This window comes from Nocardioides fonticola (assembly GCF_039536805.1).
GTDB classification, from domain to species: Bacteria; Actinomycetota; Actinomycetes; order Propionibacteriales; family Nocardioidaceae; genus Nocardioides; species Nocardioides fonticola.
In genome coordinates this window covers 111,197-196,165 of record NZ_BAAAZH010000014.1, presented here as the reverse complement: position 1 = coordinate 196,165, position 84,969 = coordinate 111,197, and the positions used below count along the sequence as shown (strand labels likewise).

The 84,969-nt window shown below is 72.5% G+C and carries 77 protein-coding genes and 3 tRNA genes; 19 read left to right on the top strand and 61 right to left on the bottom strand.

Annotated features, from left to right (window positions below):
• Positions 1-367: 367 nt before the first annotated feature.
• The gene (gene tyrS / locus ABD671_RS11580) at positions 368-1,639 is read right to left on the bottom strand and encodes a tyrosine--tRNA ligase (protein WP_344733524.1); all 1,272 of its coding nucleotides are present in this window, start codon (positions 1,637-1,639) and stop codon (positions 368-370) included.
• A gap of 144 nt (positions 1,640-1,783) precedes the next feature.
• On the opposite strand from tyrS, the gene ABD671_RS11575 reads away from it, so the two are divergent.
• Positions 1,784-3,313, top strand: coding sequence for a serine/threonine-protein kinase (locus ABD671_RS11575; RefSeq protein ID WP_344733523.1), 1,530 nt, complete (start codon positions 1,784-1,786; stop codon positions 3,311-3,313).
• A gap of 59 nt (positions 3,314-3,372) precedes the next feature.
• The gene (locus tag ABD671_RS11570) at positions 3,373-6,225 is read left to right on the top strand and encodes a hybrid sensor histidine kinase/response regulator (RefSeq protein WP_344733522.1); all 2,853 of its coding nucleotides are present in this window, start codon (positions 3,373-3,375) and stop codon (positions 6,223-6,225) included.
• Here the strand turns inward: ABD671_RS11570 and ABD671_RS11565 are convergent.
• Together ABD671_RS11565 and ABD671_RS11560 are read right to left on the bottom strand one after the other, a co-directional pair.
• Positions 6,198-6,497, bottom strand: coding sequence for a hypothetical protein (locus tag ABD671_RS11565; protein ID WP_344733521.1), 300 nt, complete (start codon positions 6,495-6,497; stop codon positions 6,198-6,200). The genes ABD671_RS11570 and ABD671_RS11565 overlap by 28 nt on opposite strands.
• 65 nt (positions 6,498-6,562) lie before the next feature.
• Positions 6,563-6,853: a Dabb family protein gene (locus tag ABD671_RS11560; protein ID WP_344733520.1), complete on the bottom strand. Its 291-nt coding sequence runs from the start codon at positions 6,851-6,853 to the stop codon at positions 6,563-6,565.
• A 68-nt stretch (positions 6,854-6,921) separates the two neighbouring features.
• On the opposite strand from ABD671_RS11560, the gene ABD671_RS11555 reads away from it, so the two are divergent.
• Positions 6,922-6,998 (top strand) — tRNA-Ile (locus tag ABD671_RS11555).
• A 61-nt stretch (positions 6,999-7,059) separates the two neighbouring features.
• On the opposite strand, the gene ABD671_RS11550 is transcribed toward ABD671_RS11555, so the two are convergent.
• The 14 genes from ABD671_RS11550 to ABD671_RS11485 all read right to left on the bottom strand — a co-directional run bounded on the left by ABD671_RS11550 (position 7,060) and on the right by ABD671_RS11485 (position 21,724).
• Positions 7,060-7,503, bottom strand: coding sequence for a hypothetical protein (locus ABD671_RS11550; RefSeq protein ID WP_344733518.1), 444 nt, complete (start codon positions 7,501-7,503; stop codon positions 7,060-7,062).
• Between the two features lie 193 nt (positions 7,504-7,696).
• Positions 7,697-10,405: a penicillin acylase family protein gene (locus tag ABD671_RS11545; protein WP_344733516.1), complete on the bottom strand. Its 2,709-nt coding sequence runs from the start codon at positions 10,403-10,405 to the stop codon at positions 7,697-7,699.
• 133 nt (positions 10,406-10,538) lie between these two features.
• Positions 10,539-11,444: an ATP-binding protein gene (locus ABD671_RS11540; RefSeq protein ID WP_344733527.1), complete on the bottom strand. Its 906-nt coding sequence runs from the start codon at positions 11,442-11,444 to the stop codon at positions 10,539-10,541.
• Between the two features lie 79 nt (positions 11,445-11,523).
• Positions 11,524-12,189 carry a biliverdin-producing heme oxygenase gene (locus ABD671_RS11535; RefSeq protein WP_344733515.1) on the bottom strand — a complete coding sequence of 222 codons (666 nt, stop codon included), beginning with the start codon at positions 12,187-12,189 and terminating at the stop codon, positions 11,524-11,526.
• 66 nt (positions 12,190-12,255) lie between these two features.
• Positions 12,256-12,753, bottom strand: coding sequence for a DinB family protein (locus ABD671_RS11530; protein WP_344733514.1), 498 nt, complete (start codon positions 12,751-12,753; stop codon positions 12,256-12,258).
• 81 nt (positions 12,754-12,834) lie between these two features.
• A complete protein-coding gene (locus ABD671_RS11525) occupies positions 12,835-13,875 on the bottom strand; it encodes an ABC transporter permease (protein WP_344733513.1) in 1,041 nt (346 codons plus the stop codon).
• Between the two features lie 53 nt (positions 13,876-13,928).
• The gene (locus ABD671_RS11520) at positions 13,929-15,311 is read right to left on the bottom strand and encodes a hypothetical protein (protein WP_344733512.1); all 1,383 of its coding nucleotides are present in this window, start codon (positions 15,309-15,311) and stop codon (positions 13,929-13,931) included.
• The gene (locus ABD671_RS11515) at positions 15,308-16,000 is read right to left on the bottom strand and encodes an ABC transporter ATP-binding protein (protein ID WP_344733511.1); all 693 of its coding nucleotides are present in this window, start codon (positions 15,998-16,000) and stop codon (positions 15,308-15,310) included. Before ABD671_RS11515 ends, ABD671_RS11520 begins: the two co-directional genes overlap by 4 nt.
• On the bottom strand, positions 15,997-16,542 hold the full coding sequence (locus ABD671_RS11510; RefSeq protein WP_344733510.1) for a PadR family transcriptional regulator: 546 nt from the start codon (positions 16,540-16,542) through the stop codon (positions 15,997-15,999). Before ABD671_RS11510 ends, ABD671_RS11515 begins: the two co-directional genes overlap by 4 nt.
• Positions 16,543-16,698: 156 nt before the next feature.
• Positions 16,699-17,712, bottom strand: a complete 1,014-nt coding sequence (locus ABD671_RS11505) for a uroporphyrinogen decarboxylase/cobalamine-independent methonine synthase family protein (RefSeq protein WP_344733509.1) — start codon at positions 17,710-17,712, stop codon at positions 16,699-16,701.
• On the bottom strand, positions 17,709-18,812 hold the full coding sequence (gene mnmA, locus ABD671_RS11500) for a tRNA 2-thiouridine(34) synthase MnmA (RefSeq protein WP_344733508.1): 1,104 nt from the start codon (positions 18,810-18,812) through the stop codon (positions 17,709-17,711). Before mnmA ends, ABD671_RS11505 begins: the two co-directional genes overlap by 4 nt.
• 5 nt (positions 18,813-18,817) lie before the next feature.
• Positions 18,818-19,999, bottom strand: a complete 1,182-nt coding sequence (locus ABD671_RS11495; protein ID WP_344733507.1) for a cysteine desulfurase family protein — start codon at positions 19,997-19,999, stop codon at positions 18,818-18,820.
• Between the two features lie 38 nt (positions 20,000-20,037).
• Positions 20,038-20,631 (bottom strand): DUF6801 domain-containing protein, encoded by a 594-nt coding sequence (locus ABD671_RS11490; RefSeq protein ID WP_344733506.1) that lies wholly within the window; start codon positions 20,629-20,631, stop codon positions 20,038-20,040.
• Between the two features lie 34 nt (positions 20,632-20,665).
• Positions 20,666-21,724 carry an isopenicillin N synthase family dioxygenase gene (locus ABD671_RS11485; RefSeq protein ID WP_344733505.1) on the bottom strand — a complete coding sequence of 353 codons (1,059 nt, stop codon included), beginning with the start codon at positions 21,722-21,724 and terminating at the stop codon, positions 20,666-20,668.
• A gap of 157 nt (positions 21,725-21,881) precedes the next feature.
• Here ABD671_RS11485 and ABD671_RS11480 point away from each other — a divergent pair, with 157 nt between their 5' ends.
• Positions 21,882-23,408, top strand: coding sequence for a metallophosphoesterase family protein (locus ABD671_RS11480; protein ID WP_344733504.1), 1,527 nt, complete (start codon positions 21,882-21,884; stop codon positions 23,406-23,408).
• A 34-nt stretch (positions 23,409-23,442) separates the two neighbouring features.
• On the opposite strand, the gene proB is transcribed toward ABD671_RS11480, so the two are convergent.
• The 7 genes from proB to ABD671_RS11445 all read right to left on the bottom strand — a co-directional run bounded on the left by proB (position 23,443) and on the right by ABD671_RS11445 (position 32,466).
• A complete protein-coding gene (gene proB / locus ABD671_RS11475; protein WP_344733503.1) occupies positions 23,443-24,561 on the bottom strand; it encodes a glutamate 5-kinase in 1,119 nt (372 codons plus the stop codon).
• Positions 24,558-26,099, bottom strand: coding sequence for a GTPase ObgE (gene obgE / locus ABD671_RS11470; RefSeq protein ID WP_344733501.1), 1,542 nt, complete (start codon positions 26,097-26,099; stop codon positions 24,558-24,560). Before obgE ends, proB begins: the two co-directional genes overlap by 4 nt.
• 99 nt (positions 26,100-26,198) lie before the next feature.
• Positions 26,199-26,453: a 50S ribosomal protein L27 gene (rpmA, locus tag ABD671_RS11465; protein WP_344733500.1), complete on the bottom strand. Its 255-nt coding sequence runs from the start codon at positions 26,451-26,453 to the stop codon at positions 26,199-26,201.
• Positions 26,454-26,519: 66 nt separating this feature from the next.
• Positions 26,520-26,822, bottom strand: coding sequence for a 50S ribosomal protein L21 (rplU, locus tag ABD671_RS11460; protein ID WP_344733499.1), 303 nt, complete (start codon positions 26,820-26,822; stop codon positions 26,520-26,522).
• Between the two features lie 189 nt (positions 26,823-27,011).
• Complete coding sequence (locus ABD671_RS11455; protein ID WP_344733498.1) at positions 27,012-30,275, bottom strand: Rne/Rng family ribonuclease; 3,264 nt, start codon at positions 30,273-30,275, stop codon at positions 27,012-27,014.
• A gap of 315 nt (positions 30,276-30,590) precedes the next feature.
• Positions 30,591-31,295, bottom strand: a complete 705-nt coding sequence (locus ABD671_RS11450) for a TIGR03936 family radical SAM-associated protein (RefSeq protein ID WP_344733497.1) — start codon at positions 31,293-31,295, stop codon at positions 30,591-30,593.
• A complete protein-coding gene (locus ABD671_RS11445; protein WP_344733496.1) occupies positions 31,288-32,466 on the bottom strand; it encodes a winged helix DNA-binding domain-containing protein in 1,179 nt (392 codons plus the stop codon). Before ABD671_RS11445 ends, ABD671_RS11450 begins: the two co-directional genes overlap by 8 nt.
• 60 nt (positions 32,467-32,526) lie before the next feature.
• On the opposite strand from ABD671_RS11445, the gene ABD671_RS11440 reads away from it, so the two are divergent.
• The 5 genes from ABD671_RS11440 to ABD671_RS11420 all read left to right on the top strand — a co-directional run bounded on the left by ABD671_RS11440 (position 32,527) and on the right by ABD671_RS11420 (position 36,091).
• On the top strand, positions 32,527-33,468 hold the full coding sequence (locus ABD671_RS11440; protein WP_344733495.1) for a DUF4190 domain-containing protein: 942 nt from the start codon (positions 32,527-32,529) through the stop codon (positions 33,466-33,468).
• 244 nt (positions 33,469-33,712) lie between these two features.
• A complete protein-coding gene (locus tag ABD671_RS11435) occupies positions 33,713-34,192 on the top strand; it encodes a hypothetical protein (RefSeq protein WP_344733494.1) in 480 nt (159 codons plus the stop codon).
• Between the two features lie 136 nt (positions 34,193-34,328).
• Positions 34,329-34,880 (top strand): hypothetical protein, encoded by a 552-nt coding sequence (locus ABD671_RS11430; RefSeq protein ID WP_344733493.1) that lies wholly within the window; start codon positions 34,329-34,331, stop codon positions 34,878-34,880.
• Between the two features lie 119 nt (positions 34,881-34,999).
• The gene (locus ABD671_RS11425) at positions 35,000-35,689 is read left to right on the top strand and encodes a hypothetical protein (protein ID WP_344733492.1); all 690 of its coding nucleotides are present in this window, start codon (positions 35,000-35,002) and stop codon (positions 35,687-35,689) included.
• Between the two features lie 39 nt (positions 35,690-35,728).
• Complete coding sequence (locus ABD671_RS11420; RefSeq protein WP_344733491.1) at positions 35,729-36,091, top strand: GntR family transcriptional regulator; 363 nt, start codon at positions 35,729-35,731, stop codon at positions 36,089-36,091.
• A gap of 23 nt (positions 36,092-36,114) precedes the next feature.
• Here ABD671_RS11420 and ABD671_RS11415 read toward each other — a convergent pair whose 3' ends face one another.
• On the bottom strand, positions 36,115-36,459 hold the full coding sequence (locus tag ABD671_RS11415; RefSeq protein WP_344733490.1) for a DUF2200 domain-containing protein: 345 nt from the start codon (positions 36,457-36,459) through the stop codon (positions 36,115-36,117).
• A 64-nt stretch (positions 36,460-36,523) separates the two neighbouring features.
• Between ABD671_RS11415 and ABD671_RS11410 the strand changes: the two genes are divergently transcribed.
• A complete protein-coding gene (locus tag ABD671_RS11410; protein WP_344733488.1) occupies positions 36,524-37,144 on the top strand; it encodes an FMN-binding negative transcriptional regulator in 621 nt (206 codons plus the stop codon).
• On the top strand, positions 37,141-37,596 hold the full coding sequence (locus tag ABD671_RS11405) for a GNAT family N-acetyltransferase (protein WP_344733486.1): 456 nt from the start codon (positions 37,141-37,143) through the stop codon (positions 37,594-37,596). The genes ABD671_RS11410 and ABD671_RS11405 overlap by 4 nt, the downstream gene beginning before the upstream one ends.
• Here ABD671_RS11405 and ABD671_RS11400 read toward each other — a convergent pair.
• The gene (locus ABD671_RS11400) at positions 37,583-39,547 is read right to left on the bottom strand and encodes a TIGR03960 family B12-binding radical SAM protein (RefSeq protein WP_344733485.1); all 1,965 of its coding nucleotides are present in this window, start codon (positions 39,545-39,547) and stop codon (positions 37,583-37,585) included. The genes ABD671_RS11405 and ABD671_RS11400 overlap by 14 nt on opposite strands.
• A gap of 34 nt (positions 39,548-39,581) precedes the next feature.
• Entirely contained in the window at positions 39,582-41,234 is a 1,653-nt protein-coding gene (locus tag ABD671_RS11395) for an MDR family MFS transporter (RefSeq protein WP_344733484.1), read from the bottom strand.
• A gap of 33 nt (positions 41,235-41,267) precedes the next feature.
• Between ABD671_RS11395 and ABD671_RS11390 the strand changes: the two genes are divergently transcribed.
• Positions 41,268-42,398, top strand: coding sequence for a calcium:cation antiporter (locus ABD671_RS11390; RefSeq protein ID WP_344733483.1), 1,131 nt, complete (start codon positions 41,268-41,270; stop codon positions 42,396-42,398).
• Between the two features lie 20 nt (positions 42,399-42,418).
• On the opposite strand, the gene rodA is transcribed toward ABD671_RS11390, so the two are convergent.
• The 10 genes from rodA to ABD671_RS11340 all read right to left on the bottom strand — a co-directional run bounded on the left by rodA (position 42,419) and on the right by ABD671_RS11340 (position 53,557).
• Entirely contained in the window at positions 42,419-43,633 is a 1,215-nt protein-coding gene (rodA, locus tag ABD671_RS11385; RefSeq protein ID WP_344733482.1) for a rod shape-determining protein RodA, read from the bottom strand.
• A gap of 3 nt (positions 43,634-43,636) precedes the next feature.
• Complete coding sequence (gene mrdA, locus ABD671_RS11380; RefSeq protein WP_344733481.1) at positions 43,637-45,763, bottom strand: penicillin-binding protein 2; 2,127 nt, start codon at positions 45,761-45,763, stop codon at positions 43,637-43,639.
• A complete protein-coding gene (gene mreD / locus ABD671_RS11375) occupies positions 45,760-46,284 on the bottom strand; it encodes a rod shape-determining protein MreD (RefSeq protein ID WP_344733480.1) in 525 nt (174 codons plus the stop codon). The genes mrdA and mreD overlap by 4 nt, the downstream gene beginning before the upstream one ends.
• Positions 46,281-47,261 carry a rod shape-determining protein MreC gene (gene mreC / locus ABD671_RS11370; RefSeq protein WP_344733479.1) on the bottom strand — a complete coding sequence of 327 codons (981 nt, stop codon included), beginning with the start codon at positions 47,259-47,261 and terminating at the stop codon, positions 46,281-46,283. The genes mreD and mreC overlap by 4 nt, the downstream gene beginning before the upstream one ends.
• Positions 47,261-48,289, bottom strand: coding sequence for a rod shape-determining protein (locus ABD671_RS11365; RefSeq protein ID WP_344733478.1), 1,029 nt, complete (start codon positions 48,287-48,289; stop codon positions 47,261-47,263). The genes mreC and ABD671_RS11365 overlap by 1 nt, the downstream gene beginning before the upstream one ends.
• Positions 48,290-48,624: 335 nt before the next feature.
• Positions 48,625-50,376, bottom strand: coding sequence for a S53 family peptidase (locus ABD671_RS11360; protein ID WP_344733477.1), 1,752 nt, complete (start codon positions 50,374-50,376; stop codon positions 48,625-48,627).
• 187 nt (positions 50,377-50,563) lie between these two features.
• Positions 50,564-50,971, bottom strand: coding sequence for a nucleoside-diphosphate kinase (ndk, locus tag ABD671_RS11355; RefSeq protein ID WP_344733476.1), 408 nt, complete (start codon positions 50,969-50,971; stop codon positions 50,564-50,566).
• Positions 50,972-50,980: 9 nt separating this feature from the next.
• Positions 50,981-51,676, bottom strand: coding sequence for a pyridoxamine 5'-phosphate oxidase family protein (locus tag ABD671_RS11350; RefSeq protein ID WP_344733475.1), 696 nt, complete (start codon positions 51,674-51,676; stop codon positions 50,981-50,983).
• A 55-nt stretch (positions 51,677-51,731) separates the two neighbouring features.
• A complete protein-coding gene (locus ABD671_RS11345) occupies positions 51,732-52,175 on the bottom strand; it encodes a DUF4233 domain-containing protein (RefSeq protein WP_344733474.1) in 444 nt (147 codons plus the stop codon).
• Positions 52,172-53,557, bottom strand: a complete 1,386-nt coding sequence (locus tag ABD671_RS11340) for a bifunctional folylpolyglutamate synthase/dihydrofolate synthase (RefSeq protein WP_344733473.1) — start codon at positions 53,555-53,557, stop codon at positions 52,172-52,174. Before ABD671_RS11340 ends, ABD671_RS11345 begins: the two co-directional genes overlap by 4 nt.
• Positions 53,558-53,623: 66 nt before the next feature.
• On the opposite strand from ABD671_RS11340, the gene ABD671_RS11335 reads away from it, so the two are divergent.
• Entirely contained in the window at positions 53,624-54,721 is a 1,098-nt protein-coding gene (locus tag ABD671_RS11335; RefSeq protein ID WP_344733472.1) for an NAD(P)-dependent alcohol dehydrogenase, read from the top strand.
• Here the strand turns inward: ABD671_RS11335 and ABD671_RS11330 are convergent.
• Positions 54,711-55,589 carry a GNAT family N-acetyltransferase gene (locus ABD671_RS11330; RefSeq protein WP_344733471.1) on the bottom strand — a complete coding sequence of 293 codons (879 nt, stop codon included), beginning with the start codon at positions 55,587-55,589 and terminating at the stop codon, positions 54,711-54,713. The genes ABD671_RS11335 and ABD671_RS11330 overlap by 11 nt on opposite strands.
• A gap of 107 nt (positions 55,590-55,696) precedes the next feature.
• On the opposite strand from ABD671_RS11330, the gene valS reads away from it, so the two are divergent.
• A complete protein-coding gene (valS, locus tag ABD671_RS11325; protein ID WP_344733470.1) occupies positions 55,697-58,312 on the top strand; it encodes a valine--tRNA ligase in 2,616 nt (871 codons plus the stop codon).
• A 73-nt stretch (positions 58,313-58,385) separates the two neighbouring features.
• Here the strand turns inward: valS and ABD671_RS11320 are convergent, their stop codons facing one another.
• The 19 genes from ABD671_RS11320 to ABD671_RS11230 all read right to left on the bottom strand — a co-directional run bounded on the left by ABD671_RS11320 (position 58,386) and on the right by ABD671_RS11230 (position 76,515).
• Positions 58,386-59,903: a hypothetical protein gene (locus tag ABD671_RS11320; RefSeq protein ID WP_344733469.1), complete on the bottom strand. Its 1,518-nt coding sequence runs from the start codon at positions 59,901-59,903 to the stop codon at positions 58,386-58,388.
• Positions 59,904-60,059: 156 nt separating this feature from the next.
• A complete protein-coding gene (gene clpX / locus ABD671_RS11315; RefSeq protein WP_344733468.1) occupies positions 60,060-61,343 on the bottom strand; it encodes an ATP-dependent Clp protease ATP-binding subunit ClpX in 1,284 nt (427 codons plus the stop codon).
• A gap of 155 nt (positions 61,344-61,498) precedes the next feature.
• Positions 61,499-62,104: an ATP-dependent Clp protease proteolytic subunit gene (locus ABD671_RS11310; RefSeq protein WP_344733467.1), complete on the bottom strand. Its 606-nt coding sequence runs from the start codon at positions 62,102-62,104 to the stop codon at positions 61,499-61,501.
• 11 nt (positions 62,105-62,115) lie between these two features.
• A complete protein-coding gene (locus ABD671_RS11305; RefSeq protein WP_425574911.1) occupies positions 62,116-62,757 on the bottom strand; it encodes an ATP-dependent Clp protease proteolytic subunit in 642 nt (213 codons plus the stop codon).
• 107 nt (positions 62,758-62,864) lie between these two features.
• On the bottom strand, positions 62,865-63,335 hold the full coding sequence (locus ABD671_RS11300; RefSeq protein WP_344733466.1) for an SRPBCC family protein: 471 nt from the start codon (positions 63,333-63,335) through the stop codon (positions 62,865-62,867).
• On the bottom strand, positions 63,332-64,513 hold the full coding sequence (locus ABD671_RS11295; protein WP_344733465.1) for an esterase/lipase family protein: 1,182 nt from the start codon (positions 64,511-64,513) through the stop codon (positions 63,332-63,334). The genes ABD671_RS11300 and ABD671_RS11295 overlap by 4 nt, the downstream gene beginning before the upstream one ends.
• A 120-nt stretch (positions 64,514-64,633) precedes the next feature.
• The gene (tig, locus tag ABD671_RS11290; RefSeq protein ID WP_344733464.1) at positions 64,634-66,049 is read right to left on the bottom strand and encodes a trigger factor; all 1,416 of its coding nucleotides are present in this window, start codon (positions 66,047-66,049) and stop codon (positions 64,634-64,636) included.
• A gap of 163 nt (positions 66,050-66,212) precedes the next feature.
• Positions 66,213-66,285, bottom strand: a tRNA-Pro gene (locus tag ABD671_RS11285).
• Positions 66,286-66,330: 45 nt separating this feature from the next.
• Positions 66,331-66,404, bottom strand: a tRNA-Gly gene (locus ABD671_RS11280).
• An 88-nt stretch (positions 66,405-66,492) separates the two neighbouring features.
• Positions 66,493-67,533: a PP2C family protein-serine/threonine phosphatase gene (locus ABD671_RS11275; RefSeq protein ID WP_344733463.1), complete on the bottom strand. Its 1,041-nt coding sequence runs from the start codon at positions 67,531-67,533 to the stop codon at positions 66,493-66,495.
• A 58-nt stretch (positions 67,534-67,591) separates the two neighbouring features.
• Positions 67,592-68,434 carry an Fpg/Nei family DNA glycosylase gene (locus ABD671_RS11270; protein ID WP_344733462.1) on the bottom strand — a complete coding sequence of 281 codons (843 nt, stop codon included), beginning with the start codon at positions 68,432-68,434 and terminating at the stop codon, positions 67,592-67,594.
• 9 nt (positions 68,435-68,443) lie between these two features.
• A complete protein-coding gene (locus ABD671_RS11265; RefSeq protein WP_344733460.1) occupies positions 68,444-68,953 on the bottom strand; it encodes a ribose-5-phosphate isomerase in 510 nt (169 codons plus the stop codon).
• A 94-nt stretch (positions 68,954-69,047) separates the two neighbouring features.
• Entirely contained in the window at positions 69,048-69,935 is an 888-nt protein-coding gene (locus ABD671_RS11260) for an alpha/beta hydrolase (protein ID WP_344733459.1), read from the bottom strand.
• A gap of 42 nt (positions 69,936-69,977) precedes the next feature.
• Positions 69,978-71,111, bottom strand: a complete 1,134-nt coding sequence (locus tag ABD671_RS11255; RefSeq protein WP_344733458.1) for a hypothetical protein — start codon at positions 71,109-71,111, stop codon at positions 69,978-69,980.
• Positions 71,112-71,189: 78 nt separating this feature from the next.
• The gene (locus tag ABD671_RS11250) at positions 71,190-71,759 is read right to left on the bottom strand and encodes an LURP-one-related family protein (RefSeq protein ID WP_344733457.1); all 570 of its coding nucleotides are present in this window, start codon (positions 71,757-71,759) and stop codon (positions 71,190-71,192) included.
• 33 nt (positions 71,760-71,792) lie between these two features.
• Positions 71,793-73,586: a methionine--tRNA ligase gene (gene metG / locus ABD671_RS11245; RefSeq protein ID WP_344733456.1), complete on the bottom strand. Its 1,794-nt coding sequence runs from the start codon at positions 73,584-73,586 to the stop codon at positions 71,793-71,795.
• A gap of 46 nt (positions 73,587-73,632) precedes the next feature.
• The gene (locus tag ABD671_RS11240) at positions 73,633-74,256 is read right to left on the bottom strand and encodes a maleylpyruvate isomerase family mycothiol-dependent enzyme (RefSeq protein WP_344733455.1); all 624 of its coding nucleotides are present in this window, start codon (positions 74,254-74,256) and stop codon (positions 73,633-73,635) included.
• Entirely contained in the window at positions 74,256-74,855 is a 600-nt protein-coding gene (locus ABD671_RS11235; protein ID WP_344733454.1) for a mycothiol-dependent nitroreductase Rv2466c family protein, read from the bottom strand. The genes ABD671_RS11240 and ABD671_RS11235 overlap by 1 nt, the downstream gene beginning before the upstream one ends.
• A gap of 49 nt (positions 74,856-74,904) precedes the next feature.
• The gene (locus ABD671_RS11230; protein WP_344733453.1) at positions 74,905-76,515 is read right to left on the bottom strand and encodes a CHAP domain-containing protein; all 1,611 of its coding nucleotides are present in this window, start codon (positions 76,513-76,515) and stop codon (positions 74,905-74,907) included.
• Positions 76,516-76,729: 214 nt separating this feature from the next.
• On the opposite strand from ABD671_RS11230, the gene pepN reads away from it, so the two are divergent.
• On the top strand, positions 76,730-79,270 hold the full coding sequence (gene pepN, locus ABD671_RS11225; RefSeq protein WP_344733452.1) for an aminopeptidase N: 2,541 nt from the start codon (positions 76,730-76,732) through the stop codon (positions 79,268-79,270).
• 92 nt (positions 79,271-79,362) lie between these two features.
• Here the strand turns inward: pepN and ABD671_RS11220 are convergent, their stop codons facing one another.
• Positions 79,363-79,749, bottom strand: a complete 387-nt coding sequence (locus ABD671_RS11220) for a DUF5130 family protein (RefSeq protein ID WP_344733451.1) — start codon at positions 79,747-79,749, stop codon at positions 79,363-79,365.
• A complete protein-coding gene (locus tag ABD671_RS11215) occupies positions 79,736-80,104 on the bottom strand; it encodes a hypothetical protein (protein WP_344733449.1) in 369 nt (122 codons plus the stop codon). The genes ABD671_RS11220 and ABD671_RS11215 overlap by 14 nt, the downstream gene beginning before the upstream one ends.
• 134 nt (positions 80,105-80,238) lie before the next feature.
• On the opposite strand from ABD671_RS11215, the gene ABD671_RS11210 reads away from it, so the two are divergent.
• Entirely contained in the window at positions 80,239-81,192 is a 954-nt protein-coding gene (locus tag ABD671_RS11210; RefSeq protein ID WP_344733448.1) for a mechanosensitive ion channel family protein, read from the top strand.
• A 47-nt stretch (positions 81,193-81,239) separates the two neighbouring features.
• Here ABD671_RS11210 and ABD671_RS11205 read toward each other — a convergent pair whose 3' ends face one another.
• Positions 81,240-81,668: an OsmC family peroxiredoxin gene (locus tag ABD671_RS11205; RefSeq protein WP_344733447.1), complete on the bottom strand. Its 429-nt coding sequence runs from the start codon at positions 81,666-81,668 to the stop codon at positions 81,240-81,242.
• 96 nt (positions 81,669-81,764) lie between these two features.
• Here ABD671_RS11205 and ABD671_RS11200 point away from each other — a divergent pair, with 96 nt between their 5' ends.
• Complete coding sequence (locus tag ABD671_RS11200) at positions 81,765-82,136, top strand: globin (protein ID WP_344733446.1); 372 nt, start codon at positions 81,765-81,767, stop codon at positions 82,134-82,136.
• A 19-nt stretch (positions 82,137-82,155) separates the two neighbouring features.
• Here ABD671_RS11200 and ABD671_RS11195 read toward each other — a convergent pair whose 3' ends face one another.
• Entirely contained in the window at positions 82,156-82,995 is an 840-nt protein-coding gene (locus ABD671_RS11195) for an acyl-CoA thioesterase (protein WP_344733445.1), read from the bottom strand.
• Positions 82,996-83,119: 124 nt separating this feature from the next.
• Between ABD671_RS11195 and ABD671_RS11190 the strand changes: the two genes are divergently transcribed.
• Positions 83,120-84,343, top strand: a complete 1,224-nt coding sequence (locus ABD671_RS11190) for an acetyl-CoA C-acetyltransferase (protein WP_344733444.1) — start codon at positions 83,120-83,122, stop codon at positions 84,341-84,343.
• A gap of 114 nt (positions 84,344-84,457) precedes the next feature.
• A complete protein-coding gene (locus ABD671_RS11185; RefSeq protein WP_344733443.1) occupies positions 84,458-84,946 on the top strand; it encodes a MarR family winged helix-turn-helix transcriptional regulator in 489 nt (162 codons plus the stop codon).
• Positions 84,947-84,969: the final 23 nt, after the last annotated feature.

The following is an 84,969-nucleotide window of genomic DNA, read 5'->3' as shown; positions in this document are numbered from 1 at the left end:
CGACAGGGCATCAAACTAATTCGTCGACTATCCAAACACACTGTTGAGTTCTCAAGAATCAGACACACATCGTGGTCCGGGCTTTTCGCCCTTGCCTGCGGCGGTGATCCGTACTTTATCGAGCCGAGTTTCTCTCGCGCAAATCCGCGCTTTCGATTCCGACTCTCGCCCATGCTCGCGCCACCGGTCTCGATCACTCCGCACCGCGGAGGATCTCGATCGGGATCGAGAGGGGCGGTCACCTCGGGGCCGAGAGCCCGACCAGACCGGCCTTGCTCTCCGCCGCTCCCTGGCGACTCGGAGAACATTAGACCGCGATCGAGCGGATGCCAAATCGGCGCGCGCGGGCGTCGTCCTACGCCTGGGATCAGGCGATCTCGACGCCTCGGAAGCTCTTCTTGCCCTTGCGCACCACGAGCCATCGACCGCCGATCAGGTCGCTCTCGGTCGGCGCCGCCTCGGGGTCGGAGACCCGCTGGTTGTTGACGTAGGCGCCCCCCTCGGTGACCGTGCGCCGCGCCTCCCCGCGACTGGCCGCCAAGCCGGCCTCGACGAGGAGGTCGACGATGGTGGGCAGCGCCGGACCCCGCTCGAGCCGGACGGCGCCGGCCTCCCCGAGCGCGGCGGCGAGGGTCTCGACGCTGAGGGTCGTCATGTCGCCGGTGCCGAACAGGGCGGCGGAGGCGGCCTGGATGCGCTCGGTCTCCTCCGCGCCGTGCACCAGCGTGGTGACCTGCTCGGCAAGCGTCTTCTGCCCCAGGCGCAGGAAGGGCTTCTCGGCGTGGCGGCTCTCGACGTCCTCGATCTCCTCCCGCGACAGGAAGGTGAAGATGCGCAGGAGCTCGCCGACCTTCTCGTCCTCGACGTTGAGCCAGAACTGGTAGAAGGCGTAGGGCGACATCATCTGCGGGTCGAGCCAGAGCGCGCCGCCCTCGGTCTTGCCGTACTTGGTGCCGTCGGACTTGGTGATGAGCGGTGTCGCGAAGGCGTGGGCCCGCCCGCCCTCGGCCCGGCGGATGAGTTCGACGCCGCCGGTGAGGTTGCCCCACTGGTCGCTGCCGCCGAACTGCAGCGTGACGCCGTGGTCGCGGAAGAGCGTGAGGAAGTCCATCGACTGGAGCAGCACGTAGCTGAACTCCGTGTAGCTGATGCCCGCCTCCAGGCGCGTGCGGACGACGTCGCGGGCGAGCATGCGGTTGACCGGGAAGTGCTTGCCGATGTCGCGCAGGAAGTCGATGGTCGACATCGACGCGGTCCAGTCGTGGTTGTTGACCATGGTGGCGGCGTTCTCCCCCTCGAAGGAGAGGAACGGCTCAATCTGGCGCCGCACGCGCTCGACCCACTCCTGGACCGTCTCGGCCGAGTTGAGCGTGCGCTCGCCGGACTCTCGCGGGTCGCCGATCATGCCGGTCGCGCCGCCCACGAGGGCGAACGGCGTGTGGCCCGCCTGCTGGAGCCGTCGCGCGGTGAGGATCTGGACGAGATTGCCCAGGTGGAGGCTCGGCGCGGTCGGGTCGAATCCCACATAGAAGCGCACGCTCCCCGACGTCAGGGCCTCGCGCAGGGCGTCGAGGTCCGTCGAGTGCGCGATGAGACCGCGCCACTCGAGATCGTCGAGCAGGGTGGGATCGATGGACACAGGTGACCTTTCCGACGTGGGTGGGTGGTGCCGGGCGGGTGTGGCGCCGCGGCCTCCTGGGAACAAGCCTGCCGTATGCCGCGGTGCGGTGTCGCGCCGGATCCGGCCCGATGCCCGCCGCAGGAGGAAGGAGCCCGGAGCAGCATGACGGCGTCCATCGGCGGCCGCTACCGCCTCGAGGCCATGATCGGGCGCGGCGCGTCCGCGCAGGTCTGGCGGGCCCGCGACGTGACCCTCGACCGGGTGGTGGCGCTCAAACGTCTCGGCCTCCCCCACGGAGTCGACGCGGGTGTCGACACGACGGTCGATGCGGCCGTCGAGGAGGACCACCGGCGCACACTGCGGGAGGCGCACCTCGCCGCCCGGCTCTCCCATCCCCACATCGTGACCGTCCTCGACCTGGTGACCGACGACGACGGCGCCGACTGGCTGGTGATGGAGCACGTCGACGGGCGCGACCTGGCCGCCCTCGTGCGCGAGAACGGCCCGCTCGGCCCCGACGAGGCGGCCCGCTACCTGGGGCAGGTCGCCGGAGCGCTCGCCGCGGCCCACGCCGCGGGCATCGTGCATCGCGACGTGAAGCCCTCCAACATCCTGCTGCGCTCCGACGACCAGGCCCTGCTCTCCGACTTCGGCATCGCCCGCGCGACCGCCGACCCCACCCTGACCCGCACCGGGCTGGTCACCGGCTCGCCGGCCTACCTCGCCCCGGAGGTCGCCTCGGGGGCCTCCGCCACCCCCGCCAGCGACGCCTGGTCGTGGGGCGCGACGCTCTACCACCTGCTGACCGGCCGCAGCCCCTACGCCGTCGACGGCGAGGACCAGCACGTGCTCGGCACGCTCTACCGCATCGTCAACGAGCCCCCGCCGCGGCTCGACGGGGCACCCTGGCCCGCTGCCCTGCTCGAGGTGACCCTCACCCACGACCTGGCGCAGCGGTGGGACCTCGCCCGCCTCCAGCAGGCCCTCGCGACGGGACCGTCGGCGGCGCGCGACCTCCCGGGTGCGGCCGCGGCGACCACCGTGATCCCCGCCCCCACCTCGATTCCCCGCGCGCAACCCGCAGTCGGGACCGGTCCGCGTGCGGCGTCGGCGGAGGCGTCCCCCGAGGCCACGGCCGTGCTCACCGCTGCCCGCGTCACGCCCGCCGCGCCGATGCCGGAACCGGCAACGACCACGACCGCCTGGGCTCGGAAGCACCGAGGTCCGGCGCTGGCCGTCGGCGCCGTGCTGGCCGTCGTCCTGCTGTTCCTCGGGATCCGGGCGGTCGTGGGCGACGGCAGTGGCGACACGCCGACGGCGTCCGGATCGTCGGGAGCCTCCGGATCGTCGACCGGCGGCAGCGGCGCGAGCGACGCCGAACCGTCGGCCGACGCGATGGCGTCCTTCGCCGAGTCCTACGTGCGGACGGCGTCCGACGACCCCGCAGCGGGCTACCGGCTGCTCACCCCCGCCTACCAGCGGGCCAGCGGGGGCCTCAGCGGCTACCGCTCGTTCTGGTCGCGCGTGGTGCAGGTGAAGTCGCTCAGCGACGTCCGCGCCGACCCCTCGGAGCTCACCGTCTCCTACCGCTACGTCTACATCCTGCGCGGCGCGGGGCCACGAACAGAGGACGTGCGGCTCCGTCTGGAGTACCGTCGCGACGGATCGTTCCGTATCTCCGGGGCGGTATAGGTCCACGGGAGCGTCGTCGAGGAGGGGGACGCTCGGGAGCGCGGGGCCTGGGGGGGTTCATGGAGTGGGCGAGTCTGTATCGCGACATCGTCGAGTCGTCACCGGACGGCATCTGGGTCATCGACCTGGGTGGACGGACCGTGTACGCGAATCCGCGGCTGGCCGAGCTGGCCGGCCGTACCGCGGGTGAGACCGACGACCTGACCCTCGACGACCTGCCCGCGCAGTCGGGGATCGACCGCCTCCGGGCCCGCATCGCCGAGGTCGTCGCCGGTGGCGTCTGCGGCGCCGACGTCGAGATCCGCTGGCCGCGGGCCGACGGCGACGACGTCTGGACCCTCGCCGGCTGCACGCTCCTCATGGACGCCCAGGGACATCCGAGCGCCGTCCGGCTGCGCTTCATCGACTTCAGCGACCGCCGCCTCATGCACGAGGCCCTGCGCGAGAGCGAGGAGGCGCTGCGCGACCAGATCGCCCAGAACGAGCTGATGCAGGCGATCGTCAGCGCCGCCAACGAGGCGACCACGCTGCGCGAGGTGCTGATGCGCGCCCGCGACCTGGTGCTCGTGCACGACGACTGGTCGCGGGCCCGGGCGTTCCTGCACGAGGACGGCCGCCTGACGCCGCTGCACCTCGACGAGGCCGACCGCATGGCCGACGCCCTCGATCCGTTCGCCGAGGTCGAGGTCGCGCTCGCGGAGAGGTGCCTGGAGAGCCGGAGCCTGGAATGGGACGAGCGTCGCCTCACCCTCGCCTTCCCCGTGCTCCTGGACGACGTCGTGCACGCCGTCATCGTCATCACCAGCGCGCCGCCGCTCTACCGCTTCGGCCTGATCGAGACCATGGCCGTGCGCGTGGCCGACCAGGTCGCCCGCGTCATCGAGCGCGAGCGGGTGCAGGGCGATCTGGCCCGGGCCCGCGACGACGCGATGGCCGCCTCGCGGCAGAAGTCGGAGTTCCTCGCGACGATGAGCCACGAGATCCGCACGCCGCTGAACGGGGTGATCGGGCTGGGCGACCTGCTGCTGCGCACCGAGCTGACGCCCGAGCAGCTGCGCCTGGCGACCGGCGTCCAGATCGCGAGCCGGGCGCTGCTGGGGGTCATCAACGACATCTTGGACTTCTCCAAGATCGAGGCCGGGCGCCTGGAGCTCGAGCACGTCGACTTCGAGGTGCGGCCGCTGCTCGACCAGGTCGCCGCCATGCTCACCGAGACCGCCCGCAGCAAGGGCCTGGACATGGTGGTCTCCTGCCACCCGCAGGTGCCGGCGCGGCTGCGGGGCGATCCGACGCGCCTGGCCCAGGTGCTCACCAACCTGGTGTCGAACGCCGTGAAGTTCACCCAGCGCGGCGGCGTGATCGTGCGGGCGATGGCGGCTCCGGACGGCGACCAGGTGCGACTCAGCGTGGAGGTCAGCGACACCGGCATCGGCATCGCGCCGGCCGAGGTCCCCTCGCTCTTCGAGCCCTTCACCCAGGCCGACGCCTCCACGACCCGGCTCTACGGAGGTACTGGACTCGGGCTCGCCATCGCCAAGGAGATCGTCGAGGCGATGGACGGCCGCCTCCGCTACTCCCCCAACCTCGGCGGCGGCAGCGTGTTCGCCTTCTCGGTGCTCCTCGACACCGCGAGCGGTGTGGCCGGCGCATCGGAGGACGTGCGGGCCCGCGCGGCCCTGCAGGGCGTGCGGGCGCTCGTGGTCGACGACACCGAGCACAACCGGATCATCGTCGAGGAGCAGCTGAGCTGGTGGGGTGTCGCCTCCGACAGCGCCCAGTCGGCGGCCGAGGCGATGACGCTGCTCGAACATTCGCTGCTCGACGCCGACCATCGCTACGCCGTCGTCCTGCTCGATCTCGCGATGCCGCAGCAGGACGGCCTCGACCTGGCCCGCGCGATCCGCTCACGCCCCGAGTGGGCCGACCTGCGGCTGCTCATGCTCACCTCGGTCACCGGCGTCGACCGTGACACCTGGCAGGCGGCCGGCATCGACGACGTCCTGCCCAAGCCGGTGCTGGCCACGACGCTGCGATCGGCGTTGCTGGAGCTCCTCGCGGCACCGGAGCCGGCGGCCGATCCGGCAACGGCGGGTCCGGTCCGCGGGCGGGTGCTGGTGGTCGAGGACAACCCGGTGAACCAGATGGTCGCCACCGGACTGCTCGCCGCCCTCGGCTACGAGTCGATCACCGCCGACGACGGCGAGGTGGCGGTCGACCTGGCCCTCGATCCGGCGATCGACGCGGTGCTGATGGACATCCAGATGCCGAGGATGGACGGCTACGCCGCCACCCGGGCGATCCGACAGCAGCCGGCGGGACGGCGCAAGCCGATCATCGCGATGACGGCCGCCGCGGTGGAAGGCGAACGCGACCGCTGCCTGGAGGCCGGCATGGACGACTTCCTCACCAAGCCGGTCGATCCGGCGGCGCTCGCCGAGACCCTCGCGCACTGGCTGGGCGACGAGGCTCCTGCGGCAGCGACCGCTCCCCCGGCTGCGGCGGCTCCGGCGGTCACGGGACCGGGCGGTGGCGCGGAGGCCGACGTCGATCTCGACCTGACCCGGCTCAGCATGCTGCGCGACCTCGATCCCGACGACACCGTCTACCTCGACCGCGCGATCGACAACTTCGTGGCGAACTGCGAGGCCGCGTTGGAGGCGATGCGCGCCGCCGTCGACGCCCGCGACGCCGCCGCGCTGCGGGCGGTCGCGCACAAGCTCGCCGGGGGCGCGCTCAACCTGGGTGCGATGCGGGCTGGGGAGGCGGTGCGCTCGATCGAGCACCTGGCCACCGACGGCGACGTCGAGCAGGCCGCTGCCCGCCTGATCCCGCTGGAGGACCACCTCGACCGGGCCCGCGAGGCGCTGCTGGCCTACCGGCGCTCCTACCAGGCGGCGCGCCCGCCGGCCTGATCGCCCGACTCCTCGGGCTCCCCGGGCTCCCTGGACTCGTCCCGGTCGGCCGGATGCCGCGGACGCGGCGCCCCCTTCCGCGGTGCGTCGGGATCGAGGGAGCCGAGGTTGCCGACGATCGCCGCGACCGGCGGGATCACCGCCGCGACGACGCTCATCGCGACGGCGAGCGGCACCGACCAGAGCCGGACGACGTTCCACGCCAGCGCGACGAGCACGACACAGGTGCCCATGAGGGCGAAGTAGGCGCGGCTGCGGCGTCGGCGTTCCATCGTCTCGAGCCTACGCCGCGGACCGGCGCCGTCCGAGGCCGGCGGCCGGGTGGGATCGAGAGCGGTCAGATCCGGAACTGGATGCGGTGGATGCTCGCCGAGATCGGGGCGAACAGCTCGCGGCGGATGCGGTTGTGCTCCTCGTCGGCGTCGTAGACCCGGTAGGCCTCCTCGTCGGCGAAGTCGGCGGTGATCGCGTAGGACGCGTTGCCCTCGCGCAGACCGAGGTCGAGCCCGGTGTGCATCTCGTAGGACACCCCCTCCACACGCAGCGCCGCGAGCGCCGCCAGCGCCGTCCTCGCCTCGTCCGGTGTCGCCTCGTCGCGCAGCACCCCGACCACCACGTTGCGGATCATGACGCGATGAGACCACATCCGGGTCGCGCGCCGTCCGGCCGACCTGGGGCAGTAGGCTCGCCTGCCGCGGGGCGGTAGCTCAGTCGGTCAGAGCAGAGGACTCATAATCCTTGGGTCGTGGGTTCGAGCCCCACCCGCCCTACCAGGAGTCGGAGCCGCGGCGTCCGACCGCGGGTGCCGGTGCATCCGCGCGGGACGCCGGTCGGTCAGCGGTCCTCCAGATGCGCCTTGACGGCATCGAGGTAGGCGTCGAGGTAGGTCGCGAGATGATGCTCCCTGTCGTCGAGGTGCACCCTCGTCAGCTGCCCCCCGCCTCCGGACGCCTCGGGCGGCCACGCCGTGAGCGCAAGCCGCGTGCCGCGACCCGCGGGCGTCACCTCGGACCGGATCCGCACCCCTTCATCGGACAGCGTCTCGGCCCAGCCCTCGCCCTCGGCGACGACGGTGAGGAGGCGAGCCTCCTGGTGCTCACCGTCGCCGATGATGGCGATCTGCTGCTCGCCCACTCCCGGCCCGGTGCCCGGCACGCTGAACGCCCGCACGACCTCCGGCTCGAGCAGTGCCGAGGTCTCGGCCGGCCGGATGAACGCCCAGACGTCCGCGGGGGTGTGCCCGAGAAGGATGCGGCTGGCGGTGAAGCACGTCTCCATCGGCGGTGCCGCCTCGGCGGCACCACGTCGGCCGGGTCGCGAGGGGTGTCGGCGTCCGCGCATCACCGCCGAACGGTAGGTGGCGACGTGGACCGGCGAGTGGACGGTGGGTGAACACCTGAGATCGAGGGATCCCGCGGAGAGCGGCGGCCCGTCATCCGCCCGCCCCACGTGCGGGCGGATGACGGGTCGGTCACCGGGGTCGGTGCGAGGTGAACTCGACGACCTGCTGGAACGTCGGCCGGTTCTGCCAGTCGATCGGCCGGACGCCGACCAGGCCGGCGGTGGTGTGGCGGATATCGTCCTGGCTCTTGTCGTAGGTGACCTGGTCGAGGTCGTCGACGCCCTGGGCCGCCAGGAGGCGGGTGACGGCGGCGGCCAGCGAGGCGCGCAGGTCCTTGCGGCAGGCGGCGAGCGACCCGCGGCCGCAGTAGCTCGTGCTGTACGGCGAGGCGACCTTCACCCCGAGCAGGCTGCGCAGGTCCTTGTTGACGTAGCCGTACCAGGCGATGCCGTTGAAGGCCGATCCGGTGCCCGAGCGCGGGTGGTCGTCGAGGCCCTGCGGCAGCGAGTCGACCAGCGGCCCGAGCCGGTCGCGCAGCACGTCGCGTGCCACCGAGGAGCCGCCGTCCTCCCACCACGTGTCGAACAGCGCGATGGCCTGCTGGTCGGCGTAGGCGCCGTCCCGGTCGCGGTCGACGCGCGGGACGCCGTCCTTCAGCCATGCCCGCAGCAGCCCGAGGGCCTTGCTCTGCGCGGGATCGCGACCGATCACCTTCAGCAGCCAGGGCAGAGTGGTCTGCGCCCGCGCATCGGTGACGGCGCCGGTCGACATGACCCCGACGAGGTCCTCGACCGTGACCTTGCCGGCGCGCAGCGCCCGCCGCAGCGGCACCTCGAGGGCGAGGCTGCGGTAGGCCGGTCCGTAGGACCAGTTGTCGTCGGCGGCCGCGAACCCGGGCGCCGGCTTGTTGTTCCACGACACGAGATAGCCGCGCTTCGGGTTGGTCTCCTGCACGTGGCGGCGGGCCGGCAGCCAGCCCTGCCAGTCGTAGCGCTTCCCGGCCCAGTGCGGGAAGTCGGGCTCGACCCGCTTCGAGCGGATCGGCAGCAGGCCGGAGGAGAAGTAGGAGATGTCGCGGTCGTCGGCGTAGAACCAGTTGAAGGTGAAGTCGATGTTGCTCGCCGCCTTCTGGAACGACGCCGCATCGGTGACGAAACCGGGGTCGTTGAACTGCGAGAACCCGATGACCGAGTCGACCTCGTGGCCGTAGGTGGAGCGCTGGATGACCAGCGCCACCGGGACGCCGTCCACCGTCGCCCGCTCCTGGACGACGCCGTGACGCGTGCGCAGCACGAGGAAGTCGTAGGTCGTCGGCAGCGACGGCGAGGTGAGGTTCGGCGTCGTCGTCTCGGAGTGCGTGTAGGAGTCCATCGGACGGCAGGTGCGCCCGACGAGGTAGCCGGTGGACTCGACCGTGGCCGGGGTGCCGTCGGTGTTGCACAGTCGCTCGACGACCGTGTCGACGTTGTCGCTGCCGGCGCTCGTGGCCGACCATGCGTAGTCGGCGCCGCGGCCGAGCTGCACGAAGAGGTTGGTGCCCGCGAACGCGACGCCGCGCGCGCGGATGCCCGGACCCATCAGCACCTCCTCGGTGAGCAGCTGCGGCGCGTAGTAGCCGGTCTGCGGGCCCATGACCGCCAGCGGCTTGCCGGTGCGGCTGTGCTTCGCGTCGACGAGCACGGCGTTGCTCATGCCGTGCCGCTTGAGATGCAGCGGGATGAAGGAGCCGTCGGGCATGGTGATGCCGGGCGCGGCCGTCGAGGCGGTGGTGCCGCCGTCGACCGGGTCGCCCGACCCGGGCGCGGTCGGGCCGTCGGCGTCCGGCAGGGCGACGCCGGGCCGGGCTGGGTGGATGCCGTTGCCACCGTCGTACGGCGTGCGACGGGTGCTGGTGACCGGGGCCTCGGGGTCGTCCTTCTCGCGCAGGTCGACGTACATGCTGCGGGCCTTCGCGGCGCCGAACCGCTTCTTCAACGCCTGGTACCAGGCGGCGTTCGCGATCTCGTGGCCGCCGCCCTTGCCGAAGATGCCGCCGACGAGCGAGGCGACGTAGACGACGTCGGCGCGCGTCCAGTCCTCCGGGGTCTTCTGGAGCGCGGCGTACTCGACCGGGCAGGTGGTCGCCAGGACGACGGGGCACATGTCGTCCTGGGCGGCGTTGATGCCCTCGACGAAGGAGTCGACGGCGGTGAGCAGCCGCGCACCAGCGACCGGCCCGGCGCGATCAGCGGCCTTCTGGACCTGCGCCTCGGCCTCCTCGGGCGTGTACGGCGCCGCCTTCAGCTGCGCCTGGTCCATCGCGACGTTGCTCGGACTGTCGCCGACGAACTCCGCCAGCCTCGCCTGGCCGGTGTGGCGCAGCACGTCCATGAGGAACATGCGGTCCTGGGTGGAGGCGTAACCGGCGCCGAACTCGACGTCGGCGAAGGTCGTGCCGGTGATGAAGGGGACGCCGAAGCTGTCGCGCTGGATCGTCACGCCATCGCGCGGGGTCGTGGTCGAGACGACGGTGTCGGGGGTGAAGGAGGCGTCCTTGAAGAGCCGGTCGATGTCGGCGCGGGTGATCGCCGAGGGCTTGATCGTGGTGAGCTGGTCGTAGAGCTCGAGCTGGTCGGCGACGTTGGTCGGGTTGTCGGCGGTCGCCGTGGTGCTGCCGCCGAGGCCGAGCACGTCGAGGGAGGTCACGGTGCCGTTGGACCCGGGCGGCAGGATGTTGCGCACCGATCCGTAGTCGCCTGCGGAACCGGACGGCGCGGCCTCGGCGGCGCCGAGGCCGGGCGTCACGGCGGCGGCGAGGAGGGCTGCGGTCGCGAGAGCGGCCAGGGTGGGACGTCGCACGGTGCTCCTTGGGTGCGGGGTGGGGTGACGTCCACCACAACGAGCAGAACCCCCGGGGGTGATGGGTGCATCTGCCACGGCCCGCGCTCGGGGGCCGACAGCACGCTCGACGGGCCGACGTCGCGACCGGCGATCAGGCGCCCCGGGAGGTCACCGACCCTGCGGCGTCGAGGTCGAACTCGAACCAGCTGGTGTGCCGCTCGTCGTCGCGACCGCTGCGGTCGGCGAGCGCGCCGACGATCTGCAGACCGCGCCCGACGGTGGCGACCTCGTCGGGATCGCGCAGCCGCGCGGGTCCGAGTCCGCCCTCGTCGACGACCCGGACGACGAGGAGGTCGGGCTCCCACGCGACCTCGACCCGGCAGCCGCCGTGGGTGTGCACGATGGCGTTGGTGGCCAGCTCGGTGAGGCAGAGGGTGGCGTCGTCGACGATCTCGGCGTCGACGCCCAGGCTGCCGAGGTAGGCGCGCAGGAAGCGACGGGCCTGCGCGACGTCGGCGGGGCTGTCGGCCATCTCGAAGACGACGGTGCCGTCGCCGGCCGGGTCGGGACGACGCCGGTGCTCCACCCGCAGGGCGGCCAGGCGTTCGCCGATGCCCTCGCCGAGGGCCTGGAGTCGACCGGTCTCCGCACTGGCGCGCAGCGTGGCGAGCGCCTCGGCCTCCTCGACGTAGAGGACGACGCCGCCCAGACGCCGTCCGGCGGCCACCAGCGGGACGGCGGCCACGCCGCTCACGCCCGCCTCTCGCTGACCGGTGACGAAGTCGGGGAAGGCCTCCTCGAGCTCCTCCAGGCTGCCGAGGGTCGAGCGGCCCTCCCGCACGGCCACGGTCAGCGGCACCTCGGCGGAGGCCTCGATCGCGCACCACTCGAGCAGCTGGGCGGCCAGCCGGTCGCTGGAGGTGAACAGCAGCCGGCGCCCACCGCCCTCGCTCACCGCCAGGCCGATGCGCACCACGCCCGGGAGACCGTCGAGGACGAGGAGGGCCTCGCGCGCGAAGGCGTCGAGGACGCTCTCGCCCGCTCCGGTCTCCCCCATGGACGCCACGTCCTCATGGTAGGGAGACGGCGCGGCGGCGCGACGACCGAACGGGTGCCGTGATGCTCAGCCGTGATGCTCAGCCGCGGCGGTAGCGAGGCAGCTCGGTGCCGAGTTCGGAGAACAACGCCTGGTTGAGGCCGAACGCGACGCGCACCTCGGCGACCACCCGGCCGACCTGGGAGGCGTCGAGCCCGGCGGCGTCGAGCCGGGCCCGGTAATCGTCCTTGTAGGGCTTGAGCTTCGCGATGGCCGGGAAGGCGTAGAACGCCACCCCCTCCTCGCCGCGGCCGTAGGTGCGCTGGAGGATGCGTCCGATCGCCTGGCCGCCGGAGAGGTCGCCGAGGTAGCGGGTGTAGTGGTGGGCGAGGAAGAGGCCGCCCCAGGCCGCCGCGTTCTCGATGCGGGCGACGTAGCGGGCCGTCGCCGGTGAGGCCGGGGCGGCCGCGCCCGGCGACCAGACGGCGAGATCGGCGTCGATGCGGGCCAGCCGCTCGAGGGCGGGGTCGCGGACGGCGTCGACCAAGGGGTCTCCGGCCTGCGCGGCTGCCACCCGCTCGAGCGCCTCGTAGACGGCGCGCAGGCGCGCCAGATAGGTGGCGTACCCCTCCTCGGTGACGCGGCCGGCGAGGAGCTCGACCAGGAAGGCGGAGCTCTCCGCCGCCGCATGCTCGGCCATCGAGCCCTCGCGCATCGCCGCGGACAGCGACGGGGCGCTGGTCGGCGCGGACGGTGCGAGGGTCATCGGGCTCCTGGGAAGGTGGTGGGCGACCGACACGGCTGCGGTCGAGGACGATCCTGCCGCAGTTCGTCAGCCCATGGTGCGGGCACCGTCGATCGATTCGCGGATGATGTCGGCGTGGCCCGCGTGCTGGGCGGACTCGGCGAGCACGTGCCAGAGCACGCGGCGCACGGTCCAGGTGGCGCCCGGCGGGAACCACGGCGCCGCCGGCAGCGGATGGGCGGCGTCGAGATCGGCTTCGGCGATGAGGGCCGCGGTGTCGTCGGCCACCGCGTCGTAGCGGGCCAGCAGGGCCTCGACGGTGTCGTCGTCGGTGAGCAGGAAGCGGGTGTCCTCCCCGCTCCAGTCATCGGCCCCGGCCATCGCGCCGTCGCGAGCGAAGGTGATCCACCCCGCCTCGGTGTCGGCGACGTGCTTGAGGATCGAGGCCAGGCTCAGCGCACTGACCGTGGGCGTGCTGCGGGCCGCGGCGTCGTCGAGACCGGTGATCGTCTGCTTGAGGAAGCCTCGGTGCTGGGCGAGGGTGGCGATGAGGTCGTCGCGCTCGCGCTGGTGGTCGTCGCTCATGGGGTGCTCCCGGAGGTGAGGTGGCGGTGCTCCGCACGCTAGCGGCGCGCGCCGACATTCCGGTGCGGGGCGATCACCGGCTCACAGACCGGCGGCGACCGCGGGAGCCAGATCGGGGTCGTCGCCCGAGCGGCGGTAGCGCGCGGCGCTGACCGAGACCGCGCCGATGCTGCCCGCGAGGGCCCACACCGCCAGCACCGCCAGCGGGCGGGCCAGCGCGTTCCCGTCGAAGTAGACGAGGTTGCGCACGAGGTCAACGCCGGCGCCGTTGACCAGGAACGGTCCGAGCGCGCCCAGCCAACCGGGGAGGAAGTCGTAGGGCACCGCCCCGCCCGACGACGGGTTGCCGAGCACGACGAAGAGCAGGATCACCAGCCCTGTGCCGGCCGTGCCGAACACCGCCTGGAGCGTGATCGCCACGGACGCCGTCGCGTAGCCCACCAGCGAGGTCGCGGCGGCCACCGCGAGCACGTGACCCTCGACCAGGCCGAACGCGGCGCGCGCGAGCAGCGTCACCGCCACCCCGCTGATCACGGCGTAGGCGGCCATCGCGCCGAGTCGTTGGAGGGCACGCCGTCCGCGGGAGGCCTGCGGGCTCGCGAGCAGGCTCAGCACCGTGACGCCGAGGTAGCCGCCGAAGGCCATGACGAGCACGAGGTAGAAGGGCGTCGTGCCGCGGCTGTCGGCGCTCGGGAGCGGCGCGAGGTCGGCGACCTTCAGCGTGCGACCCTGCCGGGACTCCGCGTCGCGGATCCGGGCCTCGATCGCCTGGGCCTGCGACACCCCCGCCGCGGAGGCGATGTAGAGGCGATCGGTCTTCTTCGGGCCGACCACCAGTGCTGCGGCCGCCTCCCGGTCGCGCACCCGCGCGGTCGCGGCCGACTCGTCGGCGACCACGGTGGTCGTGACGGCGTCCCCGCCCTCCCGCTCCAGCCCCTGCGCGACCTGGGCGGCCGCCTCCTCGGTGGGCGCGGCGACCGCGAGCGGGACGCCGTGCGGCGAGGGGTCGTGGAAGGCGGCGATGTAGGAGAAGGCGAAGAGCAGCTGCAGGACGACGACGGCCACGAGCGCGCCGGCGATCGTGCGGGTGTCGGGGCGGTCCTGGGTGGTCGGTTCCTCCATGCCCCGCAGTCTGGCAGCACCGATCGCCGGGCCCGCTCACCGACCGGGCGAGGTCACGCGGTGCGCAGGTGCTCCACGTCGAGCGCGGCGAGCACCGGACGGCGCAGCAGGAGCGAGGCCACCTCGATCGCGAGGACGACGACGCCGATCGAGAGGAGGGCGCCCAGGAGGCCGGGGAGCAGGATCCACCACCCGTCCCCGGTCGAGGTGAAGAGGTACCCCGGTCCGACCACTCCGAGGACACCCCCCATCGCGCTGACCGGCAGCGTCGCCACCAGCGACTCCCGGCGCAGGGACGCCAGCACCACCGTGGGCGGCGTCCCGGCCGCGACGAGCGCGGTCCACTCACGGCGTCGCTCCAGCAGGGTCTCGACACCGTGCAGGCCGAGCGTCAGCGCGATGATGAGCGCACTCCCCGCAGTCAGGACCGCCACCAGGGCGGCAGGGACGAGGTAGGTGGCACGGTCGCCCAGTTGGGTTGCCAGCACATCGCCGACGAACACCCCGATCGCACCGCCGGTGAAGGTGACGGCGCCGACGGCCGCAGCAGCGCGGCCTGCGGGCCGGGCGTCGGCGACCAGTCGCTGGCAGGCCAGGAGCGTGGCCGGCCGTCCCGTCCGGCGTCCGACGCCGCGCGCGACCACGGAGGCGGTCCACGGCACCAGGCCCGCCAGGCCCAGGATCAGCAGCGCGAGGGTGCCGAAGATCCCGAGACCGGAACTCCCCGTGGTGAACGGCCCCGCGATGAGGAGGGCGAGGAGAGCGAGCGGGACGAGCCCCCAGGGTCGCGGCGGACGACGCTCGCCCCGCGCCTCGGTGATCGGCTCGGCCAATCGCGCGCCCGAGCGGCGTCCGACCCACCAGCCGTAGCCGACCAGGGCGACGAGCACGAGCAGGCCCCACCAGCCGGGGCCGACGAACGTCGGCACCAGGGCACCGTGACCGGTCTCGACCAATCGGGTGCCGAGCAGGAACCGCAGGACGGCGTAGACCGGCCAGGCGAGCATCGCGCCGAGGAGCACGGGGATCCCGACCTCGATCGCGCCCCAGCGGCGCAGATCGCGCCGGGTGGCGCCGGCGATCGCCAGGGCGGCGTAGCGGCGACGGCGTCCGCTGGTGCCGAGCCGCACCGCCTGGTCGAGCACGAGGAGGATCGGGACGACGATGAGTGCCACCGCGAAGATGACACCGGGCCGGGTGCCGGCGTCCGCGAGCGGGGCGAAGAGCGGTGCCTGGTACGGCCCGTCCGCGAATGTGGTGTACCGCTGGTACGCGCCGCCCGGGACCATCGCGGACGTGCCGTAGGACGCGGTGCCGAGCCGGAGCATCGACACCGCGACCAGGCCGAGCCCGCCGACGAGCGCGGTCACCGCGATGATCAGGACGGCGCGCAGCCGCCCGCTGCCGACCAGGGCCAGCCGGGCTCGGGTGATCACGCGAGGCTCCCGTCGGACTCGATGCGCCCGTCGCGGACGACGACCTCGCGCTCGGCGACCCCGGCCACCCGGTTGTCGTGGGTGACGATCACGAGCGCCGCTCCGGAGACGCGGGCGACGCCCACGAGGATCTCCAGCGCGAGGTCGCCGGCGACGGTGTCGAGCGCACCGGTGGGCTCGTCGGCGAGGATCAGCTGCGGGGTGGTGACCAGGGCCCGGGCGATCGCGACCCGCTGGGCCTGCCCGCCCGACATCCGGGCAGGCCGCAGCGCGGCGCACTCCTCGACCTTGAGCCGCTGGAGCCAGTCGGTGGCCGCCTGCCAGGCCTGGGCGCGCGAGCGGCCCTCGAGGAGGAGCGGGAGGGCGACGTTCTCCACCGCGGTGAGCTCGGGCACCAGCTGACCGAACTGCAGCACCAGGCCGATCGTGCGGCGCCGGAAGGTGGTGCGGTCGTCGGCCTTCAGGTGGTCGAGGCGCTGCCCGGCGACGGTGACCTGGCCGGCGTCCGGGGTGGCGAGGCCGGCCAGGCAGTGCAGGAGGGTCGACTTGCCGCTGCCGGAGGGACCGGTGATCGAGAGGATCTCGCCCGGTGCGACGTCGAGGGAGATCTCGCGCAGCGCCGGGGTCGCGCCGTAGGACTTGGTGAGGCCGCGCGCGACGACGAGCGGCTCGGCGGTGGTGGCGGTCATCGGGTTGCTCCTTGCGTGCGATCGGTCTCCTGGAGGTGGGCGGCGACCCGCTCGCGGGTCTCCTCCAGCCAGCGCAGGTCGGCGTCGAGGTGGGCGATGGTGTGGTCGAGGGCGATGCGCTCGCCGAGGTCGGCCGCCGCGCGCCGTCGCGCAGTGGCCCCCCGCAGGGCCCCCATGTGGACGGCGCGCTGGCGCTGGAGATAGCCGACGGCGTCAGCGCCGCGGTGGAGCGACGTGATGGCCTTGCGCACCATCTCGTCGGCGGCGGCGACCGCCGGCTCCTCGACCTCGGTCAACCAGACGGTCAGCGCCTCGAGGCCGGTCGCGGTGGCGGCGTAGACGGTGCGTTCGGGGCCGGCGCCCTGGGCGACCTCGACGGTCTCCGCGAGGCCGTCGCGCTCGAGGCGGGCGAGGGTGGAATACACCTGGCCGAAGGGCAGCGCCTTGGCGGCGGGGAACCTCTCGTCATGCAGACGCTTGAGGTCGTAGCCGTGGGCGGGCCCGTCGGCGAGGAGTCCGAGAAGGACGGTGCCGAGACTCATGGAGCATGTATACACCCGATGAATACACTGAGTGAATAGCTGGGCGGAAGTTTCCCCGGTCAGCCGGGGAAACTTCCTGCTTGGCTCAGCTTGCATTCCCTGCCCAGCGTGAGTTTCCCCTGACAAGTACGGGCGTTGCCGCCCGGACGGCGCGCCTCAGGCCTCGTCGAGCGCCCGCGCGGCGGTGGCGAGCAGCTTCAGCACCCGCGGCGGCCAGGACGGCGTCGCGCCCGCCAGGCCGCAGGCCGGCGCGAGCACGAGGTGCTCCCCCACCTCGGCGGCGTCGAAGCCGAGGGCGTCGAGGAAGCGGCGCGCCCGCTCGACCAGCGCGCTGTCGGTCAGCGGCGGATCGGGATCGAGACCCGGCACGAAACCCAGCGCGACGTCGACACCGGCCTCCATCGCCTCGGCCACCTGGTCGAGATCGGCTGCGCGCAGCATCGCGACGTCGACGAGGAGGGCCTGCGCGCCCGCGCCGCGCACCAGATCCCAGGGCACCTCGGCGGCGCACGAGTGCACCCAGGGCGTAGCGCCGGCGGCCGCGACGGCGTCCAGCACCGTGGCCAGATGACCCGACAGCTCGGGCCGGTCGACCGAGCGGTGGCGCCCGTACCCGGATGCCGTGGGGATGCGCCCGCCGAGCACGGCCGGGAGCACGGGTTCGTCGATCTGGACGACGAGCCCGGCGGCGTCCGGCAGCCGTCGCCGCAGGTCGGCGACGTGCTCGCCGATGCCCTCGGCCAGCGCCTCGGCGAGATCGCGGCGGGCGCCGTGGTCGGCGAGGACGCGGTCGCCGCGGGGCCGCTCGACGGTGGCGGCGAGGGTCCAGGGGCCGGCGAGCTGCACCTTGAAGGTGCCGTCGTACCCGGCGGCGCGCTCCTCGAGGGTGTCGAGGTCCTGGGCGAGCAGGCTGCGGGCGCGCCGGTGGTCGATGCCGGACCCGCCGCCGGTCAGCCGCCAGCCGGCGGGCTGGAGGTCGGCGCCGAGCTCGGCGACCACCGCGAGGGTGCGGCCGGTCATGGTGGCGATGGCGCCGCGTCCGGGCACCTCGGGCAGGTAGGGGACGCCGCGCGCGTCGTCCCCCAGCGTGTCGAGGACGACGGCGAGGGCGGTGTCGAACGCCGTCTGGTCGTCGCCAGGGTGCGACCCGATGCCCGTCGCGCGCGTCATGCGCCGCGCTCGGTGGCTGCGATGGTGGCCGATCCGACGACCCGCGACCCCTCGTAGACGACGACCGCCTGGCCGGGCGCGATGCCGTCGGCGGGATCGAGCAGGTCGACGAGCACCTCCTCGCCCTCGACCCGCACCTCGGCGCGGTGCTCGGCGCCGTGCGCCCGCAGCTGCACGGTGACGTCGGGGCCGGCGAGCACGGACGGCACGGTGCCGCACCAGCGGGGGCGGATGCCGCGCAGCCGGTGGACGGCGAGCCGCTCACGCGGGCCGACCCGCACCGTGCCGCTGACCGGTTCGATGTCGAGCACGAAACGCGGACGACCGTCGGGGGCGGGGCGGCCGAGCCGCAGCCCGCGCCGCTGGCCGATCGTGAAGCCGTAGGTGCCGGTGTGCTCGCCGAGCACCTCTCCGGTGGCGTCGTCGACGATCGCGCCGCCGTGGTTGGGGGCGCGATCGCCGAGCTTCTCGCGCAGCCAGCCGGAGTTGTCGCCGTCGGCGACGAAGCAGATGTCGTGGCTGTCGGGCTTCTCGGCGACCAGGAGCCCGCGCCGGGCGGCCTCCTCGCGCACCTGCGGCTTGGAGGTGTCGCCGAGCGGGAAGAGCGAGTGCCGCAGCTGACGCTGGTCGAGCACACCGAGCACGTAGGACTGGTCCTTGGCGCCGTCGACGGCGCGGTGCAGTTCGACGAGGCCGTCGTCGCCGGTGCGCAGCTGCGCGTAATGGCCGGTGGCCACGGCGTCGAAACCGAGTGCCAGGGCGCGGTCGAGCACCGCGGCGAACTTGATCTTCTCGTTGCACCGCAGGCACGGGTTGGGGGTGCGTCCGGCGGCGTACTCGTCCATGAAGTCCTCGACGACGTCGCTGTGGAAGCGCTCGGAGAGGTCCCAGACATAGAACGGGATGCCGATGACGTCGGCGGCGCGGCGTGCGTCGTTGGCGTCCTCGATCGTGCAACAGCCCCGCGCCCCGGTGCGGTAGGACGCCGGGTTGCGCGAGAGCGCGAGGTGGATGCCGGTGACCTCGTGACCGGCCTCGTGGGCGCGGGCGGCGGCGACGGCGGAGTCGACACCGCCGGACATCGCGGCGATGACCTTCATCCGGCTCACCCCTTGGCGGCGCGGGCGCGCTCGACGCACGGCCCGATGGCGGCCACGAGCGCGTCGACGTCGCGCTCGGTGCTGGTGTGACCGAGGGAGAAGCGCAGCGAGCTGCGGGCCTCGTCGTCGGCCCGGCCCATCGCCAGCAGCACGTGCGAGGGCTGCGGGACGCCGGCCGAGCAGGCCGAGCCCGTGGAGCACTCGATGCCGCGGGCGTCGAGGAGCATCAGCAGGGAGTCGCCCTCGCAGCCGGGGAAGGAGAAGTGGGCCACCCCGGGCAGCCGACGATCCGGATCGGCGGGCCCGTTCAGGACGGCGTCGGGGACCGCGAAGCGGACGCCGGCGACGAGCCGCTGGCGCAGCTGCTCGAGCCGGGCGGCGTGCTCGGCCTGGTGCTTGACGGCCAGTTCGACGGCGGCCGCGAACCCGGCGATCGCGGGGGCGTCGACGGTGCCGCTGCGGATGTCGCGCTCCTGCCCGCCGCCGTGCACGAGCGGGACGACGTCGACGTCGCGCCGCAGCACGAGCGCACCCACCCCGACCGGTCCGCCGACCTTGTGACCCGACAGGGCCAGCGCGTCGAGGCCGCTGGCGGCGAAGTCGACCGGGACGGCGCCGAGGGCCTGCACGGCGTCGGCGTGCACGGGGATGCCGTGCTCGGCCGCGAGGGCGACGATCTCGCCGAGCGGCTGGAGGGTGCCGATCTCGTTGTTGGCCCACATCACCGAGATCATCGCGATCGACGCCGGATCGCCGTGCACACGCTCGGCGAGGGCCTCGAGGTCGAGGGTGGCGGTGCCGTCGACGGGCAGCAGGTCGATCTCGGCGCGGCCGGCGCGCCCCAGCCACTCGACGGTGTCGAGCACGGCGTGGTGCTCGATCGCGCTGGCGAGCAGGCGGCGTCGCCGCGGGTCGGCCGCCGTCCGTGCGGCGGTGATGCCCTGCACCGCGAGGTTGTCGGCCTCGGTGCCACCCGAGGTGAAGACGACCTCGCCGGGCCGGCAGCCGATCGCCTGGGCGATGGTCTCCCGGCTCTCCTCGACCACACGGCGGGCGCGGCGACCCGAGGCGTGCAGCGAGTTCGGGTTGCCGGTGCGCACGAGCTCGGCGGTCATCGCCTCCAGCGCCGCGGGCACCATCGGGGTGGTGGCGGCGTGGTCGAGGTAGACCGCGGAGGCGCTGGACATGACGTGCCCCAGCCTACGGGGCCGACCGTTCACCGGCCTCAGCGGACGGTGAGGGTGCCGATCTTCGAGGGCGCGCCGGAGGCCAGCGTGCAGTCGAGGTCGATGGTCGAGGAGTCGCCGCTGCTGGTGGTGGCCTTCATCGTCGCCGCGAACGAGCTCGGCACCCGCACGGCGTAGGTGCCCGGCGCGGGAGCGGTGAAGGCGCTCGCGACGCCCTTGCCCTTCAGCACCATCGCGCCGCTGGCGGGGACGGCGGTCTTGGGCAGCTTGACCTTGCGCAGCGCGTGCTTGGTCGAGCCGACCCGGTAGGCCGCCTTGCTGCCGCGCCCGGAGACGGACTCGACGCCGAACTGGCGCATGTAGCCGACGAAGCGGGGCGGCACGGTGACGCTGAAGCCGACCGAGCGGGCCGCGACGGTGCTGCCGGAGGCCACGCTGCTGGGGAAGTCGGCCGACAGCTTCACGTCGGCGGACTCGGTGCCGAAGCTGGTCGAGCACGAGTAGGTGGTGGTGAGGGAGGCCGGCGCGGCCTGGGCGGGCGCCCCGAGGAACGGGACGACGGCGAGGCCGGCGACGACGGTCGCGGCGGCGAGGGCGGGGACGGCGGCGCGGTGCGGACGCGAGGGAGTCATGCCGGTCAGCGTACGACCGGCCCCGCAGCGTCGATCACACCGCGCCCAGCACCCGGGCGGACTCCCGGACGGCGTCGGCGTTGCGGACGCCGGCCCGGCTCCCGGCGAGCTTGGCGCGCATGTGCTGGTCGATCGTCACCGGGTCGTAGAGGGGCGACTCGTGCGGTTCGAGCAGGCCCGCGAGCGGCGCGACGACGGCGTCCGCGTCGCCGTCGTGGAAGAAGGCGGCACTGCGGCGACGCCGGATGGTGCCTCCGACGAGCGGCGGCTTGACCCGGTGCAGCGTCGACATCCAGCGCTCGTTCGTCAGCCTCGCGGTGAGGTCGCCGAGGTTGACGAGCAGCGCCCCGGGCTCGGGCAGCACGTCGTGCCACGCGCCGTCGCGGCCGAGCACCTGGAGGCCCGGTTCGCGGTCGGCCCACAGCACCGTGACGATGCCGTAGTCGGTGTGCTCGCCCATGCCCACCAGATCGCCGTCGACCTCGACGGCCGTCCCCTCGGGCAGCGCGTAGTTGTTCATCCGCAGCACCTTGATGCCGTGGCCGGTGAGGTCGTCGAAGAGGTCGGCGGGCAGGCCGAGGGCGTCGGCGAAGATGCGGGTGAGGGTCTCGGCGACCCGCTCGGCTTCGGCGAACCACGCCGAGACGTGCTGCTCGAACCCCGGGACGGCGGGCCAGGTGTTCTCGGCGTAGTGCTCGGCGAGCGGCTCGGGCAGGTCGATCCACGGGTAGTCCGACAGCGACCGGCCGACGTTGTAGGCCTCGAAGAAGTCGTTCATGCGCGAGGCCTGCTCGACGCCGAGGCTCAGGCTCAACGACTCCGAGCGCGGCGGGGTGTACCCGCGGTTCTCCCCCGGCGGACGCACCCAGCGGCGCTTCTCCTCGGCGTCGAGGCCGAAGAAGGCGTCGATGGCCGCGGCCAGGCCGGCGACGACGTCGTCCGGGACGCCGTGGCCCTGGATCTGCATGAACCCGACGCGTCGACAGGCGTCGTCCATCGCCGCGGCGACCGCCGCGCGGTCGGCGGCCGATCCGGAGCGCACGTAGGGACCGATGTCGATCGTGGGGACCTCGAAGTCCGTGCCGTCCTGCATGCCACCCTCCCGTGCCGTGCCGCCCTCACGCGGAGGGTAGGTCCGTCGTGTTGCGCTCAGATGAACGCGGACGCCGGTTCAGACCGGTGCCGCCGGTTCACCCGGGCGCCGTCGCGGCGCCACCGCGCGGTGGCCTCGATGGGCTACCCATGCTCGCGTGTGCCAGACGACCCTCTCCCGACGCCAGTTGATGCGCTACGGCGCACTCGTGGGCGCCACCTTCCCGGCCGCGGCGATCATGGCCGACGGCTGGAGCCTCGCCGCCGAGGCCGCGCCGACGGGGCTGGCCATCCCGATGCAGCTGGAACTGGTGACGGTCACCGACACGACGGCCACCATCACCTGGTTCACCGGCGACCCCGGCGACCTCGACGAGTTCGGCCGACCGCGGCCGGTGCAGGCCGACGGCCGCGTGCTCATCGGCACCTCCCCCGACCCGCGCACCTGGGTGCCGATCGCGGCGTCCGGGCGCACCGCCTACCACTACATCGAGATCCGCAACCTGCGCCCGCGGACGACGTATTACTGGCGCGCCGAGAGCGGCGGGCTGCCGGCGCTGCCCGGCCTGCCGACGCCCACCGAGCTGACCAGCGGCCCGGCGCCGGCGACCTTCACCACCCTGACCCCGCCACCGGGACGCGAGATCGCCCGCGTGGCCTGGCTCAACGACCTCCACTTCGGCGAGCAGGTGGCCGGACTCGCCTACAGCGACAGCTCGCTGCCCGGTGGCGGCGTCCCGGCCGGGTTCCCGGTCGACCCCGACCACCCCTACTGGCGCTTCATGGGCCGCGGCGCGGTGGCCGACGCCCGGCGCCTGGGCTGCACGGTGCTGCTGGCGAACGGCGACCTCTCCAACGCCGCCGAGACCGCGGCGCTGCGGGAGTGCCGCAGCACCCTGGACTCCTTCGGCACCCTGGGCCTGGACCCGCGCCGCCGCGACGACCTCATCCGGCCCGGCGACGCGCCGCGCTACTTCGTCACCCGTGGCAACCACGACCGCATCCGCGACCTCGGCGCGCACCGCGGCCTGGTCGACCGGTTCGAGGAGCACTTCCACGCCGGATTCGAGCGCGGCACCCAGCACTTCTCGGTGGCCGTGGGGACGGCGAAGGCGCGGTACCGCTTCGTCGGTCTCGACTCCAACGACGGCGTCTCGACCGGGGTGCTGCGCGACTCCGAGCTCGCCTACCTCGAGGCCGAGCTCGGCCGCGGCGACGTGACGATCCCCCTCTTCCACCACCCGGCGAGCGCGACGGCGTCCCTCACCGCGATCCCGCCGCTGGGCGGCGGCCTGCCGCAGGACCAGGCCCGCACCTTCCGGGAGCTGCTCGGGCGCCACGACAACGTGGCCGGGGTGTACGCCGGGCACACCCACCGCACCAACCTCTCGCGCAACGTCGAGACCGGCGATGTGCCCTACTTCGAGGGCGGCGCGGTCAAGGAGTACCCGGGCGGCTTCACCGTCGTCCGGCTCTTCGAGGGCGGCTACATGGTGAACTTCCACAAGACCCGCTCCCCCGACGCCCGGGCCTGGTCGGAGCGCTCCCGCGGGGAGTACTACGGCCTGGCGCCGATGTACCTGCTCGGCGGGCTGGGCGAACGCAACTGGACCTACGCGATCGACGCGCGGCGACGCACCCGGGCGACGGGACGGCAACCGGGCGCGCGGCCCGTGGGCGGCTGACCCCCGCGGGTCGCAGGCCGACTCGGAGGACGACTCAGAGCACGACGAGGTCGTCGCGGTGCACGACCTCGCGCTCGTAGGCCGCGCCGAGCTCGCGCTTGAGGTCGTGGGAGGAGCGGCCGAGCAGGGCCGGCAGCTCGGCGGCGTCGAAGTTGACCAGACCGCGGGCCACGACCCGCTCGTCGGGACCGACCAGGTCGACGGGGTCGCCGGCGTGGAACTCCCCCGACACCGCGGTCACGCCCGCGGCCAGCAGGGAGGCACGACGCTCGGTGAGGGCGCGCACGGCTCCGGCGTCGAGGTGCAGGGCCCCCTTGGCGTCGGTGGCGTGGGCGAGCCACAGCAGCCGCGTGGGACGACGCTTGCCGGTGACGTGGAACAGGGTGCCGACCGGCTCGGCGGCCAGCGCGGCCGCCGCGTTGTCGGCCGAGGTCAGCACGACCGGGATGCCCGCGCCCGTGGCGATGCGGGCGGCCTCGACCTTGGTGACCATGCCGCCGGTGCCGACCCCCGCGGCACCGATCGAACCGATCGCGACGTCGGCCAGGTCGGCCTCGCCGCGGACGTCGGAGAGCAGCCGCGTACCCGGTCGACTCGGCGGGCCGTCGTAGAGTCCGTCGACGTCGGAGAGCAGCACGAGCAGGTCGGCCTGCACGAGGTGGGCCACCAGGGCAGCGAGCCGGTCGTTGTCGCCGAACCGGATCTCGGAGGTGGCCACGGTGTCGTTCTCGTTGACGATCGGCAGCACGCCGAGCTCGAGCAGCTTGGCGAAGGTCTGGTAGGCGTTGCGGTAGTGCGAGCGCCGGGTGACGTCGTCGACGGTGAGCAGCACCTGGCCGGCGATGAGGCCGTGGCGGCGCAACTCCTCGGTGTAGCGGTGCACCAGCAGCCCCTGCCCGACCGAGGCGGCCGCCTGCTGGGCGGCCAGCGCCTTCGGCCGCTTGCGCAGCTGGAGCGGGGCCAGGCCGGCGGCGATGGCGCCGGAGGAGACCAGGACGACCTCGGCGCCGCGCGCCCGGACGGCGGCGAGCTGGTCGACCAGGCCCGAGATGCGGTCGGGGTCGAGGCCGCCGGCGGCGGTGGTAAGCGAGGAGGAGCCGACCTTGACGACGATGCGGCGGGCCGCGGCGACCTCGGGACGCCGTGTGGTCACCCCTGCTCCCCCGGGTCGTCCTCCGCCCAGTCGGGGTCCTCGGCCGAGCCGATCTCGTAGGACGTCGGCCCGTAGATGTCGGGCTGGTCGATGCGGCGGGCGACGTCGGCACGGGTCTCGTTCTCGGCGCGGTCGTCCATGTTCTCCTCGATCGCGCGACGGCGGCGGGCCGCGGGGCGCTGGTCGTCGAAGCGCTGGTCCTCGCCCCGGCGTCCGAGCATCTCGACGCCGGCGTCGATGGAGGGCCGGAAGTCGAAGACGACGGAGTTGTCGGGGTGGCCGATGAAGACCGGGTCGCCCTCGACGGCGCCGGCCTTGACGAGCGCGGTCTCGACGCCGAGCCGGTTGAGGCGGTCGGCGAGGAAGCCGACGGCCTCGTCGTTGGAGAAGTCGGTCTGGCGGATCCAGCGCTCGGGCTTCTCGCCGCGCACGCGCCAGCCCTCGCCGTCGCGGGTGACGGTGAAGTCGTCGCCGCCGTCGACGGCGCGCGGGCGCAGGACGATGCGGGTGGTCTCGGCGACCGGGCGGGCCGCGCGGGCGGCGGTGACGATCTCGGCCATCGCGAAGATCAGCTCCCGCGTGCCGGCGCCGGAGGCCGCCGAGACGGGGAAGACCCGCAGACCGCGCTCGCGGAGGTCGTCGAGGACCATGTCGGCGATGTCGCTGCCGTCGGGCACGTCGACCTTGTTCAGCGCCACCAGGCGGGGCCGGTCCTCCAGTCCGCCGTAGCGCGCAAGCTCGTTCTCGATGATGTCGAGGTCGTCGACCGGGTTGCGGCCGGGCTCGATGGTGGCGGTGTCGATGACGTGGACGAGCGCGGCGCAGCGCTCGATGTGGCGCAGGAAGTCGTGGCCCAGGCCGCGACCCTCGCTGGCGCCCTCGATGAGGCCGGGGACGTCGGCGACGGTGAAGGTGGTGTCACCGGCGGTGACGACGCCGAGGTTGGGCACCAGCGTCGTGAACGGGTAGTCGGCGATCTTGGGGCGGGCCCGGGAGATCGCGGCGATCAGGCTCGACTTGCCGGCGCTGGGGAAGCCGACCAGACCGATGTCGGCCACGACCTTGAGCTCGAGGACGATCTCGAGCTCCTCGCCGGGCTCGCCGAGCAGGGCGAAGCCGGGGGCCTTGCGCTTGGCGGAGGCCAGCGCGGCGTTGCCGAGGCCGCCGCGGCCGCCCTGGGCGATGACCAGCTCGGTGCCGGCCCCGACCATGTCGGCGAGCACCTCGCCGTCCTTGGTGCGCACCAGGGTGCCGTCGGGGACGGGCAGGACGAGGTCGGAGCCGTGCGCGCCGTTGCGCATCGAACCGGCGCCGTGGCCGCCGTGCTCGGCCTTGCGGTGCGGGCTGTGGTGGTAGTCGAGCAGGGTGGTGACGTCGGGGTCGACGCGCAGGATCACCGAGCCGCCGGGGCCGCCGTTGCCGCCGTCGGGGCCTCCCAGCGGCTTGAACTTCTCGCGGTGGACCGAGGCCACGCCGTTGCCGCCGCGACCGGCGCTGATGTGCAGCGTCACCTGGTCGACGAACGTGGGTACTGCCATGGTGGTCCTTCGCTTCGAGTGGAGGAAACACGAAGGGCGCCCCGAGTCGGGACGCCCTTGCGTGAGCTGGCCGTTGCCGGCCGGGAGACGAGCGTCAGATCACTCGCCCGGGATGATGTTGACGACCCGGCGGCCGCGACGGGTGCCGAACTGCACCGCGCCGGCCTGCAGGGCGAACAGGGTGTCGTCACCGCCACGGCCCACACCCGAACCGGGGTGGAAGTGGGTGCCGCGCTGGCGGACGATGATCTCGCCGGCGTTGACGAGCTGACCGCCGTAGCGCTTGACGCCCAGGCGCTGAGCGTTGGAGTCGCGGCCGTTCTTGGTGGACGCGGCGCCCTTCTTGTGAGCCATGGTTCAGTCCTCGTGAGTCTGGAGAGCGGGAGTGCGGATCGGTGTGCCGACGCTGCGAGCCGAGGCTCAGAGCGAGATGTCGGTGACCTTGACCTGGGTGTACTTCTGGCGGTGACCCTGGCGCTTCTTGTAGCCGGTCTTGTTCTTGTACTTCTGGATGATGATCTTCGGGCCCTTGGTGGCGCCGAGGACCTCGACCGTGACCGACGCCTTGTCCAGGCCGGTGCTGGTGACCGACTCGCCGTCGACCGCGAGGACGACGGGAAGGGTCAGGGTGTCGCCGACCGGGGTCGAGACCTTGTCGATCTCGATGACGTCGCCCACGGCAACCTTCTGCTGCTTGGCGCCTGCGCGCACGATCGCGTACACCGCGGTCTCCTTCGTCGGGTTCTTCTACGTCGGGAGGGCATGCGCCCTCTCGTCTTCGCTCGAGGTGCGCCGCGCAGCGCCGCCGAGAAGAGGGCGCGCCTGCGTGACACAACGAGGGTTCATCCTACGCAACCGGGCCGGTCCCCTGCAAAACGCGGCGGGAGCCGGCCCGATGGCGCTGGATCGGGCTCAGCGCTTGCGCGTGCCCTTCTTCTTGATCGGGACGTGCTCGGCCGCCGGCTCGGGGGCCTCGGTCGGGGTCTCCGCAGCCGCGCCGCCCGTGCTCGCGCGCCGGCTGGAGCGGGTGCGGGTGGTGACGGTGGGCGCCGGCGCCGCAGGGGCCGCCGGCGTCTCGGCAGCCTCCGCGGACGCCGACTCCGGCGTGGCCGGGGTCGCGGCCGGGGTCACCACGATGGCAGCCACGGCCCCCGAGGCCGGCTGGCCGGCCGGGCGGGTGGCGGCCCGACGGGTGCGGGTCACGACGCGCGGGGCCGCGGGCTCGGCGGGCTGCTCCGGCTGCTCGGGCGCAGGCTCGGAGGGCTGCTCGGGCGCCGCCTCGACCTCTGCAGACACCTCGATGACGGGCTCGACCACGGGCTCGATCACGGGCTCGACGACGGGCTCGCTCACCGGCTCGGCGGTGCCGATCACCGGCTCCACGACCGGCGTCTCGGGCTCGACGGAGGGCTCGACGGAGGGCTCGGCGGGCTGCTCGGCGACGGACTCGGCGTCCGGACGCGCCTTGGCCGCGACGTCCTTGGGCGTGGGCGGGGCCGGCTGGCTCTGGGGAGCCGGCTTGGCCTGGGCGTCGTCCTCGCCCCGGCCGCGGCCGCCGCGGGAGCGGCGGGAGCTGCGGCGCGGCTCCTCCTCGCCCCCGGCGGCACCGCCGCGCTTGGGGTCGACGGGGTGCTCGTGGATGACCACGCCGCGGCCGTGGCAGGCGTCGCAGTTCTCCGAGAACGCCTCCAGCAGGCCGGTGCCGATGCGCTTGCGGGTCATCTGCACCAGGCCGAGCGAGGTGACCTCGGCGACCTGGTGCCGGGTGCGGTCGCGGCCCAGACACTCGACCAGGCGCCGCAGAACGAGGTCGCGGTTGGACTCCAGCACCATGTCGATGAAGTCGACGACGATGATGCCGCCGATGTCGCGTAGCCGCAGCTGGCGCACGATCTCCTCGGCGGCCTCGAGGTTGTTCTTGGTGACCGTCTCCTCCAGGTTGCCCCCGGAGCCGGTGAACTTGCCGGTGTTGACGTCGACGACCGTCATCGCCTCGGTGCGGTCGATGACCAGCGAGCCGCCCGAGGGCAGCCAGACCTTGCGGTCGAGGCCCTTCGCGATCTGCTCCTCGATGCGGTACGCGCCGAAGGAGTCCCTGCCGGCGTCGCGGCCCTCGGTGGCGGGCTCGAAGCGCTCGAGCCGCTCCACCAGGTCGGGGGCGACGTGCTCGACGTAGGACGACACGGTCTGCCAGGCGTCGTCGCCCTCGACGACGAGCTTGGTGAAGTCCTCGGTGAACAGGTCGCGGACGACCTTGAGGGTGAGGTCGGGCTCGCCGTAGAGCAGCTGCGGAGCGTTGCCCTTGGCCTTGGACTCGATGTCCTCCCAGCGGGCCTTGAGCCGCTCGACGTCGCGGGTCAGCTCCTCCTCCGAGGCGCCCTCGGCGGCCGTGCGCACGATGACGCCGGCGGTGTCGGGGACGATCTCCTTGAGCAGGGACTTCAGGCGCGCGCGCTCGGTGTCGGGGAGCTTGCGGGAGATGCCGCTGGTGGTGCCGTCGGGCACGTAGACCAGGAAGCGGCCCGCCAGGCTGACCTGGCTGGTGAGGCGGGCGCCCTTGTGGCCGATGGGGTCCTTGGTGACCTGCACCAGCACCGGCTGGCCCGAGGAGAGCACCGACTCGATCTTGCGGGGCTGGCCCTCCTTGTGGCCCAGCGCCTGCCAGTTGACCTCGCCGGCGTACAGGACGGCGTTGCGGCCCTTGCCGATGTCGACGAACGCCGCCTCCATCGAGGGCAGCACGTTCTGCACGCGACCGAGGTAGACGTTGCCGATGAGGCTGGTCTGGGACTCCCGCGCGACGTAGTGCTCGACGAGCACCTTGTCCTCCAGAACGCCGATCTGGGTGAGGTCGCCGCGCTGACGCACGACCATCACCCGCTCGACCGACTCGCGGCGGGCGAGGAACTCGGCCTCGCTCACGATCGGGGCACGACGGCGTCCGGCCTCGCGGCCCTCGCGGCGGCGCTGCTTCTTCGCCTCCAGGCGGGTCGAGCCGCTGACGGCGGTGATCTGGTCCTCGGCCGAGCGGGCCGAGCGGACCCGGGTGACGGTGTTCTCGGGGTCGTCGGCGGAGTCGTCACCCGCGTCGCCCGAGCGACGACGACGGCGACGTCGGCGCGAGCTGGAGCCGCCCTCGGCGGACTCGCCCTCGACGGCGTCGTCGGACTCGGCCTCGGCGTCGTCCTCGGTCGACGCGGACTCGGCGCCCTCGGCACCGTCGGCGGGCTCGGCGCCCTCGGCGTCGGTCGCCTCGGCGTCGGCGCTCTCACCAGCGCCGCCCGACTTGCGGCGACGGCGGCCGCCACGACGACGGCGGCGGCGCGGTCGGGTGCCGTCGGCGTCCTCGGCGTCCTCGGCGTCGTCGGACTCCTCGCCGTCCTCGGCGTCGTCGGCGTCCTCGGCGTCCTCGGGCTGCTCGGTCGTGGCGGCGGCCTCGGCGGCGGCCTCGGGGTCGAGCTCCTCGGTCTCCTCCTCGGAGGTCTCCTCCTCGACGGGCGCGGCCTCCTCGACGACCTTCGCGCGGGTGCGGCGGGTGCGGGTCGTCGTGGTGGCCTGGGGCGCCTGGAAGAGGACGGCGGTCGCCGACGGCGCGGCAGCGTCCGTCGCCGTGCTCGGGTCGGCGTCGGCCGCGTCGACCGTGGCAGCCGTGTCGACCGGGTCAGCCGCGGCCTTCGTCGCGGCGCTCTTCTTGGCAGCCGTCTTCTTCGCGGCCGGCGCCTTCTTGGCAGCCGTCTTCCTCGCGGTCGTCTTCTTCGCCGGCGTCGCCTCCTCAGCGGCCTCGGCGGCCTCGGCGGGAGCGTCGACCGGGGTGTCGGTCGTGGCGTCGGTCGCGGTGTCGGTCGCGGCAGGAGCGGGCGCGGCCTTCTTGCGCGGGGCGCGCTTCGCGGCCGTCTTCTTCGCGGGCGCCTCGGCAGGCGCCTCGGCGGCTTCGGCCGCCGGCGGGTCGAGCGGCAGCTGATCGTCGGCCGACGGCGCAGCGGCCGCCTTCTTGGTGGAGGTCTTCTTCGCCGTCGTCTTCTTGGCGGCCGCCTTCTTCGCCGGGGCCTTCGCGGCGGACTTCTTGGCGGCGCTCTTCTTGGCGGCCTGGGGGGCCGCCTCGCTCGATGCCTGGTCGGCAGCGGTCTCGGCGGCGGTGGTCGAGGCGGGCGCCTCGACCTGGTTCTCGTCGGGCATTGGGATGCTCCTCGGTCCCGGCGCGGCCGGGTCCTGTCACACGTGCACCCGCGGTGCGGGCGGTCACGCTAAGCCTGTGGTCGGCGACGACACTCCCCGTGTCCGTCACTGCACGCAGGCCGTCGCTCACCGCGGTCGCTGGGCCTGATCCCCCGGGGGGTTCGTGGCGGACCCGCTGTCACCGGGCCCGCCGGCCGCGTCGCGGTCCGGCGACGACGAGCGTCCGGTGTGCCCTCCTCCGGTGAGGCGAGCGAGAACGTCGTCGGATCGGTCAGCCGCGTCGCCGCGGTGTCCGATCACGGCGAGTATCGCACATCACGCCCGCAACGGGTCTTCGACGCGACCGTCGGCGGTGAGGGGACCCTGGGCCAGGCGGGTCATCAGAGGGGCCGCACCGGCGTCGAGACCGGCCACCTCGGCCAGGCCGCGCAGGACGTCGTCGGGGCGGACCGCCGGCACGCCGTGACGCAGCACGACGTCGAGGACGGCGCCGGCATCCTCGCGCACCTCGAGCGCGACGACGGCACGGCGGCAGTCGAAGGTGCGCAGGCCCTTCTTCGTCATCCGCTCGACCGGCACCTCCGCGGCGGCGAGGAAGGTCGCGACGGCGGCCCGGGCCGCCTCGGCCTCCCCCGCAATGCGGATCTCCCAGCGGCTCGCCTCCAGCCGGTCGGCCAGCGAACCGCCGGGCGAGACGACGACCTCGAGGACGTCGAGGCCCGGCGGCAGCGCCTCCTCCAACTCCGCGTGGACGACGGCGGGGTCGACGATCTGCGCGAGCGCGATCTCGAGGTACTCGGCCTCGCTGGCCGACCCCGTGGGGGCAGCGCCGGCGTAGGAGATGCGCGGGTGCGGGTTGAAGCCCGAGGAGTAGGACATGGGCAGGCGAGCACGGAAGACGGCCCGCTCGAAGGCCCGACTGAAGTCGCGGTGGCTGGTGAAGCGCAGCCGGCCGCGCTTGGCGTAGCGGATCCGCAGCCGCTGGACGGGTGGGGCCTGCTGCTCGGGCTGCTCACGCACGGAGCACAGGGTAAGGGAGGTCGGCGGGGTCGGCGCGCATCGCCGGCGAGGGGTACACGGTGCCGACGCGGACGCCGTCGAGCCAGGCGGTGAGGCGGGCCGCCTCGGCCCGCAGCGCGGTGGCGGCGTCCTGCGGGAGGCGTTCGAGGGGCCGGACCTCGACGACGCCGGCGTCGTCCTGCACCCAGCAGCCGACCACGCGCCCGTTCCACCACGCGGTGGTGCCGGCGTTGCCGTTGCGGTCGAAGAGGGCCAGGCCGTGGCTGCCGAGGTGGAACGCGCGGTGCCGCCAGCCCATGATCGAGGGGTCGAGGACGGGCAGGAGCGCCGCCCACGGGCCGACGTCGGTGCGGGCGCCGTCGAGCAGCGGGTCGTCGGGCAGCAGCCACCCGGGGCCTTCGGCCGTGGTCACCGCGACGGCGCCGAGGTCGGCCAGCGCCGTGCGCACGATGCCCTTCGTGGCACCCAGCCACCACACGATGTCCTCCTCGGTGCCGGGACCGAACCGCTCGAGCCAGCGGTGCACGAGCAGGCGGTAGCCCTCGCGTTCCGTCAGGGCCGCAGGCTGTTCGCCCAGCCAGCGGTGCGCGAGGGTCCATCGGGGCCGGAACACCCGCCAGTGCTGGGTGTTCTCGCCGCGCATCACCTCTGCGGAGAGCCCGAGGTTGGTCATGACGCGCCCGCGGCCGACGCCGAGCAGGTCGATCTCGGGCACCCGCTCGCGCACCTCGACGGCGGTGAGGCCGTCGGGGGCGGTGTCGAGCTCGGCGAGGATGCGACCACGGACGGCGCCGAGCCAGGCGACGCCGTCAGGTTGGCCGGCCAGTTCGACGTCCTTGGCGATGCGCGCCGATTCCGCCGCCAGGACCCGCTGCGAGGCGCTGCCCCACGCCGCGGGGAGGAGGTCGCGGGGGAAGCAGAAGAGGGTGCGGCGCATCGCGAGCTGCTTGACGAGGCTGCGATCGCGGTAGAGCACGCGGTCGACGTCGTCGAGGGCGAGCCCGTCGACGCGCGCGTGGAGGGAGAGGTAGACCGTGGCGGGCTCGGTGGCATGCAGGACGCCGACGGCCCGGGTGGCCTCGACCGGATCGCCGACGCGCTGCGCCAGGGCATGCCGGACGCCGATGCGGGCGCGGCGTTCGTCGTCGTCGACGCGGACGGGTGCGGCCATGATCCCATCCTGGCGGCGAGCGCCGACAGCGCGCGGGCGATCGCCCCGTAGGCTGCCCGCGTGAGCCAGACGCCTGAGGACCCGCGCGAGCCCGGCCAGCCGAGCAGCGAGCCCGACTACGGGACCCCGACCGGGGGTGGCGCCCCCGACTACGGGACGTCGACCGGCGGCGGCCCCGACTACACCTCGCCGACGCCTCCTCCCGCTCCGGCCCCGCCGGGTCAGCCCGCCTACGGCGCGCCGACCCCGCCGCCGTACACCCCCGACCCGCAGAACCCCTACGCGCCGCCGCCTCCGGCGGGCTACGCCCAGCAGCCGTACGGCGCGCCGATGCCGCCCGCGACCCCCTACGGCCCGGCGTACGGCGGACCCACCGAGCTGCCGCCGTCCAAGGGGATGGCCATCACCGCGATGGTCTTCTCGTTCCTGGTGTGCATCCCGATCCTGCCGATCGTGGCGATCGTGCTGGCGATCATCGTGCTGCGCCGCGGCAAGGACGGTCGCAACCACGGCAAGGGGCTGGCGATCGGCGCCCTGATCGTGGCCCCGATCATGCTGGTCGCGACCACGCTCGTGATCGTCGGCATCGCGGTGGTGGCCAGCAGCTACAAGAACGTCAACGACCTCGAGACCCGGCAGTGCTTCGACGGCCTCGACGCCGACCGCTCCTTCCGCAACCTCACCATCGTCGACTGCTCGGACCCGCACGACGGCCAGGTGCTCGCCACCGTCACCCTCTCCGCCTCCGAGGCGCGCGCCTACGCCGACAGCGAGGACGCGGGCGGCGCCCTGTGCGCCCGCGAGATCGGCCAGGACGAGGCGATCGTCTCCTACCTCTCCCGGCCCGGCCTCGAGCCGCTGCTGCTGACCGACCGCAAGAGCCCCGACGCCGGCGACACCCTCGCCTGCGTCGTCCACCGCAGCGACGGGAAGAAGATCACCGACTCGGTCGACTCCCCCGCCGGCGGGTCGTCCTCCGACGGGTCGGGGACAGGGACGTAGGGAGGTTTCGGCGGGTGACCGCCGGAAGTTTCAGCGGCTGACCGCCGAAACTTTCGCTGGTGTGACGTTCTGCAGCCGAAATCGCCCAGTTCACCTGCAGAACGTCACACTACGTAGGTCGACCTGTCCTCCGGGCCGAGGATCTGAGTAGGCGCACTCAGGCGGCGACCGGCCGCGGGCCGAAGACTGGGAACGCTGCTGCGGACAGCAGCGGCCCACTCCTCGATCCCAGGGACGGACCCCCATGTACGGACTCGATCGGACGGCGTCCCTCACCCTCCTGCTCGGGGTGCCGCTCGTGACGCTCGCGGCGAGCACCGGCTGCGAGGGGCCGCTCCAGAGCCGCCTCGTGTACCGACCCGACTACGACCGGTCGGGTGAGCTCTTCGGCACCGGCGTCGCGCCCTACCTGATGCTGCTGGCGCTGGTGGGCACGATTCCTGCGCTGCTGACACTGGTCGGCTTGGTCGTCGCGGCGATCCGCGGAGTCTCCTGGACGACGGTGCTGCTCCTCGACCTCCCCTGGATCGGCGTGGGTCTGTGGGTGCTGATCACCGGCCTCGTGACCGATGCGTCGGACGCCGCCGCCTACACCCCCGCCTCCCTCCACGAGCACCGCATCGCCACCGCCGTGATCCTGGCCGTCTACCTCGCGCTGCTCATCGCCCTGGCGATCCTCGGACTGGCGCTCTCCCGGCGAGCCGCTCGCACCCAGCCGACCTGACGGCGCCGAGCCCTAATCCCTCCCGGGATGGGCCGGGACGCTCTCCACAGGGCCTGCGGACGGCGTTTCCCCGACGCGCCCGCGTGGGTAGGTTGCCGAGCAGCCGCATTCCGGCACCTCATCTCGGGAGGTCCCCATGCCCACACGCGTTCCCGCGCTCGTCATCCTCCTGCTCGCCCTCGGGACGGCCGGGCTCACCGGCTGCGGCGGCGACTCCGACGCCAGCGCCGATCCCCCCGCACCGGCATCCACCAGCACCACCCCGACCGTCGAACCCACCCCGACGACCGCACCCCCGCAAGCACCACCCGGCGAGACCGCACGCCAGTTCGTCTACAGGTGGAACGAGACCGAAGAAGCGATGCAGAACACGGGAGACATCGCCGCCTATCGGGCTCTGACAAGTCAATGTGCTCCATGCGATGACCTCGCCCGACGCGTCTCCCAGGCCTACGCAGCGGGCGGCAGCATCGACTACCAAGGCATGGAGATCACCGCGGTCAAGGTCGTCCCGAGTGATCCGAAGTTCGTGGTCGTCGAAGTCACCGGCCGACTCGGCACCACCGATTACCAGCCCAAAGAGGGAAGCGCGGTACAACATTTCGACGGCGGACTACGGAAGTATCAGCTCACGCTGATCAAGCGCGATGGATGGAAGCTCCGCAATCTGTTCGGGCTCCCCCTATGAGGCGATTCCTGACCCTGTCGATGCTCGCATGGGCTTTGACCGCGCCGATCACATCCACAGCCTCCGCCGATCCCCCGTCGACGTGCTGGATCGACCCCGGCGGACTCCATGACGTCGGCGTGACGTGCAATGAGGACGGGTCCGGGGGCGGGTCGAGCAGCGGGCCGCGCTACCAGATTCGCTACACCCTCCAGTGCAAGCTCCGCGACCACGGCATCTGCGTCATCCCCATCACCTGCGCTGCACCACCCAACACGTTCCTGGCGAATGTCGCCCGGAGCCTCGACGGGATCACCTGGGAGCGCTACGCCGTCACCTGCCTCACCCATGCTGAAGCACAGGCGGTGGCACCCACCATCACCCCCGCCCTCGTCGACCACGCCTTCCAACGCCTCGACTGGCCCGCCTCCACCGTCACCATCCAGCCCCACGACACCACCCTGGTCAACCTCCCCACCATCCTCCACACCACCAACACCCAGCCCACCACCCGCACCATCACCCTCCTCGGCCTGCGCATCACCATCGAAGCCACCCCCACCCGCTACACCTGGCACCACGGCGACCACACCACCCAGACCACCACCAGCCCCGGCCACCCCTACCCGAGGCCCGGGCACGACGACGTCACCCACACCTACGCCCAAGCCGCCACCAACCTCCCCGTCTCCGTCGACACCACCTACACCGGCCGCTACCGCATCGGCACCGGACCCTGGACCCCCATCCCCACCAGCCGCACCATCACCGGACCCACCACCCCCCTCACCATCCGCACCGCCACCCCCCACCTCATCGCCCCCGACTGAGACCACAGCACCGGCAGCGCACAGCTCTACGCTGGGGCCATGGCCTCGTTGCGGATCGTCATCGACCCCGGCAGCGGCCAGGCGCCGTTCGAGCAGATCCGCCGTCAGGTCGCCGACGCCGTCGACGCCGGAGCATTGGTCGCGGGCACCCGGATGCCGACGGTCCGCGCACTCGCCGAGGAGCTGGGCCTCGCCGTCAACACCGTTGCGCGGGCCTACCGCGAACTGGAGACCGACGGCGTGCTCGACACCCGAGGGCGGGCGGGCACGTTCGTGCGCGGCGACGACGCCGAGGCTCAGGCACGAGCCGCCGCTCGCGAGTACGCCGACCGGGCGACTGCCCTGGGACTCACCCCCGCCGAGGCGCTCGCCTTCGTCGAACGGGCACTGACGCACCGGTGATTCCAGGCTGAGCGCGCGCCGGATCAGGCCGAGCGGAGCACCTTCTCCAGCGGGCGCCCCTTGGCGAGCTCGTCGACCAGCTTGTCGAGGTAGCGGATGCTCCGCATGAGCGGGTCCTCGACCTCCTGCACCCGCACACCGCACACCGAACCGGTGATCAGTGACACCTCGGGCGGGAGAGTGGCCGCAGCGAAGAAGTCGGCGAAGGTGGTGCCGGCATCGAGGTGTCGCTGAAGCGCATCGGAGTCGAAGCCGGTCAACCAGGTGGTCACCTCGATCAACTCGGCCTGGGTACGGCCCTTGCGCTCGACCTTGGCCACGTAGGCGGGCCACACGTCCGCGACGGGCACGGCGAAGACTCGGTGCACCCCGCCACCGTAGGGGCCGGGAATCCGCGCGAACAACCGCCTTCTCCCCGCCTAGGGTGCTGGCATGTACGTACCCCGCTCGAACGCCGTCGATGACGACGCTCGGATCAGGGAGTTCGTGCGCACGGCGGGAGCGGCCGACCTCGTCTCCGTCGGCTCCGACGGCGTGCCGACGGCCACGCTGCTGCCGATCGTGTGGAACGGAAGCAGGGTCGTCGCGCACTTCGCCCGCGCGAACCCGCACTGGAGCCACCTGCGGGACGGCGATCGGGTGCTGCTCATCGTGAACGGCCCCCAGGCCTACGTGACGCCGACCTGGTACCCGACCAAGCAGGAGCACGGACGCGTCGTCCCGACGTGGAACTACACCTCGGTGCACCTGACCGGCACCGTGCGGATCCTCGAGGACGACGCCGACGTGCGCGAGGCGGTGCGACTGCTCACCGAGCTCCACGAGTCCCCCCGCACCGACCCCTGGGACCTCGACGATCCGCCGCCGGGCTTCATCGACGGCATGCTGCGCGCGATCGTCGGGGTCGAGATCACCGTCGAGCGGGTCGAGGCCAAGGCCAAGCTGAGCCAGAACCGCTCGGACGCCGACCGTGCCGGCGTCATCGCCGGCCTCCGCGGCGAGGACGACGTCCGCGGGGAGCACCGCGTCGCGGCCCTCATGGACGAGGCATGAGCCCGATCGAGACACCGTTCCTGATCCGACCCGCCACCGGCGACGACGTCGACACTCTGCTGGCGCTGTGGGAGATCGCCGCCGAGAACGACGCCCGTCCGGTCGACACCCGCGAGGCCGTCGAGCGACTCCTCGAGCGCGATCCCGGGGCGTGCCTCCTGGCGGTCCTGGAGGGCGGGAACGACCCGATCGGCTCCATCATCGCCGGCTGGGACGGCTGGCGTGCCCACCTCTACCGGCTCGCCGTCCATCCCGAGCATCGTCGTCGGGGCATCGCCCGCGCCCTGCTGTCTGCGGCCGAGGAGGCCCTGGTCGAGCACGGTGCAACCCGGGCCGACGCGATGGTGCTGAGCAGCAACACCCTCGGTCGGCAGCTGTGGTCGGGCCTCGGCTACACCGAGCAGCAGGAGTGGCGCCGCTGGGTGAAGCCGCTCGAGCTCAGACCACGCTGAGCGGCAGCAGCGTCTGCCCCGTCGGCCCGATCTGGATCTCGGTGCCCATCTCCGGGCACACGCCGCAGTCGTAGCACGGCGTCCAGCGGCAGTCCTCGACCTCGACGTCGGCCGAGCCGTCGGCGACGGCGAGGGCGTCCTCCCAGTCGGCCCACAGCCAGTCCTTGTCGAGCCCGGAGTCGAGGTGGTCCCACGGGAGCACCTCGTCGTAGCCGCGCTCGCGGGTGGTGTACCAGGCGACGTCGACGCCGGTGCCGGCGAGCGCGCGCTCGGCGCACTCCATCCAGCGGTCGTAGGAGAAGTGCTCGCTCCAGCCGTCGAAGCGGCCGCCGTCGCGCCAGACCTCCTCGATGATCCGGCCGACCCGGCGGTCGCCGCGCGAGAGCAGGCCCTCGACGATGCCGGGCTTGCCGTCGTGGTAGCGGAAACCGATGGCGCGGCCGTACCGCTTGTCGGCGCGGACGTCGTCGCGCAGCTTGCGCAGCCGCTCGTCGGTGGTCTCGTGGTCGAGCTGGGCGGCCCACTGGAACGGCGTGTGCGGCTTGGGCACGAAGCCGCCGATCGAGACGGTGCAGCGGATGTCGTTGCGGCCCGACACCTCGCGGCCGGTGGCGATGACGCGCTTGGCGAGCTCGGCGATCTGCAGCACGTCCTCGTCGGTCTCGGTGGGCAGGCCGCACATGAAGTAGAGCTTCACCTGACGCCAGCCGTGCGAGTAGGCCGCCGCGACGGTGCGGATGAGGTCGTCCTCGGTGACCATCTTGTTGATCACCTTGCGCATGCGCTCGCTGCCACCCTCGGGGGCGAAGGTGAGGCCCGAGCGGCGTCCGTTACGCGAGAACTCGTTGGCCAGCGTGATGTTGAAGGCGTCGACGCGGGTGCTCGGCAGGCTCAGCGAGACGTTCGACCCCTCGTAGCGGTCGGCCAGCCCGCTGGCGATCTCGCCGATCTCGGTGTGGTCGGCGCTGGAGAGCGAGAGAAGGCCGACCTCCTCGAAGCCGGTCTTGCGGATGCCGTTCTCGACCATCGCACCGACGGTCTCGATCGAGCGCTCGCGCACCGGGCGGGTGATCATGCCGGCCTGGCAGAAGCGGCAGCCGCGGGTGCAGCCGCGGAAGATCTCGACGCTGAAGCGCTCGTGCACGGTCTCGGCCAGCGGCACGAGCGGCTTGCGCGGATAGGGCCAGGCGTCGAGGTCCATCAGCGTGTGCTTGCGCACCCGCTCGGGGATGCCCGGCACGTTCGGCTCGACGGCGGCGATGGCGCCGTCGGGGCCGTAGGAGACGTCGTAGAAGCGCGGCACGTAGACGTTGCCGGACGCCGCGAGCCGGCGCAGCAGTTCCTCGCGCGGGCTCGGCATCGACCCGGGCGGCCGGCCCTCGGCCTTCCACTCCCGCACGACCTCGGAGATCGCGAGCACGACCTCCTCGCCGTCGCCGAGGACGGCGGCGTCGACGAAGTCGGCGATCGGCTCGGGGTTGAAGGCGGCATGCCCGCCGGCGACGACGACGGGGTCGTCGGCACCGCGGTCGACGGCGTGCAGCGGGATGCCCGCCAGATCGAGGGCGTTGAGCATGTTGGTGTAGCCGAGCTCGGTGGAGAAGCTCAGGCCGAAGAGGTCGAAGTCGCGCACCGAGCGGTGGGCGTCGACGGTGAACTGCGGGATGCCGTTCTCGCGCAGCACCTTCTCCATGTCGGGCCACACGGCGTAGGTGCGCTCGGCGACGATCCAGTCGCGCTCGTTGAGCACTTCGTAGAGGATCTGCACGCCCTGGTTGGGCAGGCCGACCTCGTAGGCGTCGGGGTACATGAGCACCCAGCGCACCGTCTCGCCCTCGGGAGCGCAGTCCCACTCCTTCACTGTGGAGTTGAGCTCTCCCCCGACGTACTGGATCGGCTTGGAGACACTCGGCAGGAGCGGCTCGAGCTGGGGGAAGAGGCTCGCAGACATGGCCCCAATTCTACGGGGCCATGTCGCGACGGGCTCATTCCTGCGGAGCAGCGGGGACGCCGGCCGGCGCGGCGGCACGCGCCGCGGACGCCGAGGTGTCGCGCAGCCGCACCTGCGGCATGAACCACACGACGATGAAGGCCAGCAGCGAGGTGCCCGCGGCGCAGAGGAACACGAGGTCCATCGACTCGGCGAAGCCGACCTTGAACGGGTGCGCGATGACCGGGTTGAGCTTCTCGATGATCGAGGAGTCGTCCTGCACCTTCTGGGCCAGGCTCGGGTCGAGGCCCTGGCCTCCGGCGGTGGCCTGCTGCCAGGCCGCGGTGGTGCTCTCCTTGGCGATCGCCGAGCGGATGTTGTCGCCGACGGTGCTGAACAGCAGCGAGAGGAACACGGCCACACCGAGCGTGCCGCCGATCTGGCGGAAGAACGTCGAGGAGCTGGTGGCGACGCCGATCTCGGTGGGCGGCACCGAGCTCTGCACGATGAGCAGCAGCGGTTGCATGCAGTTGCCCAGCCCGATGCCGAGCACGAACATCGCGGCCATCACCAACGGCAGCGCCGTGTCGGCGGTGGTGAAGGAGAGCAGGAGCAGCCCGACCGTGACCAGGGCGGTGCCGATCAACGGGAAGGGCCGGACGACGCCGGTGCGGCCGATCAGCCGCCCCGCGCTGATGGAGGCGATCATCATGCCGACGACCATCGGCAGCATCAGGAAGCCGGACTCGGTCGGCGAGGCGCCGTGCACGATCTGCATGTAGAGCGGCAGCAGCATGATGCCGCCGAACATCGCAGCACCGACGACGACGCTGGCGGCGATGGTGACCGCCGCGGCGCGGATGCGGAAGATGCGCAGCGGGATGAGGGCGTCGTCCCCCATCGCGCGCTCGGCGAGCACGAAGGCGACCAGTCCGACGGCGGCGATCACGAAGCAGGTGATCGAGCGACCCGACGACCAGCCCCAGACGCGGCCCTGCTCGGCGACGGTGAGCAGCGGGATCAGGCCCAGCGTCAGGGTGCCGGCGCCCCACCAGTCGATGCGGATGCGCCGCGCCGGCGGGGTGTGGTGCACGTGCAGGGTGCGCAGGACGACGAAGAGCGCCACGATGCCGATCGGCACGTTGACCAGGAACACCCAGCGCCAGCCGCTCATGAACAGCAGTTCGTCGCGCCCGGCGAAGAAGCCGCCGATGACCGGGCCGAGCACGCTCGAGGTGCCGAACATCGCCATGAAGTAGCCGCTGTAGCGGGCGCGCTCACGCGGCGAGACGATGTCGCCGATGATCGCCAGCACCAGGGTGAACAGACCACCGGCGCCCAGGCCCTGGAAGGCGCGGAACGCCGCGAGCTGGTACATCGAGGTGGCGAAGGAGCACAGCGCCGAGCCGAGCACGAAGACCGTGATGGCGAACATGAACAGCTTCTTGCGGCCGTACAGGTCGCCGAGCTTGCCGTAGATCGGCGTGGTGATCGTCGAGGCGATCAGGTACGCCGTCGTCACCCACGCCTGCACCGACAGCCCCTGGAGGTCGTCGGCGATGGTGCGGATCGAGGTGCTCACGATCGTCTGGTCGAGGGATCCGAGGAACATCCCGAGCATGAGGCCCGAGAGGATCGTCAGAACTTGGGCGTGCGTGTACTCGCCGGCGGGCGCCGCCGACTGCTCCTGAGCGAATTCGGTTGCCATCAGCAACCAACCATACCTCCGTAGGGTGAGCCCATGAGCGCGAGGACGACCAGCCGCCCGCCCTGGACCGCCCTGGCGACCTGGACCACCTGGATGCCGTTGGCCTCCCTCGTCGTCCTGGCCGCGAGCTGGGGGCGGCACCCGGGTCACGTGGTCAACGCGCTCATCGCGATCTTCCTCATCGGCGCGGTGCTCGCCGCCGTCCACCACGCCGAGGTCGTCGCCCACCGGGTCGGCGAACCGTACGGATCGCTCGTGCTGGCGGTCGCGGTGACGGTGATCGAGGTGGCGCTGATCGTCACCCTCATGGTCACCAGCGACAAGGACACCGCCACCCTGGCCCGCGACACCGTCTTCGCCGCGGTGATGATCACCCTCAACGGCATCGTCGGCCTCGCGCTCGTGGTCGGCGCCCTGCGCCACCACCTGGCGGTCTTCAACGCGGAGGGGTCGGGCTCCTCGCTCGCCACGGTCGTGACGCTCGCGGGCCTGACCCTGGTGCTGCCGACCTTCACCACCAGCGCCGAGGGGCCGGAGTTCACCGGCGCCCAGCTGACCTTCGCCGCGCTCGCCTCGGCGGCGCTGTACGGCATGTTCGTCTTCACCCAGACCGTGCGGCACCGCGACTTCTTCCTGCCCGTCCCCACCGGCGTGCCCGGGCGCGACCCGGTCGACGAGGACGGCGACGGGCACGCCGATCCACCGTCCACCCGCACCGCCCTGATCTCCCTCGGCCTGCTGGTCGTCGCCCTGATCGCGGTCGTGGGACTGGCGAAGGTGGAGTCGCCGGCCATCGAGGACGCCGTCGCGGCGGTCGGGTTCCCCGGCGGGTTCGTCGGCGTCGTCATCGCGCTGCTGGTGCTGCTGCCGGAGTCGATCGCGGCCGTGCGCGCGGCGGCCCGCGACAAGGTGCAGATCAGCCTCAACCTCGCCTACGGCTCGGCCATGGCCTCGATCGGCCTGACCATCCCCGCCATCGCGATCGCCAGCATCTGGCTCGACGGCCCGCTCGTGCTCGGCCTCGACGGCACCCAGACCGTGCTGCTCGCGATGTCGGTGATCGTCTCGGTGCTCACCGTGGTGCCGGGCCGCTCCAAGCCGCTCAACGGCGGCGTCCACCTGGTGCTGCTCGCCGCCTACGTGTTCTTGTCGATCAAGCCCTGATCGGCGTCCGCGCGGGGAGCTCAGGCGTACGCGACGCCGCGGCGCGCCACCAGCGCGGCCCGCAGGTGGATGTTCTGCAGCAGTCCGACGGCCAGCATCGAGGCGAACAGCGAGCTGCCGCCGTAGCTGACGAACGGCAGCGGGACGCCGGTGACGGGCATGATGCCCAGGCACATGCCGATGTTCTGGAAGGCCTGGAAGCCGAACCAGCAGGCGATGCCGGCGGCCGCGACCCGGCCGAAAACGTCGTCGGTGCGGGCCGCGATGCGCAGCGCACGCCACAGGACGATTCCCAGCAGCAGGATGAGGGCGGCGGCGCCGACCAGGCCGAGCTCCTCACCGGCGACGGTGAAGACGAAGTCGGTGTGCTGCTCGGGCACGAACCCCGACCGGGTCTGCGAACCGCCGAAGAGCCCCTGGCCGAAGAGACCGCCGTTGCCGACGGCGATGCGGGCCTGCTCGACGTTGTAGCCCGCGCCCCGCGGATCGAGGTCGGGGTTGAGGAAGGCCAGGAACCGGTCGACCTGGTAGGGCTTGAGCACGCCGCCCACGACCGCAGCCACGGCGGCGAGGACACCGCTGAGACCGAGCAGGGCCAGCCAACGGCGCGGCGCGCCCGAAGCCGCCAGGACGCCGAGCACGGTGGCCGTGAGCACGAGGGTGGTTCCCAGGTCGGGCTGGCTGATGATGAGCAGCGCCGGGACACCGGCCACCGCGAGCATCAGCAGCACCTCCACGGTGCCGACGGTGGCGCGCCAGCGCCCGGCCGCGCGCTCGGCGAGCACGAGCGCCATCCCGATGATGACGGCGAGCTTGGCGAACTCCGAGGGCTGGATCGACATGCCGCCGAGCACCAGCCATGAACGCGAGCCGTTGATGGTCGAGCCCATCACCAGCACGAGCACGAGACCGACGATCGAGGCCAGGTAGACCAGGGGCGCGGCGATCCGCACCCAGCGATGGTCGGCGACGAGGACGACGGCGAGCAGCAGCAGGCCTATGGCGACGTTGACCAGTTCCTTGCCGAGGTAGGCCGTGGAGTCGCCGCCGGTGAGATCGGTGCGGTGCGAGGTGGCCGACCATACGAGCAGCGTGCCGAGAGTCGTGAGGGCCAGGACGCCGAGCAGGAGCGGCCAGTCGAGCGCGCGCCAGCTCGGCACGGGCCGGGTGGCGGTGCTGCGGTGGCGCAGTCCCTGGCGTACGACCGGGGCGGCGCGGCCGATGACGGTGGCCAACGTTCAGTCCTCCTCGCGGGCGGGCGGCAGGATGGCGCCGTCCTGGGTGAAGGTGGGCAGGCCGGACGGCGGCGTGGTGCCGGGGATCGCGGCCTTGCGCGGGTCGACCTTCTCGCCGTCGACGCCGTAGAGGCTCTCCCAGATGGCGCGCACCGCCGGGCCGGAGGTGCCCGAGCCGGTGCCGGCCTGGCTGACCATCATCACCACGACGTAGTTCTCGTCGTAGGAGGCGATCCAGGACGTCGACTGCTTGCCGTAGACCTCCGCCGAGCCGGTCTTGCCGTGGATGTGCACCTGGTCGAGCGGGAAGCCGACGAACCTCCAGGCGAGCGTGCCGGTCTTCGGCGTGCCCAGCAGCGCCTGGTTGACGTAGCGCAGGCTCGCGGCCGACGCCTTCAACCGGCCGGCCACCTTCGGGGCGATGCGCTGGAGCACCTCGCCGTCGGAGCCGACGATCGCCTTGGCGACCCGCGGCTCGTACAACGTGCCGCCGTTGGAGATCGCGGCGTAGGCCCGGGCCAGCTGGAGCGGGGTGACGAGGGTGTCGCCCTGCCCGATGGAGAAGTTCACGGCGTCGCCCGCGCGGTAGTAGTTGCCCTCGAGGCAGAACTCGTGGGCGAAGACGTGCAGGAAGTCGTTCGGCGCGCTCTTCTCGGCGTCGATCTTGCAGTAGTAGCCCTTCATCGCCTTGTAGTAGGCGAGCTTCCAGCGGCGGTCGGCGATGCGCCCCGCGGCCTCCCCGGGGAGGTCGACGCCGGTGGGGCTGCCGAAGCCGAAGTCCTTGGCCTCCTCGACCAGCGGGTCCAAGGCGTCGACGTCGGTCGGGTCGGAGCCGTACTTGTTCCAGAACGAGAGGCCGACCCGGTAGAAGAAGGTGTCGCAGGAGATCTGGAGCGCGCGGTCGAAGCCGATCATCCCGTAGCTGGCCGACTCGTAGTTCTTGAACAGGCGGCTGCCGACCTGGAGGTTGCTGGAGCAGTCGAGGCGGGTGCTGGGACTGAAGCCGTTGTTGAGCGCGCCGACGGTCATGATCGGCTTCCAGGTGGAGCCCGGGGCGAACTGACCCTGCGTGGCGCGGGCCAGGAGCGGGTTGTCGGCCTGCTTGGAGTAGAGGTGGGACAGCTGCTTCTGGCTGATGCCGCCGACCCAGACCGACGGGTCGTAGGTGGGCTGGCTGGCCATCGCGACGATGCGACCGGTCTTCGCCTCCATCACCACGGCCGCGCCGGAGTCGGCGACGTAGTTCTTGTGGGTGACCGGGTCGTAGGTGCGCCGGGCGGTCGCGATGGTCTCGGCCATCTGCTTCTCGACGACCGACTGCACCTTCGCGTCGATGGAGGTCACCAGGGTGTCGCCCGGACGCGCGGCCACCTCGCCGTCGTCGCCGAGCACGCGACCCATCGAGTCGACCGCCACCGAGCGGTAGCCGGGCATCCCCCGGAGCCACTCGTCGTACTCCTTCTCCAATCCGGCGCGCCCGACCGACGAGGCGCCGTTGAGGGAGGTGTCGCCGTCCTTCTCCGCCTCGCTGAGCTCGTCCTCGGTGACCGGGCTGAGGTAGCCGAGCACGTGGGCCAGGTTGACGCCGTACGGGCTGGGGTAGTCGCGCACGGCCTGCTGATCGGCGACCACGGAGGGGAAGTCCTCGGGCTGCTCGAGGATGCGCAGCGCGACCCGCTGCGAGACGTCCTCGGCCACCGGCACGGGCTGGAAGGGCGAGCCGTTCCAGCACACCCCGGTCTTCGCCTCGGCGGCGCCGCAGTCGAGGAGCCGGGCGCGCACCTGGCGCACGGGCACGTCGATGACGTCGGCGAGCCGCCCGAGCACGCGGTCGCGGCCCGCCGTCCCGAGCTTGCCGAGCGTGGTGCGGTCGATCGAGACGACCCACGAGGTGCGGTTGGTGACCAGCGGTCGGCCCTGGTCGTCGACGATGAGGCCGCGCTGCGGCTGGACGACGATGTCGCGCACCGACTGGGAGGCGGCCTGGGCACTGTAGGACTCCCCCGTCATCACCTGGAGGTAGTACAGGCGCCCGAGCAGGGTGGCGAAGAGGGAGAAGACCAGTGCCTGGAGCACGATCAGCCGCAGCCGGCTGCGGCGCGCCCCGGCGTTCTCGACCGTCGGCTTCATCGCAGGCGTCCGGGCTCCACCGCGAGCCGGGCGAAGCCGCGCAGCAACGGCGGGACGACGAGCGGGGTCAGCGCGAGGTCCCAGACCACGCCGACCGCGATGACCGGGAGCACCTCGCCCACGCTGAGCGAGGAGTCGCCGAGCAGCATGCCGGTGAAGGCGAACACCGAGGTGCCGACGAAGGAGCAGGCGGCCACCGTGGCCAGGGTGGCACCCACGGACGGACGGGCGGTGGGCAGCTCGGCGCGCACGCGCCCGGCGAGGTAGCCGACGACGACGAACGCCAGCGCCCAGCGTCCGACGAGGTGGTCGGAGGGCGGCACGAGGTCGAGGAACGCGCCGGCCAGGAAGCCCATCACCATGCCGCTCTGGGCGCCCCACGTGAGCGCGGCCGCGACGACGACGAGGAGCGTGAGGTCGGGGCCGATGCCGCGCCACGCGAGATGCGGCACGAGCGCGACCTGGAGGAGCGCCGCGACGACGACGGCCAGCGCGATGCCGGCGGTGCGCAGGAGGCTCATCGGGCGTCCCCTCCCCCGCGCACGGCCGGGCTCAGCGAGCCGTCGGCCTGGATGACGCCGCGGTCGGAGACGGTGCCGGTGGGCACGATGACGCCGACGAGGTCGAGGGAGCCGAAGTCGACGAAGGGGTCGAGGACGGCGCGCTGGGAGGTCTCGCGCACCGAGGAGTAGACGTGGGTGACGCGGCCGATCGGCACGCCCGCGACGAAGGGCCCGGCGGTCTGCCCCTGGCTGCCCCAGGTGACGACGAGGTCGTCGCGCGCGGGGACGGCGCGCTGGTCGACCAGTTGCAGGTCGAGGCGGGTCTCGGCGCCGATGCCGCCGTGGCCGCGCACCGTGCCGACGTCCATCGTGGCCGCGACCCGGCCGCCGACGACGGCGTCGGCGTCGGTGATGAGCAGCACCGTGGCGGTGGTGCGGGTGACGTCGAGGACGCGGCCGACCAGGCCGCCGGAGGCGACGACGGTGAGGTCGCGGCGCAGGCCGGCGTCGGAGCCGGCGTCGATCGTGACGGTGTCGGAGAACGACTGGCCAGGACCCATCGCCACCACGTGCGCGGGCACCATCGCGTAGCCGAGGTCGCCGGCCAGCGCGGCCAGGCCGTCGTACTCGCGCAGGCGGGCGGCGTCGTACGGGGCGGTGGCCACCTGGGCGCGCAGCGCCGCGTTCTCCTCCTCCAGCCTGGCGACGTCGTCGCGCAGGCCGGACTGGGTGCGCACCCAGGACGGCAGGCCGGTGAGTGGGGAGACCAGGGTCGACACCCCGGTCTCGGCCGGCCCGACGACCGACGCCACGCCGTGTCGTACCGGGTCGAGGGCACCGGCCTTGTCGAGGGTCATCAGGCTGGCGCTGGCCAGCACGAGCGCGACGATGAGCGAGCGCGGCGGGGTGGGCGGGCGGTCGTCGCCCCACCGGCGTCCGCGCGAGGACGCCGCGGCCGGGCGCTCGGCGCGGGGGCGGAAGTCGAGCAGCGTCATCAGTACCGCCGGCCCTCGCTGACGAGCACCTGCTGGAGGGCCTCGAACTCCTCGACGCACTTGCCGGCGCCGTGGGCGACGGAGGTGAGCGGCTCCTCGGCGATGTGCACCGGCATGCCGGTCTCGTGGCGGATGCGCTCGTCGAGGCCGCGCAGCAGGGCGCCGCCGCCGGTGAGCACGATGCCGCGGTCCATGATGTCGCCGGCCAGCTCCGGCGGGGTCTGGTCGAGGGTGGTGCGGACGGCGTCGACGATCGCGTGCAGCGGCTCCTCGAGCGCCTGGCGCACCTCGGCGGCCGAGACGACGACCGTGCGCGGCAGGCCGGAGACGAGGTCGCGGCCGCGGATCTCGGCCTCGGGCTCGTCGCGCTGGGGGAAGGCCGAGCCGAGGGTGATCTTGACCTCCTCGGCGGTGCGCTCGCCCAGCAGCAGCGAGTACTCCTTCTTCATCCAGTTCACGATCGCGGCGTCGAGGTCGTCGCCGGCGGTGCGGATGGACAGGCTGGTGACGATGCCACCGAGGGAGATGACGGCGACCTCGGTCGTGCCGCCACCCACGTCGACGACCATGTTGCCGGTGGGCTGGTGCACGGGCAGCCCGGCGCCGATGGCCGCGGCCATGGGCTCCTCGACGATGTAGACCCGGCGGGCGCCGGCCTGGTAGCCGGCCTCCTTCACCGCGCGCTGCTCGACGGCGGTGATGCCGGAGGGCACGCAGATGACCATGCGGGGCTTGGTGAAGTGGCGGCGGCGGTGCACCTGCTGGATGAAGAAGCGCAGCATCTGCTCGGTGGCCTCGAAGTCGGCGATGACGCCGTCCTTGAGGGGCCGGATGGCGGTGATGCCGTCGGGGGTGCGCCCGAGCATGCGCTTGGCCTCGTGGCCGACGGCCAGGACCTCGCCGGTGGCGGTGTGGAGCGCGACGACGCTCGGCTCGTCGAGGACGACGCCGCGGCCGCGGGCGTAGACCAGCGTGTTGGCGGTACCGAGATCGACGGCCATGTCACGACCGAGGAAGCTGTTGGCCATGGCGCCCCTCACAACGCGTGCGGACCCGGGGAAGTCGGGCCACGTGCGCACGCCTCCACCTGGCCCACCGCGAGCCTAGGGACGCAGGCGCCCCGATCGGCGCAGGCACGCCGGGGCGGGAGTGACGCGTGTGACGGGAGTGTCGCGACGGCGTCCGGGGTGCGGAGGGACTTCCCAGGGGAAACTGTCACTTCTCAGGGGATGCTTTCCCTGAGAAGTGCAGGAGTCACCGGTGCACCGGTGATTCCGACATGCGCCGGCACGCACCGGCACGCACCGAGGGCCGGGGACGGCCACGCCGTCCCCGGCCCCCTCAGCGGTCAGCCGTCAGCCCGTCAGTTCAGGGCCGCCGTGAGCGCCTTGACGTCGGGCGCACCCAGGCCGGTCACCAGGTCGTAGCCGGGCGTGGCCTGGTAGAGGCCGTTGGAGCCGAGCTGGATGTCGGTCAGGCCGGGCACGGCCGCCGGGTTCGGCGTCGGGACGACGACCGGGAGTCCGACCGTCGGCACGGTCTGGGACACGCCGGGGTTGACCTTGTCGTAGACGCCGTAGAGCGCGACCGAGGCGAGGCCGAGGCGATCGTGGTGGGCGGCCTGCATGCGCGCCCAGAAGGCGAGCATCAGCGGGGAGGAGAGGCTCGTGCCGCCGACGCCGACCGGGGCGCCGTCCACGTAGACCTCGGCCGGGGTGGCGAGGTTCGGGTCGGCGTCCAGTGCGATGTCGGGCACGGCCCGACCGCCGGTGGCGTACTCGAGGTCGAAGGCCGGGTCGGTGTCCTGGGTCCACCAGCCGGGGTTCTCCAGCTCGCTGACGCCGCCACCGCTGCCGAGCCAGGCGAGCTCCTGGATGCGGTTGCCGTCGGCGTCGGAGACCAGGCTGGTGCCGCCCACCGCGGTGTCGAAGGTGCCCGAGGCGGGCCACTCGACCTGCGGGACGCCGACCGGGCCGCCGAGGTTCGCCACGAACGCGCAGGCGTCGCCCTCGTCGCCGCTGGAGGCGAAGATCGACTGGCCCTGCATCGCGGCCTCCTGCATGGTGACGTCGTTGAAGACCTCCGAGCCGTCGAGGTAGGCGTTGAACTCGCAGCCGCCGATGCTGGCCGAGAGCGCGCTGGCCTTGTCCTGGGAGACGAAGGTGGCGAAGTCGGCGACGATCTCGGAGTCGAGCAGCGCGCCGATGTTGTAGAGGTAGAGGTGCTTGACGCCGCCCGCGGCGATGGTGGCGACCTGGGTGTCCATGTCGAACTCCTCGGCGCCCGACGCGTCGGTGCTCTGGGCGCCGACCGGCACCACGGTCACCGGCACCCGCGGCGACTTCTCCTTCTGCTCGGCGAAACGCAGCTGCTTGAGCACCGGTGCGGTGTCGCCCTCGGTGAGCAGCGCGACGGCGACCGACCGGCCGGTGGTGGTGCCGGTGGCGCCGTACGTGGTGGCGAACTGGCCCGGGTAGAGGCCGTTGAAGCTGGGCGACCCGGCGTCGGCCCGACGGGCCTTCACGAGGTCGACCGGCAGGTCGTTGAGGCCGATGACGCTGCTGACGACGCCCGCGAGGGACGCCGGCACCTGCGCCGGCGTCACGTTGCCGAACACGACGTCCGTGCCGTGCCGGAAGTCGACCAGGCGGGTCGCGAACGCGTGCTCGGCGCGAGCCGCCGTGCCGGTGGCCGTGACGGCCATCCGGTTGCCCGTGGCCCGGACGTCGGTGAACCCCTCGGCCCGCAGGTAGTCGGCCACCCGGGCGACGTCGGCGCGGCTGGGCGCGTAGTCCGCGCGCCACTGCCGCGGGGTGAGGTAGTGGTGGTAGCTCGGCGAGCCGGCGGTGTAGATCGCGCGGAGCCGCTGCTGCATCGCCGCGGTGTCGTGCGGCTGGAGGGCCAGGGTCACGTGCACGGGCGTCGCCGGGGCGGTGGCGCCCAGGCGCTTGCCGGTGTAGCTGACCGCCCGGGTGGCGGTGGCCACCCACCCGCGCGGCGAGACGGCCGGGCGGGCGTGGGCCGTGGCCGGGACGGCGCCGATCGCGGCACCGGCGGCGAGGACGGCGAGGGTGGCCGTCAGACGTCCGCGCAGCGGACGGGGAGGAACGGGCATCGGAACTCCTGGTCGGGTCGGGGTCGTCCGCCCAACGAACCCTCGGTCGTCGCGCTAGCGGCTCCCGGAGGATCCTCAGAGGGTTCTCAGTGCGTCCTCAGCCTGACGGCCGACCCGACCTTCCACGTGCGCCTGCCGACCCACGGGCGTCATCCGGTCGTCACACCCGACCGGTGTTCCACGGAGCTCAGAGGCCCGGGAACCAGAGCGCGATCTCGCGCTCGGCCGACTCCGGGGAGTCCGACCCGTGCACGAGGTTCTCGCGGTTCGACAGCGAGAGGTCGCCGCGGATCGTGCCGGGTGCGGCCTTGCGGCCGTCGGTGGCACCGTTGAGCGCCCGCACGACCTCGATGACCTCGTCACCCTCGAGGACGACGGCCACCAGCGGGCCGCTGGTCACGAACGCGCGCAGCGGCGGGTAGAAGTCGCGCTCGACGTGCTCGGCGTAGTGGGCGTCGGCCTGCTCGGCCGTGATCGTGCGCTGCTCGAGCGCGACGATGCTCAGGCCCTTCGCCTCGTAGCGGGAGAGGATCTCGCCGACGAGGCCCCGGCGGACGGCGTCGGGCTTGAGGAGGACGAGGGTGCGCTGCGTCATGCCCGCACCCTACTGACCCGGCGCGGGATCCCGCGGGCCGCCCGCGCGAGCGCTCACGTGGGCCGGCACCGCGAGACCGACCGCGTCGGCGGAGGTCACCGCCTCCCCCAGCACCCGGTACACGGGGACGACGCCCGCCCAGACGCCCGCGGCGACGTCCTCCGGCTCGTCCTCGGGGTCGCCCTCGCTCACCTTGAGCGAGGCCTCGCGCAGGGGGACGGCGAGCACGATCGTGGCCGCGAGCTCCTTGCGCGTCGGGGTGCGCAGGGTGGCGCTGCGTCCGGCGATCATCTGGTCGACGATCAGATCGAGGGCCCGGGCCCGTTCGACGGCGTCCTCGACCACGCGGGCCCGGCCGATGACGACGGCCGAGCGGTAGTTCATCGAGTGGTTGAAGCCCGAGCGGGCCGCGACCAGGCCGTCGAGCTCGGTGATGGTCACGCAGACGTCGGTGCCGGCACCGGCCCGCAACCAGCGGGCCGCGACCGAGCCGTGGAGGTAGAGCGACCCGCCGTCGTCCGGCCCGTCGGGGTCGAAGCCGTACGCCGCCGGCAGCACCACCGGGTGGCCGTCGACGACGACGCCGATGTGGGCCACGAGCGCGTCGGCGAGCAGCGCATGCAGGGCCGCCCGGTCGTCGACCGCGTGGTGTCGCCCGCGCCCGAGCCGGGTGCGGGCGGTCGGCTGCAGCGGGAGATCGCTCATGCCCCCATCGTGGCGGGCGCCGGCGCCCGGCCGCACGCGGAATGCCGCGGCGGCCTCAGGAATCGTCCGATGCCCGCCCCTGCTCGGCGTCGAAGGCGGCGAAGGCCGCAGCGCGCTCGCGCTCGATCTTCACGCCGAGGAAGACCGCCCCCCACCACAGGGCGGCGAAGACGGCGCCGAGGAAGAACATCATCGGGATGAGGAACCCCAGGCCGATGGCCGCCACCTGGATGAGCCACCCCAGCCCGTAGGCCCACTCGGCGCGCAGCATGCCGGCGGTCAGCACGCACAGCAGCGCCAGTCCCACGCCGACAAGGGTCGCCAGCCAGCCGTCGACGTCGGCGATGGAGATCAGCACCGGCGTCGTCAGGCCCAGCGTGATCGCCTCGAGGGTCAGCACGGCCGCGCTCATCGAGCGCTTGGGCGACTTGCGCCGCTCGGCGTCGGAGATGCCGCCGTGCTCGGGGACGTCGCCGCGCTCGGGGACGGCCGCGGTCATGCGGTCACCTCCCGGTCGCGCCGCACGAGCAGCGTGCGGGCCTGGCCGGCGGTCACGACCGAACCGGTCACCAGCACCGCGCCCGAGCCCATCGGGTCGCCGAGCGCCTCGCCGGCCTCGGCGAGCGCCATGGCGGCGTCGAGGGCGTCGGCCAGGCGGGGGACGACGGTGACGCGGTCCTCGCCGAACACCTCCACCGCGATCGCCGCCAGCTCCTCGGCCGGCATTGCCCGCTCGGTGGAGTTCTGGGTGACGACGACATGGGCGAGGTGGGGCTCGAACGCGGCGAGCAGCGGCTCGGCGTCCTTGTCGACCATGACGCCGACGACGCCGATGAGCGGGGAGAAGCGGAAGGAGTCCTCGAGGGCGGCGGCCGTGGCCTCCGCACCGTGCGGGTTGTGGGCGGCGTCGAGGACGACGGTGGGGCTGCGGCGCACGATCTCCAGGCGCCCCGGCGAGGTGGCGGCGCCGAGGCCGGCGCGCACGACCTCGTCGCCCAGCGGCTCCTCGCCGCCGAGGAACGCCTCGACGGCGGCCAGGGCGGTGGCGGCGTTGTGGGCCTGGTGGGCACCGTGCAGCGGGAGGAAGACCTCGTCGTAGCGGCCGCGCAGGCCCTGGAGCGTGACGACCTGGCCGCCCACGGCGGCGACGCGGGAGACGACGCCGAAGTCGAGCCCCTCGCGGACGACGCGAGCCCCGACCTCGCCGGCGCGGGCCAGCAGCACCTCGGCCACCTCGGGGGTCTGCTCGGCGATGACGGCGATCGACCCGGCCTTGATGATCCCCGACTTCTCGACCGCGATCGCGGCCGGCGTGGAGCCGAGGTACTTCGCGTGGTCGACGGCGATGGGGGTGATGACCGCGACGGCGGCGTCCATGACGTTGGTGGCGTCCCACGAGCCGCCCATGCCGACCTCGACGATGCCGACCTCGACGGGTGCGTCGGCGAAGGCGGCGTAGGCCATGCCGACGACGGTCTCGAAGAAGGAGAGCGGGTGCTCCTGCTCGGCGTCGACCAGGTGGGTGTAGGGCGCGATGTCGTTGAAGGCGCGCACGAAGGCCTCGTCGTCGAGCGGTTCGCCGTCGACGGCGATGCGCTCGTTGATGCGCTCGAGGTGCGGGCTGGTGAACCGGCCGGTGCGCAGATCGAGGGCCAGCAGCAGGGCCTCGATCATGCGGGCCGTGGAGGTCTTGCCGTTGGTGCCGGTGAGGTGGATGACCGGGTAGGCGTCCTGCGGGCGGCCGAGGAGATCGGTGAAGGCCTCGATGCGGTCGAGCGAGGGCTCGAGCTTGGTCTCGGGCCAGCGCGAGAGCAGGGCGTCCTCGACCTCGTCGATGGTCTCGGCGAGCCGGGCGGCGCCGGCGAGGGGGAAGTCGCTCATGGTGCCCCCAGTCTAGGGAGCCGCAGGTCTTGACCCCCGGACTGCAACAGGTTCTAGTGTGCGGCCATGAAGACGACGGTCGCGATGGTCACCGAACCGGGTGGCGCGTTCACCCTCACCGAGGTCGACCTCGAGGGCCCTCGGGACGACGAGGTGCTCGTGCGCATCGTCGCCGCCGGGCTGTGCCACACCGACCTGACGATGCGCACGATGCTGCCGGCCGAGATGTTCCCGAACGTCTTCGGCCACGAGGGCGCCGGAGTGGTCGAGGCCGTCGGCCCGGCGGTCAGCGGCATCGAGGTGGGCGACCACGTGGCGTTGAGCTTCCGTCACTGCGGCGCCTGCTCGAAGTGCGCCGAGGGCCTGGTCGGCTACTGCGAGTCCAGCCTCCTGCTCAACTACATGGGCATGCGCATGGACGGCTCGATGACCTACTCCCAGGACGGCGCGCCGGTGTTCGGGTCGTTCTTCGGCCAGTCGAGCTTCAGCCGGCACGCCATCGCCTACGCCGACAACTGCGTGGTGGTCGACAAGTCGCTCGACCTCACCCGGGTCGCCCCCTACGGCTGCGGCTTCCAGACGGGCGCCGGCACGGTGATCAACCTGCTCCAACCCACCCCGACCGAGTCGCTGGTCGTCTTCGGCGTCGGGGCGGTCGGCCTGGCCGCCATCGCGGCGGCGAAGGCGCGGGGCGTCGAGAACGTCGTCGCCGTCGACCTGCTGGCCGCGCGGCTCGAGACCGCCGTCGCCTTCGGTGCCACCCCGGTCGACCCGGCGTCCCTCGGGGAGCAGAGCGTGGTGGAGAAGGTCAAGGAGCTCACCGGCGGCGGGGCCTCCTACGCGATCGACACGACCGCCGTCCCCGCTGTGGTCAAGCAGGCCCAGCAGGCGCTGGCTCCGCGCGGCACGCTCGTGGCGCTCGGCCTGGGCCCCGAGGAGTACGTCATCGACGCCATCGACCTGCTCCAGAGCGGCAAGCGCATCATGAGCTCGATCGAGGGCGAGTCGGTGCCGCAGGAGACCATCCCCGAGCTGCTGGCCCTGGCCGCCGAGGGCCGCTTCCCGGTGGCCGACCTCATCCGCACCTATCCGTTCGAGGAGATCAACCAGGCGGTGCACGACGTCGAGTCGGGCGCGGTGGTCAAGGCCGTGCTCACCTGGTGATCGGGCCGAGCTCGAAGCGGCCCGTCAGCGCGAGCGGGCGGTAGCCGAGCCGCACGTACACCCCGTTGGAGACCGGGTTGTCGGCGTCGGCGAACAGGCACACCCGCGCACCGAGGGCGAGCAGATCGTCGGAGACCGCGGCCACGCACGAGGCGGCGTAGCCGTGGCCCCGGTGCTCGCGCGGGGTGTAGACCGGCCCGATGCGCGCGACGCCGAGCGCGGGATGGTTGAACGAGGTCAGGTGCACCGGGACGCCGTCGACCTCCCACAGCCACGTGCGCTGCTCCTCGATCCGCCGGGCGACCTCGGTGCGGGAGAGCTCCCCCTCACCGTGGTGGGACCGGCCCGCCTGCTCGGCCGCCTCGCCGTCGAAGCGGGCCAGCCAGGCGGCGCAGAGGTCCAGGTCGGACGCCGTCGCGAGTCGCCGTCCACCCGGCGCGGCCGGCGGTGGCACCAACGCCGGTAGGTCGAAGAGACGCAACCGCTCCGATCCCTCGACCTGCACGCCGGCGGCCCCGGCCAGGACGCCGGCGATCGTCTCGGCAGCCGGCAGACCACCCCCGACGATGCGCACATCCGGGGCGTGGCGCACCAGCCACTCCCCCACAGCGCGCGCCGCGTCGTCCGGGAGCGGGGTCGTGTAGACCGGGTACGGCGCGAAGGGAGCCGTGCGCATGACGATTCCGACGACCTCCCCCTCGACGCGCACTACGAGCCACCATCGCGGGTGCTCGGTCGGAGCCGGGGTGCCCACCGCGCCGTGGGTCACCGTCGAGGTGACCGTCGTCAGCACGGGTTCCGCGGCCAGCAGGTCGCCCGCCGCGGCGAGCACGGCACGGGGGTCGGTGAACCGCTCGATCTCGACCATCGCGCGACCGTAACGGCCGGCCCGCTGCGACGACCACCGGATATCCCGCCTCACCTGCGGCGATACCGCTTTCACGTTCCGGTACCGCCTTCTTTAGGATTCGCTCCATGACTGAGACGACGGCCACTTCATCCGAGACGACGAGCGCCACCCGCGCCGTCGTCGTACCGGAGAAGCCGGCCCTCGAGGGCCTGGAGGCCAAGTGGTCGCAGTCGTGGAAGGACGCCGACACCTACGCCTTCGACCGCACCCAGCCGCGGGAGAACGTCTACTCGATCGACACCCCGCCGCCGACCGTGAGCGGCAGCCTGCACGTGGGCCACGTGTTCTCCTACACCCACACCGACGTCATCGCGCGCTTCCAGCGGATGCGCGGCAAGGCCGTCTTCTACCCGATGGGCTGGGACGACAACGGCCTGCCGACCGAGCGCCGGGTGCAGAACTACTTCGGCGTGCGCTGCGACCCCTCGCTGCCCTACGACCCCGACTTCACCCCGCCGGCCAAGCCGGACCCGAAGAAGCAGATCCCGATCAGCCGCCCCAACTTCGTCGCGCTGTGCGAGCAGCTGGTCGAGGAGGACGAGAAGGTCTTCGAGTCGCTGTGGCGCACCCTCGGCCTCTCCGTCGACTGGAACACGACCTACACGACCATCGGGCGTGACGCCCAGACGGTCAGCCAGCGGGCGTTCCTGCGCAACTTCGCCCGCGGCGAGGCCTACCTCCAGGAGGCGCCGACCCTCTGGGACGTCACCTTCCAGACGGCGGTGGCCCAGGCCGAGCTCGAGGCCCGCGAGTACGCCGGCGCCTACCACCGCGTGGCCTACCACCGCCCCGACGGCACCCCGGTCCACATCGAGACCACCCGCCCCGAGCTGATCCCCTCGGTCGTGGCGCTCATCGCGCACCCCGACGACGAGCGCTACCAGCCGCTGTTCGGCACCACCGTCTCCAGCCCCGTGTTCGGCGTCGAGGTGCCGGTGCTGGCCCACCCGGCCGCCGAGATGGACAAGGGCGCCGGCATCGCGATGTGCTGCACCTTCGGCGACCTCACCGACGTCCAGTGGTGGCGCGAGCTGCAGCTGCCGGTGCGCACCGTCATCGGCCGCGACGGCCGGCTCACCCGCGAGACCCCCGAGTGGCTCTCCTCGGAGCAGGCGTCGTCCGCCTACGAGCGCCTGGCCGGCAAGACCACCTTCTCCGCGCGCGAGGAGATGGTGGCGATGCTGCGCGAGACCGGCGACCTCGACGGCGAGCCGAAGCCGACCCAGCGCATGGCGAACTTCTACGAGAAGGGCGACAAGCCGCTCGAGATCGTCTCGACCCGCCAGTGGTACATCCGCAACGGCGGTCGGGACGCCGGCCTGCGCACCGAGCTGCTCGACCGCGGGCGCGAGCTCACCTGGGTGCCCGAGCACATGTGGCACCGCTACGACAACTGGGTGGGCGGCCTCAACGGCGACTGGCTGATCTCGCGCCAGCGCTTCTTCGGCATCCCCTTCCCGGTCTGGTACGCCCTCGACGACGAGGGCGAGCCCGACTACGCCCACCCGCTCATGCCCGCGGAGGCCGAGCTGCCGGTCGACCCGTCGACCGACGCCCCGCGCGGCTACACCGAGGACCAGCGCGGCAAGCCGGGCGGCTTCATCGGCGACCCCGACGTGATGGACACCTGGGCCACCTCCTCCCTCACCCCGCACATCGCGGGCGCCTGGGAGAGCGACCCCGACCTCTTCGGCCGGGTCTTCCCGATGGACCTGTGCACCCAGGCCCACGACATCATCCGCACCTGGCTGTTCGCCCGCGTCGTGCGCGCCCACTTCGAGAACGGCGTCGCGCCCTGGCACCACGCGCTGGTGTCCGGCTTCGTGGTCGACCCCGACCGCAAGAAGATGTCGAAGTCGAAGGGCAACGTCGTCGTCCCGACCGAGATCCTCGACAAGTTCGGCGCCGACGCCGTCCGCTGGCGCGCCGCGATGGCGCGCCCCGGCCTGGACTCCCCCTTCGACGAGTCGCAGATGAAGGTCGGTCGCCGCCTGGCGATGAAGGTGCTCAACGCGAGCAAGTTCGTGCTCGGCAGCGTCGGCGCCACGGAGTGCAACGCCTTCGAGGTCGCCGAGCCCGTCGACTGCGCCCTACTCGGCCGGCTCGCGCTCGTCATCCGTCGGGCCACCGACGCCTTCGAGGCCTACGACTACACCAGCGCGCTGGAGGCGGCCGAGAAGTTCTTCTGGGAGTTCTGCGACGACTACCTCGAGCTGGTCAAGGAGCGCGCCTACGCCGAGGACGGCGGCACGCCGACCGCCTCGGCCAAGGCCACCCTCGCGATCGCCCTGCACGCGCAGCTGCGCCTGCTCGCGCCCTTCCTGCCCTATGTGACCGAGGAGGTCTGGTCGTGGTGGCAGGAGGGCTCCATCCACCACGCCGCCTGGCCCAACGAGCTCGATCTCGGCTCCGCCGCAGCCGCCGACCCCGGGGCTCTGGACGGCGTCGCCGCCGCCCTCATCGGGCTGCGCGGGGCGAAGTCGCAGGCCAAGGTCTCGATGCGCACCGAGGTCACCAGCGCCCGGGTCGTCGGCCCGACCGCCCTGATCGACGGTGCCCGGCTCGCCGAGCAGGACCTGCGCAACACCGGCCGCATCACCGGAGACCTCGCCTTCGAGGTCGAGGAGGGCGCCACGGAGCTGCGGGTCGAGGTCGAGCTCGCCGCGACGACGGAGGCCTGAGCACCGGCCCACCGGACACGATCACGCGCGACGGGCCGCACCCCCTGGGGTGCGGCCCGTCGTGCCTGTGGGCTCAGGACGCCGGTTCGGCCGGGTCGCGGAAGGCCTGCAGACCGGTGTCGGTGGCGACGATGCGGACATCGCCGGTGCGCGGCACCGCGGCGGCCACGAGGTCGGCCGGGAACGGCCCCGCGAGGCGCCGTCCCCGTGCGTCGCACCCACGCAGCAGCTCGCCCACATGACGGCGGATCTCATCGCCGGGGAGGCGCAGGTCGATGCTGCGCTCGCAGACGAAACGCTCCCCCGGCGCAGGTGGACGCTGCTCGCCGGTGCGCAGGTCGACCACGCGCATGCCGTCCGCGGTCGGCAGTGCCACGACCGCCACCCCGGCGAGCGGCAACGGCGTCTCGGTACGGGCGAAGTCGGAGGCGGGGGTGACCGCGATGCTCCAGTCGCCGGACTCGCCTGTGCGGGGGTCGAAGGGCTCGACGCTGAGCCGCAATGGGTCCGAGGGCAGCTCCACCAGCTCCGGTCCGCCCCGGGAGACGAAGGTCCCCGAGACCCGGCACCGGATCTGCGGGCGGTCGGTGTCGTCGGTCTCCTCGTCGGGCCCGGACAGGTCGACGTAGGCCGGGGAGCAGAAGGTGGTGACGCCGCGCTGCTGCCAGAGGGTCTCGCCGGTGCGCAGGTCGAGACCGGCCATCGGTTGGCGGTCGATCACCCGCACGCGCCGGCCGTGCTCGCGCGTGAGGCCGACCGACAGGCTGCCCCACAGCAGCGACCCGTCCCGGTAGAACGTGGCGCCGTAGAGGCCGGTGCTGTGATCGCCGAAGACGGCGTCGAGGTCACGACGCCACCGAGTGTGGCCGTGCACGACCCGGACGAGGGCCTCCTGGAACTCACCGGAGGATTCGTCGAGGAAGAGATCCTCCCCCGATGCCGGAGTGAGGCCGTCGGTCTGGCGGCTGCTCCCGAAGCGCAACCCGGCGCGCGGTTCCAGCGGAGAGACGATCGCGGTGCGCACCGCGGTCGTTCCGTCGACACGGAACCCACCGGGCACCCGGATGCAGATCTCGTCGCCACCTCGACAGCTCGAGGGCGTGGAGTCGAAGACGGTCCTGCCGGGGACGACGTCTTCACGGCCGTCGGCCGGGCGCACGATCACCAGGTCGGCCTCGCGGCGCACGCCGGTCGGCCGCAGCAGGGCGATGCGGGTCTCGGCCCCGGTGCCGGCGACGGCCCAGCCCAGTCCGTCGCCCGTCGGCGAGTAGCCCGGGCCGATGGGCACCGTCCAGCGGATGCGTCCGGTCGCGGGGTCCCGCGCGACCAGCTGCGGTGCGGAGGAACGGCGCTCGACGCCGACGGAGAGTCCGGCGACCGCCGTCGGTTGCTCGAGTGGCTGGGCTCGCACACTCCAGGCGACCGGCAGAGGACGCGGCGGCGCGGCGCGGGTCGGCGACGACGGCGGATCGGCCCGACAGCCCGCGACCGCCAGGAGCAGGCCGCCGACGACCAGCGCGGCTGCGCGGAGCAGCGGGCGGGATGACCGGCGAGATGACGGGCGAGGTGCGCTGAGGCGTGCGAGATACATCGAGGTCTCCTGACGTCCCGAGTGGCGTCTGACCCGATCACGCTAGGAGCACGCGCCGCCGTCCGCATCCGCTCCTCCACAGGCCCCGGGAACGCACGACGGGCCGCACCCCCTGGGGGTGCGGCCCGTCGTGTCAGGCGGTCGGTGATGCCAGGCTCAGGCGGACTTCTTCTTCTTCGACTCGGCCTCGCGGGGCACCAGGGTCGGCGACTCCTCGCCGAGCACGGAGGCCGCCGTGACGACGACCTTCGCGATGTCGCCGCGCGACGGCACGTCGTACATCACCTGGAGGAGGACCTCCTCGATGATCGCGCGCAGGCCGCGGGCGCCGGTGCCGCGCTCCATCGCCTTGTCGGCGATCGCGGCGACGGCGTCCGGGGTGAACTCGAGCTGGACGTCGTCGAGCTCGAAGAGCTTCTGGTACTGCTTGATCAGGGCGTTGCGGGGCTCGGTGAGGATCTGCACGAGCGCGGCCTGATCGAGCTTGGAGACGCTGGCGATGAGCGGCAGGCGACCGATGAACTCGGGGATGAGACCGAACTTGGTGAGGTCCTCGGGCCGCACGTGGCTGAGGAGGTCCTCGGCCTCGCGCTCGGCCTGGCCGCGCACCTCGGCGGTGAAGCCGAGGGTCTTCTTGCCGACACGCTGCTCGATGATGTGCTCGAGCCCGGCGAACGCACCGCCCACGACGAACAGGATGTTCGTGGTGTCGATCTGGATGAACTCCTGATGCGGGTGCTTGCGACCGCCCTGCGGCGGCACGGAGGCGGTGGTGCCCTCGATGATCTTCAGCAGCGCCTGCTGCACGCCCTCGCCGGAGACGTCGCGGGTGATCGAGGGGTTCTCGGCCTTGCGGGCCACCTTGTCGATCTCGTCGATGTAGATGATGCCCGTCTCGGCCTTCTTGACGTCGTAGTCGGCGGCCTGGATGAGCTTGAGGAGGATGTTCTCGACGTCCTCACCGACGTAGCCCGCCTCGGTCAGCGCGGTGGCGTCGGCGATCGCGAACGGCACGTTGAGCATGCGAGCCAGGGTCTGGGCCAGGTAGGTCTTGCCGCAGCCGGTGGGGCCGATGACGAGGATGTTCGACTTCGCGACCTCGACCGACTCCTCCTTGGAGTGCTTGCCGGCGACCGGCTGGAGGCCGGCCTGGACGCGCTTGTAATGGTTGTAGACCGCGACGGCCAGCGACTTCTTCGCCTGCTCCTGGCCGATGACGTAGGCGTTGAGGAACTCGAAGATCTCCCGCGGCTTGGGGAGCTCCTCCAGCGAGACCTCGGAGCCCTCGCTCAGCTCCTCCTCGATGATCTCGTTGCACAGGTCGATGCACTCATCGCAGATGTAGACGCCGGGACCGGCGATCAGCTTCTTGACCTGCTTCTGGGACTTGCCGCAGAAGGAACACTTGAGCAGGTCACCGCCATCGCCGATGCGTGCCACGGGACATCCTCCACTACTCGGATCTGACTACAACGACCATCGGCCGGTCGACTCCTCGGCTGAGGGGTCGGGTCGACGGGGACGAAACTCTCGAAACGGTACCCTCCCGGCCGCCCGCGCGGGGCGGGCGACACGGGAGGCGTGGACCGATGGGCTCAGACCAGGGCCGGAGTCTTGAGTGACTCCAGGATGGAGTCGATGAGGCCGTACTCGACGGCCCCCTGCGCGGTGAGGATCTTGTCGCGCTCGATGTCGCGGCTGACCTCCTCGATCGGCTTGCCCGAGTGCTCGCTGATCATGGTCTCGAGCAGCTCGCGCATCCGCAGGATCTCGTTGGCCTGGATCTCGATGTCGGAGGTCTGGCCGAAGGTGCCCTCGGTGTAGGGCTGGTGGATCAGGATACGGCTGTTCGGCAGCGCGAGCCGCTTGCCCGGCGAGCCGGCGGCGAGCAGGATCGCGGCCGCCGAGGCGGCCTGCCCGATGCACACCGTCTGCACGTCGGGCTTGATGAACTTGATGGTGTCGTAGATCGCCGTCAGCGCGGTGAACGAGCCGCCCGGGCTGTTGATGTAGATGCTGATGTCCTGGTCGGGGTTCATCGACTGCAGGCACAGCAGCTGGGCGATGACGGCGTTCGCGACGTCGTCGGAGATCGGGGTGCCGAGGTAGATGATGCGGTCCTCGAAGAGCTTGGCGTAGGGGTCGATACGACGGAAGCCGTACGACGTGCGCTCCTCCCACTGCGGGATGTAGTAGTTCATGTCGTCGCCTTTTAGTTGGTGTGGGCGGGGCGGCCGTTGTCGACGGCTTCGCGGGCGCTGGTGATCACGTTGTCGACCAGGCCGTACTCCTTGGCCTGGTCGGCGGTGAACCACCGGTCGCGGTCGGCGTCGGCGGTGACCTGGTCGATGCTCTGGCCGGTGTGCTCGGCGATGAGGTCGAGCAGGACCTTCTTGATGTGCAGCGACTGCTGGGCCTGGATCTTGATGTCGGAGGCCGAGCCGCCCATGCCCGAGGAGGGCTGGTGCATCATGATCCGCGCGTGCGGGAGGGCGTAGCGCTTGCCCTTCGCGCCGGCGCAGAGCAGGAACTGGCCCATCGAGGCAGCCAGGCCCATCGCCACGGTGGCGACGTCGTTGGGGATGTAGTTCATCGTGTCGTAGATGGCCATACCCGCATCGACCGAGCCGCCGGGGCTGTTGATGTGGAGGAAGATGTCGGCCTCGGGGTCCTCCGCCGAGAGCAGCAGCAGCTGGGCGCAGATCGCGTTGGCGTTCTGGTCGCGCACCTCCGACCCGAGGAACACGATGCGCTCGCGCAGGAGCCGCTGGTAGATGTGGTCGTCGAGGACGTTGAGTCCGCCACCGCCACCCAGGGTGGAGCCGGTCGCCGAAGGGCTCGAGTACTGGTTCACGACGCCGACCCTAGCCCGTGACCGGGACAGAACCAGAGGGAACCCGGTCCTGTTCGCCGACAGCGGAAGGGGCGGCGGCAGTGCGACCCGGCGCGGTCGAGCGCAGCTCAGCGCTCGACGGCGCGCCGCAGCCGCTCGAGCGTCGTGGCCATCCCGGCCTCCAGCTCGTCGGCATGCCCGTCGGCGCCACCGAGCAGCAGCGGGGCGACGATCGCCGAGAGCCGGGTGACGCCGTCCGGCACCGGCCGGCGGTGGACGACGCGGGTGCGGCCCTCGCCGGCGTCCTCGAGCTCCCAGATCCACCGCGCGCCCGAGGAGGTGGTGTCCCAGGCGAGGGCGCGCTCGGGCTCGAGGACCGCGAGCACGTTGCGGGTGGGCCAGACGAACGCCTTGCGGCGGTTGATGCCGAGGTACCACTGTCCGACCCGCAGACCGCCGGGCTTCAGGGGCAGCATCGCCACCGTCTCCGGGCTCCACTCCCCCATGCGGGAGAGGTCGGTGAGCGTGGCCCACACCGCGCTCGGGGAGGCGTCGACGACGGTCTCGGCGCGCAGTTCGCGGAGGGCGGCGGAGGTCATGCCAACCAGTCTCGCAGCGCCTCGGCCACCCGCGGGTGGTTCAACACGCTGAAGTGGTGGGCCGCGCCGACCTCGAGGACGTCGCCGTCGGGGAAGAGCGTGCGGCCGCGCCGGTCGCGGCCCGCGGCCGAGCCCGGACGCACCAGGAGGTCGCCGAGCAGGTGGCCGACGGGATGACGGGGCCGCTGGGTGACGGTCGCGGCGACCAGGCGGTAGCGCGCATGCGGGAGCGGGGCGACGTCCTCGGCGAGGCCGTGCACGAGGTCGCGGACGCCGGCCGATCGCCACTCCAGGATGCGACCGAAGGCGGCGGTCTCGGGGAGCACGCCCAGGCCGCGGCTGCCGTGACCGACGCCGGTGGCCAGCGGTGCGCCGAGGTGCGGGGTCCCCAGGGTGACCACGTCGCTGACGAGGTCGGTCCACGGGGTGTGCCCCGAGGCCGGTTCGGCGGCGACCGCGGAGGCGGCGCGGATGATGAGACCGCCCATGGAGTGCCCGATCAGGGCGATCCGGGTGACCGGCACCGGCCAGGCCGCCACCGTCTCGCGCAGCAGCGCGGTCAGGGCGACGCCGTTCTCGCGCAGCGGCAGTCCGGTGTTGGCGCGCAGCAGCACCGGGGTCCAGCCCAGGGCCGCGAGCTCCTCGGGGTAGGTGGTGCCGCGCTCGTCGCGGCCGGACTCCCAGAACGTCTCGCTCTCGCAGAGGCCGTGGAGGAAGACGACGAGCCGTCCGGTCGCCTCGGGGAAGGCCTGCGCCAGCCCGGCGGCGTCCGGGACGACGTCGCTGCCGTCGCGGCGGATCGCCATCGGGATCGCCATCTGCGGGCGCTCGCGCAGCAGCCGGTCGCCGATGAGGCCGTTGATGGCCGCGCTGACGAAGCGCCCCTCGGGCCGGTCGTCGAGCCGCGGACCGACACCGGTGGCCGCCGCGCGATCGAGGCCGCGGGAGGCGGCACGCAGACCGAGGCCGACCCCGCCGTAGACCGCGCCGGCGATGCCGCGGTGCGCGCGCTCGACCGGACCGGCGGGAGCGCGGGTGATCGCCCGCTGCACCCCGTGCACGCGGTCGAGGACGGCGACGTGGGTGTCGCGGGCGCTGCGCAGCACCAGTTCGTCGGCGACCTCGCACAGCAGGGAGGCGGCGTCGAGCAGGGTCGCGCCGGGGGCGTCGGTGGGCATGGGCGGGAGCATAGTCGCTTCAGTGCACATTCGTACACTGAAGCGACGGTGACAACGCCGACGCCCCGCCACCCGGAGCGGGCGACGGGGCGTCGGGACGGTGCGGGGACCGCGAGGCGATCAGGCCTCGGTGGTCTCCTCGGCAGCCTCGGCGTCCACGGACTCGGTCTCCGCGGCAGCGTCCTCGGCCGCCTCGGCCTCGGGCTCGCCGATGGTGCCGTCGGGGCGCAGGTTCTTCAGGTCGACCACGTTGCCGGAGGCGTCCTTGACGACCGCGCCCTCGACGATGGCCGCCAGCGCCTTGCCGCGCAAGATCTCCTGCACGAGCTCGGGGATGTGGTTGTGCGCGAACATGTGGTTCGCGAACTCCTGCGGGTCCTGGCCCGACTGCTGGGCGCGGCGCACGAGGTGCTGGGAGAGCTCGTTCTGGTCGACGCCGAACTCCTCCTTCTTGGCCACCTCGTCGAGGATGAACTGGGCGGCCACGGCGTCGCGGACACGGCGCTCGAGGTCGGCCTCGAACTCCTCGACGGTCTGGCCCTCGTCCTCGAGGTACTTCTCCATCGTGATGCCGGCCATCGCGAGCTGCTGCTCGACGTTCTGGCGGCGCGCGGTGAGCTCGTCGGCGACGAGGCCCTCGGGCAGCGGGATCTCGACCTTGTCGAGCAGGGCCTCGAGGACGGCGTCGCGGGCGGCGGCGGCCTGCTCGAGGCGCTTGCCGCGGCCGAGGCGCTCGCGCAGGTCGGCGGTGAGCTCCTCGGCGGTGTCGAACTCCGAGGCGAGCTGGGCGAACTCGTCGTCGTAGGCGGGGAGCTCCTGCTCCTGGACCTGGGTGACCTTGACCTTGACCTCGACGTCCTGGCCGACGAGGTCGCCACCGACGAGCTGGCTGGAGAAGGTCTTCTCCTCGCCGGCCGACAGGCCGACCAGGGCCTCGTCGAGGCCGTCGATCATGCCGCCGCGGCCGACCTGGTAGCTCATGCCGCTGACCTCGGCGCCGGGGACGACCTCGCCGTCCTGGAGCGCGACGAGGTCGAGGACGACGAAGTCGTTCTCGGCGGCGGGGCGCTCGACGTCGGTGAGGGTGGCGAACCGCTCGCGCAGGGCCTTGGTCTGCTCCTCGACGTCCTCGTCGGTGACCTCGATGTCCTCGACCTCGGCGGCGATGCCGTCGTAGTCGGGCAGGGTGATCTCGGGCTTGACGTCGACCTCGGCGGTGAACTCGATGACCACGTTGTCCTCGAGCTTGGTCATCTCGATCTCGGGCTGGGCCAGCGGCTCGAGGTCGTTCTCCTGGAGCGCCTCGATGTACTTCTTCGGGAGGACGTCGTTGATGGCCTCGTCGAGCACCGCGCCGCGGCCGACCTGGCGGTCGATGATCTGCGGCGGGACCTTCCCGCGGCGGAAGCCGGGGATGTTGACCTGCTGGGCGATCTTCTTGTACGCCGCGTCGAGGCTCGGCTTGAGCTCCTCGAAGGGCACCTCGACGGTCAGCTTGGCCCGGGTGGGGCTCAAGGTCTCGACGGCGCTCTTCACAGACGTTCTCCTACGTTCGAATGATGGATGGCGGTGCGGTGCAGCGGCATCGGGACCGCGAGCGGGTCGCGACGGCGCACAGGACCACGGGGCAGCCTACAAGTCCCGCGACACGGGTCCGAAATCCCACGGTCCGGGCGGACGGGCCGCCCGGCGGGGACGGTCGGGGCGACAGGACTCGAACCTGCGGTCTCCTGCTCCCAAAGCAGGCGCGCTAGCCACTACGCTACGCCCCGCCAAACCGCCCGACGGGCCCGCCGGGACGGGCCCCGCGGGCCGCTTGGAGCGGATGACGGGAATCGAACCCGCGTAGCCAGTTTGGAAGACTGGGGCTCTACCATTGAGCTACATCCGCGTGCGCCGACCCGCCTGCGCGGGCCGCTGCGAGCGTCATGCTGCCACACCGCGTGCGACCGGCTCCAACCGGCCGACACGCCGCGACCTCAGGCGCGGCTGACGAGGACGACGGCGCGGTCGTCGGACTCCGAGCCGAGATCGGCCACGAGCCGGGACGCCGTCCCGTCGGCACCGCCGCGCAGGATCTGTTCGGCGTCGCCCAGCAGCCGGTCGATGCCCAGGTCGATGTCCAGGCGCGGCTGCTCGACGACCCCGTCGGTGTAGAGCAGCACGGCGTCGCCGGGCGCCAGCTGCACGCGGGCGACGGGGAAGTCCATGTCGGGGTCGAGGCCGAGGATGCCGCCGCCGGCGGCCATGACGTTCCAGCGTCCCGACCCGGCGAGGCGGTGCACCGCCGGCGGGTGTCCGGCGGTGCGCACCTCGGCGACGCCGGTGGCGAGGTCGAGGGAGAGGTGGATCGCGGTGGCGAAGCCCTCCTCCCAGGCCTGGCCGAGCAGGTAGTCGTTGGCGGCGGGCAGGAACCGGTCGGCGGGGAGGGCGCCGAGGAGGCCGCCGAAGGCGCCCGAGAGCATGAGGGCGCGGGTGCCGGCGGCCTCGCCCTTGCCCGAGACGTCGACGAGGGCGACCTCGAAGCGACCGTCGGCGGTGCGGGTGGAGACCACGAAGTCGCCGGCGAAGGGCGTTCCGCCGGCGGAGCGCAGCGCGGCCTCGACGTGCCAGCCCGAGGGCAGGTGCGGCATCCGTCCCTGATCGAGCAGCCGGTCGCGCAGGTCGACGAACATCGACTCCCCGGCCATGCCGCCCACCCCGAGCCGGCCTCGTCGGACGGCGACCGCGAGCACGATGAGGATCATCACCGCCTGGATGAGCGAGGCGCCGAGGATGCGGGCGCTGCGTTCGGGTTGCAGCGCGACGGCGACGCCCAGCATCGCCGCCATCCAGCCGAGGAACCAGGGCAGTTGACGCGGCCCGAGCACGAGCGCGCCCAGGAGCAGCGGCACCATCAGGGCGGTGAACGGGGTGTCGACCGGGTCGAGCCCCACACACACGACGACGGCCGCGGCGACGGCGGCCAACCAGACCAGCGTGGCGGTCTGCCGTGTGATGCGGCGCGTGCTCCGTGTCATGAGGGATCTCCCGGTGCGGTTCCCGTCCGGCTCCCGAGTGATGCGCGGGCGGGCCCGCTCATCGTACGGCGCGCAGGCGCCAGCGGCGCTGGCAGCGCGGGCACCAGAAGAGGTTGCGCGAGGCCATCGGCTCGGTGCGCACCGCCGCGCCGCACACGAAGCAGGGCTGTCCGGTGCGGCGGTAGACGTAGACCTCGCCGCCGTGATCGTCGACGCGGGCCTCGCGTCCCATCGCCTCGGGCGTGTGCTCGGGCCGCACGGTGTCGATGCGGTTGACGCGGACGCCGTCGGCCATGAGCTCGACCAGGTCGTCCCAGATCGCCTGCCACTGCCCCTTGCGCAGGCTGGTGCCCGGCCGGAACGGGTCGAGCCGCTGCCGGAAGAGCACCTCGGCCCGGTAGACGTTGCCGACGCCCGCCACGATCGCCTGGTCCATGAGCAGCTCGCCGATCGAGCGCTTGCTGGTGCGGATGCGCTCCCACGCCCGATCGGGGTCGGCGTCGGGTCGCAGCGGGTCGGCGCCCAACCCCGCGAGGACGGCGTCGCGGCGCTCGGCCCCGATCAGCGCGCACTGGGTGGCGCCGCGCAGGTCGGCGACGGCGCGCCGTCCGACCAGGCGCAGCCGGACGGCGCCGCGCGGCGCCGGGGCCTCCTCGCCCGCCGCGAGCGGGAGGATGTCGAAAGCGCCTATCAGTCCCAGGTGGATGTGCACGAAGCGCTCGCCCGGGAAGGCCAGGAAGAGGTGCTTCCCGGCGGACTCGGCCGCGACCAGCACCTCGCCGTCGAGGTCGGCCGCCTCGGCGGCGAACCGCCCCTGCGGACTGCCGACGCGCACCGGCTCGCCCGCGAACGCCGCGGTGAGGTCGAGCGCCAGGCGGCGCAGGGTGTGACCCTCGGGCACGGGGGACGGTCAGGCGTCGGGGCCGCGACCCACGGCCGACTCGGGCAGCGGCGGCAGGATGCGGGTCTCCTCGTAGGAGAGCAGCTGGCCGATGCGGCGCACGTGCCGCTCGTCGCCGCTGAAGGGCTCGACGAGGAACAGCTCGATGAACCGGGTCATCTCCTCCAGCGTGTGCATGCGACCGCCCACGGAGATGACCTGGGCGTCGTTGTGCTCGCGGGCCAAGCGGGCGGTGTCCTCGGACCAGACGAGAGCGCAGCGGATGCCGGCGACCTTGTTGGCGGCCATCTGCTCGCCGTTGCCCGACCCGCCGATGACGACGCCGAGGCTGTCGAGGCCGGCGGCGCGGTCCTTGGCCACGGCCTCCGCGGCCCGCAGGCAGAAGACCGGGTAGTCGTCGAGGGCGTCGTAGATGAACGGACCGTGGTCGATGGGCTCGTACCCGTGGCCGTGCAGCCAGGCGAGCAGGTGCTCCTTGAGGTCGAGGCCGGCGTGGTCGGATCCGAGGTGGACGCGCATGCCCCCATCCTCCCAGCCCGCGGCGCACCCGGACGACGGGGGTCGGCGAGCGTTCCCAGGGCCGTCGGGTCCCCTGCGTCCGCGCCGGGAACCCCTAGGCCGACTGCGCCTCGAAGAACCCGACGACCTGGAGCATCAGCGGCTGGGCGGCCGGGAACACGTCGTGATGGCGCCAGAACCCGTGGATCTGCCCGAGGTAGCGCGTGGCGACGACGGTGACGCCGTGCTCGGCCAGCATCTCGGCCAGGCGCTCGCCCTCGTCGCGCAGCGGGTCGTGCTCGGCGGTGACGACGAGCGTCGGCGGCAAGGTCCAGAGCCGGTCGGAGCGCAGCGGGGCGAGGTCGGGGTGCTCGCGGTCGGCCGGGTCGGCGGCGTACTGCTGCCAGTACCACTCGGCTTCGCGCAGGTCGAAGGCGTGCTGCTCGGTGCGGTAGGAGTCGAAGCCCGAGGTCGGGTCGAGGAAGGGGTAGATCAGAGCGACGGCATGGAAGCGGCCCGGGTGGCGCAGCGCGGCGACGAGCGCGAGGTTGCCGCCGGCGGAGTCGCCGTGGGCGTAGAGCGGCCCGTCGAGGCCGTGGGCGGCGCCCTCCCGGTCGATCCAGCGCAGCACCGTGTCGACGTCGTCCGGGGCGGCGGGGAAGGGATGCTCCGGCGGTCGCCGGTAGTCGACCGAGACGACCGCACGACGCGCCCGGTTGGCCAGGCGACGCGCGGCGGCGTCGTGGACGTCGATGTCGTGGAAGACGAACCCGCCGCCGTGCAGGTGGACGACGGCGCCGGGCCGGGCGCCGGCGGGGCGGTAGAGGCGGCAGCGGACGCCGTCGGCGTCGAGGTCGACGACCTCGTCGACGTCCTCGCGGGGCTGGGCGGCCGCGAGCTCGCGCGCCGCGCGCCGAGAGGCCTCGATGTCGAAGCCCTCCTCGAAGACCTGCGGCTCGGTGGCGGCCTGCTCGACGGCCCTCCGCGCCTCGGGGGTCAGCACGTGTGCTCCGGCGTCATGGATGCAGGCTAGCCGCGGCACTCCTCACCAGAGCCGGGCGAGGGGCGCCGTCCGCCGACCGTCGCCGGCCCGCTGGCCGCGCCGGTCCTTCACGCAGCCGGTCTGGCCGGTCCGCGGCTGGGAGGTCCCCTTCGGGCAGGCGTACTGCCGGTCCGAGCCCGCGGTGGGCACGTAATGGTCGCGCTCGGCCTTCGTGCACCGCGAGGCGCCGGGCTCCTCGCTGTAGGTGCCGGGGGCACAGGGCTTGGGGCGAGCCGCACCGGCGCGGCTGAAGGTCCCCTCGGGCACCGGCGTGCAGGTCTCGGCTCCGCCCGCGGCGTAGGTGCCGGCCGGGCAGGTGCTCGGTGCGGCCGAGCCCTCGGCGGCCGAGGTGCCCGGCGGCGCGAGGAGGCAGGCCGCCGCGCCCGCCGGCGCATAGGTGCCCGCGGGGCAGAGCGTGGCCGACGTGGCGCCCGGACCGGGGGCGACGGAACCCGCCGGGGCGGCGGCGCAGGACGTCGCGCCCGCCGCCGCTGCGTAGGAGCCCGCGGGGCACGGGTCGGCGGAGGCGGCGCCGGGATCGGCGACATAACTGCCGGGGGACGCCGCGACGCAGACAGTGGCTCCGGAGACCGCTGCGAAGCTACCCGCCGCGCATGGCTGGGCGGAGGTCGATCCGGCCGCCGGGACGGCCGTGCCCGGCGCTGCCGGCGTGCACGCGGTCGCGCCGCTCGTGGCCGCGTAGGTGCCCGGCGCGCACGGGACGGCTGCGCTCGCCCCACTGCCGGGGACGAAGGAGCCCGGGGACGCCGGCACGCACGACGTGGAGGCCTCCGTCGCCGCGTAGCGGCCGGGCGCGCACGGCGTGGCCGCGGAGGCAGCGGCGAGGGAGACGAAGGAGCCCGGGGGTGCGGGCGTGCAGTAGGACGCGCCCGACGCGGAGCTGTAGGTGCCCGGCGCACATGGCGTCTGGGTCGCCCCGTCGGCGGCGTAGCCGACCTGGGCGGGGGCACATCCGGCGGCGTCCCCGCTCGGCTGGTACTGACCCGGCGGACACGGCGTGGCGGCCGTCGCCGGGGCCGCGGTGGCCACCCCGGCCAGACCGGCGACCACCAGGGCGAGGACGGCGAGGACGACCCGCCCGACGAGAGGACGCGGACCCGATGCAGCGTTGCTCATGCAGCGGGAGTATCCGGGGCCGCAGCGCGATGCGCTGCCCGGTCTGGACCAGGCAGCGCGCCGACGGTCAGCGGCCGGTCAGCGCTGCATCAGCGCGTCGAGCCCAACGGCCATGGCGGCGGCGAGCCGGAAGTCGACGCGCGGGTCGAGCACCCGCACCTCGTAGCGGTCGCGCAGCTTGAACTGCCGGTCGACGGTCATCAGCGGCGTCCCCTCGGCGGAGACGAAGTCGAAGTGGATGGAGAGGAACGGCAGGTCGGTGAAGCGACGGAGCAGGGCGGTGAGCTGGCTGCGCTCCTGGCCCACGCCGGCGAACCCGGGGCCCTCGAGGTGGAAGGTCGAGCGCAGCAGGCTCGCGCCGAACTCCTTGCGGAAGAAGCCGAGGGGCGCACCCGCCTCGTCGAAGACGTCGTAACCCGAGGCGAGGTCGATGGCCTTGCGGGCCTTGAAGGAGAAGACCGGCCGCGACTTCGAGGTGTCGGTGTAGAAGGTGACCTGCTCCTTGAACGCCAAGCGCTTCTGCTCGGCGAACGCCATGAGCTGGCCCTCGCCGCCGTCGGGTCCGACCGCCAGGATCTCGTAGCGGTTGGTGGTCATGGCGAAGCGCTGCTTCACCAGGAACGCGGGCAGGTGCATGGCGGCCGTCATGCCGTGGAATCTAGCGGGCCGCCGAAGGCGCCCTCACAGGCCGAGGCGCTCGAGCTCCTCCTCGACGATGGCGGGGTCGAGCTTGGTGAAGACCGGGGTCGGCTTATGCACCGGCGTGCCGACCACGATCGGACGACGCTCCCAGCGCGGAGCGCCGGTGTAGTCGCCGGTGATGATCGGGTACCCGGCGCCGCCGTCGAGGTCGTCGGCCTCCTCGATGCGCGGCATCGGGGCGATCTGCCCCGAGCCGCCGAGGGCGAGGTCGACGGCGTTCGCCGAGAACGGCAGGAACGGCGCGAGCACGAGGTTGAGGTCGGCGACGCACTGGGCCGTCACGTGCAGGATCGTGCCGAGCCGCGAGCGGTCATCGGGCGCCTTGAGCTTCCACGGCTCGAGGTCGCTGACGTACTTGTTGACCTCGCCGACCGCACGCATCGCCTCGCCGATCGCCGCCTTCTGGCGGTGCCGCGCGATGAGGTCGCCGACGGTGGCGAAGGCGCCCTCGGCGGCTGCCAGCACGGCCCGGTCGGCGTCGGTGAGCTCGCCGGCGGCCGGGATCTCACCGAAGTTCTTGTGGATCAGGCTGGCCGTGCGATTCACCAGGTTGCCCCAGCCGGCGACGAGCTCGTCGTTGGTGCGGCGCACGAACTCCGACCAGGTGAAGTCGGAGTCCTGGGCCTCGGGGCCGGCCGCCGCGACGAAGTAGCGGAACGCGTCGGGCTGGTAGCGGCTGAGCAGGTCGCGCACGTAGATGACGACCTTCTTGGAGGAGGAGAACTTGCGGCCCTCCATCGTGAGGAACTCCGAGCTGACCACCTCGGTGGGCAGGTTCAGGACGCCGTACGGGCCCGCCTGGCCGCCCTTCGAGCCGCGGCCGTCGTAGGCGAGCAGCTCGGCGGGCCAGATCTGGCTGTGGAAGGTGATGTTGTCCTTGCCCATGAAGTAGTACGACCGGGCGTCCTCGGCGTTCCACCACTGGCGCCACGCGTCGGCGTCGCCGCTGCGCCGCGCCCACTCGATGGAGGCCGAGAGGTAGCCGATGACGGCGTCGAACCACACGTACAGCTTCTTGGTGGGGTTCTCCCGCCACCCGTCGAGCGGGACGGCGATGCCCCAGTCGATGTCGCGGGTCATGGCGCGCGGCCGGATGTCCTTGAGGATGTTCTGGCTGAACCGGATGACGTTGGGCCGCCACAGGCCGGTGGCCTCGCGCTCGTCGAGCCACTCCCCCAGCGCCTCGGCCAGCGCGGGCAGGTCGAGGAAGAAGTGCTGGGTCTCGATGAACTCCGGCACCTCGCCGTTGATGCGCGAACGGGGCTCGATGAGGTCGGCGGGGTCGAGCTGGTTGCCGCAGGTGTCGCACTGGTCGCCGCGCGCGCCCGGGGTCTTGCAGATCGGGCAGGTGCCCTCGATGTAGCGGTCGGGCAGGGTGCGGCCGGTGGACGGCGAGATCGCGCCGTACGTCGTCCGCTCGACGAAGTAGCCGTTGTCGTAGACGCCGCGGAACATCTCCTGCACCACCGCGTGGTGGTTGCGGGTCGTCGTCCGGGTGTAGAGGTCGTAGCTCAGCCCGAGCGAGCAGAGGTCCTCGGCGATGATCCGGTGGTTGCGGTCGGCGAGCTCCTGCGGGGAGAGCCCGGCCTCGTCGGCGGCGATGAGGATCGGGGTGCCGTGCTCGTCGGAGCCCGACACCATCAGCACGTCGTGACCCGCCATGCGCATGTACCGGCTGAACACGTCGGAGGGCACGCCGAAACCGGCGACGTGGCCGATATGGCGCGGGCCGTTGGCGTACGGCCAGGCGACGGCGGAGAGCACACGGGTCATGGGGCTGATCCTAGGAGTCGGCGGCCATCGGATTCTCCCGGGGCGGTCAGCCGGCCGGAGGCTCCCACGGGACGACGCGGCCGGCGTAGGCGGCGAGGTGGTCGTAGGCCGACGCTCCGGCGGGCGCCTGCCGCGCGTCGGCGAAGGCGCGGCCGGTGCGTTGCGGGCCGAGGATGCGGTCCATCGCGACGACCGCCCGCTCGGCGACCTGCTGGTCGAACCCGTCGGTCGGGATGCCCAGCGCGGTGGCGAGGTCCCAGGTGTGCACCGCGATCTCGGCGCTGTGCCAGTCGGGGTCGACCATCGGCGCCTCCGTGGTCTCGCGCCACAGGTTGATCAGCACGTTGCCGCGCCGCCGGAACTCCTCGCCGAAGTCCTCGGTGAGCACCTCGCGGCCCCAGCCGGGCGGCCGGCCCTGGAGCATCGTGATGAAGATGCGCGGCGCGGCGAGCAGGTGGTTGGCCAGCGCCGCGACGTCCCACTCCGCGCACGGGGTCGGGCGCGCCAGATCGTCGGGGCCGATGCGGTCGAGCACCTCGCTGGCCTGCGTGCAGGAGCGGATCAGGGCGAGGACGGCGAGCTTGTCGACGCCCGCCGCCTCGCCGTGCCCGTGCCCGTCGCCTCCGTGCCCGTGCCCGTGGTCGTACCCGTGGTCGTGCCCGTCGCCCATCAGCTGAAGTCGAGGGGCTGGTTGCGCGAGCGCTTGAGCTCGAAGAAGTACGGGTAGGCCGCGAGCGCCACCGCGCCGTCCCAGACCTTGCCGGCCTCCTCGCCCTTGGGGATCGAGGTCATGACGGGGCCGAAGAACGCGACGCCGTCGATGGCGATGGTCGGGGTGCCGACCTCGTCGCCGACCTGGTCCATGCCCTCGTGGTGGGAGGTGATGATCGCCTGGTCGTACTGGGTGTCGTCGAAGGCCTCGACCAGCTCGGCCGGGAGGTCGACGGCGGCGAGCGCCTCGGCCATGACGTCCTTGTCGCGCCCCTTGCCCTCGTTGTGGATGCGGGTGCCCATGGCGGTGTAGAGCTCGGCGAGCTTCTCCTGCCCGTACTGCTGCTGCACCGCCATCGCGATGCGCACCGGGCCCCAGGCGCCCTCGAGCATCTTGCGGTACTCCTCGGGGATGTCCTTGTCCTGGTTGAGGTAGCCCAGGCTCATGATGTGCCAGGTGACCTCGATGTCACGGACCTTCTCGACCTCGAGGATCCACCGCGAGGTGATCCAGGCGAAGGGGCACAGCGGGTCGAACCAGAAGTCAGCGCGCGTCATGACCGCATTCAACTACCCCGGGGGCGGGGTTGTTCCGCCGAGCGGGTGGTCAGCCGCGCTTCTTCGGCGGCTTCGGGACGACGACGGCCGTGGCGACGTGCCCGCCCTCGATGACCGACGTGCCCGCGTAGGCCACATGGAGGGTCCGCTTGCCCGGCGGCAGGTCGGTGATCACCAGGCGCACGCGGCCGTCGGTGAGCTCGCCCTCGACGAGATGGCTGCCGATCCAGGCCTGCACCTTGCCGGTGGCGGTGCGCACGCCCTCGGCGGTCACCCGCAGCACGACGACGACCTTGCCGCTCTCGGTCCCGCGGCTCGAGAGCGTCATCACCGGTGTCGTCGTCACCGGGCCGGGCGTGGTGAGCGGGACGCCGAGATCCTGGTAGCCGCGCCGCGACAGGTCGAGGGCGACGTCGACCTGGTGACCGACGTCGTCGGCGGTGAGGGTGTAGGACGACGCGGTGGCACCGGCGATGGGCTTGCCGTCGCGTGTCCACTGGTAGGCGACGTCGGCGTCGGCCGGGGTCGTCGTGCCGGGCTGCACGGTGAGCGTGCGGCCGACGCGGGTGGCGCCGCGCAGCGCGAAGGGGTCGCCGACGACGATCCGGCCGGGCTTGACCTTCGCGGTCGGCTCGGTGGTCAGATCGGAGGTGGTGTAGCCGGGGGCGCTGGCGGTCTGCTCGACGGTGATGCGCTGGTCGACGAGCTCGGGGGTGAGCTCGAGGCTGGTGCCGGTGGCGCCGTCGATGGGGCGTCCGTCGGCCAGCCACTGGACGGTCGTGGAGCTGGGCGTGGGGCTCCAGGAGGCCTCGCCGAGGGTCAGCACCTCGCCGACGCGCGGCGTCCCGGCGATGCTCGGCTGGGTGGCCACGGCGAGGGTGCCGGGACGCACGGCCGGACTGCGGGTCGACTTCGCGGTGCCGGGCTGGTAGCCGGTGCGCGTCGCCGTCACCTTCACCAGCAGGGCCTGGTCGACCAGCTCGGGGGTGACCTCCAGCGTGGTGGAGGTGGCGCCCGGGATCGGCTTGGTGCCGGCGTACCACTGGACGGCGTAGGTCGCGCCGGACTGGGCCCACCTGCCGGTGTCGGCGGTCAGCGTCTCCCCCACCACCGGGTCGCCCTCGATGCTCGGCCGGGTCACCGCGGCCAGGGGGCGGTCGTTGAAGTGGATGAAGCCCGCGGGCCAGCGGTCGCTGTCGGCGGTGATGCGGCGCCAGTGGAAGTCGCCGCCCCACATGTCCTCGGAGATGACGATCTCGGTCGCCGACACGACCTGCTCGACGATCGCGACGTGGCCGCTGGAGCCCGCTCCCGGGGTGTTGGCCCGCCACCAGGCGACCGCGCCGACCATCGGGGTGGTGTCGGTGATGTCCTTCATGGCCACGCCCCAGTTGGTGGCGTTGCCGCTGCCCGACCAGGGGCGCTCGTTCGCCAGACCGCTCTTCACCAACCGGTAGGCGACGTAGTTGGTGCAGTTGTGACCGGCGTACATGCGCCAGTACATGGTGTCGTTGTTGGCGGAGTAGCCGGAGTCGGAGTAACCGGCCTGCTTGCAGGCGGTGTACCCGGTGCACAGGAAGGTGCTGGTGCCCGCGGCGCGCCCGGCGGACGGGACGGCGACCAGGCCGACGGACGAGATCAGTCCGACGACGATCGTCAAGCCGACACGCCGAAGAAGGGTCACGATGGAGCAGTAAAGCGCAGGTCAAGCACCGACACGCCGGAGAGTCACAAATTTTCACACTTCTCCCTCCGGTACCTCGAGTGTCGTTGCGTCCCGTGCGTCCCACTCACCCACCCGGCTACCCAGCCAGCCCAGCCGGCCCACCCGGCCCGCGCGCGTGGGCGCTCGGCGCCGGTGGCAAGATCGCCGCATGCCTGGAACCAACCTGACCCGGGACGAGGCCGCCACCCGCGCCGCCCTCCTCGACGTCGTGTCGTACACCATCGACCTGGACCTCACGACGGGCGAGAAGACGTTCTCCTCGACCACCACCCTGTCCTTCACCTGTCGCGAGCCCGGAGCGAGCACCTTCGCCGACCTGGTCGATGCGACGGTGCACGAGATCACGCTCAACGGGCGCTCGATCGACCCGGCCACCGCCTACGTCGACAGCCGCATCGAGCTGAGCGACCTCGCCGCCGAGAACGTGCTCGTCGTCCGCGCCGACTGCGCCTACTCCCACACCGGCGAGGGCCTGCACCGCTTCGTCGACCCCGCCGACGACCGGGTCTACCTCTACACCCAGTTCGAGGTGCCCGACGCGCGTCGCGTCTTCACCACCTTCGAGCAGCCCGACCTCAAGTCCGTCTTCACCTTCAACGTCACCGCGCCGAGCCACTGGAAGGTCGTCTCCAACGCGGCCACGCCCGAGCCCACGCCGGTGCGCGACGGCGTCGCCGAGTGGCGGTTCCCGGCCACCGAGCGCATGTCGACCTACATCACCGCCCTCGTGGCCGGTGAGTACCACGAGGTCCAGCACGTGCACCACGGGAAGTTCGGCGACATCCCGCTGGGCCACTACTGCCGCCAGTCGCTCGTCGAGCAGCTCGACGTCGAGGAGCTGGTCAAGCTCACCGAGGCCGGCTTCGCCTTCTTCGAGGAGAAGTTCGACTTCCCCTACCCCTTCGGCAAGTACGACCAGCTCTACGTGCCGGAGTACAACATGGGCGCGATGGAGAACGCCGGGTGCGTGACCCTGCGCGACGAGTACCTCCCGCGCAGCCGGCAGCCGCGGTCGTTCTACGAGTTCCGCTGCTCGGTGATCCTGCACGAGATGGCCCACATGTGGTTCGGCGACCTCGTGACGATGAAGTGGTGGGACGACCTCTGGCTCAACGAGTCCTTCGCCGAGTGGGCCTGCTACTGGGCCGAGGCCGAGGTCACCGAGTTCGCCGACGCGTGGACCGGCTTCGCCAACGCCCGCAAGCAGACCGGCTACCGCGCCGACCAGCTGCCCTCGACCCACCCGATCGCGGCCGACAACCACGACCTGGCCGCCGTCGAGGTCAACTTCGACATGATCACCTACGCCAAGGGCGCCTCGGTGCTCAAGCAGCTCGTCGCGTGGGTCGGTCTCGAGCCGTTCCTCGCGGGTCTGCGCCAGTACTTCAAGGACCATGCCTTCGGGAACTCGGAGTTCTCCGACCTCCTCTCCGCGCTGGAGAAGGCCTCGGGCCGCGAGCTGGCCGGCTGGGCGCAGGAGTGGCTCCAGACCGCCGGCGTCAACACCCTGACCCCCGAGTTCGAGCTGGACGCCGACGGCGCCTACAGCCGCCTGGTGGTCAAGCAGACCGCGCACCCCGACTGGCCCACCCTGCGCCGGCACCGCATCGGCATCGGCCTCTACGACCTCGTCGAGGGCCGGCTCACCCGCCGCCAGTACGTGGAGGTCGACGTCGAGGGCGCCTCGACCGAGATCGCCGAGCTCGTCGGCGTCCGCCAGCCCGACCTGCTGCTGCTCAACGACAGCGACCACGCCTACGCCAAGATCCGCCTCGACGAGCGCTCGCTGGCCACCGCGGTCGCGCACCTCTCCGACCTCGAGGACTCCCTGGCCCGCGCCCTGATCTGGGGCGCCACGTGGGACATGACCCGCGACGCCGAGATGCGCGCCCGCGACTACGTGGCGCTGGTGCTGGCCAACATCGGGCGGGAGACCGACGCCTGGGGCGTCAGCCGGATCCCGGCCACGGCCGCGACGGCCGTCAACTCCTACTCCGACCCCGCGCACCGCGCCGAGCTGCGGGCGCAGTGGGAGTCGGGCCTGCGCGAGCTCGCCTGGGCAGCCGAGCCCGGCAGCGACCACCAGCTCACCTTCGTGCGCGCCTACGCCGGCGCCGCCCACAGCGAGCAGGCGCTCGCCGAGCTCGAGGGGCTCCTCGACGGCACCGTCGTCCTCGACGGCCTCGCGGTCGACCAGGACCTGCGCTGGGTGCTCATCACCTCCCTCGCCGCCGCCGGTCGCGGCGCCGAGCGGATCGAGACCGAGCTCGCCGCCGACCGCACGATCTCCGGGCAGGAGCACGCGGCGGCCGCGCGGGCGGCCCAGCCGACGGCCGAGGCCAAGGCGGAGGCCTGGGCGCAGGTGGTCGAGCGCACCGACACCCCCAACGAGACCTCCCGCTCGGTCGCGATCGCCTTCCCGCGGTTCGGCCAGGAGGAGGTGCTCGCGCCGTACCTCGAGAAGTACCTCGAGGCCGCGGAGACCATCTGGGAGGTGCAGGGCACACACAAGTCGCAGGTCGCGCTCATCGCGCTCTTCCCGCACCCGCTGGACTCCCCCGCCCTGGTCGAGCGGGTCGACGCCTGGCTGGAGACGACCTCGGCCGCGCCGGGCGCCGTCCGCCTGGTGCGCGAGGGCCGCGCGGACGCCGTCCGGGCCCTGGCGGCCCAGGCCTGCGACGCCGGCTGACGGCACGAGAACGCACGAGGCGCGCTCCCTGCGGGGAGCGCGCCTCGTGGTGCGTCAGGGCCCGAACGGCGATGCCGTCGGGGGTCGGGGTATCACTCCGCGGCGTGCAGGGTGCGCGGTGCGCGTCCGTGATCGGCCAGCATCTGGATGCCGCGCTTGAGGCCGCCGACCAGGTCGCCCTCGGAGAAGGCGGTCTGCATCGCCATCGCGCAGAGCTCGGACTCGCGGTCGGTCAGCGTGCGGCGCACGAAGCCGCCGGTGACGATCTCCAGCGCCCGGTGCTCGAGGTCGACCATGATCAGGATGCTGCGCGAAGGCGCGACGAGCGTGTTGTGCAGGCTGGTCGCGAAGTCGCGGGGGTCGCCCTCGGCGACGCCCACGAAGACCGAGAACTCCACGCGCGAGAGCTGCTCGGCCTGGCGGATCGTCTCGTCGAGGTCGAAACGCTCCGCGTCGGTGAAGACATCACCAGCGCGCACTTGCGCCCCCGGCCTGCGACTGCTCGCCGTCGGGGCCGGCGAGCTCGCCAGCGCTCTTGGCGGGGCCGCCGAGCCACTGGTTGTTGATCGTCGGCGAGCCCGGCTTCACGCTCTCACCGCGCAGCAGCGGCGGGAGGTAGGTCAGCGCGGCGATGATCAGCGCCAGGCCGGCGGGGATGATGAAGACGACGAGCAGGGCGTGCAGGGGGTCGACGCCCTTCGGGTCGGACCAGCCCTCCGGCACGTCGGCGGAGGCCGGCGCCGCCAGCGCGAGGGCCAGGACGGCGATCAGACCGGTCACGGTCGTCGCACGGCGGACGAGACGGCGGGCCGAGGTCAGCGCAGGGGTGGTCACGCGATCAGGATATCGGCTGCGGGGAGTGCTCCCGACCGCGGCCGAGCGGCATGGACGTGACGTCCGCCCCACGTGCCGGGACGCCCGGCGACGCCCAGGTGAAATGCCGCTGCCGATCTGTTTGGGTGGGGCGCATGCCAGAAGCGATCGGATGGACCTGGGACCGCGACGACGCCCTCGGGAAGGTGGTCAACGTCCTGGTCGACAAGCCGTTGTCCCTGCTCGGCCTTCTCGTGCTCGGGCTCGTTGTCCGCTGGGTGCTGCACCGGCTCCTCGACCGCCTCGTGCTGCAGGCCGAGGACGGCATGCTGCCCGACCAGTTCAACCGCCGCGTGAACCGCCATCTCACCCGCCACCTGCCGGGCGAGATCGCGCGCGACGCGACGGCGTCCACCCGGCGGGTGCAGCGCGCGAAGACGATCGGCGACCTCTTCAAGTCGATCGTCACCGGAGTGATCGTGGCGGTCGTCGGCACGATGATGCTCAGCGAGCTCGGCGTCGACATCGCGCCCATCATCGCCAGTGCCGGCATCATCGGCATCGCGCTCGGCTTCGGCGCCCAGTCGCTGGTCAAGGACTTCCTCTCCGGCATCTTCCTCATCCTCGAGGACCAGTTCGGCGTCGGCGACGTCGTCGACATCGGCGAGGCCAGCGGCACGGTCGAGGCGGTGAGCCTGCGCGTCACCCGACTGCGCGACATCAACGGCACCGTCTGGTACGTCCCCAACGGCGAGATCCTGCGCGTGGGCAACATGAGCCAGAACTGGTCGCGCGCCGTGATCGACGTCGGCGTCGGCTACCGCGAGGACCTCGCACGCGTCACGACGGTGCTGCGCGAGGTCGCCCACGACCTCTGGGAGGACGAGGAGTACCGCGGCGTCGTCATCGAGGAGCCGGAGGTCACCGGCGTGGAGAGCCTCGCCACGGACGCCGTCCACCTGCGGGTGCTCATCAAGACCGCGCCGATGGAGCAGTGGGCGGTGGCGCGCGAGATGCGCCAGCGGATCAAGGCCCGCTTCGACCACGAGGGCATCCAGATCCCCTACCCGCAGCCCTTCTACGCAGCCGACCCGGCCCGATCGAACTGATCGGGCCGGGTCGGCAGGCGGCTCAGCAGGCGGCTGAGGAAGCGGGCTCAGGAGGCGAGCGACGCCTTCAGCGTGATGGTGGTGCCGGCGAGCGCCTTCGAGACCGGGCAGCCCTCCTTGGCGGCCTGGGCGGCGGCCACGAAGTCGTCCTCGGAGATGCCCGGGACGACGCCGACGACGGTGATCTCGATGCCGGTGATGCCGGTGCCGGGGGTGAACTCGACCGCGGCGGAGGTCTTGAGCGAGGTCGGCGGGGTGCCTGCCTTGGCCAGGCCGTTGGAGAAGGCCATCGAGAAGCACGCCGAGTGGGCGGCCGCGATGAGCTCCTCGGGGCTGGTCTTGCCGCCGGGCTCCTCGGAGCGGGCCGGCCACGAGACGTCGTAGGTGCCGAGGCCCGAGGAGTCGAAGGTGACCTTGCCGGCGCCCTCGAACAGGCTGCCTTCCCAGTCGGTGGTCGCAACGCGGGTGACGGGCATGGATTCACTCCTGGATGTCGTGGTGGGGTCGTGCGTCGATGCGAGTCTGGCACGCCCCGCCGCGGGCCGGCGGAGTCGGTCGGCGAGAATGGACGGGTGACGTTCTACGACGAGATCGGCGGCCTGGCCACGATGCAGGGCATCGTGAAGCGGTTCTACGAGGGCGTGGCGTCCGACGAGGTCCTGCGGCCGATGTACCCCGAGGAGGACCTCGGGCCCGCCGAGGAGCGCCTGCTGCTCTTCCTCGTCCAGTACTGGGGCGGACCCTCCACCTACTCCGAACAGCGCGGTCACCCGCGGCTGCGCATGCGGCACGCGCCCTACCGCGTCGACGACGACGCCCGCGTGCGCTGGCTGACCCACATGCGCGCCGCGCTCGACGGCGCCGACCTCACCCCCGAGCAGGACGCCCAGTTCTGGGAGTACGTCACCCACGCCGCGCAGTTCATGGTCAACACGCTGGAGTGAGCCGGCCTCAGCACCGGCCTCACAGCTCGGCGGCGGCCTGCAGCACGATCTCGCGGATGTCCTCCGGCGGCGGCGTCGAGCGCTGGGTCTCGGGATCGAAGAACACCAGCACGACGCGGCCTCGGGCGGCGATCGAGCCGTCGCGGTCGAGGACGTCGGTGACGAGCACCATCGAGCTGCGTCCCACGTCGGTGACCCGGGTGTGGGCGTCGTAGGGCTCGGGGGCGATGGTCAGCTGCCGCTTGTACTCGATGTCGATGCTCGCCACGACCATCGCGACGCGGCCACGGCGTCCGGGAACCTCCCGGAAGAGGCGCGAGATCAGGGCGATCCGCGCCTCCTGGAGGTACTCCACGTAGCGGATGTTGTTGACGTGCCCGTAGCCGTCGATGTCGGAGAAGCGCACGTGCACCGCGTAGTGGTTCTCCGGACGGCGCGGCACCGGCACGCCCACGAAGGCGGGCATCGGGTCGGCGTCGGCGACCACGTAGGGCTGGAGCGAGGCCCGCTCCTCGGGGGTGAGGCGGCGGATGCGCTCCTCGCCGAAGACGTAGGGGGTCAGCACCGTGTGCGCGGTCGCGTAGACGACCGGACCGTCGGGCGTCTCGTCGAAGATCTCGTACCCGAGGGTGAAGGACGCCGCCCGGACGTCGGTCACGGTGACCGCGACCTTCACCGGGGAGTGGCGGAAGGTCAGCGGCGCGCGGAACTGCAACTCGCTGCGGGCGACCACCAGGCCGACGTCGGAGGTCGCGGCCAGCCCGATGTGACGACCGAAGTCGACGCGGGCCTCCTGGAGGTAGTCGAAGTAGGTCACGTTGTTGATGTGGGCGAGCTGATCCATGTCGGCCCACCGCATCGGACATTCGTAGACGTGACGCACGCCGCGATGGTCCCACGGCAAGAACACGTTCTGATCCCGGGGGCGCGCGGCTAGGGTGAGGCGTCCCATCCACATCCTTCACCAGGAGAGTCGGCACTCCATGCCCGAAGCAGTCATCGTCTCCGCCGCCCGCAGCGCGATCGGCCGTGCGAACAAGGGATCCCTCAAGGACTTCCGCCCCGACGACCTCACCGCCCTCATCGTCCAGGCGGCCCTCGACAAGATCCCCGCGCTGGACCCGCGCACGGTCGACGACCTGATCCTCGGCGTCGGTCTGCCCGGTGGCGAGTCCGGCAACAACATGGGCCGCAACGTGCCGGTCCTGCTCGGCTACGACGAGATCCCGGGCACCACCGTCACCCGGTACTGCGCCTCCTCGGTGCAGACCACGCGGATGGCCTTCCACGCGATCAAGGCCGGCGAGGGCGACGTCTACATCTCCGCCGGCGTCGAGACGGTCTCCCGCTTCGCCAAGGGCACCTCCGACCACTGGCCCGACACCCACAACCCGAAGTTCGACGAGGCGAAGGCCCGCACCAAGGCCACCGCGGAGGCCGGCAACGCGGCCGGCGCCTGGCACGACCCGCGCCAGGACGGCCTGCTGCCCGACGTCTACATCGCGATGGGCCAGACCGCCGAGAACGTCGCGACCTCGCGCGGCCTGAGCCGCCAGGAGCTCGACGAGTTCGCCGTCCGCTCCCAGAACCTCGCCGAGAAGGCGATCAACGACGGCTTCTGGGCCCGCGAGATCACCCCGGTCACCGCCCCCGACGGCACCGTCGTCACGGCGGACGACGGCCCGCGCGCCGGCGTCACCTACGAGGCCATCGCCGGCCTCAACCCGGTCTTCCGCCCCGACGGCGTCGTGACCGCGGGCAACTGCTGCCCGCTCAACGACGGCGCCGCGGCCGTGGTGATCATGTCCGACACCAAGGCCGCCGAGCTCGGCCTGACGCCGCTGGCCCGCATCGTGTCGACCGGCGTCTCCGGCCTCTCGCCCGAGATCATGGGCATGGGCCCCGTGGAGGCGTCCAAGCGGGCGCTGGCCAACGCCGGCATGAGCATCGGCGACATCGACCTGGTCGAGATCAACGAGGCCTTCGCCGCCCAGGTGGTGCCCTCCTACCAGGACCTCGGCATCGACATCGACCGCCTCAACGTCAACGGCGGCGCGATCGCGGTGGGTCACCCCTTCGGCATGACCGGTGCCCGCCTGCAGAACACGATGCTCAACTCGCTGAACTGGCACGACAAGACCACCGGCCTGATCACCATGTGCGTCGGCGGCGGCATGGGCATGGCGCTCATCCTCGAGCGGCTCTGACCCGCCCCGGCGGCCCCGGCGGCCGTCGGATCAGCCACCAGGTGCCCCGGACGTCGTCCGGGGCACCTGTGCATTCGGCGCCATCGCGCGGTGACGACTCCTAGACTCCGTCCGGTGAGTGCGGAGGAGATCGAAGGTCGCTGGCTCGACGAGGACCAGCAGCGGTCGTGGCGGGCCCTGCTGCTCGGCACCACCCTGCTCTTCGATCGTCTCGACGAGGACCTGCGGCGCAGCCACGACCTCTCGATGGTCGAGTACGAGGTGCTGGTGCGGCTCTCGGAGAAGCAGGGCCGGATGCGCATGGCGCAGTTGGCCGCGGCGCTCGCCCACAGCCGCAGCCGGGTCACCCACACGATCGCGCGCATGGAGAAGGCCGGACTCGTCGAGCGCTGCTCGGCCGCCGAGGACGGCCGCGGCATCGTGGCCGCCCTCACCGAGCGCGGCTGGCAGGTGCTGCGCGAGGTCGCGCCGGTGCATGTCAACGGTGTGCGCGACCACCTGGTCGACCTCGCCTCGGCCGAGGACTTCGCCGCGGTCGGCCGGGTCATGAACGCCGTCGCCGACCACCTCATCAGCGCCCATCCCGAGCGCGAGATGCGCTGACCCCCTCCAACGCCACGACGGGC

What these genes read in the sequence shown, in the direction of transcription:
- ABD671_RS11490 (WP_344733506.1), bottom strand. Translation starts at nt 20,631, where the DNA reads ATGACTCCCTCGCGTCCGCACCGCGCCGCCGTCCCCGCCCTCGCCGCC.
- ABD671_RS11525 (WP_344733513.1), bottom strand. Translation starts at nt 13,875, where the DNA reads ATGGAGGAACCGACCACCCAGGACCGCCCCGACACCCGCACGATCGCC.
- ABD671_RS11240 (WP_344733455.1), bottom strand. Translation starts at nt 74,256, where the DNA reads ATGGGCGACGGGCACGACCACGGGTACGACCACGGGCACGGGCACGGA.
- ABD671_RS11565 (WP_344733521.1), bottom strand. Translation starts at nt 6,497, where the DNA reads ATGGAACGCCGACGCCGCAGCCGCGCCTACTTCGCCCTCATGGGCACC.
- ABD671_RS11395 (WP_344733484.1), bottom strand. Translation starts at nt 41,234, where the DNA reads ATGGCAACCGAATTCGCTCAGGAGCAGTCGGCGGCGCCCGCCGGCGAG.
- ABD671_RS11210 (WP_344733448.1), top strand. Translation starts at nt 80,239, where the DNA reads ATGCCAGAAGCGATCGGATGGACCTGGGACCGCGACGACGCCCTCGGG.
- ABD671_RS11420 (WP_344733491.1), top strand. Translation starts at nt 35,729, where the DNA reads ATGGCCTCGTTGCGGATCGTCATCGACCCCGGCAGCGGCCAGGCGCCG.
- metG (WP_344733456.1), bottom strand. Translation starts at nt 73,586, where the DNA reads ATGACCCGTGTGCTCTCCGCCGTCGCCTGGCCGTACGCCAACGGCCCG.
- ABD671_RS11510 (WP_344733510.1), bottom strand. Translation starts at nt 16,542, where the DNA reads ATGAGTCTCGGCACCGTCCTTCTCGGACTCCTCGCCGACGGGCCCGCC.
- ABD671_RS11405 (WP_344733486.1), top strand. Translation starts at nt 37,141, where the DNA reads ATGAGCCCGATCGAGACACCGTTCCTGATCCGACCCGCCACCGGCGAC.
- obgE (WP_344733501.1), bottom strand. Translation starts at nt 26,099, where the DNA reads ATGGCAGTACCCACGTTCGTCGACCAGGTGACGCTGCACATCAGCGCC.
- ABD671_RS11350 (WP_344733475.1), bottom strand. Translation starts at nt 51,676, where the DNA reads ATGAGCGATCTCCCGCTGCAGCCGACCGCCCGCACCCGGCTCGGGCGC.
- ABD671_RS11410 (WP_344733488.1), top strand. Translation starts at nt 36,524, where the DNA reads ATGTACGTACCCCGCTCGAACGCCGTCGATGACGACGCTCGGATCAGG.
- ABD671_RS11360 (WP_344733477.1), bottom strand. Translation starts at nt 50,376, where the DNA reads ATGCCCGTTCCTCCCCGTCCGCTGCGCGGACGTCTGACGGCCACCCTC.
- ABD671_RS11190 (WP_344733444.1), top strand. Translation starts at nt 83,120, where the DNA reads ATGCCCGAAGCAGTCATCGTCTCCGCCGCCCGCAGCGCGATCGGCCGT.
- ABD671_RS11205 (WP_344733447.1), bottom strand. Translation starts at nt 81,668, where the DNA reads ATGCCCGTCACCCGCGTTGCGACCACCGACTGGGAAGGCAGCCTGTTC.
- ABD671_RS11195 (WP_344733445.1), bottom strand. Translation starts at nt 82,995, where the DNA reads ATGCGGTGGGCCGACATGGATCAGCTCGCCCACATCAACAACGTGACC.
- ABD671_RS11235 (WP_344733454.1), bottom strand. Translation starts at nt 74,855, where the DNA reads ATGACGCGCGCTGACTTCTGGTTCGACCCGCTGTGCCCCTTCGCCTGG.
- ABD671_RS11300 (WP_344733466.1), bottom strand. Translation starts at nt 63,335, where the DNA reads ATGACCTCCGCCGCCCTCCGCGAACTGCGCGCCGAGACCGTCGTCGAC.
- ABD671_RS11265 (WP_344733460.1), bottom strand. Translation starts at nt 68,953, where the DNA reads ATGCGCGTCCACCTCGGATCCGACCACGCCGGCCTCGACCTCAAGGAG.
- ABD671_RS11320 (WP_344733469.1), bottom strand. Translation starts at nt 59,903, where the DNA reads ATGTATCTCGCACGCCTCAGCGCACCTCGCCCGTCATCTCGCCGGTCA.
- ABD671_RS11400 (WP_344733485.1), bottom strand. Translation starts at nt 39,547, where the DNA reads ATGTCTGCGAGCCTCTTCCCCCAGCTCGAGCCGCTCCTGCCGAGTGTC.
- ABD671_RS11550 (WP_344733518.1), bottom strand. Translation starts at nt 7,503, where the DNA reads ATGGAGACGTGCTTCACCGCCAGCCGCATCCTTCTCGGGCACACCCCC.
- ABD671_RS11310 (WP_344733467.1), bottom strand. Translation starts at nt 62,104, where the DNA reads ATGAACTACTACATCCCGCAGTGGGAGGAGCGCACGTCGTACGGCTTC.
- ABD671_RS11430 (WP_344733493.1), top strand. Translation starts at nt 34,329, where the DNA reads ATGCCCACACGCGTTCCCGCGCTCGTCATCCTCCTGCTCGCCCTCGGG.
- mreD (WP_344733480.1), bottom strand. Translation starts at nt 46,284, where the DNA reads ATGAGCCTCCTGCGCACCGCCGGCATCGCGCTGGCCGTCGTCGTCGCG.
- ABD671_RS11495 (WP_344733507.1), bottom strand. Translation starts at nt 19,999, where the DNA reads ATGTCCAGCGCCTCCGCGGTCTACCTCGACCACGCCGCCACCACCCCG.
- pepN (WP_344733452.1), top strand. Translation starts at nt 76,730, where the DNA reads ATGCCTGGAACCAACCTGACCCGGGACGAGGCCGCCACCCGCGCCGCC.
- ABD671_RS11435 (WP_344733494.1), top strand. Translation starts at nt 33,713, where the DNA reads ATGTACGGACTCGATCGGACGGCGTCCCTCACCCTCCTGCTCGGGGTG.
- ABD671_RS11250 (WP_344733457.1), bottom strand. Translation starts at nt 71,759, where the DNA reads ATGACGGCCGCCATGCACCTGCCCGCGTTCCTGGTGAAGCAGCGCTTC.
- ABD671_RS11275 (WP_344733463.1), bottom strand. Translation starts at nt 67,533, where the DNA reads ATGACACGGAGCACGCGCCGCATCACACGGCAGACCGCCACGCTGGTC.
- mnmA (WP_344733508.1), bottom strand. Translation starts at nt 18,812, where the DNA reads ATGAAGGTCATCGCCGCGATGTCCGGCGGTGTCGACTCCGCCGTCGCC.
- ABD671_RS11335 (WP_344733472.1), top strand. Translation starts at nt 53,624, where the DNA reads ATGAAGACGACGGTCGCGATGGTCACCGAACCGGGTGGCGCGTTCACC.
- ABD671_RS11390 (WP_344733483.1), top strand. Translation starts at nt 41,268, where the DNA reads ATGAGCGCGAGGACGACCAGCCGCCCGCCCTGGACCGCCCTGGCGACC.
- ABD671_RS11295 (WP_344733465.1), bottom strand. Translation starts at nt 64,513, where the DNA reads ATGCCCACCGACGCCCCCGGCGCGACCCTGCTCGACGCCGCCTCCCTG.
- ABD671_RS11365 (WP_344733478.1), bottom strand. Translation starts at nt 48,289, where the DNA reads ATGGCCAACAGCTTCCTCGGTCGTGACATGGCCGTCGATCTCGGTACC.
- ABD671_RS11570 (WP_344733522.1), top strand. Translation starts at nt 3,373, where the DNA reads ATGGAGTGGGCGAGTCTGTATCGCGACATCGTCGAGTCGTCACCGGAC.
- mrdA (WP_344733481.1), bottom strand. Translation starts at nt 45,763, where the DNA reads ATGAAGCCGACGGTCGAGAACGCCGGGGCGCGCCGCAGCCGGCTGCGG.
- ABD671_RS11540 (WP_344733527.1), bottom strand. Translation starts at nt 11,444, where the DNA reads ATGGGGGAGACCGGAGCGGGCGAGAGCGTCCTCGACGCCTTCGCGCGC.
- ABD671_RS11535 (WP_344733515.1), bottom strand. Translation starts at nt 12,189, where the DNA reads ATGACCCTCGCACCGTCCGCGCCGACCAGCGCCCCGTCGCTGTCCGCG.
- ABD671_RS11485 (WP_344733505.1), bottom strand. Translation starts at nt 21,724, where the DNA reads ATGCAGGACGGCACGGACTTCGAGGTCCCCACGATCGACATCGGTCCC.
- ABD671_RS11345 (WP_344733474.1), bottom strand. Translation starts at nt 52,175, where the DNA reads ATGACCGCGGCCGTCCCCGAGCGCGGCGACGTCCCCGAGCACGGCGGC.
- ndk (WP_344733476.1), bottom strand. Translation starts at nt 50,971, where the DNA reads ATGACGCAGCGCACCCTCGTCCTCCTCAAGCCCGACGCCGTCCGCCGG.
- ABD671_RS11530 (WP_344733514.1), bottom strand. Translation starts at nt 12,753, where the DNA reads ATGAGCGACGACCACCAGCGCGAGCGCGACGACCTCATCGCCACCCTC.
- ABD671_RS11515 (WP_344733511.1), bottom strand. Translation starts at nt 16,000, where the DNA reads ATGACCGCCACCACCGCCGAGCCGCTCGTCGTCGCGCGCGGCCTCACC.
- ABD671_RS11340 (WP_344733473.1), bottom strand. Translation starts at nt 53,557, where the DNA reads ATGAGCGACTTCCCCCTCGCCGGCGCCGCCCGGCTCGCCGAGACCATC.
- ABD671_RS11445 (WP_344733496.1), bottom strand. Translation starts at nt 32,466, where the DNA reads ATGGCCGCACCCGTCCGCGTCGACGACGACGAACGCCGCGCCCGCATC.
- ABD671_RS11330 (WP_344733471.1), bottom strand. Translation starts at nt 55,589, where the DNA reads ATGGTCGAGATCGAGCGGTTCACCGACCCCCGTGCCGTGCTCGCCGCG.
- mreC (WP_344733479.1), bottom strand. Translation starts at nt 47,261, where the DNA reads ATGACGCTGCTCGACTTCCGCCCCCGCGCCGAGCGCCCGGCCGCGGCG.
- ABD671_RS11505 (WP_344733509.1), bottom strand. Translation starts at nt 17,712, where the DNA reads ATGACGCGCGCGACGGGCATCGGGTCGCACCCTGGCGACGACCAGACG.
- rpmA (WP_344733500.1), bottom strand. Translation starts at nt 26,453, where the DNA reads ATGGCTCACAAGAAGGGCGCCGCGTCCACCAAGAACGGCCGCGACTCC.
- ABD671_RS11455 (WP_344733498.1), bottom strand. Translation starts at nt 30,275, where the DNA reads ATGCCCGACGAGAACCAGGTCGAGGCGCCCGCCTCGACCACCGCCGCC.
- ABD671_RS11255 (WP_344733458.1), bottom strand. Translation starts at nt 71,111, where the DNA reads ATGAGCAACGCTGCATCGGGTCCGCGTCCTCTCGTCGGGCGGGTCGTC.
- ABD671_RS11560 (WP_344733520.1), bottom strand. Translation starts at nt 6,853, where the DNA reads ATGATCCGCAACGTGGTGGTCGGGGTGCTGCGCGACGAGGCGACACCG.
- valS (WP_344733470.1), top strand. Translation starts at nt 55,697, where the DNA reads ATGACTGAGACGACGGCCACTTCATCCGAGACGACGAGCGCCACCCGC.
- ABD671_RS11575 (WP_344733523.1), top strand. Translation starts at nt 1,784, where the DNA reads ATGACGGCGTCCATCGGCGGCCGCTACCGCCTCGAGGCCATGATCGGG.